102 protein-coding genes (2 of these 102 cut by a window edge) are annotated in these 115,343 nt (G+C 41.5%); 74 read left to right on the top strand and 28 right to left on the bottom strand.

The genetic code is table 11. The annotated features are described in order from the left end of the window. Positions 1–6,409 carry the 3' portion of a type I polyketide synthase gene (locus tag BLT94_RS03280; RefSeq protein WP_092230362.1) on the top strand. The gene continues 5,465 nt to the left of window position 1, outside the view, so 6,409 of the gene's 11,874 nt are visible here — the last part of the coding sequence; its start codon lies beyond the left edge, outside the window; the stop codon is at positions 6,407–6,409. Positions 6,410–6,594: 185 nt separating this feature from the next. On the opposite strand, the gene BLT94_RS03275 is transcribed toward BLT94_RS03280, so the two are convergent. From BLT94_RS03275 to BLT94_RS03265, 3 genes are all read right to left on the bottom strand, one after another. Continuing rightward, the gene (locus BLT94_RS03275) at positions 6,595–6,993 is read right to left on the bottom strand and encodes a hypothetical protein (protein ID WP_014958976.1); all 399 of its coding nucleotides are present in this window, start codon (positions 6,991–6,993) and stop codon (positions 6,595–6,597) included. Between the two features lie 283 nt (positions 6,994–7,276). After that, on the bottom strand, positions 7,277–9,073 hold the full coding sequence (locus tag BLT94_RS03270; protein ID WP_092230360.1) for a DEAD/DEAH box helicase: 1,797 nt from the start codon (positions 9,071–9,073) through the stop codon (positions 7,277–7,279). Between the two features lie 79 nt (positions 9,074–9,152). Then, positions 9,153–9,824: a lysophospholipid acyltransferase family protein gene (locus tag BLT94_RS03265; protein WP_014958974.1), complete on the bottom strand. Its 672-nt coding sequence runs from the start codon at positions 9,822–9,824 to the stop codon at positions 9,153–9,155. A gap of 153 nt (positions 9,825–9,977) precedes the next feature. Between BLT94_RS03265 and BLT94_RS03260 the strand changes: the two genes are divergently transcribed. Next, positions 9,978–10,460, top strand: coding sequence for an adenosine-specific kinase (locus BLT94_RS03260; RefSeq protein ID WP_092230358.1), 483 nt, complete (start codon positions 9,978–9,980; stop codon positions 10,458–10,460). A 68-nt stretch (positions 10,461–10,528) separates the two neighbouring features. On the opposite strand, the gene BLT94_RS03255 is transcribed toward BLT94_RS03260, so the two are convergent. The 10 genes from BLT94_RS03255 to BLT94_RS03205 all read right to left on the bottom strand — a co-directional run bounded on the left by BLT94_RS03255 (position 10,529) and on the right by BLT94_RS03205 (position 25,092). Then, a complete protein-coding gene (locus BLT94_RS03255) occupies positions 10,529–10,882 on the bottom strand; it encodes a cytoplasmic protein (protein WP_092230356.1) in 354 nt (117 codons plus the stop codon). A 38-nt stretch (positions 10,883–10,920) separates the two neighbouring features. After that, positions 10,921–11,391, bottom strand: a complete 471-nt coding sequence (locus BLT94_RS03250) for a PaaI family thioesterase (RefSeq protein WP_014958971.1) — start codon at positions 11,389–11,391, stop codon at positions 10,921–10,923. A gap of 267 nt (positions 11,392–11,658) precedes the next feature. Then, complete coding sequence (locus BLT94_RS03245; protein ID WP_092230354.1) at positions 11,659–12,015, bottom strand: hypothetical protein; 357 nt, start codon at positions 12,013–12,015, stop codon at positions 11,659–11,661. A 108-nt stretch (positions 12,016–12,123) separates the two neighbouring features. Beyond that, positions 12,124–14,628 (bottom strand): helix-turn-helix domain-containing protein, encoded by a 2,505-nt coding sequence (locus tag BLT94_RS03240; RefSeq protein ID WP_092230352.1) that lies wholly within the window; start codon positions 14,626–14,628, stop codon positions 12,124–12,126. A gap of 28 nt (positions 14,629–14,656) precedes the next feature. Then, positions 14,657–15,061: a hypothetical protein gene (locus BLT94_RS03235; RefSeq protein ID WP_014958968.1), complete on the bottom strand. Its 405-nt coding sequence runs from the start codon at positions 15,059–15,061 to the stop codon at positions 14,657–14,659. A 445-nt stretch (positions 15,062–15,506) separates the two neighbouring features. Then, on the bottom strand, positions 15,507–18,710 hold the full coding sequence (gene carB, locus BLT94_RS03230; protein WP_092230349.1) for a carbamoyl-phosphate synthase large subunit: 3,204 nt from the start codon (positions 18,708–18,710) through the stop codon (positions 15,507–15,509). A gap of 409 nt (positions 18,711–19,119) precedes the next feature. Then, positions 19,120–19,674 carry a hypothetical protein gene (locus BLT94_RS03220; RefSeq protein WP_092230344.1) on the bottom strand — a complete coding sequence of 185 codons (555 nt, stop codon included), beginning with the start codon at positions 19,672–19,674 and terminating at the stop codon, positions 19,120–19,122. Positions 19,675–19,692: 18 nt separating this feature from the next. After that, on the bottom strand, positions 19,693–21,030 hold the full coding sequence (locus tag BLT94_RS03215) for a sigma-54-dependent transcriptional regulator (protein WP_092230342.1): 1,338 nt from the start codon (positions 21,028–21,030) through the stop codon (positions 19,693–19,695). Positions 21,031–21,078: 48 nt separating this feature from the next. Further along, entirely contained in the window at positions 21,079–23,145 is a 2,067-nt protein-coding gene (locus BLT94_RS03210) for a sensor histidine kinase (protein WP_175530256.1), read from the bottom strand. Between the two features lie 36 nt (positions 23,146–23,181). Next, positions 23,182–25,092, bottom strand: coding sequence for a PAS domain S-box protein (locus BLT94_RS03205; RefSeq protein ID WP_245742930.1), 1,911 nt, complete (start codon positions 25,090–25,092; stop codon positions 23,182–23,184). Positions 25,093–25,346: 254 nt separating this feature from the next. On the opposite strand from BLT94_RS03205, the gene hisI reads away from it, so the two are divergent. The 6 genes from hisI to BLT94_RS03175 all read left to right on the top strand — a co-directional run bounded on the left by hisI (position 25,347) and on the right by BLT94_RS03175 (position 29,665). Beyond that, on the top strand, positions 25,347–25,733 hold the full coding sequence (gene hisI / locus BLT94_RS03200) for a phosphoribosyl-AMP cyclohydrolase (protein WP_014958959.1): 387 nt from the start codon (positions 25,347–25,349) through the stop codon (positions 25,731–25,733). A gap of 14 nt (positions 25,734–25,747) precedes the next feature. Next, complete coding sequence (gene hisG, locus BLT94_RS03195) at positions 25,748–26,623, top strand: ATP phosphoribosyltransferase (protein ID WP_092230339.1); 876 nt, start codon at positions 25,748–25,750, stop codon at positions 26,621–26,623. After that, complete coding sequence (locus BLT94_RS03190; protein WP_092230337.1) at positions 26,624–27,778, top strand: pyridoxal phosphate-dependent aminotransferase; 1,155 nt, start codon at positions 26,624–26,626, stop codon at positions 27,776–27,778. Continuing rightward, positions 27,778–28,371 carry a ribosome biogenesis GTP-binding protein YihA/YsxC gene (gene yihA, locus BLT94_RS03185; protein WP_092230335.1) on the top strand — a complete coding sequence of 198 codons (594 nt, stop codon included), beginning with the start codon at positions 27,778–27,780 and terminating at the stop codon, positions 28,369–28,371. The genes BLT94_RS03190 and yihA overlap by 1 nt, the downstream gene beginning before the upstream one ends. Further along, a complete protein-coding gene (era, locus tag BLT94_RS03180) occupies positions 28,364–29,260 on the top strand; it encodes a GTPase Era (RefSeq protein ID WP_092230333.1) in 897 nt (298 codons plus the stop codon). The genes yihA and era overlap by 8 nt, the downstream gene beginning before the upstream one ends. Before the next feature lie 111 nt (positions 29,261–29,371). Next, the gene (locus BLT94_RS03175) at positions 29,372–29,665 is read left to right on the top strand and encodes an HNH endonuclease (RefSeq protein WP_092230331.1); all 294 of its coding nucleotides are present in this window, start codon (positions 29,372–29,374) and stop codon (positions 29,663–29,665) included. A 55-nt stretch (positions 29,666–29,720) separates the two neighbouring features. On the opposite strand, the gene BLT94_RS03170 is transcribed toward BLT94_RS03175, so the two are convergent. Next, the gene (locus BLT94_RS03170) at positions 29,721–30,482 is read right to left on the bottom strand and encodes a hypothetical protein (protein ID WP_092230329.1); all 762 of its coding nucleotides are present in this window, start codon (positions 30,480–30,482) and stop codon (positions 29,721–29,723) included. A 466-nt stretch (positions 30,483–30,948) separates the two neighbouring features. Between BLT94_RS03170 and queF the strand changes: the two genes are divergently transcribed. After that, on the top strand, positions 30,949–31,353 hold the full coding sequence (gene queF / locus BLT94_RS03165) for a preQ(1) synthase (RefSeq protein ID WP_092231098.1): 405 nt from the start codon (positions 30,949–30,951) through the stop codon (positions 31,351–31,353). Between the two features lie 5 nt (positions 31,354–31,358). Here queF and dusB read toward each other — a convergent pair whose 3' ends face one another. The 3 genes from dusB to BLT94_RS03150 are packed head-to-tail and all read right to left on the bottom strand — an operon-like array spanning position 31,359 to position 33,723. Beyond that, complete coding sequence (gene dusB, locus BLT94_RS03160) at positions 31,359–32,384, bottom strand: tRNA dihydrouridine synthase DusB (RefSeq protein ID WP_175530255.1); 1,026 nt, start codon at positions 32,382–32,384, stop codon at positions 31,359–31,361. Then, positions 32,381–33,328, bottom strand: a complete 948-nt coding sequence (locus BLT94_RS03155; RefSeq protein ID WP_092230327.1) for a DUF1848 domain-containing protein — start codon at positions 33,326–33,328, stop codon at positions 32,381–32,383. The genes dusB and BLT94_RS03155 overlap by 4 nt, the downstream gene beginning before the upstream one ends. After that, positions 33,325–33,723 carry a hypothetical protein gene (locus tag BLT94_RS03150; protein ID WP_092230325.1) on the bottom strand — a complete coding sequence of 133 codons (399 nt, stop codon included), beginning with the start codon at positions 33,721–33,723 and terminating at the stop codon, positions 33,325–33,327. The genes BLT94_RS03155 and BLT94_RS03150 overlap by 4 nt, the downstream gene beginning before the upstream one ends. Before the next feature lie 84 nt (positions 33,724–33,807). On the opposite strand from BLT94_RS03150, the gene BLT94_RS03145 reads away from it, so the two are divergent. After that, the gene (locus BLT94_RS03145) at positions 33,808–35,223 is read left to right on the top strand and encodes an MFS transporter (RefSeq protein WP_092230323.1); all 1,416 of its coding nucleotides are present in this window, start codon (positions 33,808–33,810) and stop codon (positions 35,221–35,223) included. 37 nt (positions 35,224–35,260) lie between these two features. On the opposite strand, the gene BLT94_RS03140 is transcribed toward BLT94_RS03145, so the two are convergent. Both BLT94_RS03140 and BLT94_RS03135 read right to left on the bottom strand, forming a co-directional pair. Further along, positions 35,261–35,545: an HU family DNA-binding protein gene (locus BLT94_RS03140; RefSeq protein ID WP_092230321.1), complete on the bottom strand. Its 285-nt coding sequence runs from the start codon at positions 35,543–35,545 to the stop codon at positions 35,261–35,263. 86 nt (positions 35,546–35,631) lie between these two features. Continuing rightward, positions 35,632–36,594: a tRNA dihydrouridine synthase gene (locus tag BLT94_RS03135; protein ID WP_092230319.1), complete on the bottom strand. Its 963-nt coding sequence runs from the start codon at positions 36,592–36,594 to the stop codon at positions 35,632–35,634. A gap of 170 nt (positions 36,595–36,764) precedes the next feature. Here BLT94_RS03135 and BLT94_RS03130 point away from each other — a divergent pair, with 170 nt between their 5' ends. Next, a complete protein-coding gene (locus BLT94_RS03130) occupies positions 36,765–38,525 on the top strand; it encodes an acyl-CoA synthetase (RefSeq protein WP_092230317.1) in 1,761 nt (586 codons plus the stop codon). Between the two features lie 9 nt (positions 38,526–38,534). On the opposite strand, the gene BLT94_RS03125 is transcribed toward BLT94_RS03130, so the two are convergent. Next, positions 38,535–40,406, bottom strand: a complete 1,872-nt coding sequence (locus BLT94_RS03125) for a GNAT family N-acetyltransferase (protein ID WP_092230315.1) — start codon at positions 40,404–40,406, stop codon at positions 38,535–38,537. 393 nt (positions 40,407–40,799) lie between these two features. Here BLT94_RS03125 and BLT94_RS03120 point away from each other — a divergent pair, with 393 nt between their 5' ends. Further along, the gene (locus tag BLT94_RS03120; RefSeq protein ID WP_014958943.1) at positions 40,800–41,282 is read left to right on the top strand and encodes a flavodoxin family protein; all 483 of its coding nucleotides are present in this window, start codon (positions 40,800–40,802) and stop codon (positions 41,280–41,282) included. Between the two features lie 67 nt (positions 41,283–41,349). On the opposite strand, the gene cutA is transcribed toward BLT94_RS03120, so the two are convergent. The 3 genes from cutA to BLT94_RS03105 all read right to left on the bottom strand — a co-directional run bounded on the left by cutA (position 41,350) and on the right by BLT94_RS03105 (position 43,529). Next, entirely contained in the window at positions 41,350–41,664 is a 315-nt protein-coding gene (cutA, locus tag BLT94_RS03115; RefSeq protein ID WP_014958942.1) for a divalent-cation tolerance protein CutA, read from the bottom strand. A gap of 90 nt (positions 41,665–41,754) precedes the next feature. Next, positions 41,755–43,053 carry a diaminopimelate decarboxylase gene (gene lysA / locus BLT94_RS03110; protein ID WP_092230313.1) on the bottom strand — a complete coding sequence of 433 codons (1,299 nt, stop codon included), beginning with the start codon at positions 43,051–43,053 and terminating at the stop codon, positions 41,755–41,757. Positions 43,054–43,067: 14 nt separating this feature from the next. After that, complete coding sequence (locus BLT94_RS03105) at positions 43,068–43,529, bottom strand: Lrp/AsnC family transcriptional regulator (protein WP_014958940.1); 462 nt, start codon at positions 43,527–43,529, stop codon at positions 43,068–43,070. 240 nt (positions 43,530–43,769) lie between these two features. Between BLT94_RS03105 and BLT94_RS03100 the strand changes: the two genes are divergently transcribed. The 34 genes from BLT94_RS03100 to BLT94_RS02935 all read left to right on the top strand — a co-directional run bounded on the left by BLT94_RS03100 (position 43,770) and on the right by BLT94_RS02935 (position 79,104). Continuing rightward, positions 43,770–45,302 (top strand): HD domain-containing phosphohydrolase, encoded by a 1,533-nt coding sequence (locus BLT94_RS03100; RefSeq protein WP_092230311.1) that lies wholly within the window; start codon positions 43,770–43,772, stop codon positions 45,300–45,302. 262 nt (positions 45,303–45,564) lie between these two features. Further along, positions 45,565–45,918: a response regulator gene (locus tag BLT94_RS03095; protein ID WP_269764184.1), complete on the top strand. Its 354-nt coding sequence runs from the start codon at positions 45,565–45,567 to the stop codon at positions 45,916–45,918. Between the two features lie 29 nt (positions 45,919–45,947). After that, positions 45,948–46,979, top strand: a complete 1,032-nt coding sequence (locus BLT94_RS03090; RefSeq protein WP_245742928.1) for a sigma-54 interaction domain-containing protein — start codon at positions 45,948–45,950, stop codon at positions 46,977–46,979. Between the two features lie 248 nt (positions 46,980–47,227). After that, positions 47,228–49,777, top strand: coding sequence for a tetratricopeptide repeat protein (locus BLT94_RS03085; protein WP_092230306.1), 2,550 nt, complete (start codon positions 47,228–47,230; stop codon positions 49,775–49,777). Further along, positions 49,711–51,168, top strand: a complete 1,458-nt coding sequence (locus tag BLT94_RS03080; protein ID WP_245742926.1) for a sigma-54-dependent transcriptional regulator — start codon at positions 49,711–49,713, stop codon at positions 51,166–51,168. Before BLT94_RS03085 ends, BLT94_RS03080 begins: the two co-directional genes overlap by 67 nt. Positions 51,169–51,334: 166 nt before the next feature. Beyond that, positions 51,335–51,748, top strand: a complete 414-nt coding sequence (gene flgB / locus BLT94_RS03075) for a flagellar basal body rod protein FlgB (RefSeq protein WP_092230304.1) — start codon at positions 51,335–51,337, stop codon at positions 51,746–51,748. A 3-nt stretch (positions 51,749–51,751) separates the two neighbouring features. Further along, on the top strand, positions 51,752–52,249 hold the full coding sequence (gene flgC / locus BLT94_RS03070; RefSeq protein ID WP_092230302.1) for a flagellar basal body rod protein FlgC: 498 nt from the start codon (positions 51,752–51,754) through the stop codon (positions 52,247–52,249). Between the two features lie 14 nt (positions 52,250–52,263). Continuing rightward, entirely contained in the window at positions 52,264–52,557 is a 294-nt protein-coding gene (fliE, locus tag BLT94_RS03065) for a flagellar hook-basal body complex protein FliE (protein WP_092230301.1), read from the top strand. 82 nt (positions 52,558–52,639) lie between these two features. Further along, a complete protein-coding gene (gene fliF / locus BLT94_RS03060; protein WP_092230299.1) occupies positions 52,640–54,355 on the top strand; it encodes a flagellar basal-body MS-ring/collar protein FliF in 1,716 nt (571 codons plus the stop codon). A 2-nt stretch (positions 54,356–54,357) separates the two neighbouring features. Next, entirely contained in the window at positions 54,358–55,386 is a 1,029-nt protein-coding gene (gene fliG / locus BLT94_RS03055; RefSeq protein WP_092230297.1) for a flagellar motor switch protein FliG, read from the top strand. Continuing rightward, complete coding sequence (locus BLT94_RS03050) at positions 55,373–56,356, top strand: FliH/SctL family protein (protein WP_092230295.1); 984 nt, start codon at positions 55,373–55,375, stop codon at positions 56,354–56,356. The genes fliG and BLT94_RS03050 overlap by 14 nt, the downstream gene beginning before the upstream one ends. Further along, entirely contained in the window at positions 56,353–57,687 is a 1,335-nt protein-coding gene (locus tag BLT94_RS03045) for a FliI/YscN family ATPase (protein WP_092230293.1), read from the top strand. The genes BLT94_RS03050 and BLT94_RS03045 overlap by 4 nt, the downstream gene beginning before the upstream one ends. 23 nt (positions 57,688–57,710) lie before the next feature. Beyond that, entirely contained in the window at positions 57,711–58,169 is a 459-nt protein-coding gene (fliJ, locus tag BLT94_RS03040) for a flagellar export protein FliJ (protein WP_092230291.1), read from the top strand. After that, on the top strand, positions 58,156–58,791 hold the full coding sequence (locus tag BLT94_RS03035) for a MotE family protein (protein WP_092230289.1): 636 nt from the start codon (positions 58,156–58,158) through the stop codon (positions 58,789–58,791). Before fliJ ends, BLT94_RS03035 begins: the two co-directional genes overlap by 14 nt. Positions 58,792–59,027: 236 nt before the next feature. Next, complete coding sequence (locus tag BLT94_RS03030) at positions 59,028–60,812, top strand: flagellar hook-length control protein FliK (protein ID WP_175530254.1); 1,785 nt, start codon at positions 59,028–59,030, stop codon at positions 60,810–60,812. Positions 60,813–60,824: 12 nt separating this feature from the next. Beyond that, the gene (locus BLT94_RS03025; RefSeq protein WP_092230284.1) at positions 60,825–61,937 is read left to right on the top strand and encodes a FlgD immunoglobulin-like domain containing protein; all 1,113 of its coding nucleotides are present in this window, start codon (positions 60,825–60,827) and stop codon (positions 61,935–61,937) included. 38 nt (positions 61,938–61,975) lie between these two features. Next, complete coding sequence (locus tag BLT94_RS03020) at positions 61,976–64,759, top strand: flagellar hook-basal body complex protein (protein WP_092230282.1); 2,784 nt, start codon at positions 61,976–61,978, stop codon at positions 64,757–64,759. Between the two features lie 345 nt (positions 64,760–65,104). After that, positions 65,105–65,674 carry a flagellar basal body-associated FliL family protein gene (locus BLT94_RS03015; RefSeq protein WP_092230280.1) on the top strand — a complete coding sequence of 190 codons (570 nt, stop codon included), beginning with the start codon at positions 65,105–65,107 and terminating at the stop codon, positions 65,672–65,674. A gap of 7 nt (positions 65,675–65,681) precedes the next feature. Then, the gene (fliM, locus tag BLT94_RS03010) at positions 65,682–66,674 is read left to right on the top strand and encodes a flagellar motor switch protein FliM (RefSeq protein WP_092230278.1); all 993 of its coding nucleotides are present in this window, start codon (positions 65,682–65,684) and stop codon (positions 66,672–66,674) included. Positions 66,675–66,676: 2 nt separating this feature from the next. Continuing rightward, entirely contained in the window at positions 66,677–67,021 is a 345-nt protein-coding gene (fliN, locus tag BLT94_RS03005; RefSeq protein ID WP_092230276.1) for a flagellar motor switch protein FliN, read from the top strand. Continuing rightward, complete coding sequence (fliO, locus tag BLT94_RS03000; RefSeq protein ID WP_092230274.1) at positions 67,018–67,410, top strand: flagellar biosynthetic protein FliO; 393 nt, start codon at positions 67,018–67,020, stop codon at positions 67,408–67,410. Before fliN ends, fliO begins: the two co-directional genes overlap by 4 nt. Continuing rightward, positions 67,407–68,159, top strand: coding sequence for a flagellar type III secretion system pore protein FliP (fliP, locus tag BLT94_RS02995; RefSeq protein WP_092230272.1), 753 nt, complete (start codon positions 67,407–67,409; stop codon positions 68,157–68,159). The genes fliO and fliP overlap by 4 nt, the downstream gene beginning before the upstream one ends. 2 nt (positions 68,160–68,161) lie before the next feature. Beyond that, complete coding sequence (gene fliQ, locus BLT94_RS02990) at positions 68,162–68,431, top strand: flagellar biosynthesis protein FliQ (protein ID WP_092230270.1); 270 nt, start codon at positions 68,162–68,164, stop codon at positions 68,429–68,431. Positions 68,432–68,443: 12 nt separating this feature from the next. Further along, on the top strand, positions 68,444–69,232 hold the full coding sequence (fliR, locus tag BLT94_RS02985; protein WP_092230268.1) for a flagellar biosynthetic protein FliR: 789 nt from the start codon (positions 68,444–68,446) through the stop codon (positions 69,230–69,232). Positions 69,233–69,238: 6 nt separating this feature from the next. Beyond that, on the top strand, positions 69,239–70,312 hold the full coding sequence (flhB, locus tag BLT94_RS02980; RefSeq protein WP_092230266.1) for a flagellar biosynthesis protein FlhB: 1,074 nt from the start codon (positions 69,239–69,241) through the stop codon (positions 70,310–70,312). A 60-nt stretch (positions 70,313–70,372) separates the two neighbouring features. Next, positions 70,373–72,472, top strand: coding sequence for a flagellar biosynthesis protein FlhA (gene flhA, locus BLT94_RS02975; RefSeq protein ID WP_092230264.1), 2,100 nt, complete (start codon positions 70,373–70,375; stop codon positions 72,470–72,472). Then, the gene (locus BLT94_RS02970; protein ID WP_092230262.1) at positions 72,465–73,565 is read left to right on the top strand and encodes a flagellar biosynthesis protein FlhF; all 1,101 of its coding nucleotides are present in this window, start codon (positions 72,465–72,467) and stop codon (positions 73,563–73,565) included. Before flhA ends, BLT94_RS02970 begins: the two co-directional genes overlap by 8 nt. A 1-nt stretch (position 73,566) precedes the next feature. Beyond that, complete coding sequence (locus BLT94_RS02965) at positions 73,567–74,460, top strand: MinD/ParA family protein (protein WP_245742924.1); 894 nt, start codon at positions 73,567–73,569, stop codon at positions 74,458–74,460. A gap of 19 nt (positions 74,461–74,479) precedes the next feature. Continuing rightward, complete coding sequence (locus tag BLT94_RS02960) at positions 74,480–75,226, top strand: sigma-70 family RNA polymerase sigma factor (protein WP_092230260.1); 747 nt, start codon at positions 74,480–74,482, stop codon at positions 75,224–75,226. 13 nt (positions 75,227–75,239) lie between these two features. Continuing rightward, complete coding sequence (locus BLT94_RS02955) at positions 75,240–76,877, top strand: hypothetical protein (RefSeq protein ID WP_092230258.1); 1,638 nt, start codon at positions 75,240–75,242, stop codon at positions 76,875–76,877. Positions 76,878–76,892: 15 nt separating this feature from the next. Then, positions 76,893–77,195 (top strand): hypothetical protein, encoded by a 303-nt coding sequence (locus BLT94_RS02950; protein WP_092230256.1) that lies wholly within the window; start codon positions 76,893–76,895, stop codon positions 77,193–77,195. Further along, on the top strand, positions 77,192–77,776 hold the full coding sequence (locus BLT94_RS02945; protein WP_092230254.1) for a DUF6115 domain-containing protein: 585 nt from the start codon (positions 77,192–77,194) through the stop codon (positions 77,774–77,776). The genes BLT94_RS02950 and BLT94_RS02945 overlap by 4 nt, the downstream gene beginning before the upstream one ends. Further along, positions 77,773–78,834, top strand: coding sequence for a hypothetical protein (locus BLT94_RS02940; protein WP_092230252.1), 1,062 nt, complete (start codon positions 77,773–77,775; stop codon positions 78,832–78,834). Before BLT94_RS02945 ends, BLT94_RS02940 begins: the two co-directional genes overlap by 4 nt. Before the next feature lie 6 nt (positions 78,835–78,840). Next, positions 78,841–79,104 carry an EscU/YscU/HrcU family type III secretion system export apparatus switch protein gene (locus BLT94_RS02935; RefSeq protein WP_092230250.1) on the top strand — a complete coding sequence of 88 codons (264 nt, stop codon included), beginning with the start codon at positions 78,841–78,843 and terminating at the stop codon, positions 79,102–79,104. 36 nt (positions 79,105–79,140) lie between these two features. On the opposite strand, the gene BLT94_RS02930 is transcribed toward BLT94_RS02935, so the two are convergent. Then, complete coding sequence (locus BLT94_RS02930; RefSeq protein WP_092230248.1) at positions 79,141–79,374, bottom strand: hypothetical protein; 234 nt, start codon at positions 79,372–79,374, stop codon at positions 79,141–79,143. A gap of 415 nt (positions 79,375–79,789) precedes the next feature. On the opposite strand from BLT94_RS02930, the gene BLT94_RS02925 reads away from it, so the two are divergent. The 11 genes from BLT94_RS02925 (at position 79,790) to fliW (ending at position 93,469) form a co-directional block, all read left to right on the top strand. Further along, a complete protein-coding gene (locus tag BLT94_RS02925) occupies positions 79,790–80,482 on the top strand; it encodes a flagellar hook-basal body protein (RefSeq protein ID WP_092230246.1) in 693 nt (230 codons plus the stop codon). An 18-nt stretch (positions 80,483–80,500) separates the two neighbouring features. After that, positions 80,501–81,283, top strand: coding sequence for a flagellar basal-body rod protein FlgG (gene flgG, locus BLT94_RS02920; RefSeq protein WP_092230244.1), 783 nt, complete (start codon positions 80,501–80,503; stop codon positions 81,281–81,283). 63 nt (positions 81,284–81,346) lie between these two features. Continuing rightward, on the top strand, positions 81,347–82,306 hold the full coding sequence (flgA, locus tag BLT94_RS02915; RefSeq protein WP_217641223.1) for a flagellar basal body P-ring formation chaperone FlgA: 960 nt from the start codon (positions 81,347–81,349) through the stop codon (positions 82,304–82,306). Positions 82,307–82,309: 3 nt separating this feature from the next. Next, the gene (locus BLT94_RS02910) at positions 82,310–83,032 is read left to right on the top strand and encodes a flagellar basal body L-ring protein FlgH (protein ID WP_092230240.1); all 723 of its coding nucleotides are present in this window, start codon (positions 82,310–82,312) and stop codon (positions 83,030–83,032) included. A gap of 15 nt (positions 83,033–83,047) precedes the next feature. Continuing rightward, positions 83,048–84,109 (top strand): flagellar basal body P-ring protein FlgI, encoded by a 1,062-nt coding sequence (locus tag BLT94_RS02905; RefSeq protein ID WP_092230238.1) that lies wholly within the window; start codon positions 83,048–83,050, stop codon positions 84,107–84,109. A gap of 15 nt (positions 84,110–84,124) precedes the next feature. After that, positions 84,125–84,439, top strand: a complete 315-nt coding sequence (locus BLT94_RS02900) for a rod-binding protein (protein ID WP_092230236.1) — start codon at positions 84,125–84,127, stop codon at positions 84,437–84,439. Positions 84,440–84,813: 374 nt separating this feature from the next. Next, entirely contained in the window at positions 84,814–85,317 is a 504-nt protein-coding gene (flgN, locus tag BLT94_RS02890; RefSeq protein WP_092230232.1) for a flagellar export chaperone FlgN, read from the top strand. 3 nt (positions 85,318–85,320) lie between these two features. Further along, positions 85,321–89,559, top strand: coding sequence for a flagellar hook-associated protein FlgK (gene flgK / locus BLT94_RS02885; RefSeq protein ID WP_092230230.1), 4,239 nt, complete (start codon positions 85,321–85,323; stop codon positions 89,557–89,559). 12 nt (positions 89,560–89,571) lie between these two features. Further along, on the top strand, positions 89,572–92,646 hold the full coding sequence (flgL, locus tag BLT94_RS02880) for a flagellar hook-associated protein FlgL (RefSeq protein WP_092230227.1): 3,075 nt from the start codon (positions 89,572–89,574) through the stop codon (positions 92,644–92,646). Between the two features lie 100 nt (positions 92,647–92,746). Then, positions 92,747–92,992: a carbon storage regulator CsrA gene (gene csrA, locus BLT94_RS02875; RefSeq protein WP_092230225.1), complete on the top strand. Its 246-nt coding sequence runs from the start codon at positions 92,747–92,749 to the stop codon at positions 92,990–92,992. Positions 92,993–93,031: 39 nt separating this feature from the next. Beyond that, on the top strand, positions 93,032–93,469 hold the full coding sequence (gene fliW, locus BLT94_RS02870; RefSeq protein WP_092230223.1) for a flagellar assembly protein FliW: 438 nt from the start codon (positions 93,032–93,034) through the stop codon (positions 93,467–93,469). Positions 93,470–93,496: 27 nt separating this feature from the next. On the opposite strand, the gene BLT94_RS02865 is transcribed toward fliW, so the two are convergent. The 4 genes from BLT94_RS02865 to fliD form a co-directional block, all read right to left on the bottom strand. Beyond that, a complete protein-coding gene (locus tag BLT94_RS02865; RefSeq protein WP_092230222.1) occupies positions 93,497–93,901 on the bottom strand; it encodes a flagellar protein FlaG in 405 nt (134 codons plus the stop codon). 14 nt (positions 93,902–93,915) lie between these two features. Continuing rightward, positions 93,916–94,317, bottom strand: a complete 402-nt coding sequence (locus BLT94_RS02860; protein ID WP_092230220.1) for a hypothetical protein — start codon at positions 94,315–94,317, stop codon at positions 93,916–93,918. A 26-nt stretch (positions 94,318–94,343) separates the two neighbouring features. Further along, on the bottom strand, positions 94,344–94,826 hold the full coding sequence (gene fliS, locus BLT94_RS02855; RefSeq protein ID WP_092230218.1) for a flagellar export chaperone FliS: 483 nt from the start codon (positions 94,824–94,826) through the stop codon (positions 94,344–94,346). A gap of 90 nt (positions 94,827–94,916) precedes the next feature. Continuing rightward, the gene (gene fliD, locus BLT94_RS02850) at positions 94,917–96,911 is read right to left on the bottom strand and encodes a flagellar filament capping protein FliD (RefSeq protein WP_092230216.1); all 1,995 of its coding nucleotides are present in this window, start codon (positions 96,909–96,911) and stop codon (positions 94,917–94,919) included. A 247-nt stretch (positions 96,912–97,158) separates the two neighbouring features. Here fliD and BLT94_RS02845 point away from each other — a divergent pair, with 247 nt between their 5' ends. From BLT94_RS02845 to BLT94_RS02765, 17 genes are all read left to right on the top strand, one after another. Then, the gene (locus BLT94_RS02845; protein WP_092230214.1) at positions 97,159–99,612 is read left to right on the top strand and encodes a flagellin N-terminal helical domain-containing protein; all 2,454 of its coding nucleotides are present in this window, start codon (positions 97,159–97,161) and stop codon (positions 99,610–99,612) included. 155 nt (positions 99,613–99,767) lie between these two features. Continuing rightward, entirely contained in the window at positions 99,768–101,159 is a 1,392-nt protein-coding gene (locus BLT94_RS02840) for a B12-binding domain-containing radical SAM protein (protein WP_092230213.1), read from the top strand. 18 nt (positions 101,160–101,177) lie between these two features. After that, positions 101,178–102,170, top strand: a complete 993-nt coding sequence (locus BLT94_RS02835; protein ID WP_092230212.1) for an NAD-dependent 4,6-dehydratase LegB — start codon at positions 101,178–101,180, stop codon at positions 102,168–102,170. Then, entirely contained in the window at positions 102,163–103,311 is a 1,149-nt protein-coding gene (locus BLT94_RS02830; protein WP_092230211.1) for a LegC family aminotransferase, read from the top strand. The genes BLT94_RS02835 and BLT94_RS02830 overlap by 8 nt, the downstream gene beginning before the upstream one ends. Then, entirely contained in the window at positions 103,304–103,930 is a 627-nt protein-coding gene (locus tag BLT94_RS02825) for a NeuD/PglB/VioB family sugar acetyltransferase (RefSeq protein ID WP_092230210.1), read from the top strand. Before BLT94_RS02830 ends, BLT94_RS02825 begins: the two co-directional genes overlap by 8 nt. Further along, the gene (neuB, locus tag BLT94_RS02820) at positions 103,930–104,943 is read left to right on the top strand and encodes an N-acetylneuraminate synthase (RefSeq protein ID WP_092230208.1); all 1,014 of its coding nucleotides are present in this window, start codon (positions 103,930–103,932) and stop codon (positions 104,941–104,943) included. Before BLT94_RS02825 ends, neuB begins: the two co-directional genes overlap by 1 nt. Continuing rightward, on the top strand, positions 104,936–106,096 hold the full coding sequence (gene neuC / locus BLT94_RS02815) for a UDP-N-acetylglucosamine 2-epimerase (RefSeq protein WP_092230206.1): 1,161 nt from the start codon (positions 104,936–104,938) through the stop codon (positions 106,094–106,096). The genes neuB and neuC overlap by 8 nt, the downstream gene beginning before the upstream one ends. 49 nt (positions 106,097–106,145) lie before the next feature. Further along, positions 106,146–107,210 (top strand): nucleotidyltransferase family protein, encoded by a 1,065-nt coding sequence (locus BLT94_RS02810; protein ID WP_092230204.1) that lies wholly within the window; start codon positions 106,146–106,148, stop codon positions 107,208–107,210. A 38-nt stretch (positions 107,211–107,248) separates the two neighbouring features. Further along, on the top strand, positions 107,249–107,878 hold the full coding sequence (locus BLT94_RS02805; protein ID WP_092230202.1) for an SIS domain-containing protein: 630 nt from the start codon (positions 107,249–107,251) through the stop codon (positions 107,876–107,878). A gap of 2 nt (positions 107,879–107,880) precedes the next feature. Then, positions 107,881–108,567 (top strand): acylneuraminate cytidylyltransferase family protein, encoded by a 687-nt coding sequence (locus tag BLT94_RS02800; RefSeq protein ID WP_092230200.1) that lies wholly within the window; start codon positions 107,881–107,883, stop codon positions 108,565–108,567. Positions 108,568–108,790: 223 nt separating this feature from the next. Beyond that, positions 108,791–109,795 carry a GDP-mannose 4,6-dehydratase gene (locus BLT94_RS02795; RefSeq protein WP_092230198.1) on the top strand — a complete coding sequence of 335 codons (1,005 nt, stop codon included), beginning with the start codon at positions 108,791–108,793 and terminating at the stop codon, positions 109,793–109,795. A 59-nt stretch (positions 109,796–109,854) separates the two neighbouring features. Continuing rightward, positions 109,855–110,919, top strand: coding sequence for a radical SAM/SPASM domain-containing protein (locus BLT94_RS02790; protein WP_092230196.1), 1,065 nt, complete (start codon positions 109,855–109,857; stop codon positions 110,917–110,919). Positions 110,920–110,929: 10 nt separating this feature from the next. Beyond that, positions 110,930–111,763: a transketolase gene (locus tag BLT94_RS02785; RefSeq protein WP_217641222.1), complete on the top strand. Its 834-nt coding sequence runs from the start codon at positions 110,930–110,932 to the stop codon at positions 111,761–111,763. After that, on the top strand, positions 111,760–112,668 hold the full coding sequence (locus tag BLT94_RS02780) for a transketolase family protein (protein WP_092230194.1): 909 nt from the start codon (positions 111,760–111,762) through the stop codon (positions 112,666–112,668). The genes BLT94_RS02785 and BLT94_RS02780 overlap by 4 nt, the downstream gene beginning before the upstream one ends. Before the next feature lie 11 nt (positions 112,669–112,679). Beyond that, on the top strand, positions 112,680–113,561 hold the full coding sequence (locus BLT94_RS02775; protein WP_092230192.1) for a sugar nucleotide-binding protein: 882 nt from the start codon (positions 112,680–112,682) through the stop codon (positions 113,559–113,561). Between the two features lie 467 nt (positions 113,562–114,028). Then, positions 114,029–115,153, top strand: a complete 1,125-nt coding sequence (locus BLT94_RS02770) for a hypothetical protein (RefSeq protein ID WP_139168972.1) — start codon at positions 114,029–114,031, stop codon at positions 115,151–115,153. 31 nt (positions 115,154–115,184) lie between these two features. Then, a protein-coding gene (locus tag BLT94_RS02765) for an HAD-IIIA family hydrolase (RefSeq protein ID WP_092230188.1) crosses the window boundary here: on the top strand, positions 115,185–115,343 show its start. Its footprint extends 1,752 nt past the window's final position; the window shows 159 of its 1,911 coding nt (coding positions 1–159); the start codon lies at positions 115,185–115,187; its stop codon lies off the right edge, out of view.

The following is a 115,343-nucleotide window of genomic DNA, read 5'->3' as shown; positions in this document are numbered from 1 at the left end:
AAACAGTGAAAAACAGACGGCTGTCTCGGGCAAGGCCGAAGAGATTGAAAAATTCTGTGCTTTTTTGACACAGCAGGAGGTTTTTTACAAAAAGCTGAATTTGACAGGTGCTTTCCATACCCCGCTGCTGAAAGATGCTTCGGATAAGTTAAGAGCTTACCTGGACACCATTACCTTTAATGAGACAAGATTTGGAAGAATTATCTCCAACACCATTGCCGGACCATATCCGGAAAGACGGGCCGAGGTCAAAGACCTTTTAGCCAGACAGATTATTTCGCCGGTTGAATTTATCAAATCCATTGAACATGTGTATGCATCCGGCAGAACCCATTTTATAGAGATCGGGCCTTCAAGGCTGCTGGTGAATCTCTTGAAAAACATCAATATTGGGGAATATGATACTGCCGTATCCGTGGATGCCAAAATCGGCGAGGTGAAATCATTTGATGCCTGCAGAAAATACCTGGCAGACTGCAACAGCATTTTTGAAACAAAATCTGTGCCTGCAGTTGAACCAAAATCTTTGCCGGTAGTTGAACCAAAACTTGCAGTAAAATCCAAAGAGGAGCTGCCTCAAATAGAGATGTCTGAAGATTTTGAATCCTTTAAGCTGAATAACAGCAAATTGGTTGATCAGATCCTTTTCAAGGAATATCAGCGCCAGCAGCGTGAAAACGCCATTGAGGCCATTGAAAGATATAATTTTAATACCAATAGAATTTTGATTTCAGGGGTTTCAGTGGGCCTTCCAGGCAAAACAAGACGGGTTTTTGCAAGTGATAATTTTGATGCCATTTTAAACGGTGAAAATTTTATTGATTCTCTTACAATTGAAGAACAGGAAAAAATAACGGACAAGAATATCATCAAGCTCTACAAACAGCCTGATGGTAATGCCAGGTTTGTCCAGATCACCAAAACCGAAGATGTTATTCATCTGGCCGGACAATTGGGCTATTTTGATCTGACTGATGAATACGGTATTAAAGAACAATACGATATCACCATGGGCATGGGTATTGCCGCCGGAATCGAGGCGTTAAAAGATGCAAACATACCTTTGGTGATGCAGTATAAAAAGGTGAAAGACGGCAAGACAATGATTCCCAACGGCTTTGCTTTGCCTGAAGATATGCAGGAAGAAACCGGTGTGATCATTACCTCTTTATGGCCCAACGGGGAAACCCTGATGTCGGAGATGGAGAAATATTTTTACGAAAAATTATTTCTCAAACCCTATGAAGAGTTTGAAAATATCTATTATTTTCTCATGGAGAAAATTAAGGATCTGGAGATTAAAGAACGCCTTACAGACTGGTTTTTCAAGGCAAAAGCAAGAAAACGTTCGGATTTTGACACCTACAAGTTTGACCGTAATTTTCTTGCCAATGCCTGTCCATTAGGATCGGCCCACCTGGCCCAGATCATCAAGGCCAAGGGACCTAATACGCTGGTCAGTTCCGCCTGTGCTTCCACCACACTTGCCATCGGCATAGCCGAAGACTGGATCAGGGTCGGTCGATGCAAGCGTGTGCTTGTGGTGGGCGGTGAAAACGCAACTTCCACCAATCAGAACCAGTGGGTGGGATCAGGCTTTCTGGCTCTTGGAGCAGCCACCATTAAAAAACGGGTGTCTGAAGCTGCCAAACCCTTTGATGAAGACCGGAACGGAACCATTCTGGGTTCGGGCGCAGTTGGCCTGGTAATTGAAAGTGAAACCTGTGCAAAAAAAAGAGGTATGAACGGCCAGTGCGAGATCCTGGGCACTCATATTGCCAATTCCGCTTATCACACCTATAATATTGATGTTCCCCATATGTCCCACGAGATGGATAAATTCATCACAAAAGTGGAACAGCAAAACGGCATGCGCAAAAAAGATTATGCCGACAAATTATTGTTTATGTCTCATGAAACATATACGCCTGCAAGGGGAGGAAGTGCTGATGCAGAAGTCACTGCCCTTGAGACAACATTTGCCGAACACCTGAACAGTATCTGCATATCCAACACAAAGGGTTTTACCGGCCATACTCTGGGTGCTGCCGTGGAAGACGTGGTACTGGTTAAAGCCTTGCAAAAAAGAAAAGCTCCTCCCATTGCCAACCTTAAAAAAATTCCCGAGCATTTTAAGAAACTCAGTTTTTCAGGCCAGGACAAGATTGATTCTGAATATGGCCTGCACTTGGCTGCAGGGTTTGGCTCCCACTTTGCTTTTATGTTTGTCAAACGGGTGGAGGAAAATGTTGTTAAAGGCAATGACCGATACCAGGCCTGGTTAAAAAAGATCACCGGATCGGAAAATCCCGAGCTGAAGATTATTGACAATACCTTGTGTGCCGTGGCAGGAGGAGAAGCTTTGCCTTCGTTAACCAAGAAAACAAGAAAAGTTGAAAGCCCAGGAATCCAGGCTGTTCCTGCCAAGCCGACCATAGCTGTCCCGGCTGCGGTTGTGGCACAGACAGCAGCACAGATTGATGCAAATCCTGTTGCCGTACCAGGCCAGGCTGCCATTTTTACAGCAATTAAAACAATTATTGCCGAGCAGACCGGATACACGGTAGATATGCTGGAAAATGATCTGGATCTTGAAGCAGACCTTGGAATTGATACTGTAAAACAAGTTGAGATCTTTGGAAATATTGCTTCGCGTTTTGGATTTTCAGTACCTGATGATTTAAAGCTTCGGGATCTGAACACTATCGACAAGCTGGGAGAGTATGTTGAGACAAAAGCTGGTATGTCTGCGGCAAATTCGGCTGCGGTGACACCGGATGTGATTCAGTCTGATCTTGTTAAATCGGATACGGTTAAATCAGAATCCAGACCGTTACAAAACGCAAAAGTTCCCTCCAATGCGGTTGCCATGATCAGAGACGTGATTGCCGAACAGACCGGGTATACGGTTGACATGCTGGAAGATGATCTGGATCTGGAGGCAGACCTCGGCATTGATACGGTAAAGCAGGTTGAAATTTTTGCAAAGATTTCATCCACGTTTGGATTTTCAGTGCCGGATGATTTAAAGCTTCGGGATCTGAACACCATTGCAAAGCTTGCAGATTATGTTCATACAAGGATTGGAACGGATGTGACCGGACAAAACAAGACTGAGCCCGACCCGTCCGGTCAAACACAGCCCGGTCAATCACAGCCCGAAAAGGGGGGCGCAAAAGCCAAAGCAGCTGCCGCTCAAAGTCCTTCCAATGTCGTTGATACGGTCAGGGAAGTGATTGCTGAACAGACCGGCTATACAACGGACATGCTGGAAGATGATCTGGATCTTGAAGCTGATCTTGGGATAGATACTGTGAAACAGGTTGAAATTTTTGCCAAGGTTTCTTCTAATTTTGGATTTTCAGTACCGGATGATTTAAAGCTCCGGGATTTGAACACCATTGCCAAACTGGCTGAGTATGTTCAATCCAGAACCAGCGGGGCAGGTGAGAGTGCATCAGGTGAGAACATATCCGGTGAAAACATATCAGGTGAAGTGCAAACACAGGAAAAATCATCAGAAGCGATCCGTGTGGCTGACGATGCACCGGCAAAAGAAGAGGATGCGATTTTCATAGTTAAACAGGTGATTTCAGCCCAGACCGGGTATACACAAGACATGCTGGAAGATGATCTGGATCTTGAAGCTGATCTTGGCATAGATACGGTGAAACAGGTTGAAATTTTTGCCAAGGTTGCTTCTCATTTTGGTTTTTCAGTACCTGATGATTTAAAGCTCCGGGATTTGAACACCATTGCCAAGCTGGCCGACTATATTAAGGACAGGTCAGGCAAGGCACAAGCACCCCAGGCGGAACCAGCAGTTCTTTCGGCAGGCGATGATGCCTCACAGGCAAAGCAAATTCTTACGCCTTCAAAGGCGGACGATGAGTTTCCTGATCCGGCATCCCCCATTAAGCGCTTGATTGTCCGGGCCTGTGAATCAGATATCCCGCAACTGGCTGACAAGGATTTTAAAGACAAAAAGATCATTGTCTCCCTTGACAGTAACGGATTTGCCAAAGAGATTATCAAAAAAATACAACAAAAACAGGGCGAGGTTATTACCATTGGTGCCAAAGACGCTGATTTCGCCTTTGACCTGACAGATGTGAAGGCCACGGAAAAAAGGGTGGAAGAATTTAAAAAAGCCTACCCGCAAATCAACGGTTTTATCCATTTGGCCCCACTTGACAGCTATTTTGATGCCAAAGGGGATTTGGATGAGGACCTTAACACGACCATTAAATCTTTTTTCGTGATGATCAAAAGCCTGTTTGAAAACCTTGATCAAAAAGAGACCCTCATTGGAACCATATCCTTTGATTCGGTTGTTTTTCCCTATATGGAAGAGTGCGGTGATATTCATCCTCTGTTTGCAGGCCTTTCTGGGCTTATGAAGACGGTAAACAAGGAGTTGTCCGACACCATGGTCAAGGTGGTGGATTTTTCCTACAAAAACCCGAAAAAGAGTGTTGATAAGATTACGGATCTGTTCTTGAATGAGCTTTTGTCTGATGACACACAAGTAGAGGTGGGATACAAGAATAAAAAACGGTATGTCATCTCCATGAAACCGTCCATTGCAGATAAAACGCAGCAAATCATATCAGATAACGATACCATGCTGGTTACGGGCGGAGCAGGCGGCATTACTTATGAAATCATAAAAAAGGTGGTGACAAAGTACAAAACAAACCTGATTATCCTGGATATCAATGATATTTACAGCACAGATCAAAAGTACCTGGATAAAGCATCCACCCAGCCGGAGCTTATGGCCCTGCTGAAAGCCGATATGCCGGGGGTTAAACCCGTTGAAATCAAGCGGGCTTTGGATCGCCTGATGCGGGTGCGACAATCCATTGACAATATTGAAACTCTTCAGTCCATGGGGGTCAGTGTTGAATACAATTGTGTTGATGTAACAGATGCCGATGCTGTAAAAGCTACTGTGGACAAGTATGACAGGATTGACGGCGTTTTTCATGCCGCCGGCATGGAGATGAGTCAGTTTATCCCCAAAAAGGAACTTTGGTCTTTTGAGCTGGTGGTGGATGTCAAAGTCAAGGGCATGAGAAATCTTCTGGCAGCCTTTCAGGACAGGGATTATAAATATTTCTTTACCTTCTCGTCGGTCACTGCCCGTTTTGGAAACGAAGGCCAGGCAGATTATACAGCAGCCAATGATTTCCTTGGAAAAACACTTTTCAGACAAAAACAGCTTCATCCTGAAAGAACCTACAAAGTATATGCCTGGACTGCCTGGGGCGGGGTGGGAATGGCAACCAATCCAACTGTGAAAATGGTTCTGGAGGAAAGAGGCATCCAGTTTCTGCCCATGGATCAGGGAGTCAAGTTTTTCATGGCTGATCTTTTGGATACGACAGAGTCTGAAATGGTTTTTTCCGGCCTTGATTACTCTTTTGACAAGGATGGTATTCTGGGTGACCCTGCAGATATTGCTTTTCCTTTTCTGGACACCCCGGTTGAAAAGACTGATACAGGCATGACCTATTCAAGGGTGCTGGATATTGAAAGGGATCTTTTCCTCCACGATCATACTATGGACGGTGTGCCGCTTTTTCTTGGTGCCACAGGCATTGAAACCATGGCTGAAGTGGCAGGTTCCCTGTCCGAAGACAAGGCCCTTTTTGTGGAATTGTCCGATTTTCAGATTCCTTACGGTATTAAATTGTTAAAGCAACGTCCCAAAGAATTGCTGATTTCAGGAAAACGTGAGCAAGACGGCCTTTTTGACTGCCGGATAACTTCTGTATTTAAAAATCCCAACGGGGTTGTTATGGGTGATCCAAAGCTTCATTATGAAGGCAAGTACAGGTTTGCACAAAAGCCGTTAAAAACAAAAAAGATCAAATTGCCGGAATTTAAACCGGTTTCCTGGAAAGGCGATCTGGAAACTTTGGTATATAACCCCAAACGCTTGTTCATGTTCGGGCTTTTCAACACCATCACGGATATTAATTCTTTTGACGGCACGACATTGGTCACAACAGTGCAAGACAACAGCAACAAAGAGTTTTTCAAAGGGGTGAAAAATCCCAATTTTGTGGCAGCACCCATACTTGTGGATGCCATGTTCCAGACCGGCGGCCTTCTTGAGTTTTTTACCTCCTCAAGAACTGTTTTGCCTTATAAAATAAAATCCTTTAAATTTTACAAAGATGTTGAAAAACATATGAAATATTTTTGTATCACCCGGAAGACAGACTCAGGTGAAGAGACCAATACCTATGACCTGACACTGGTGGATGAAAAAGGGGTTGTGTTTATTGAGGTGGACAGCTTTGAAATGGTGAAGCTCAACCGGCTTGATTCCGAGGATCAGATTGCTGATCAGCTTGAGTTCTCTTTTTCAGAAGAAAAGGTGGATTCAACGGTCAGGTAAATATATTTTCCTGAATACATAAATACATACGCCTCTGGCTGGAATACCGGGCAGAGGCGTATGTTAACTTGTCGCCATCTTTTTATTGCCGCCTTTTCATAACGGGCGATCTCACCCTACGATTTGATTTGATTTCTTTTATTTTCTGGTTCGCTTATAAAAGCATTGATAACACATGTTTTGATTCAGGCATTTCCCATGGGTTTCAGGTTGGTCAACATGTCATTGGCTGTGATGGCCCCTTGGGATACTTGATTTCTAGTCGTTTCAATCATGTATGATATGGTGTAAATCATGGTTCTGTTTACAAGATACTTGATGGCAAAGGCCTGCGGGTCAGTCATATTTTTTATGAAAAGAGCTGATATTGAATCGTTCACCAGTTTTTTTATTTTTTTGTGTATTTCCTTTTGTGTCTCGTCCAGTTCCCCGTTTTCCATGGCACCCCAGACAGCTGGAACAATGTAGGTGTTTTCCATCATCAAAAACATATCTCTGTATGTATAAAAAATGTCATTTGCCGTATGATTTATCATTTTTTCCAACACTCTGCTGATACTTAACAATTTGATTGCTTCATCCATGGCATACCGTCCTTATTGTTTATGGGATTGTTTTTTTGTTTTTTTTTTGCTGAACAAACAAGATAGAGTTATAAATTATTAGATACCATAAATCTCGTATACGCTTCAATAATGAATTAAATTTTTTATTTTATAAGACGGCAAAAAAACGGGCAGGGGGCCTGCTTATGGGAAAAGTTGATAACAAAACCAAGTCAACAGACTGTAGAACAAGGACAGATTCCTTAATGGATTGTCCTTGTTCCTGTTTTTTTTAGGGGTGCAATAATGCGGATAGGGTTCTTCAGGCACATTTTGAGATTGACATTTGCTGGGATTTTACCCAGGTTCTTTTCAGGAGCCTGAAAATTTCTTTTGGCATACCGTATGGAAGATCCACAAAGGAAAATTCCTGGTTGATATTTATATGGCCGATGTGTTTGCTGTCAAGACCGGCTTCATTTGCAATGGCTCCGACAATATTTCCAGCCTGGACCCCGTGGAGACGTCCCACTTCAATTCGGTATCTTTCCATGCCTTTTTCCAGGGGTGGCACACTTGCTTGTTCCTGGGGAGCAATGTTTGTTTCTTTTGTGGGAGTAATATTTGCTTTTTGGGAGGAGGTTTGTTTTTTCATTGGTTTGGGTGTTTGTTTTCTTGCTGTATTACCCGGCTTGTTTGTTCTTTCTGTCGTGTTCCTGTTATTTGAAATGTTTTTCGGGGCAGCCTGTTTTTTTCGGGCTGGCTTAGCTGTTGCGGTTTTTTTGTCTTTATCCGCAGGCAACAGGAAAGGGCTGTCTCCATGGGCTAATTTCGCAAGGGCAGCTGCAACCTGTACAACAGGGATGTCCTGTTCCTGGGCATATCCTTCAAGCAGTTCTTGAAAAACACTCAGGTCTTTTGATTCCAGGGTCTGAGTAATGGCCTGCTTAAAGTCAGCTATTCTCTTCTTATTAATGGTTTTGTTGGAGGGCAGGCTGATTTCCTGAATTTTTTGTTTTGTGGTCTTTTCAATAACTTTCAGCATCCAGCGTTCATTTCGGGAAACAAACAGTATGGCTTCTCCTGTCCGACCGGCTCTGCCGGTTCTGCCGATCCTGTGGACATAGGGGTCAACTTTGGAAGGCATGTCATAGTTAATTACATGGGAGATTCGGTCCACATCAAGACCCCTGGCCGCAACATCAGTTGCCACCAGAATGTCGATATGGCTGTTTTTCAGCCGGTTAACGGTTCGTTCTCTTGCATTCTGGGCAAGATCCCCGTTCAGGGCCTCGGCTTTGAATCCTTTGTCTTCAAGAATTTTTGCCAGCTCAAGTGTTGCGGTTTTGGTTTTAACAAAAACAATCACCCCGTCAAAGGAGACAGCCTCCAGTATACGGGTCAGGGCGTGCGCTTTTTTAGCTCCATTGACCATCCAGTATTGCTGTTTGATGGTATTAAGTTCCGTGTTGTCCGGTTTGATAAAAAATTCTTCCGGTGATGTAAGATATTTTTGGGCAATCTTTTGGATTGGCCTGGGCATGGTGGCTGAGAAAAGAGCGGTTTGTGAATCGGGTGGCGTTCTGTCCAGTATCCATTCCACATCATCAATAAAGCCCATGTGAAGCATTTCATCTGCCTCATCCAGGATTACACAAAAAAGGTCTGCAAATGACACGGTTTTTTTTCGCATATGATCCATGAGTCGGCCGGGTGTTCCCACGACCACATGGACTCCCCTTTTGAGCTGGTTCAGCTGAATTCCGTAACTTTGTCCTCCGTAAACGGACAATACGTTCAGCCCTTTCATTCTTGCACCATAGGTCTTAAAGGATTCTGCCACCTGGATGGCCAGTTCCCGGGTGGGGGTCAATACCAATACCTGGGGCCGTTTGTTGTCAAGGTCAATCCGGGATAGCAGTGGCAGGGCAAAGGCGGCTGTTTTGCCGGTGCCGGTCCGGGCCTGGCCCAGCACATCTTTGTTCCGGATCAGATGGGGGATGGTCATTGCCTGGATCGGGGTTGGAGTTTCATAGCCCACATCCTGCAATGCAGAAAACACAGGGGGGCTCAAGTTCATTTCGTCAAACCCGGTCAAGGGCAAGTTGTTCTGGGGCATAAGGTTCCTTACATAAAAGGCCGGGATCACCGACTAAAGAAATCAAAAATTGGAATTATACATGAGTTCGTTATATTAATCAAGAACCATTTTTTTTGGGTTTAAGCATAAGTCCGGGCAGCATGGTCGTTTCCACAAGCTGCCGCTGGGCTTCAAATTCTTCAGGAGTGTCGGCTTTGGAAAATTGCAGTTCATTTCCAAAGGTCAAAACAACCTTTGAAAAAGGCTTGGGAAGCATGAATCTGTCCCAGGAATTAAAAAACCAGGCATGTTCCGCATGGGTATAAAAAGGCACCACTAAAGCGTTTGTTTCCAGAGCTATTTTAATAACCCCGGCCTTGACTTTTCCTATGGGTCCTGTGGGACCGTCAAGTATATGGGCACCAAGCTTGTATGTTGTCAGGTGATTGATCATGGCATCCATGGCTTTTTTACCTCCCCTTGAGGAGGAACCTCTGGGGGTATGCCACCCGGTTCTATTGGCTACCCCGGCAATAAGCTCTCCATCCCGGCTTTGACTGATCATGAGGCCTGGATTGAATTTTGAATAGGTCTTAAAATGCCGGATGGCGGAAAAAAACTGCTGGTGCCAGGCGCAAAGCAGGATTGGTTTTCCCTGTTTCAACAGATGTTGCCATTTTTCTTCATTGATGACCTTAAGGCGGAAGGTCAGACTGTAAACCCGGATAAGGTAATAGGCAAAAACAATAAAGGGGCGGGTATAAATAAGAAATTTTAATTTTTTAAACATGTCGGCTCTCTTGAAATTCATTAAATTATGAGCAATTTACCAATTTCTCAGAAGAACGCAACTTGTTTTTCAATTCGAATTATGATTATAGTTAACCCTTCTTTAGGCTACCTGTTTTAATAGAATTTTTGGAGGTCAATTTTGGAGGTTAGTATGGAACTGAAAACCATAACAATTGAAAATCCGGATGAATTAAATTTTATTCTGGGCCATTCTCATTTTATCAAAACCGTTGAAGACATTCATGAAGCTATTGTTTGTACAGTACCCAATGCAAAGTTTGGTGTGGCATTCTGTGAGGCATCCATAGAGCGCCTGGTAAGGTATAGCGGAACAGATAAAGATTTGATTGAACTTGCAAAGAAGAATGCTTTTGAACTTTCTGCAGGTCACTCTTTTATTATTTTTATGAAAGATATGTTTCCCATCAATATTCTCAATACCATTAAAAATGTACCAGAGGTTGCCAGGATTCACTGTGCAACGGCAAATCCCGTGCAGGTTATCGTGGCCCAGACAGATCAGGGACGGGGAATTCTCGGAGTGATTGACGGGTTTTCACCAAAAGGTATCGAGACTGAAGAGGATATTGAAAAAAGAAAAGGATTTTTGAAAATGATCGGGTATAAACTATAGATTCAACCCTGCAACAGCAGGTATGGATTGTAAAATTCCATGCCTGCTGTTGTATAAAGTATAAATCCTTAAAATGTAATGATCTGATATCCTTTTTCAATAAATTCTCCCATGGAAGGGTGACCTGACATGTCACCTATAAAAGGAATGCCTTGTTTTTCAATCTCTTTTTCAACTTTAAGTTTAGCCGAGCATGCCTTGCAGGCTCCGTGCAAAAGGCCCAGTTTTTTTGCTTTCTGATAAAGGGTTGAAAGAAAATGTTCTGGTTTGGCCATTTGAGGAATTAGTGTAAGAGCTTCCCCTTCAATGATGATCAAGCCTTCCTGGCCGCGTTCATGAAGATCAATGCCATTGAGAAGAACATGAATAAAACACAGTGGGTCGCCCCGGAATGCAAAGATTACTGATTTTTGATTTGTCATTTTATACTCCTTAAGTATTTGTCGGGATTAAAATTTGTTTATTTTATCATCATGGTTTCCGGCATTCTGACCGCAACCACACTTCCTGTTGCACAAGTTTGACCGTTTGCAAGCACCCTGATATCAACCACCACTTTTTTCCCTTTAATTTGCGCTATTTTACCTCGTGCTTCAAGTTCCACTCCCAAAGGGGTAGGTGCAAGATAATCAACTTTTATGGAAGCTGTTACAAACCGTATGCTGGGTTGAGTATCCATGTCCCGGCCTTCTTGTCGATAAACTGCTGCCGATGCCGATCCTGTTCCGTGGCAATCAACCAGTGACGCGATCAATCCGCCATATACGAATCTGGATGTGGCTGTGTGGTATTCTTTGGGCGAAAATCTTGCAACAGTCTCGTCTCCGTCCCAATAGCTTTTGATCTGTAATCCGTGTTCATTTAGTTTGCCGCAGCCATAGCATTGGCTGAAATCATCTGAATAATAATCTTGAAATGCTTTTTGTTCCATTTTTTATGACTCCTTTGAAAAAAGGTTATTTTTACATTATGCTCAACAATCAAATTTTTTATTATCTTTAGATTTGCTGATTTTTGCAATTCTTTTTGTTTTTAGATGTAATAAGATATGTAGGACAGCAAGAAAACAGGATAGCAAAAATTTGATTTGGTTTTATATGAAAGTCTTCAAAAATTCATACAGAGACTTTAAATCTTTGTTGTGGGCAAACATGGGTGAAAGACCAAGTCTGCCCGTGGCAGTTATAAAAAAAACAGATTATGCGTCAGTGTCAAGAATAAGACCCCGGCCGCTTTTTAATTGATGGATCAGGTGTTCAAATTGAGCATGGGAGATGTCGTGCTTGAACACCTGGGTGATTTTACCCAAGTTGTCAATGGCAACAACATCAATGAAAATATCATCACCTTCCTGGTATACGCAAAGACGGAACGGAGAATTTTTTTCTTCCAGATCCTTATGCGTTTCATCCACAATTTTGATTAATTCATCATAATGTTTTTTAGCTTCCTGACCGTGCTTTTTTCTTTTATGTTTTTTTTTCTCATAAGAATTGATGTTTGGCTTGTCCGGGTGAATGGACTCACTTTGATTTATTTTGGCTATGTCTTTCATTGTCCAATCCAATTTTAAGTGTCAAAGATAAGACTATTGCAAAAATATTTTTACGCTATGACATATATATCGTACACTGGAATAAAAAACTTAAGTTGTTGATTTTCTTTAGGATTGATTTTGTTTTGATTCCAGGTGCTTCTTGTGTGCCAGCATAAGTTTGATATCACCATATGAAAAACCGTCTCCCAGATTTTGTTTGACGGCTTTGAAGGAATCTGCCGGGCCTTTTGCCAGTGCAGCTTCGATGGCGTTTTGTTTTTCAGGCGAGAGTACTTTGTTGATATCCAATTGGCTGTTTTCTATAAAAAAACACAGGTGATTCTGGATGGTGCTTTCCACAAGACCCCTTTCTTCGGCGATATCGGCAATGGCCATTCCCTTATTGAACATATCAAAGCTTGTCTGCATTGTGTTTGATGCGCCTGTGGGTTTTCCAGAGGAGGTTTTTTTTTCTGGTATGTTTTTTGGTTCCGGCAGTATAACCTTTTCTATCCCATGATTTTTACGATATTCCACAACCTGTGCCAAAATTTCTTTGCCGTATTTTTCCAGGGTTTTTTTGCCAACACCGCTTATTTTTTTCAGTTTTGTTTCTGTGTCTGGCAAGCTGACTGCTATCTGGATCAATATTCTTTGGTGGAGAACCTGGAAATGGGCAATACCCTGCGCCTTGGCAGTGCTTGTCCGCCAGTCTTTAAGCTGCTGGAATAGTTCAGGATGCTCAATGTCTGACGCACTGTAGGCAGGTGTCTGTGCTTTTTTTGTTTTTTCAGGGGTAAAATCAAGCTCAGCCTTGGATATGGATCGTAAATAATGGGACGGCGAAAATGTGTTTTCACAAGATTGGATGCCGGCGCGTTTGATAATAATGTCTTGTTTTAGATTATTCAAAGCATTGCCAATTCTTTTGGCAAGTTCTTTGTTGTCTGTCTCTACCTGGAATTTTTGAACAAGATCATCAAAAATCAAGGAGAACTGTTCCTGGAACCATGCGGATGCTTTGCGGGTCCGTTCTTGAAGGTAATCATTTGTTTCCGGCAGGCCGTTATCTTCAAAAATAGTACGCAATTGCTGTTTGAATTTTTCGCTTATCGTAAAAATATTTTTCCAGGCCATTTCCTGCAAACGGCCCATATCGGTGATGCCGGACAACTGAACCAAGTTGGCATTGCCCAGCAAAAGCCGGACAAGATAGTTGAGACGGTTATGCAGCAATTGAAAATCAAAGCATTCCATGATCAGTTTTTGCTGAAAGGATATTTTTGCAGTCCGGAGCAGGTTATCAGAGGGCGGGGCCTGCCTGGCCGTTTCAACAAAGTCCAGGACAGCATCATCTGTTTCAATGCCTTGAGAAGGGATCGGAGAACTCAAAACCATGCCCTCAAAAGTTTTACACCTGCTTAAAGCCACATAAACCTGGCCATGGACAAAAGCTGAGTTGACATCAATGACTGCCTTGTCAAAGGTCAATCCCTGGCTTTTATGGACAGTTATGGCCCAGGCCGGTTTCAGGGGAAATTGTTTGAATTTGCCGATAATCTCCTCCTGGATCTCCTTGTTTTCCTCATTTACCGTATATTTGATGTTTTCCCATTCAACGGGTTCAACCTCAATCTCTTCTGGTTCGTCAGGGCAGGCAATGCTGATCCGTTCCATGGAAATCTCTGTTATTTTTCCGATTTTACCGTTGTAATATCGCTTTTCAGCAGAGTTGTCATTGCGAAGAAACATGACTTGTGCTTCCTCTTTGAGTACCAGGGAACCCGGGGTAGGGTAGGTATGTTCGGGAAAATCCCCGGAAATTTTGGCGTTAAAACGATATTCTTTTCCTGCCAATTCTGCAAGCCGGGTTCTATTGATGGTGTCGGCACTGCTGTTATGGGTGGTCAGTGTTATATAGCCCTGGTCTTTTTCAGGGGTATGGTTTTCAATATACCTCTGGTTTAATTTTTTGATTGAGTCGGCATCAAGCCGGTTGTTGCGGACCCGGTTAAGCAGTTCGATAAACCTGACGTCGGATTGCCGGTAAATATGCTTTAATTCAATGGTCAGCAATTTTGTCCGGGCAAGGGCATGGCTGCTGAAAAAATAAACCGAGTCATAATATTGCTGTAAAAGCTTCCATTCATCCTGTTTTGCCACAGGCGAGAGCTGGTGCAGATCCCCGATCATGAGCAGCTGAACACCGCCAAAAGGCTGATCATTTCGGCGGTGCTGCCGAAGTACCGAATCCACTGAATCCAGCAAATCAGCCCGTACCATGCTGATTTCATCAATCACCAGCAAATCAAGGCTCTTGATAATCCGTTTTTTTTCTTTGCTGAATCTGAACATGCGCTGTCGTTTGTTTTCATAGGCATCACTGCCCGGAATGAAAGGTCCAAAGGCCAGCTGAAAAAAAGAATGCAAGGTGACACCGCCGGCATTAATGGCTGCAACCCCGGTAGGGGCGGTTATGATCATTCGTTTTGCAGTATCTTTTTTCAGGTCATGCAAAAATGTGGTTTTGCCGGTGCCGGCTTTTCCCGTTAAAAAAATATGGCTGTCCGTGTATTGAACAAATTCCCGGGCCAGCTGAAGTTCATGGTTTATTGATGGTGTGGATGCCATATGGTTTTCCAATCATGTGCGATTAATTTTAAAAAAGCAGCCGATGCCGGATAAATTTGGGTGCATGGGAACAAATTGAGGCCAGTATGAAGACAAATAATACGACAAGTGTGGCCGACACCATTTTGTGGTATGCCAGTCCCAGAATAACCAATTTGAGGATAGTGCTGAATCCGGATACTTCTCTGAATAACTGCCTGTGTCTCAGGCCTTCTGTGACCATCAGTATGACACCGCTTACGGCAACAAGAATAAGATATAAAGGCGGCAGGGTAATCATGTCCTTCAGGAGAAATGAGGCCAGGAAGACACCCGCCCCTACTTGATGGAGCGCCCTGACAAATATCGAAAAGATTAAAACCCAATAGGGTCGATCACCTATGCGGCCCATTTTGACTTTTACAATTTCTTTTGTATCACTTCCATTGCTCATCTCTTTTATACAACCTCCTTATGAATGGTTTTAATTATTAGCACAGAAACTTAGCCTGATCAATGAGAGCTTTGCTGATTATTCTTGAAACATATTTGATTCCAGCAAGTTATAAGTTTTCTATAACTGCCACGGGCAGAACTGGTATTTCAGCTTGGTTTGCCCACAACAAAGATTGAAAGTCACTGTTTGGATTTTTTAAGACTTTCATATAAAACTTATATAGGCAACCCTTGTATTTTATTAAGGTTTGTCGTCAATAAAGATTGAGTGTCTTTGTGTGAATTTTTTAAGGTTTTTATGAAAAATTTCAGGTAAAAAAAGGGGGAGGATGAGGTAGAGATGATCGTGGATTGTATGCCTGTAAAGTTGAAGGCCATCTGTCCCTCTGATGGCCTTCAACTTAATTTTTACGCTTTTAGCTTTAATCGAATCAGCTTTTATATCAGTCTTTTATGTCAGCATGGTATTCCTGTAGGGATTTTACCTTGCCGGTTCCATTCTTTCGTGCTGCAATCCCTTTGGCAGCCGCGACCGCTGCCGCAGTGGTGGTAATATTCAAGATATTGTATTTGATGGCGGATTTACGGATATAGGAGCTGTCATGCTGGCTTTGTCGGCCGCTGGGGGTGTTGATGACAAGTTGGATGTTTCCGTTTTTGATGGCATCAATCAGGTTGGGACGGCCATAGCCAAGTTTATTCACCAGTTCACACTCGACTCCCTGTTCAACCAGAAAATCATAGGTTCCTTTGGTGGCAATGATGTTAAATCCCATATCCCTGAAAAGCCTGACAGACTCAAGAGCCGGGTATTTATCACGGTCTGCAATGGTAAACAATACACTGCCTTCAAGGGGCAATGGAAGCTGGACAGCCTGCTGGGATTTGAAAAATGCAAGTCCGAAGCTGTCGGACATACCGAGAACTTCACCGGTTGATCTCATCTCAGGTCCGAGCAGGGGGTCCACTTCGGGAAACATGTTGAACGGGAAAACCGCCTCTTTGACGCCAAAGTGAGGGATCTCCCGATGTTTAATATTCATGTCCTCTATTTTTTCTCCGAGCATCAGCTGGGTTGCGATACGGGCCATGGAGATATTACATACCTTGGAAACCAGCGGCACGGTCCGCGATGCCCTGGGATTGGCTTCGATAATATAAACGGTGTTGTCGTGTATGGCATACTGAATATTCATCAGCCCGACCACATTAAGTTCTGTGGCAATGGCTTTGGTGTATTCTGTTATGGTGTCAATGTGTTTGGGGGGGATGCTCACCGGCGGTATGACACAGGCTGAATCACCTGAATGAATCCCGGCAAGTTCAATATGCTCCATCACGCTGGGTACAAACACTTCCGTACCGTCCGATATGGCATCGGCTTCGGCTTCAATTGCATTGTCCAGAAATTTATCAATGAGAATCGGACGTTCAGGTGAAACATCCACGGCTGCCGCCATGTAATGCCTGAGCATGTCATCATCATGGATAATCTCCATGGCCCGTCCTCCAAGAACATAGGACGGCCTGACCATAAGGGGATAACCGATTGTATCGGCAATTTTCAGTGCTTCGTCAATATCAATGGCCATGCCTGCTTTGGGCTGAGGGATGCCCAGCTTGCGCATAATTTTGCGGAATCTGTCACGGTCTTCGGCAAGGTCAATGGTTTCAGGTGTGGTGCCCAGAATCTTCACCCCGGCCCGGGCCAGTTCATTGGCAATGTTTAGAGGTGTCTGGCCTCCGAACTGGACAATAACTCCTTCTGGTTTTTCTTTTTCATAAATACTTAAGACATCTTCAACGGTCAGAGGTTCAAAATATAATTTATCGGATGTGTCATAATCTGTGGAAACGGTTTCCGGGTTGCAGTTGACCATGATGGATTCATATCCGGCATCCCGGATGGCAAAAGCCGCATGAACGCAGCAGTAATCAAATTCAATTCCCTGGCCGATTCGGTTGGGTCCGCCGCCCAGCACCATGATTTTTTTCCGGCTGCTGACAGGCACGCTGTCCGGGGCGTTATAGGTGGAATAATAATAGGCCGCGTTTTCAACGCCGCTCACCGGCACAGGTTCCCATGATTCTGCAAGGCCAAGGGACAGCCGTTTTTCCCGGATTTGCTCTTCCGGTACGTTCATCAGCTGAGCCAGGTATTTGTCGGCAAAACCGTCTTTTTTGGCTTGAATCAACAGGTCGTCAGGAAGGAGTTTGCCTTTGTATGAAATGATTTTTTCTTCCAGATCCACCAACTCCTTCATCTGCTCAATCCACCATGCCTTGATATGGGTTTTGTCTGTGAGAGCCTGGATGTCGGCACCTTTGCGAAGAGCTTCGTACATGATAAACTGGCGTTCACTGCTGGGCCGGTTGAGCATGGTCATGAGTTCATCCAGTGACTTTTCATTAAAGTCTTTGGCAAACCCCAGACCGTAACGGCTGATTTCCAGGCTGCGGATGGCTTTTTGAAGGGCTTCCTTATAGTTTTTGCCGATGGACATAACTTCTCCCACGGCCCGCATCTGTGTGCCCAGAACATCTTCCACGCCTTCAAATTTCTCAAAGGCCCAGCGGGGAAATTTGGTCACCACATAATCTCCGGAAGGGGTGTATTTGTCCAGGGTTTTGTCACGCCAGTAGGGAATCTCATCCAGTGTCAGGCCACCTGCCAGCAGGGCGGAGACAAGGGCGATAGGAAAACCTGTGGCCTTGGATGCCAGGGCAGAGGAGCGGGATGTGCGCGGATTGATTTCAATGACCACGACACGACCGGTTTTGGGATCATGGGCCATCTGGACATTGGTGCCGCCGATCACTTCAATGGCTTCAACGATTTTATAGGCATATTTTTGCAGACGCTGCTGCAGTTCTTCATCAATGGTCAGCATGGGTGCGGTGCAGAAACTGTCACCTGTGTGAACGCCCATGGCATCCACATTTTCAATAAAACAAACCGTAATCATCTGGTTTTTTGCATCCCGGACAACTTCCAGCTCCAGTTCTTCCCAGCCCAGGACCGATTCTTCAACCAAAATCTGATCCACCATGCTGGCAGCTATACCACGGGCCGCAATGGTTTGAAGTTCTTCACGGTTATAGACCAGGCCGCCGCCAGTGCCGCCCATGGTATAAGCCGGCCGGATCACCACCGGGTATCCAAGCTCTTCGGCTGTTTCTTCGGCGTCTTGAACTGTGTTGACTGTCCTGCTTTTGGGCATTGAAATGCCTAACTTTTCCATGGTTTCTTTAAAGGCCGTGCGGTCTTCTCCGCGTTTGATGGCCTCCATATCAACCCCGATAATCTTGACGCCATATTGTTCCAACACACCGGCTTCGTTCAATTCGGAAGACAGGTTTAATGCGGATTGACCGCCCAGATTGGGCAGCAGGGCATCCGGCCGTTCCTTGTCAATGATTTTGGTTAGCACCTTAAGGTTCAACGGTTCTATATAGGTGATATCGGCTGTTTCGGGATCGGTCATGATGGTGGCCGGATTGGAGTTGACCAGTACGATTTCATAGCCAAGACCGCGCAGGGCTTTGCAGGCCTGGGTGCCGGAATAGTCGAATTCACAAGCCTGGCCGATAATGATTGGCCCGGAGCCGATAATGAGTATTTTGTTGATGTCATTGCGTTTTGGCATAAGTTTTCCTTGGTTGTTGTTTGGGTTTGCTGTTACGGAAAATCAGGGTTCAGTGAAAATGGGTATAAAATTTTTGCATCTTTTGTGGCCGTTTAAAAATAATTTGTTTTCATTTTTTGCAGGCCCTGATTGCATTGCTGAGCTGTGCCGGGGTTGTGCAGGCAAACGCAGTTTTATTGTTCGGTTCACGGTGTCCGGTTCAACTCCTTTTTTACGCTCATTCGTTATGAGCGTGTATTCTCGGGGTGTTAAGTCCCCTGTAAATGAGCCCTGTTAATTTGGGTATTTTTAACATAAGTGTTGACTGAAAACAAGAGTGAGGCTGTTCGTTAATATTTCTAAACGCTTTTTTCATAGGTCATTCATATCAAGCCATTCAGCAAGTTATTCAGACATGATTTTTGACTCATTATTTGTTGAGACGTGACGACAAAAACAGTTTTGCCGATAAAATACAAAACAGCCCGTTTGTGCCAAGCCAGAGACGATCAAAGTTCAAGCCAGGAATCCATCGGACATCGGCATGATCAAACAGATCCCATATCAGATGAGAGCCTAAACCAATCCCAAATGATGCTACAATTGCTGCAGGGACAAAAGACCTGAACCGCTTTGCAGGAATCAATAAGATAAAGAACAATAATCCGCTATGGAATAAAGGATTTCGGTGTCCGCCAATGCCCAGGAGTTTTATGTCCAGATCTGAAAATACAGTGCCCAAATAACATGGAACCAGGGAGATAAGGAACAAGAAAAATAATTTGATTCGTGAGGTTTTGTCATCTGCAAAAGTATAAACAAATCCCATGAGTGTTATGATTCCAACCAGGCTATGAGCTTCCCTGTAGGCACTTTTTTGATCAAATAATTTGAGTATGACTATATTGATGATAACCGCAACCATTAAAAGAAAAACCAAAACCATCAGTGGTTTTTTTGATTTTTGGGTTAAATCTTCAAGCATTGTTTTAACCGATCAGGATCAGACCTGAAGTTGATGTGTAATGTCATATTGTTTGATTTTTCGCCAGAGTGTTGTTCGACCGATACCCAGTTTTTTCGCAGCAAGGCTTTGATTCCAATTGCAGTTTTGAAGAACGTTTAAGATCTGCTCACTTTCGGTCATTGAAAGAGAAGATGGAGATGGAGTTGATTTGTGGCTTTGTACCGGTGGCAGAAGAGATATAATATCCGATTCATTGCAAACAGGTTTGTCCAGCAGCAGTATCATTCGTTCTATAAAATTTTCAAGTTCCCTTATATTTCCCTGCCAGTGTCGCTCCATGATCAAGTCCATGGCCTTTTTGTCAATTTTTATAGGTTTTTTAAGAAATTTTTTGCTCAGGTTGTTGATGAAAAAATCAACCAGCAGAGGGATATCTTCTTTTCTTTCTTCAAGTGAGGGTAATACAATTGGAATAACACACAATCTAAAATAAAGATCTTCCCTGAAATTTCCTGCTGAAACTTCTTCCAAAAGGTCTTTATTCGTTGCACAAATAATCCTGACATCAACAGGATAGGTGGAAGTACTCCCAACGGGAGTTACATTTTTTTCCTGCAATACCCTCAGAAGTCTTGCCTGCATGGCTTTTGACATTTCCGACACTTCGTCCAAAAATAAAGTGCCGGTATGAGCAGCACAGAAAAGGCCGTGCTTATCCGTATCTGCACCCGTAAAACTTCCCTTGATATGTCCGAACAGTTCACTTTCAAGGAGTGTGTCGGAAAAAGCCGCACAATTTACGGGCAGAAAAATTTTGTCTTTTCTAAGGGATAGCCTGTGAATTGTTTTGGCAATCAGTTCTTTTCCTGTACCCGAATCTCCATGGATCATAAGGCAACTGTCGGTAGGGGCCACTTTTCGAATGATTTCCAGGGCATTGCGCAAAGGTTTGCTTTTGCCGACAATTTTATGAAATTCTTTTGCTTTTGGCTGCTCAATTGATTTGAACTTCTTTTTTTTGAGGATTTTATTGATTTTTTTAATCAATTCCTTGTTGGAAAATCCTTTTGTAATATAGTCATCAGCCCCCATTGTCATTGCATCAACTGCATTTTCAATGGTTCCAAAGGCAGTCATGATAATCACATGGATTCCTGATCTGAATGCCTTGGCATCTTTGAGTACTTGCAAGCCGTCATAGGGTTTTTTCATACGAAGATCCGTTAATACCAAGTTGAAATCTTCTTTAACCAGGTGGCATTTTGCATCAGTTGGATTTTTTGCGGTAACGACATGAAAGCCATTTCTGCGCAAAAGAATAGAAAGACTTGTCAATACGGATTCCTGGTCATCAACCAGAAGGATTTTTTTCATATGTCCTCCGATCCTGTTTGCAGTTTAAATTAACCGCATGTTATTGTTTTATGACATCAGTGGCAATACAATAGTAAATCGTGTTCCAAAAGAATTCTGTTCAAATTTAATGCTGCCCTGATGTAATTCAACAGCTTGCTTTACAAGAGCAAGGCCCATGCCAAGTCCATGTTCTTTTGTGGTAAAAAAAGGTTTGAAAAGATCTTTGCTCATTTCAGGATCAATTCCTTTGCCTGAATCTTCCACAATTAATATAATATTTTTTCTTATCCCTTTTGTGTTTTTTAATTCAGTGATAACCCTTATCATACCTTGGTTTTCTATTGCATCCCTGGCATTTTGAACAAGGTTCCAGATAATTTGTGAGAGTCTGTTTTTATCCAGGTAAGCCTTGGGTAAATCATGGGCAAGGCTTGTTTTTATGATAATGGAAGATCCAAAGTCATTCCTTGATTTTGCTTGTTTGCATATTTTTTCAACCAGGTCGTTGAGCTGGGTATGGGTTCTGTTCAGTACAGGTGGTCGGGCATAGAGCAAAAATTCCCGGATAACGGTTTCAAGTGTTCTGGCCTCGGTGTGTATGACTTGTGCCAGGGTGGCTTCCTCGCTGTCATGATTGGGACTGTCCAGAAGCATCTCGCTGGCTGAACAGATGGATAAAAGAGGATTGCGCATCTCATGGGCTATGCCGGCGGCAAGCTCACCGATCACAGCCATTTTCTGGGACTGTGTCAGTTTCCTTTTAAGGGTGATCTCTTCGGTGAGGTTTTTAATATAGCAAAAAACATGGGGAAGTGTTTCATGTGTTTCAGAAAGTGGAATTGTAAGCACTTCAGCAGAAAAAGCCTGGCCTGAAACAGGGGTGAATCGTTTGAGGGCATAGCCTGGAATGCCCTGACCCCATGTGTCTTCCATGGGACATTCTTTGCAGGGCTTATCTTGTCCCATAAAAAAGGTATGACACGGAATATTCATGATTTCATTTTCATCAATTCCCAGGCTTTTCATCAGAGCGGGATTAATGAATACAATAGTGTAGTCCGGTGAAATAATACAGGCACCGCTGGACATTGCTTTGAAGATTCCCATAAGCTTGTCCCAGGAGTGTTCCTCCATGCGGGAAAGATAGATATGACGGGTGAGAAACATGACACAGCCCCCTGCGATAATGATCACCAGGATGACAAACGCCAGAAGTTTTTTTTCCTTGATAAAGGTTTTTTGCATAAACTGCTTGATCTCTTCGATTGGTGTGCAGATGGCAACCGAACAAACTCTCTGGCCTATCTTAAGAGGGCTGAATGCCGCTGATTTATCAATAAAGTGATAGGTGTAATTGCCAAGACCTTCCTCTCCTTTTTTCATGCGTGATGTCAATGCTTCAAGCCCTTTTTCACCTGGACGGTCAAACAGGGCATTGATATTTTTTCCCGTCCATCCCATTTCAATGGGATTGATGGTAACCGTACCATCATCATCCATCATCCATCCGTAACCGCTTGCAGAGAGTCTAAACGGTTCAAAAAACAGGGTGCGAAGTTTGTTTACGCTTACTGTGGCGGCAACCAGTCCGTCAAAGACTGTTTTTTTATTTTCAACCCGTAGAATGGGGCAGGAAATAACAATGGTCCAGTAATCAGCTTGAACCTTAATAAATTTGCTGACATGGGGTTTAAGGCCTTCTTTGGTCTGAATAAAATAATTTCGAAATAAAAAAGTTTTGCCGCGTGCAACATTTTTAGGGTAAATGTTGGTCATGATCCCATTGGCATCAAGTTTATAAAAATGAATCACATCATGGTTGTTTTTTTTATAAAACTGTTCCAGGGTCAGGTTGATGTTGTTTTGATTTTGTCCTGTAATATTGGGATATTGACTGAGCAATGTCAAATCCCTTAAAATGTCTTCGAAAAATTTTTCAATCCCGTCTGCAGTCTGCCGGGCAAGGTGTATCTGCTGATTATTAAATTGTTCCAGAACATCATTGGTCATGCTGCTTCGATACTCTGATGACAGGATCAAGGTTTCTATTACAATAAAAAGGGTAAAAAGTCCTATGAAGAATATAATCAAATGGATTTTGGTAAAATTTTTATAATAATATTTTTTTTTCATAAAAAAATCCATGACAGCGTTCCTGTAACAGATTTATCAGGTTACAGGAAATTTAATATGTATGGATGTTCCTCCTGAAGCAAAACAGTCATTGGGAGTTTTACATGCTTGGCATAGATGAATGTCACCTGGACAGATATCATTATCTTTTGGTATGACGCCGCATCGGTTTGAATCAATCCATATTTTAAAGTGATACCTTTCGGAAAAAATTTTTATTCTCAGAAGATCAAATCCCCTGCCGCCTGCATTAAAATCATAGGGTTTTTTTGTTGAATAATCAATTGAGTCGGGAGGCGTGAAATAGTTTTCAAATATCAGGTGTAATTTTTCTCGGGTAAATCCAATGCCGGAATCCGTGACAATCAGTTCAGGATCATCTCCTGTATTTTTCAAGACAATGTCAATTTGACCGGCATCCGGGGTATATTCAAATGCATTCCGGATGATTCCTTTTGTTATGATATCAAGAATTTCAGGCGGAATAAAAACAGGAATATTTTTGTCAATTCGAGTGTTTAAAACACAGTTTCGATGCTGGAATTCCGGTCGAAGCTGATCAATCCTGTTGATAAGATATTCATTCAGGAGAAGATATTTGGATTGGATTTTCTTTGGACCGAAAAGGTTTTCTATGGCATCATGAACCCTTTTTATAATATCAATGTTATCGGTTTCACTTTCAATGAGGATATTTAATTCATCTTTGCATGCATCCAGAAGCCTGTTGAGTATGTGATAGGCTTTGAAATCTTTTTTTCTCAACAGATCTTCAACTTCATACTGAATGTCCAGAATCCTGTTAAGATTTCTTTGTCCTCTTGTGAGAATTTTTTCAATGAGCGGGTCTTGTAATCCAGTGGCTTTAAGTTTTTTTGATAAAAGTTTCATGGATGCACCCAAAACTGAAACAGGAGTTTTTAATTCATGGGCAAGATGGTTGATCACGTTGTCTTTTGCACGGTTTAATGTTTTAAGTTCCGTATAAGACTTTTTTAATTCTTCATGTATACGGGTATTTTCAATGGGCAGAGCAATGGTATTGGTTACCATGCTCAAAAGTTCAACATCCGTGTTGTCAAATTCTCCATGGCTTTTATTGGTAACCGAAATGACACCAATTGTCCGGTCTTTGAGTTTTATTGGAACAGACAGCATGTTTTTTGTAACAAGATCGGTTTCATCTTCAACCCGTCGCAGAAAAAACGGGCAATTTGCAGCATCTAAGATAATAAGGGGTTCTCCGGTTTTGTAAACACGTCCGGAAACCCCCTGGTCAGCAGAAAACCTGATTTTTTTAAACTTTTTTTCCGATTCGGCATTCCGGTACTGGGCAGAAAAAAAATAGAGTTGATCTTTTGATTTGTCCGCAAGTAAAATAAAAGCACCTTCCACGGATATCAGTTTCTGGATCTCCTTGTTGATAAAAGCGATCAGATCTCCTAGTTCCAGATATTGGTGTAATGCCCTGGAGATCCTGAACAGAATCTGGTTGCTTTTTTCCATGCGCTTTTCTGTAGTCATATTTCTCAGTATCAATACCTGTCCTGCCGGTTTGTTCTGTTCATCGTATAAAATTGAGCCATCAATTGATATATCAAGAATTCGTCCGTCTTTAGTGTATCTTTGGGTTTCAAACTCATGAATTGATTGGTTTTCAAACAATTGTTTCATTCCCTTTTTTGCCTGCTCAATCAAGTGATCCGGAATGAATTTAATGTTTTTTCCCTTTACCTCTTTTAAGGTCCAGCCAAATACTCTTTCAAATGCGGGGTTGATGTATTCGACTTTTTTGTCAAGGGTGAATGCAAACACCGGGTCAGGCAGGAATTTTAAGAGTGTGTGAAGCCTTTTTTGTGCAAGACGGCTTTTCTGGTACAATTTTCTGGCTGATTTTTCTGCTTTTTGTGCGTTTTGAAGTGCTGATGGGTTGTCTGCCGATTTCATTTATACACCTTGAAAAAATACAGGTTGATTGTGTTAGACAGGTACTTATACTCAGAATATGGTCATAGTTTCAATAGAATATCTTAAAAAAAGATTAAGGGTACTATAGTTATCCTTAATGTTTTATCCATAAACTTGGAAAAGTTATTTGTGTATTGTTCAAAAAATAAAATTTTAAAATTTGACTTTTTGAACAATACCGGGTATTTAGTAGAGTTTTGATTATTATATCCTATAAGGAGTTGGTGCTTGTCATGCTAAAACTTGATTTTGAACTTGATTTTAAAAAAGGCAATGGTTTGATTCCGGTCATTGCACAGGATTATAAAACAGGTGAGGTGTTGATGCTTGCTTATATGAATAAACAAGCCTTTGATGAAACCGTGAAAACACACAGAGCAACATATTACAGCAGATCAAGACAAACGCTATGGAAAAAAGGGGAAACATCCGGTCATGTTCAGAATGTCAGGGAAATCCGGGTGGATTGTGATAATGATACGGTTCTCTTAAAGGTGGATCAGGTCGGTGGTGCAGCCTGTCATAAGGGCTATAAAAGCTGCTTTTTTTCAAAAGTTCAGGACAATGATTTGAAAATAGTAGAGTCAAAAATTTTTGATCCCAAAGAGGTATATAAATAAAGGTATATAAATAAATGGAAAAAATACTCAAATTGGGCATTCCAAAGGGAAGTCTTCAGAATGCAACAATCAATCTGTTTAAACGGTCAGGATGGAAAATTAATATTGAAGGCAGAAGTTATTTTCCGGATATTAATGATGATACCATTGAATGTGCCCTGTGCCGTGCCCAGGAAATGTCCATTAATGTGGAAAGCGGTGTTATTGATGCTGGATTGACAGGGCTTGACTGGATCGCAGAGCATGAATCCGATGTCCATGTGGTGGCTGATCTTATTTATTCAAAGGTCAGTGCCCGCCCTGCCAGATGGGTGATTGCCGTGGCAAATGATTCGTCTATAAAAACTCTTGAAGACCTTGCAGGGAAAACCATTTCCACTGAGCTTGTAAAATTTACAAAGCGGTTTTTTAAGGACAGGAACATTGACGTGAATGTGAAATTTTCCTGGGGTGCCACGGAAGCCAAGATTGTTTCCGGGCTGGCTGATGCCATTGTGGAGATTACGGAAACCGAAAGTACGATACGGGCTCATAACTTAAGGGTGATCCATGAAGTCATGGAAACAAATACCCAGTTGATTGCCAACAAAACTGCCTGGGAAAATCCGGTAAAAAGAGAAAAAATAGAACAGATTGCCATGCTGTTGCAGGCAGCCCTGGTTGCCGACAAGCTGGTGGGAATAAAAATGAATGTGCCTGAAGATAAAATCGCCAGGATTGTTTCTCTTCTGCCAAGCCTGAATGCACCCACCATTGCCACTTTGTATCAATCCGACTGGTTTTCCGTTGAAAGCATTATTGATACGGGGCTGGTCAGGGATTTGATTCCAAAGCTGCTCAAAGAAGGTGCGGAAGGAATAATTGAATACTCGTTGAACAAGGTGCTGTAAATGAAGCCTGCCACTCGATGTGAAACAATAACTCCCTTTATTGTTATGGAGATTCTTGAAAAAATTCATAAAATGGAGGCGGAAGGTATTAAGGTTGTGCATATGGAGATCGGGGAGCCGGATTTTAATGTGCCCGAATGCGTCACAAGAGTAGGCATTGAATCTTTTTTGGCAAATCAGACACATTATACTCACAGCCTGGGCGATATTCGTCTTAGGGAAGCCATCAGCCAGTATCATAAAACAACCTATGGCACAACCATTGATCCGGGACAGATACTTGTGACATCTGGCACATCTCCTGCCATGCTGCTGTTGTTTTCAGCTCTTTTAAATCCAGGGGATGAGGTCATTATTTCAGACCCGCATTATGCATGCTATGCAAATTTTATCAATTATGTTCAAGGGGTTCCTGTAACGGTTCCGGTTTTTGAGGAAGAAGGGTTTGTGTATACTCCGGAAGCAATAAAAGAGAAAATCACCTCTAAAACCCGGGCTATTTTTATTAATTCCCCGTCCAATCCAACAGGGAATGTCATTTCCCAACAAAGAATGCAGCAGATTGTACAGATTGCAGAAGTTAACAACCTGTATGTGATTTCAGATGAAATTTATCATGGGCTGGTCTATGAGGGAAAGGAACATTCCATTTATGAGTTTACAGACAAGGCCTTTGTGTTGAACGGGTTTTCAAAGCTTTTTGCCATGACCGGTATGCGTCTTGGATATTTGATATCGCCGCCTCAATTTGTACGGGCATTGCAGATCCTTCAGCAGAATTTTTTCATCTGCGCTAATTCCGTGGCTCAGCTGGCAGGCGCAGCCGCCTTGACCGATGCCCATAAAGAAACTGAGCGTATGAGAGAAACCTATAATAAACGTCGCCTTTATGTTATTGGGCGATTAAAGCAGATGGGCTTTGGTATAACCATAGAGCCAACTGGTGCATTTTATGTTTTTGCCAATGCAAAACATATTTCAAACGATTCATATGCTCTTGCCTTTGATATCCTGGAAAAAGCCCATGTAGGGGTCACCCCTGGGATTGACTTCGGAGCAAACGGGGAAGGGTATTTGCGATTTTCCTATGCCAATTCCATGGAAAATCTGAAACTTGGTTTAGACCGTGTGGAAGGATATTTAAAAGGTCTGTAATGATAATTAAAACGGTTCAATTTGTTAAGAGCGCTGTCAAACCCTCCCAGTATCCGGAATATGATTTCCCGGAAATTGCTTTTGCGGGTCGTTCCAATGTAGGCAAATCTTCTTTGATCAACACATTGATCCAGAGAAAAAATATGGTGAAAACCAGTTCAAAGCCTGGATGTACGCAGCTGATCAATTTTTTTATGATCAATGAGATCCTTTCTTTTGTAGATCTGCCGGGATATGGATATGCCAAGGTGTCAAAAAAAATTCAGGCACAATGGCAACCAATGGTTGAACTGTATCTTTCACATCGCCAAAATCTTCTGGGGTTGATTTTATTGATTGATATTCGAAGAGATCCTCAAAAAGAAGAATTTGATATGATGGACTGGCTGGAAACCCATGACATTCCTTATCTGGTGATTTTAACGAAATCGGATAAATTGTCAAAAACAAATCAGCAAAAAAGACTGTTATCCATTTGCACCCGGCTGGGCCGGGAAAAGAACGGTGTTATTCTTTTTTCAACCAAGACAAAACAAGGAAGAGATACGGTTCTAGAAGAAATTGAAAATTTAATGGGCATATATAATGAATAAGGAAAATGAAACCAATTTCAGATCCGGGTTTGCAGGCATTATCGGCGCTCCCAATGCAGGCAAATCCACCTTGCTCAATCAGGTGCTGGGCCAGAAAATTTCCATTACATCAAAAAAACCTCAGACTACCCGGGATAGAATTCTTGGCATTGTTAACACGGTGTCCTCCCAGATTGTTTTCGTTGATACGCCGGGAATTCATAAAAGCACCACATTACTGAACCGGAGAATTGTTGATCAGGCTCTGCTGGCTCTGGAAGATGTAGATGTTATTTTGTTTATGGTGGATGTAGCTGCCAGGAATTATTCTGCAGAAAAACTGATCATATCCCAATTGAAAAAAACATCTAAGCCGGTTGTTCTTGCGTTGAATAAAATTGATCTGGTGGATAAGGGACTTGTCTATCGGCTTGTTGAGGAATTCAGGAAACTGCATGACTTTAAAGCCGTTATTCCGGTTTCAGCTATAAAAGATATTCAGGTGAAAAATCTACTTGAAGAAGTTGAAAGTTTATTGGCCAAAGGTCCCAGGCTTTTTCCGGAGGAGACTTTTACGGATGTGTCGGAAAAATTTATGGTCAAGGAGATTATCAGGGAAAAAGTATTTCGATTGACCGGTATGGAGATACCGTATTCAAGTGCAGTTACTGTGGATTCGTTTAAAATGGAAAAAAAGCTGATTGTGATCCATGCCAGCATTCATGTTGTCAGGGATTCTCAAAAGGGTATCATTATCGGGAAAAAAGGCTCCATGCTGTCCAAAATCGGGTCTAAGGCAAGAAAAGATATCGAAAAAATGACAGGGCAGAAAGTGCTGCTGAAGTTGTTTGTAAAAGTTACCAAAAACTGGGTCGACAATGGAAGGATGTTAAACGAATTTGGTTACTAACTGCCAAGGGCAGACCCGGCCATTTTCTACAACAATTTTCTTATCTTGGTTCGCTCACAACAAAACATGAAAGTCACACTTTGTTTTTCAAGGATTTTTATATAAAACGCCATGGATCAGTTTTTTACGTTTACAGATGAAGCGTTCTTGAAAAAAGAACGGGACAAGGCAAGAAAGCTGCGATCCAGTCAATGGTGGAAGCGCAAACGCGCTTCAGGGATTTGTCAGTATTGTCATAATGCTTTCTTGCCCAAAGACCTCACTATGGATCATATAATTCCTCTATCCCGAGGGGGGAAATCGGAAAAATTTAATCTTGTGCCATGCTGTAAAGACTGTAATACAAAAAAACGGCAGCTTCTTCCTTTTGAATGGAAGGAGTACATGGACTCTTTGAAGAAATAAACAGCGGACAAGCATTGTTTTGTTTTGCCCGCTTTTTATTTTAAATTAAGATTTTTTATTTTTTATTGCAGAGCCTGTGAATGGTTTGTGCATGCCATTCTCCTCGACCGGAGAAGGTCGGCTGATTCAACTCAATCAAACGACCGGCAACCTGATCAAATGTGGAACCTTCGGACCGCATGCTGTGGATGATATCCATGATTGCTTCACGGCTGAGAAGTGTGTTTTCAGTTGGAATTGTTTCTTGGGCCGTTTTTGCTACGATTTTTTTTCTTTTTCTAATCACAGGTTTTACAGGTTCGATATTTTCAACAGGTGCTTTGACAGGTTCGGCGATATTAAGTTCAGGTTCAGGTTCTATTTTTGGTTCCTGAGAGGTTACATAATGGTGTTCAAATGTTCTTTCAGGAGTACTTTCTTGTTCAGGTTCTGTCTCCTGTGCTGGGGCGATATTAAGATGATTTACAATCCGTTCAATCGCAATGACCTGTCGTTCCAACATGTCTGCAGTTCGTTCTTGGACATTTATAAGGTAATCTTGATTTTTAGCCAGGGTTTCAAAATGAGTGCTTAAATTTTCAATGGCCTCTGCCAGTATGGATGTTGTTGTAGTCTCATCCATTGGAATCTGATTTCCAGGCTGATGTTGTATGGGGGGTCTTTTCATTTGTTGATTTCTAGAGTTCTGGTATCCACCATGTGAATTAAACCTTGGCTGGCTTGTATAATGATAAGAATTATCATAGTTTTTGCGCGTTTTAGGGGTGCGCGGTTTTTCAGCTTGGCCATTACGAAGGCTTTGTAGGAAATCGTTCATTGGGTTTGTATCCTCCTCGGACTATTAAAACGTCAAAATGGCATCACCAAGTTTGACTATATACTTGAATTTTTCAACTCTTTGATAAAATTTTAAAGAAAATTTTGAAATTTTCTTTAATTTCGGTTACATAATACGTCGGTTTGTCATTTATCTATTTTTTTCAAGCCTTTGTCAAGCTTTTTTTGGGATTATCAAAATGACGACAAGGATGCTCCTTTTGGTTATTTTATTAGTTTGAAACACTATTTGCTTTGTGATAAATTTGCTTTTTAATAACGCCATGGCAGATTGACTTGTCACAACAAAAAATGAAAGAGATTTGATTTCAACAGGTTAACAGTTTTTTCATATGAACACACGGCAGATTTTGTTTGCCACAACAAAAATTAAAAATCTTATTATTACAGTATGTTGGGCGGAGTTTTATATAAAAATTTTTATGGACAGTAAGGATAAAATTAACATGACCGAAAATAAGGCTTATGTGACACGTTATAAAATTGAAGATCCGAGTATTGTGAAAGCAGATCTTCTTGAACCCATTCCATACGCATACAAATCCAAGCGAAGTATTGATATTATCATAAAACAGCCGGAGTATACGTCGGTTTGTCCAATGACAGGCCTGCCGGATAATGGTTGTATCACGATAAAATACAGACCGGACCAGACCATTGTGGAGCTTAAATCATTAAAATATTACCTGTTGCAATTCAGAAACGTGGGCATGTTTTATGAACATGTGGTCAACAAGATTCTGGATGACCTGGTTCAAGTTTTAACACCTTTGAGAATGGAGGTCACAGGCGAATTTACTCCGAGAGGGGGGATCAGTTCCATTGCAACAGCCGTTTATGAAAAGGAATAAAAAGCTTATACCGGTCTGGTTTCAAACTGTCCGATTTTAGGTGGTCTGGTTTCAAGCAGTTTGGTTTCAAATTCTTTGATCAGTTCCAGTGCGTGATCCATTGAATCAATCCGGGATAGATTTTTTCTGAAATCAGAACATCCGGGCAAACCTTTGACAAACCATGAAAGCCTGCCTCTGAGCATTCTGCAGGCAGGCTGTTCTCCAAAATATTCCACATACATTTGTGTCAATCGTTTCATTATTTTGAATATGTCATGTTCTGAAGGTGTTTGATAAGATCCGGTCTCAAGAAAATCATCTATCTGGGAAAGTATAAAGGGATTTGTCATGGCTGCACGTCCAACCATGACGGCATCACATTTTGTGTGAGCGATCATCCGGACGGCATCTTCAACGCAATTAATATCACCATTGCCAATGACAGGAACAGACACACGCTGTTTTAGCTCTTTAATCAGGTCCCAGTTCGCCGTGCCTTTGAATCCCTGGCTTGCGGTCCTGGGATGCATGGCAATGGCATCTACTCCTGCATTTTGAGCGATTTGTGCAATATTGAATGCCTGGTGTCCCGAATGATCCCAGCCGGACCTGATTTTTATGGTCAAGGGCAGGCAGGTTGCTTTTCGTACGGCAGTCAAAATAGTTTCACTTAGTTTGGGGTCTTTCATCAATGCCACCCCTGCACCTTGTTTTACAACTTTTTTTACACTGCAGCCGAAATTAATGTCAATGATAGCGGCAATTTCCAGATCCTGTACCACTTTTGCCGCCCTTGCCATGGAGTCTGGATCAGATCCGAACAATTGAACCGACAGGGGTATCTCTTCTTTTTTTGAGGATAACAGGGTCAGGGTTTTTTCCGAGTTGTAAAAGATCCCCTTGGCACTGATCATTTCAGAACATACAATTGCACAGCCGCATTCTTTTACAAGAAGTCGGAACGGCAGGTTGGTTATGCCTGCAAGGGGTGCCAAAAAAGTTTTACCGTGAATTTTCAGATCTTTAATTTTCAGGTTGTTAGCTTTCATTGGATTGCGGTTTTCAGTGTGGTATCAATTTTAGGGTTTGCATAACAAAAAAGGCAATTATGGAAACAAGGGTGGTCGTCATATAATCCGACATCAATGGATTTGGTGCATCGGCACCCTTGTTTTGAGCGTTGGCCGTAATCTCTTTTAAATTCGGGATTTCCGCCAAAGATCGTTTTTAATAAATTGCCGTCAATACATGAATTCGCCGATACCCTGCTTTTTATTTCAGCGCTTTGTCTGTCAGGGGTTTGTGTGTCAAAATTTGATAAAACTTGTTTTTCACAACACAAGTACAGCTTTACCTTAGTGCCGGCCAAAAGTTTTTCCATTCGATGAATCACTTGTGTCTTTTTATCCATGGCCGGGTCGGTAAAAAAAACAGAAGGATGATTTATTTTAGATAAAATTTTAAGCCGTCTTTTAATTTTGGGATAATGATCAAAAAAGCTGGTAACGCATTTTTGAATTCCCAGTTCCGAAGCCTTTTTTGCGATTACGGGAAAATTAGAAAGATTGTTTTTTACCCTCCCTGTGTCTGAGGTTTTATAAAAACAAACAGGATCAAACCGCCAGGATATTTTTTCAGGTCCAAACAAGCAAACAAGTTCTTTTAATTGTTCCAGTCTTTTGTTTAAAGGTGGAATATTAGGTTCAAGCAAAGATGATTCGGAATTTATTGTAAAATTAAAATAGATGTTAAATCCCAGTCGGGTAAGTTTTTCTCCGGCCCTTGCCTTGATAAAGGCATCATAGTTTTTTGACCAGAAAACAATTGAATGAATGGTATCCTTGGATGCTTCAACAGCTTTAATGGTTTTGGTATATGGGTTTTTTGTTTTGAAAACTCCAAGTTTTATACGGTCCATGAACCAGTCTGTGTAAAAAGCGGGAATATCTGTTCTTCTTGATGCTGATAAGATTATATGCGGATTTTGGGTCATGACTTTTTAAAGTCTGAAAAGGAAATGATCTTGGCCTCTTTTTTGTTTTCTGCCCCGATTTTTTCAGATTCGGTCTTTTCAGATTTTATTTTTCCGGATTTTATTTTTTCAGGGGTTTTCAGATCAGAAGGATTCTCAGAGTTTGACAACGGCAAATCTTCAACAGGGCTTTCAACCTTTTCCAGTTTCATTTTTTTGCCATTCATATGAAATTGCAGGCCATTGATATACTCATCTTTTAAAATCCATGTGACCACCTGTAAAGGAATCTGGAGCATTAATAATTTGATATGATACCAGTCCTTTTTGGCATCCGGCAGGATGCTTTCAACCCTTGCAAAAGAAATTGGTGCATCTTCAAGATAAATTAAGACAACATCATTGACAGTGGTCATGGTCTCCTCATACTGTTTGATTTTTTTTATTATTTGGTCTTATATAACATAATCTTTTTATAACCAAAAGAATGGAATAAATTTATGACACCTGCGTATGAAAAAAAATGGCAGATTTTTTTCCTTGTTGCAACCTCGATTTTCATGTCAACACTGGATTCCAGTATTGTTAATGTGGCACTCCCATATATGATGCAGGATTTACAGACAGATATTCAAACCATTCAATGGGTGGTGTTAATTTATCTGGTAACCGTTTCCGCATTACTTTTAACCTTTGGCAGGCTTTCGGATATTAAAGGCAGAAAACCTGTGTATGTTATGGGATTTACCATATTCGTGGTCGGGTCTTTTTTTTGCGGCATGGCTCAAACTCCTTTGTTACTGATCGTTTCAAGGGTACTGCAGGGGGGCGGCGCATCCATGTTGATGGCCTGTTCTCCTGCACTTATTGTTGATGCGTTTCCGGTTCATGAAAGGGGAAAAGCCCTTGGGATGATAGGGGCCGTGGTGGCTGCTGGACTAACGACAGGACCTGTTGCAGGTGGGATGATTCTGGAATATCTTTCCTGGCCGTTTATTTTTTATATCAATATTCCCATTGGGATTGCGGCAGCCATCGGTGGGATCTTTGTTTTAAAAGATGCTCAGGATACTCAAGCAAGCCGGGAACCCATGGATAAAACAGGAAGCCTGTTATTGATTGTGATGTTGTCCAGCCTGATTGTTTTTATGACCCAGTTGTCCAGGTGGGGGGTACTTTCAATTCCCTCCTTTTTTTTTGCAGGCCTTTGTATTCTGACATGTATCGGTTTTGTGGTAAACGAAGCAAAATCCGACTATCCATTGTTTGATCTGGAACTTTTGAAGATCAAATTATTTGTGTTTCCGGTAATGTCTTCGTCCATACTGTTTGCAGCCCTTTTTGTGATTATTTTTATGATGCCGTTTTACCTGACATATCCTTGTGGGTTTTCAGCATCAAAAACAGGAATGATAATGATTGTTCCTTTTTTGTTTCTTTTGTTTGTCAGCCCCATATCAGGGATGTTGTATGACCGGCTTGGATCAAGGAGGTTGTGCGTGACGGGCATGAGTGTTTTGATGCTGTCCCTGGTGTCATTGATGTATTTGCATCCAACCATGGAGTGTGTGTCAATTTTGTGGCGAATTGCTCTTGCCGGAATTGGAACAGCTCTTTATGTGTCACCCAATAATACTGCTGTTATGAGTTGTGTGCCGTTATCAAGACGGGGGATTGCATCCGGGGCGGTTGCTACGGCCAGGAATATTGGGATGGTGATTGGTGTGGCTCTGGCCGGATTGATTTTTTCCAGTTCCTTTTCAACGCTTACCAATGGGTCAAGTCTTGAAAACTATTTGGCTGTAATGGAACCTTTTTTTATGATCAGTTTTAAACGAACAATGTTAATGGGGGTTGTCCTTTCAATTATTGGGATCGGTGTGGCCTTTGCCAGGGGTAAAGAACTCAAAGAATAAATAATGCAACAAGCTGAAAATAATCAATAAATAATGATTAATTAGGCGGGAAATTGACTCTATCTTTTAACTCTTTGCCACATTTGAAAAAAGGAAGGCGTTTAGACGCAACCTGAACAATTTTACCGGTTTTCGGATTTCTGCCGGTGTAGGATTTGTATTTTTTTAGATGAAAGGACCATAATCCTCTCAGTTCGACTCGCTCCCCATTTTGCAGGGCAAGGGCTATTTCAGAAAAGAATAAATTTACAACCTTGGTTGCTTCATCCAGAGTCAGGGAAGATCTATTTTTCAGCATTTCAATCAATTCAAGCTTATTCATTAATTCTCTCCGTATTATCTTAAACAATTTAAAAAATATGTTTTTATAAAAAAACAAAGGATAATTCAATAGGTAAAAACCCCTAGTTATTTAATAAATTCGGGATTTTTTTTGAAAAAAATTTCCACTTTGTCCTGATATTTTGTAATGGAATCGGCTTTTAAGATGGCTTTAAATTCTTTTTTACTATTTTTGAAAGAAGGGCCAAGATAGCTCCAGAATCCTTTCATCCGACCGGTTAAATGGCCCGGGCCAGAGAAAATTTTTTGATAGCCGGTAAAAAGAGCATCATGAAAATCTTTTAACCTTTGAATTGTATTTTGATCCACTGCAATTTTTTTTATTTGCTCTGCAAGAAATGGATTGGATAAAATTCCTCGGCCTATCATGAATCTTTTGAGATGGGGGAATCTTTTTTGAACAGTGCAAAAGGAATTTAAATCCTTTATATCACCATTGTAGGTTAATGGGAGCTGACAGTTTAAAAGAGCTTTTTCAAACGCATCATGATCCGATGTCCCCTCATACATCTGTATTCCGGTTCTGGGGTGAAGGATGATTTCATCCAGGGGATATTGATTCAAAACAGGTAACAGCTTGAATATTTCATCTTTTGATCGTCTTCCCAACCGGATCTTTACAGAAAGTGTATTTGAAATTCTGGGCAGCACGGTATCCAGAAAGGCATCAATTTTATCAGGATGCATTAAAAGCCCTGACCCTCTTTGTTTTTTAGCAATTTTTGAATGAGGGCAACCCAGGTTCCAGTTTATTTTTTTGTGCCCCATTTCATAAAGGTGATCTGCAAGGAATATAAAATCTTTGGCAACATTTCCGAGTATCTGAGGGACCACAAACAGCTTTTTATTGTTTTCAAGGGCCACGTCCTTGATCCTGGAAGGCTTCAGGCGCATCTGGCCCATGGTTGAAATAAAAGGGGCTACGGCCTCATCCACGCCTGAAAAATGATCTGAAAATACATTTCGATAGGTCACATCAGTAAACCCCTGAAGCGGGGCAAGTATTATTGCAATATGGTCTTTTTTCATAAACGAAGGACTCATAAATTGGGGACTCATTTTGTGTAATATGGTATATATATTGTAAAAATCAGAAAAAAACTTTGACAAACATTATTGTGATAAACTATACAACCAAGTGTTTTTGGTCTTAGCTTATATATAACATTAAAACAGAATGCAAGGAGTGTTTTAAAGGTATGAAAGAGCTTTTTAAAGAGGTTATCAGGATAAATATGATGGAAGACACCTTGGCCACTCAAGAGTGTGCCAAAAAATTATTTATCCAATTAAATGCAATGGAGATCCCTGAATATTTTAATTGGGCCTCAGACATATTTGAAGATCTTCATGTCAAAGAAAATCCAGATAAAAAAGCTTTGATCTGGACAGATCTTGATACCAGGGAGACCAAAACATATTCTTATGAAACCCTATCTCAAAAGGCAAATCAGCTGATCAATTTTTTCCATAAATCAGGCGTTGAAAAAGGGGATAACCTCTATATGATGACGCCTAACTTGCCTGAGAACTGGATTGCCTGTCTGGGGTGTATCAAGGCCGGAATAGTGAGCGTTCCAACGGCAACAACAATGACTCAAAGAGAGTTGGAATTTCGGTTTGAAATTTATTCTCCCAAGGTGATTGTGGCCGATGAAGCGTCGGCAGATCTTATTGATAAAGCTCTTGAAGAAATAAAAATCCAACCCAAACTTAAACTGGTTTTAGGACAAAAGGCAGGATGGACATGCTTTGATGTGATTGAAAATGAATCTTTTGATGCCAAAGCAGCAAAGACAAGATCTGATGATATTCTTTTTTGCTTTTTTACCTCTGGAACAACCGGGCTGCCCAAGCGGGTCGGACACACAGCCATATCATATCCTGTGGGACATTTGTCAACCGCTGTAATGATTGGTGTCAGGCCGGATGATATTCATCACAATCTGAGTGCCCCTGGATGGGCAAAGTGGTGCTGGTCAAGTTTTTTTGCCCCTTTTAATGTCGGTGCCACAACAATCGGGTTTAAATATTCATTTCTGGATGGCGAACAATATCTTGATGCAGTTTCAAGGCATAAAGTGACAACTTTTTGTGCCCCTCCGACTGTATGGAGAACTTTTGTGAACATGAATCTTGACTCTTTTGACCTGTCTTGCCTGCGGCACTCGGTCAGTGCAGGAGAGCCTTTGAATTCCGATGTGATTGAAAAATGGAAAAAATATACAAAAACACAAATCAGAGATATTTATGGTCAGACAGAATCAACAGCCATGATTGGAAATCCTCCATGGAAGAAAGAGAATATAAGACCAGGATCTTTTGGCCATCCGTTTTTTATGTATGATATGGCATTGGCTGATGATGAAGGCAATGAGATCACTCAGGCGGACCAGGTGGGGCATATTGTGGTCAAGCTGAACAACTGGAGACCAATCGGACTTTTTTCAGAATATATCGGTAATCCTGAAAAAATGAGTTCTGTATTTGTTGATAATTATTATTATACCGGGGACCGTGCATCCTTTGATGAGGACGGGTATTGGTGGTTTGTAGGAAGAGCCGATGATGTGATTAAATCTTCAGATTACAGGATTGGACCATTTGAAGTTGAAAGTGCCCTTGTAGAACATCCTGCCGTATCGGAAGCCGCAGTTGTAGGTTCTCCTGATCCAAACCGGTATCAGCTTGTAAAAGCCTATGTGATTTTAAATCCAAATTATCAGGCATCCAGGGAACTGGCGCTGGAACTTTTTAAACATACTGTCACCATTTTGCCAAAATTTAAGATTCCCAGGATGATAGAATTTGTTCCTGAAGTTCCGAAAACCATCAGTGGTAAAATCAGGCGAATTGAATTACGGCAGATTGAAATTACCAAACACGGCAATTCGGTTGATGAAGGAATTAAAGAGTATTTTTATTGGGACTTTCCTGAACTGAGTTCTAAAAAAAAATAACGTAAAAAATCATAAGGCGTCAGGAAGTTGAAATGACATTTCAACTTCCACTTCTCCGCTGCCGCTTCTTATGAATTTTGCAGACGGATATTTTTTCTGGAAAACTTTGAGCATTTTCCGGTTTTCCGCCAGAACCGTTGCAATAAATTGTTTATAATTGTTTTCTTTTGCAATGGTTTCCAGAATTTCAAGTAGGTATGAACAAATTCCCATTCCATGGAGATTTTCCTTCACAAGAAATGCCACTTCTGCCGAATTCTCATCTGTTTCCGCATAAGAACCAATAGCCACAATCTGTTTTCGTTTGCCCAACTGCATCAGCCCGATAAAGGTCATGTTTCTTCGATAATCAACATCTGCCCATTGTTTTTGAAGCATGTCTCTTGAAAATACTTTTCTTTTGTTAAAAAAACGGTAATAAATAGAGTCATCCTGCAAAGAATAGTAAAAATGCCTGGATTCAAATTCATCAGACGGCAAAAGCGGTCTGAAAAGAATGTTTTTGCCATTGGTCAGTTTCAATGAATAGTGGTATTGATCCAGAAACAAAAGATCCTGGGTTGTCGGGGGAATCTGGTCCGGGAATATATAATGTCTTTTTTTCGCTTCTTCTATGAGTTCTTTTCTGAATTTCGGATGAGCAATCCGGGCAAGTTCCATGACCCGTTGATAGATGCTTTTTCGTCTCATTTCAGCTATACCGTACTCTGTGACTATAATATCAATATCTCCCCTGGTGGTTGCCACACCAGCGCCTTCACTTAAATGGGGGACGATTCTTGAAATTTTGTCATTTTGAGCTGTCGATGGAATGATAATAATGGAAAATCCACCTTTTGACATGGCTGAACCTCTTATAAAATCAACCTGGTCACCAATGCCGCTGTAAAAAAGATATCCTTTTGAATCCGTACAGACCTGACCTGTCAGGTCCACTTCAAGGGCCGAACTGATGGAAATGAAATTGTCGTTTTTGGCAATGACATTGGGATCATTTACAAATTCCGAAGATTTAAAATAGAAGATTGGATTGTTATCAACATAATCATATAATTCTTTAGAGCCCATACAAAGCGATGCAACAACCTTGTACGGGAGAAGAGATTTTCTTTTGTTGGTGATGACCTTTTTTTTAAACAGCGGTAAAAGTCCGTTGGTGATAACCTGAGTGTGGATACCCAGATCTTTTTTGTCTGAAAGATATGAAACCACGGCATCCGGCAGGTGGCCGAATCCAATTTGAAGTGTGGCACCGTCATCCACCAGTATATTGACGTAATGGCCAATTCTTTCAATGACTTCCTGGTTTTTGATTCCGGGAAGGGATTCAAGTATGGGCTCTGTATGTTCGACCAGATAATTGATTTCATCAATGTGGACAATACTGTCTCCCCATGTTCTGGGCATCTCAGGATTGACCTGGGCAATGACAATATCTGCATTTTTCATTCCGGAAAGGGTGATGTCAACTGAAATACCCAGGCTGCAATATCCATGATGGTCCGGCGGGCTGACCTGTATCAGGGCAACATCAAGGCCTATTTCGTGGTTTTCAAAAATTTCAGGGATTTGTGACAGATAGACCGGGATATAGTCGATTTTTCCCTCAAATGCGGATTGCCGCATTAATGCGGAAATAAAAAATAGTTTGATGGAGAATCTTGAAAGAAAATTGTCATCATTGACATATTTTGACAGAGTGGAAGAAAGCATCTGATAAATGACAATATCCTGTATGGACAGATCTTCAATCATTGCTTTGATTAATCGTTGCGGTTCTCCACACCCGGTGCCGATAAATACCCTTGAGCCGTTTTTAATTTTTTTGACACTGTCTTCTGCACTCAGTACTTTTTCCGGGCATGTTTCCCTAAGATTCATTCAATTTCTCCTGCTGCGGATAAAAAGATAATTCATTAAATTGGCTAATTATTAAATAAATTTTAATTAAAGTACAGGAAAAACAAGAGATTTGTTTTTAATTTTTAGTACGACGTAGAAACCCCGTCCTTAAGGGTCACGATATCTATAATAAAAACGATTGATTGATTTTTTTTTGTTCGGTATGAGTTGCTTGAAAATTATAGATTTCATCATCTGTCGGTTCATCTGCAGGCTTGTCAAAAGATATCATCAAATGGTATGGTTTGAGCATCTAATAACTGCCACGGGCAGACCTGTCATCGCTTTTTGGTGTGCCCATAACAAAACATGAAAGTCACGGTTTGGATTTTTTGAAGACTTTCATATAAATTGGCTTAAACAGGAGGGTATATGAAAGTTCTTGTTCTTTATTATTCAAAGGGAGGCAATACCAAAAAGCTTGCCCGGGAAATTGTTGAGGGTGTTAATAGTGTCGAGGCGGTTCAGGGTGTATTAAAAAGTACGGATGAGGTAACAAAAGAGGATTTTATTGAAGCTGGCGGGATCATTGCCGGGTCGCCGGTCTATTTTGGTAACATGGCTGCGCAACTCAAGGCTGTATTTGATAATTTTGTCAGCACCCGCAGAAAAATGGAAGGAAAGGTGGGGGCTGCATTCACCACATCAGGCGACCCAAGCGGCGGCAAGGAAACCACCATGATGTCAATTATTCAGGCATTCTTGATATATGGCATGGTTATAACGGGTGATCCTTTGTCTGCCACCGGTCATTATGGCGTTGCCTGTGTAGGCACTCCGGATGATGAAATCAAAGAAAATGCTAAAAAATTAGGGGCAAGAGTTGCACAGCTGGCACTGAAGCTGTCGGATTAGTGCATGCTGTCAAATTCATAACTATTGCCTGACCGGAAAACTGAAAATTTTTTCGGTCAGGCACTAACTAATCAGTTGTGTTTTCATCTATCCAGTCAAGGTATTCGTCTGACCCGTCATTAATGGGAATTTGAACAATTTGAGGCACGTCATAACTATGATTTTTTTGAATGAATTGTTCAATAGTTTCATAAAGCCGGGATCTTGTTTTGATAATCAGTCTGATCTCGGTTTCATTATGCATGTCTCCTTTCCAGGTATAGTAACTTGTGATGGAACTTAGCTGGACACAGGCGGCCAGTTTTTCTTTGATTAGTTTTGAAGCAAGTGTTTTTGCCTCGTTGTTATTGGGACAGGTTGTCAGGACAATGCAGTATTCCATAATTTTTTTATGCTTTTTTAAATAAAGATTTAAGTGTAAATTCAGAGTTTTGATACGAAAGAATGTATAACGGTTGATATCATAACTCTTTTATTTTTTGTTGTGGCTGCTCAATATGCCATGGCTGTTAGTAAAAGTGACTGCCTTGGGTTCAAAAGTCAGTGTTGAAAAATAATCCTCCATGGTTTCAGCTCTTCTGATCAGTTCAACACTTGAATCTTCTTTTAACAGCAATTCTTTGGGCCTTAAATGGCCGTTATAGTTGAACCCCATGGCATGTCCGTGTGCCCCGGTGTCGTGGATAACCAGTATGTCGCCTTCAACCGTAGCCGGCAGGTCTCGTTGAACGGCAAATTTATCTATGTTTTCGCATAACGCACCGACCACATCAACTGTTTCCAGTGTGGTTGAATCTTCTTTGCCGTGAATGTGGATGTGGTGGTAGGCTTCATACATGCCCGGTCTCATGAGGGCTGACATGGACGCATCCACTCCCACATATTTTCTGTAAATATTTTTATGGTTAATCACGGATGTGACCAGGGCACCATGGGGGCCTGTGATGTATCGGCCGCTTTCCATGTAGAGTTTGGGTGCCCATCCATTGATGTTTTTAAATTCTTTAAAAATAAGGGTGATTTCACTGGCCATGGCATCAAGGTCAAATGGTTTTGCATCAGGTGTATAAGGAATGCCCAAGCCCCCGCCAATATTGATGAATTCAAATGTTATATTGAGTTTCTCACTGATCTGTTTGATCATGTCCAGCAGCATTCGGGTGGTTTCGACCATATATTCGTAGTTGAGTTCATTGGATGCCAGCATGGTGTGAATGCCGAACCGTTTTATTCCGAGCTGAATTGAGCGGTGGTAGGCATCCATGATCTGATCATGGCTTACGCCGTATTTTGCTTCTACTGGATTTCCAATGATTTTATTTCCTTTTCGCAAAGGACCGGGATTGTATCTAAAACAGATAAGATCGGGAATGTTCGTTAATTTCGAAATCAAGGAAATGTCATCCAGATTCAGAATACACCCGCCATTTTCCAGGGCTGTTTCAAACTGGATGTTGCTGGTGTTGTTCGAGGTGAACATGATATCGTCTTTAAAGCTGCCGATCTGCCTGGACAATTGAATTTCCGGTATGGAACTGCAGTCAAATCCAAATCCCATTTCTTTCATGATTTTCATGATTGACGGGTTGGGCAGAGCTTTGACTGCAAAAAATTCCTTGAACCCGTTAATTTTTTCAAAGGCTGTGTTCAGGTTGTTGCAGGTTTCTTTGATTCCTTTTTCATCATAAATATGGAAAGGGGTTCCAAATGTATCTACAATTTGTGGTAGAATGCCGGCAAGTCTTTGTTGATATGAGTTTGACATTGGCATGATAAAACTATTCCTTATTCGAGTGTTTCAGGTAACAATATTTTGGCACTTTCCTTGTAAGTTGAAAGTGCAATAAACGTTTTAGTGGCTTTAACAACATCTAAATGTGAAATTTTTTTTCTTAAAATGGTTTCAAGCTCGGTATTGTCGGACACGCGCACCTTAATCATCAGGCAATCCTGTCCGGCCAGGTAGTGTACCTCCTGGATTTGCTCTATTTTTGAAAGCTTTTCTCCTGTTTCAATGAGTTGTCCCGGACTTGCTGTCTTGATTTGGATAAATGCAATCATGGAGCAATTAAACATGTCAGGGTTAAGACGAACTTCATAGCCTTCAATCACGCCCTGGGCTTCTAACTTCTTGATCCGTTCCAAAACCGCAGATGGTGCCATTCCAATTTTTCTGGCAACTTCCACATTGGGAATCCTGGCTTTTTTCTGTAAAATTTTCAGGATTTGAAGGTCTGTGTTGTCCATTGTTTCAATTTTTCCAGTTTATTTTCAATAATTAATTATTTTAAGCATAATATTCTCTTTGTATGCATTTGTCAAGAATATGTATGTTAAATAGATGTGTTGTGGCGAATTATATTCTTTTTTTGGGCTTGAAAGGGTGTTGGATTTTGATTTTTGTTGATAAAATAAAATGTTTCAGATACATTTGGCCGATATTATAATTTATATTATTTATGCAAAATAAGGTTGATAGTAATAAAGATGAGAGACGACCCAATCAAAATTCTAATTGTTGATGACGAGGAAGGTATTCTTGAGGTAACCGAAGGATATTTCCAGAGAAAGGGTTACGATGTTTATACTGCCTGCAATGGGATTGAAGCCCTTGAAGTTTTGAACAGGGTAAAAATAGGATGTGTCTTTACAGATATTAATATGCCGATGATGGATGGACTGGAGTTGGCTGAAAAGATCAGGGCTCACGAGAGTACTCTTCCTGTAGTTGTAATGACGGGGTGCCCGTCATTGGAGAATTCCATACAGACATTGAAAAATGGTGTTGTTGATTATCTGATTAAGCCGATGAACCTTGAGCAAATGGAGTTAACCCTCAAAAGAATCTTGCGGGAACGCGAACTGTTTGTCGAAAATTTAATTTTAAAAGAAGAGGTGGAACGGCAGGAACGGTTAAAAAAACTAAATCATGAACTGCTTGAAAGAATTGACGAAGTTAATACATTGAACCGGGTGATGGAGGACTTTTCTTCAACAGATTCAAGTTATGGTATATTTAATAAAGTTGTTGATTTAGGGGTGGAAGAATTAAAAGCGGATAAAGTTTTTTTTCATCTATATTCGGAGCAGGAGAAATCTCTTGCACTTGTTGCAAGTTCGGATTGTGGTATTAAAGATGAAACAGTGTGTTCATTATTTGGAAGCGATTTTTCAACAAATGCCCATGAATTTATTCTTGATTTTTTAAGCACGGATCACACCCCATGCCTTATTTCAGAAGTGGGAAAAAATGAGCGGCTGGACGATGTGGTTCATTCATTAATGCTGGCCCCGCTGAAAATTCGGGACAAAATATTTGGTATTGCCAGTGCCTTTTCATTCCGGGCAGATAAGTTTTTTAATGAAAAAGATATCTATTATATGAGTTTTATTACCAGGAAGGCAGCGGCTGCTATTGAAAATATTGCCCTGTATGAAAATATTTATGATAACCTTTTTTCAACATTGTACGCATTTGTAACAGCTCTTGAAGTAAGGGATCTGTATACGAGAAAACATTCGACAAGAGTGGCAAAATATGCACATATGATTGCCGTAGAAATGCAATGTAATGAAGAAGAACTTGATATTATAAGTTTTGCCGGCAGTCTTCACGATATCGGAAAAATAGGTATCAGGGATGACATCCTTTTAAAACCGGGCAGGCTGACAGATGATGAATACGAAAAAATCAAGGAACATCCTGTGATTGGTGCGGATATTATAAGTAAGCTGGGACTTTGGGATCGGGAAATGAAGATTATTCGGCATCACCATGAGCGATTTGACGGAAAAGGCTATCCCGATGGTTTAAAAGGAGAACAAATTCCTAAGCTTGCAAGAATTTTATGTGTTGCTGATTCATTTGATGCCATGGCTTCTGACAGGGCGTATAGAAAAAAAATGAAAAAAAGTAAAGTCCTTGATATTATCAAAGAGAACTCTGGAACTCAGTTTGATCCAATTGTTGTTGAGGCGTTTCTAAAAGTTGCAAATCAGGAATTTCCGGATGATTTTTAATGGCTTGAGCGTTGTATTAAAATGTGCTACCTTGCTTTAAAATTAACTGCATGAAAAGAAAAAGCATGGAGTAAATCTGCTATGGCAGTCTTTAATAGTAATAATGAAAACCGTAAGTATTCCAGAACAAGATATGTAAAAACAATCCGGATCTTGTTGAAATTCATGGAAAAAATCATTTGAAGTGTGCTTTGAAAGATGGAAAAGAGGTTTTTAATCTATATAGGAGGAAAATCTGGCAATGGATACATCCATCAAAATTTTGATTGTTGACGATTTTGCTACCATGCGACGTATTCTTAAAAATATTTTAAAACAGCTTGGATTTAAGAATCTTGTTGAAGCTGATGATGGTACAACTGCCTGGGATATGCTGGAAGAGCAGAGTATTGCTTTGATTATATCAGATTGGAATATGCCTAAAATGACCGGACTTGAACTTTTGAAGAAAGTTCGTGCAAGCGATAGGCATAAGAAAACTCCTTTTCTAATGGTTACGGCTGAAGCTCAAAAGCAAAATGTTATTGAAGCGGTTCAGGCAGGTGTTTCAAATTATGTTGTTAAACCTTTCACAGCTGAAGCTATTTCCGACAAGCTTAAAAAGATTTTAAAATGATAATTGTCCCCATGTCCGGATCAAAAAGTATGCCTGAGAATAACCTGCGCCGGGAATTTGAAAAAAAGGAATTTGACCGGTTAGGAATAGCCGGTGTAAGCAAAGGGCTGATAAAAGTCCTTGATACGGCAAGAAAGGTGTCTAAATCAGATTCTTCCGTACTGATTACAGGGGAAAGCGGTACGGGAAAAGAATTGATAGCAAAAGCCATTCATAAAAACAGTTCAAGGCGCGATGGCCCCATGGTCGTGATCAATTGCGGTGCCATTCCGGGCGAACTGCTTGAAAGTGAACTGTTCGGACATGAAAAAGGGGCTTTCACAGGTGCCCATCGTTCAAGGGTCGGACGGTTTGAAATTGCAGATCAGGGAACTATTTTTCTGGATGAAATCGGCGATATGAGTCCTGACCTGCAGGTCAAATTGTTAAGGGCCATTCAGGAAAGACGCTTTGAGCGCGTGGGGGGGACAGCTACCATCCAAGTGGACATCAGGGTGATTTCAGCAACACATAAAGATTTGCCTGCTGCAATTGCAGACGGATTCTTCAGAGAAGACCTTTTTTACCGCCTGAACGTTATTCCCATACAGATTCTTCCATTGCGTGAACGAAAAGAGGACATTCTATCACTTGCAGATCATTTTCAAAACAATCTGATCAAAAGGGTCAATGGTTATCAGATGAAAACATTTTCTCAAAGTGCCCAGCAGGCATTGCTTCGCTATGATTGGCCCGGAAATATCCGGGAACTTGAAAATCTAATTGAAAGAATATCCGTTCTTGTTGAGGCTCAAAATATTGAGCTTCATGATTTGCCGGAATATATTGCCAATGCCTCGTCTGACAACACATCAGTTCCCGTAGAATCTGTTCTTAATAACGGGATCGGATTTAATGAAGCTGTGGATCAGTATCAAAGGTCTTTGATACTGCATGCTTTGAATGAAACCGGCTGGGTAAAAGCAAGGGCTGCAGATCTTCTGAAAATGAACAGAACCACTCTTGTGGAAAGAATAAAAAAGATGAATATTGATCAAGAACGTGTGACACCATTTTTTTGATTATAGTCCTATGTCAGTTTTTTGACATTTCCATGGCCTTACAGCCATCTGAATTTAATACCAGCCTTTTTGTAAAATCAGTATAACATGAGTCTTTGTTTAATATTTTGATTTCATTTGCTATGATGCGTGTGGGTGTTTGAAAAATGGCATGATTATTGCTTTTCCAGTTTTGAGGTGGTTTCTTGAGATGGTTGCATGAGAGAATATCTTGAGATGATATGAATTCATAAGGTAGAGTAAAGATTATGAGCAAATCAATCTATAAATTGTTAAAAATTTTGCAGGTCTTGGCTATATTCATCCTTGTGTTGCTTTTTTTGCCGTATGCTGTATTGGCCAAACAGGCAATGATTAAGAAAATACAAATACAAGACAATCCTTTGTCTGTGAAAATTTTTGTGACGCAGAAAGTCCCGGTTAAACTTATTCAGGTTGAAAAAAAAGAGATTCTGGTTGCATTTAAAAATGTGAAGTTGGAAAAAGGATTCAAAATAAAAGGAAACGGTCGGTCTGCAATCAAGGATATTGCCATAGAAAATTTGCAAGGCAATGTTATGGCTGTTATTTTAACCGGCTACCATCCTTATGGATATATTAAATCAGGATTTAATATATCTGATTTGAGTTTCTTTATTAACCTTGAAAAAAAAGATAATTATCAAGGAAGACAAAAAAAAGTTGTAAAAAAATCTGCTGTAAAATCTGCTGTGGCCCTGAAACAACAATTGTCTCAAAAAGAAAAAGCAAAAGAAAACATTCAATCCTCTTCATTGCCAGGAACATTAAAGGATGTCGCTAAACCCTTATTAAAAAAGCCTGCAAAAATTTTGACCGGGTCTGTCCATGTTCCATCCAAAAGAGAGAAAGGCAAGTATAACGGTGAGATAAGTGACCTTGTCCATTTTATTGAAAAGATGGGATGCGATTCAAAACAGATCGCCAATTGTCTTCTTCTTTTAAAAAAGAATTTATATGAGGAGGCCTCAGATGTTCTGGATCAATATGTTTCCCAGGAAAATTTTACCTGTCTTGAACAGGTATCTTTTTTAAAGGCATATGCATTTTATCTTGGTGTGAAAAAGGGTGATTTTAACCAACTGGTCAAGGCACAAAGATTTTTTCAGGATGCTTTGGTCTCTTATCCTGATTCTTCATTGGTTCCATACGGGTATGCTTCCATTGGAATGATTCAAAAAAAAATAAATAACATTTCAGTTGCCGAAGGTTATTTTAATATCGTTAAACAAGGCTATCCCGAGTATTCAGGACTTGCTGAAATTTTGTATAATCTGGCAGACATATATGACCAGAAAGGGTATGAGGATAAAGCATTGACCTATTATAAAAAGGTTTTTGAGGATACCATGGAAAATAGTTATATACCTGATGCCGGTATCGGATATGGAAAAGCTCTTTTCAAGAAGAGGCAATATCTGGATGCATTAAAGGTTTTAAATTATGTTGTTCAATCAAATCCCGGAAAAGTGTATGCTTCCCATGAACTGTTGCTTCATATCGGGAATGCTGATTTTGAGGTTGGCAGGATCAAAACTGCAAGGCAAACACTGACTCGTGTATTGAATTTGTTTCCTGAAATTGAAGACCGGGATCTTGTTTTGAGTAAAATAGGTGATACCTATGGTATGGAGAACAATCATGAAAAGGCCATTAGAGTGTATGAGCTGGTCAGGGAAAAATTTCCTGATTCCCAAGGGTATATTGCAAGTTCCATAGGGATTGCACGGTATCTGAAAGAAGATCAGGAAAAAATTGATATATATACGATGATCAAAAATAAATTTCCTGAAAATAAATTTGCCAGAATCTCAATGATGCGTCTGGCAGAAATTTATCAGGCAAATGGTGAATACAACAAATGCATTACTGAAATAGAAGATTTGTTATCCACGCATCCCAGAGGCTTGCGGTATGAAGCGGTTAAGCTGATGCAAAAAGCCTATGAAGAATTGTTTGAAAAACAATTAAAATCAGATGAGTATACAAAGGTGTTGAACAGATACGAGCTTGAACATACAAAAATTGATAAAATGGGAAGTAAAAAAATTGCGTTAAGCGTTGGGCTTGCATATCTTCAGGCAAAATTATATGAAGAATCATTTAATCATTTGATTAATGCATACAAACAATATAAAAGATCTTCAAGATCACCGGAACTTCTTTTCGGGCTGGGGGTTGCCATGGATGAGTCCGGCAGGGATGATGATGCTATTAAATTGTTTGATGCTTTTTCAAAGCGGTTTTCGGAAGATACGCATCGGGTGGAAGCGCTTTTGCGGGCAGGAGATATTTATCTTGCAAAAGAAAAATATAAATTGTCTTCAGCCAGTTTTAATGAAGCATGCAAAATTTCAAAAACTCACCTTGATAAGGGTAAAATTTTGATGTTGCATTCAAACGTATATGAAAAAAAAGGGGATATGGACATTACTTCAAATCTTCGTGAGAAAGCCGTCAAAGAGCTTGCTTTGGCATCTGGTGAAAATTATGAGGTTTTAACCCATGCCTATAAACAATTGGGCGGGACATATCGTTCGCTTAAAAAATATATAAAATCCGCAGATGCTTATCTGAAAGCATTAAGCTTTTCAGAAAATGACCGGGAACGGGCAACGCTTGGATTTTTGCTTGGAGATGCATATCAAAAGGGAAATATTATCCCAAAAGCCAAAGCGGCTTTCAAGCAGGTGGTCACATCATATGATTCTGTATGGGCAAAACTTTCACAGCAGAGACTGAATACGCTGGAGTTGGCACAAATGCTTCAAAACTCTTAGGCGGCCGGGGAAACAAGAAAAATATGCCGGGACATAGAATTTTTATCATACTTGAAAATCCTAAGGAAAGAATGGAATATGTCCGATTTTTCGAGGATCTTGGTTATTTTGTGGATGCGGCCCCTAATGGATCGGATGCAGTTTCTTGTGTGATTGAAAAGAAAACAGACATGGTGATTGCAGATGTAGCAACTCCCGGTTTTTTTGCTGTTGAATTTCTGAAAAAAGTTGATGAAGCCCATATTTCATGCCAGACGATTCTGCTTGCCTCAGAGCCTGTTGTTGAACATGCCGTCCAGTTGATGAAACTTGGTGCTCTGGATTATCTGGTCAAGCCGGTTGAAATGGAACAGCTTGAACTGAGCGCCAAAAGAGCGTTAGCGGTATTGAAACAAAAAAAAAATCCTAAACGGGCGTCATTGTCATCCGGGAAAAAGGTTAAAATCATTGCAAGAGACAAAGAAATACAAAAGCTGCTTGCTCTTGCAGCACGGGTTGCAAATTCAAGTGCTTCCGTATTCATTCAGGGCGAGAGTGGTACTGGGAAAGAGTTGTTTGCAAAATTTATCCATGAACAAAGTGACAGGCGGGATCAGCCTTTTGTTGCAATAAATTGTGCTGCTTTGCCGGAAAATCTTCTGGAAAGTGAACTTTTCGGCCATGAAAAAGGGGCGTTTACAGGTGCGATATCAAGAAAAACAGGTAAATTTGAATTGGCGCATAAAGGCACCTTGTTTCTGGATGAAATCACTGAGATGCAATTTCACCTTCAGGCAAAATTGTTAAGGGTTCTTCAGGAAAAAGTCGTGGACAGAGTGGGTGGAATCGAACCTGTTGATGTGGATGTCCGGCTGATTGCCACAACAAATCGGGATGCAAAAAAAGCCGTGGAAAACGGTGAGTTCAGAGAAGATCTTTTTTATAGATTAAATACCATTCCCCTGGTCATCCCTCCCTTGAGAAACCGCAGAGGGGATCTTGGAATATTATGCGAATTTTTCGTTCAAAAATATTGTAAAATTGACGGTCGTGATGTCAAAGGAATGACAAAACAGGCTGTATCACTCCTGAATGACCATCCTTTCTCAGGAAATGTGCGGGAACTTGAAAATATTATTCATAGAGCGGTTCTTCTTGCAGATTCTGATCTGATAGAGCCTGAGGATCTTATGATCGACGGGATCGAATCCACGGGTGGAATGTCTGCCCCGGACTCATTTGTGGATCAGGACTGCGAAACACAGTCTGTTTCATTAAAAGAAATGGAACAGAAAATGATTTATACGACCCTGGATCAAACAGACGGTAATAGAACCCATGCTGCAAAAATTCTGGGCATCAGTGTCAGGACTCTTCGAAATAAACTTAACGAGTATAAAGAAAATAATTAAGGGGGTGATGGGATAGGTTTGAAATCTATCCCCATGTGCAGGCATATAAATTGCATTTGAATCTTGGATATTGCTTAATGACACATCATGATAATTTAAGTTATAAGTCAGATATTTGTTTGTGTATGGTAATTTTATTGTTAGTTAATTTATGATGAGAGGAAAAATGGCGGATTCAAGAATTTTCGGGCACACATCAAAGGTGATTGAGACAGCTCTGGATGTATCAGCCCGGCGGCATAATTTGATTGCAGGCAATATCGCCAATATGGATACCATAGGATATCAACCCCAAGATCTTGATTTTAACTCAACGCTTAAACGGGTCATGGGTGAAAAAGAACCTGATTTTCTGGACAAGACTCATCCCATGCATTTGTCAACGGATGATGACGATCCTTCCTTTGCCATGAACGGGGAAAACAGTGACGCTGTGGATATTTACCATTTGGATTCCGTGAATATTGATACGGAAATGATGAATCTTACGGAGAATAATATTAAATACCGGACTACAACGGAAATGTTACTGAGAAAAATGAAAATATTGCACTATTCTATTGATGAGGGAGGTAAATAATTCATGGACCTTTTAACTGCTTCAAAAATCAGCGGGACAGCTCTTTCAGCCCATCGAACCAAATTAAATGTAATTTCAGAAAATCTTGCGAATGTGGATACCACACGAACCGGAGAAGGTGGCCCGTATAGAAGAAAAATGGTTGTTTTTAAAGGTGATGATATTGATTCTTTTAAAAGTGTGATTGAAAAAAAACAACATAAAAAACATAAATCAGGGATAGAATTTTCACCCATTGAGTTTGATTCTGAAAAACAACAGAACCGTGGTAGCGGTGTAAGGGTTGAGCAGATTATTAGGTCCCAGGAAGATTTCAGGCTGGTTCATAATCCGGCCCATCCTGATGCTGATCCTGATACAGGGTATGTGAAAATGCCCAATGTGGACCATTTGACGGAGATTGCAGATATGCTGGTGGCCAAGCGAAGTTATGAGGCCAGTACGACAGCACTTTCAGCTACAAAGGATATGATTTTAAAAGCACTGGAAATAGGTAAATAATCAGGAGGAAGATCATGATGACCGGGATAAATGGTATCAATAAAATTTCTTTAAATACAGAGACATTGCCTGATAGAATCAGCAGGCGCAATCCTGAATTTGCCCGGAGAATGGAAGAGGCCATTAAGGATGTGAATTCAAAACAGCACATCGCGGATGATTCAATTGAAAAAGTGATCCAGGGGGAAATGGGAATCCATGAAGGAATGATGGCTCTTGGAAAAGCTGATACATCCTTGAAAATCCTTGCACAGGTCAGAAATAAGGCTATGGCTGCATATAATGAAATCATGCGGATGCAGGTCTAAGATCATTATGTATTAGATGTTGGGTAAATCAGAGAGCAATGTCAAGTCTGCCCTTGGCAGTCAGACGGAGTGATACAATGTTATGAATCCTGTTATTGAAAGAATAATTACTACATTTAAAGAAATGCCGCTTTCCAGGAAAATTGCCTTGGGAGTTTTTGCAATGGTTCTTGTAGCGGGGTTTACCACCTTGTTTGTCTGGACAAACAAGACCCAGTTCAAGACCGCATACAGCGGCCTTACAAAAGAGGATGCCGCATCCGTTGTTGACATGCTCAAGGCATCCAATACCCCATATCATCTTGCCGGGGATGGAACCACTATTATGGTGCCGGAAGCCGTTGTTTATGATGTCCGGCTTTCAATGGCAAAAGAGGGGATTCCCAAAGGCGGGGGGGTCGGGTTTGAAATTTTTGACAAGACGGAGTTCGGAACCACCGAGTTTGTGCAGAAGATCAATAAAAAAAGAGCCATTCAAGGCGAACTTGCAAGAACCATAAGCGCCTTTGATGAAGTTAAGACGGCCCGTGTAATGATTGTAATGCCCAAAGAGTCTGTGTTTGTGGAAGAAGTAAAAAAACCGTCCGCATCCATTTTACTGGAGCTTAATTCGGATCTTGAAAAAGAGAAAGTTACGGCCATTGCCCATTTGGTGGCAAGTTCCATTCAGGATTTAACACCAAAACTTATCACCATTGTTGATACTGCCGGCAGAATTCTTTTTGAGGGCAAATCCGAAGCGGAACAAGCCAAGATAACGGCCCGGAATATGGCGGATGCTCAATATCAATATAAAGTCAGGTTTGAAGAAAACCTGACCCGAAGAATCCAGACCATGCTTGAAAGAATCGTTGGAAAGGATAAGGCCATTGTAAGGGTCACCTCTGAAATGGATTTTTCAGAAAATGATATGAATGAAGAGATTTATGATCCGTTTGAACGGGGTGGAGAATTTGTCCGGAGCCGTAAAAATCGTGCGGAAAAAGTCACGACAACTTCAGAAGAAACCCCTACGCCGTCCAGTGTAAATCCCATTGTAGGAAATCAAGGCCTTTCAGGTGAACAGAACAATGAGCTGGTCAATAAACGGGATGATACATTTAATTATGAAATCAGCAAACGGGTCAGGGAGACCAGAAAGCCCATGGCTGTTTTAACCCGTCTTTCAGTTGCTGCGGTTATTGATGGAAAGTATGAATACAAAACCGACGAAAGCGGAAATAAACAAAAAGTGTATTTGCCAAGATCGCCTGAAGAAATGAAGCAGTTTCAAGATATTGTTATTAAATCAATGGGGTATAATGAACAGAGAAGTGACCAGGTATCCATGGAATGTTTTCCGTTTGCCTCTATTGCTGAAATTGAATCAGAGCCGATGATGACCGGATTTAAAATGGTTCAAAAAGAGTATGGCCGAACTATTGCAAACCTGCTCCTGGTAGTGTTGTTGTTCCTTTTTGTCATTCGTCCTATTATAAAAACCGTGAAGGAGATCAAGACAACGGTTGAACAGGAGGCTTTGCCCGAACCGGAAGATTTGGCCCTGATTGCGGATGATGAGGAAAAAGAGCTTGGATTCATTGAAATGGATAGCTCTCAGCAAAAAGAATACATTAACCTGATGACCGCAGATCAGAAAGAAACGTTTCTCAAGGAAATGAGTTCATCAGAACGGGCTGTTTATCTTAGTAATATGCCGATCGATGAAAAAGCAAGATATTATGCCCAAAAAGATTTTGATAAAACAGTTAATATTATTAAGGGTTGGATGATCGAAAAAACGAAAGAGGAAGACTAATTATGGCTGATGCTTTAGAATCTGAAAGTTTTGATCCCAAAAGTCTGTCCGGTCCTCGAAAAGCAGCGATTTTTCTGATGATTATGGGAGAGGAATACACGGCCAAAGTATTTGAAAGAATGAGTGAGAGGGAAATAGGTGACCTTGCGTTTGAAATGTCGTCAATTGATCAGATTTCTGCGGAAATGTTAAAAGCGGTTTCAATTGAGTTTGTTGAGAGATTTGAAGGCGAATCAAGAATGATCATTGAAAGCGATTCTTTTATCAAAAATGTCGTTAACAGAACATTAAAAGGCGGCAAAGCAGACGCCCTTCTTGAAGATCTTGAGAAGAAAAAACAGGACAAGCCGTTTATCTGGAGCCGGAATGTTAATGTGGGAACCCTTGCCGGTTATGTGGAAGGCGAACATCCTCAAACCATTGCAATGATCCTTGCCCACATGCCGTCTGAAATATCATCGGACATCCTGATGGCTCTTCCCGAAGATTTAAAAGGAGATGTGGCAGTGAGAATTGCAAGACTCGGTCAGATTTCAGAAGATGTTGTCAGGGATGTTGACAAGGCATTGAGACTTGAACTTTCCGGTGCTTTGGGGCCTGGTGGAAAAGCCGGCGGATTGCAGGTGCTGGTTGATATTATCAATGGAGTGGACAAATCAACAGAAGATGTGGTCATGAGTTTTGTCGAAGAGGACAATCCGGAAATGGCCAATGATATTCGCAACTTGATGTTTGTGTTTGAAGATTTGACAACGATTGATGATTCGGCAATGCGAGAGATTCTCAAAAAAGTTGAGGGCCAGCAGTTGACATATGCTCTTAAAACCGCAACCGATGAAATGAAAGAAAAGATTTTTTCCAATCTTTCCCAGCGGGCCGGTGAAATGCTTAAAGATGACCTTGAGTCCATGGGCCCTGTTCGTCTGGCAGAAGTGGAAGAGGCCCAACAGGCAGTTGTTCGTTCGGCCAAGGAGCTTGAAGCTGACGGCACCATAACGCTGGGTAAAGGAAAAGACGATGTCCTTGTCTGATAAAGAGAGTGATCAGTTTTCGCCCATGACTTTGAACTCCTTGGAACGCTTTGATCAAGAAAGTTCAAGTAAATCAGATGAGTCGGATCCGGATTTTAATCGTTTTAAGATGCTGTTTGAAAAGCCAAAGTTGGAAAAAGAAGAAGCCTTTGAATTTAAAGCGATTTATGATGCTGAAAAGGAACGGGACGACATCTTTTTCAACCCTTTGATTAAAAAAAAAGATGATTCTCTTGAAAAAGAGGCGATCAATAACGAGATGGATGATCAAGAACAGCATCCCTTATCAGAGAAAGAGAAAGAACCCCCTGAGCCTGTGGAAACAGCTGATGAAAAAGGATATAGGCAGGGGTTTGAAAAAGGGCTTGAACAAGGCATACTGCAGGGGCAAAAACAGGGGTATGAAGATGGCTTTGCAAAGGGCGAGGCCGAGGGATTTGAACAAGGAGAAGCCCAAGGAAGTGAAAAAGGCCATCAGCAGGGAGTTGAAAAAGGGTTTAAAGAAGGTGAAGTTAAAGGGAAACAAGAAATTCGGGAAAAGGCTGTTGAAATTTTAAATGCTTTGGAAGCGTCATTGAAGACAGCAGATCAGACGTTGGATCTGCTGGTTGAAAAGTATGAAGAAAAAATTATTGCGCTTATTCAAAAGATTGCCCAAAAAGCGATCATGGCCCGGCTGGACATTGATGATGAAATGATAAAGCCCCTGATCCTGGACACATTAAAAACCCTTGTCCAGCCGGAAGAAGTTGTTTTAAGCGTGTCCCTGGAAGATTATGACTATATTGAAATGATCAAGGATGAATTTTTTGAGCAGATTGATTCGTTAAACAGCGTGTCCATAAGATCAGATCCCACCATTAAAAGGGGCGGCTGTAAAATTGAAACAAATACGGGCTTTGTTTCAACGGATCTTGAATCAAGGCTTGATGCTATTTTTGACGCATTTAAAACCGCAGGTACGAAATGACCTTGGAACACTTAGATAAAATTGATTTTCATAAATACACGAAGGCTTTGGATCAATGCGTCACGATACGGCCGGAGGGAAGGGTTTCCCAGGTGATCGGCCTGATTGCGGAAGGGGACAGCCTGGGATTGGGCATTGGCGGTCTTTGCAGTATTGTTAATTCTAATGGCCTGGAAGTAAAAGCTGAAGTTGTTGGATTTAAAAAGGAAAAAGCCTTGTTTATGCCCTATGGAGATATCCGGGGAATCAGTCTTGGCAGCAGGATCATTCCCATTTCGGCATCTTCGGTTGTGGGTGTTTCAGATCAACTGCTGGGAAGAGTGGTCGATGGCATGGGAATCCCCATAGACGGTAAGGGAGAGATTGAGTACACTCATGAGTATGGTTTGTATGGAAAACCCATCAGTCCCCTGGAAAGAGAACAGATTAAAGAACCTCTGGATGTGGGTGTGGCGGCAATCAACAGTATGATAACGCTTGGCAAAGGTCAACGGGTAGCTATAATGGCAGGTTCCGGGGTGGGTAAAAGTGTTTTAATGGGAATGATGACCAAGCATACCAGTGCGGATGTGATCGTCATTGGTTTGATTGGTGAGCGGGGCAGGGAAGTAAAAGATTTTATTGAGGATACATTGGGACAAGAAGGGATAAAAAGAGCTGTCGTGGTTGCGGCAACCTCTGATTCTCCTCCCCTGGTAAGGATGAGAGGTGCTTATCTTGCCACCACCATTGCCGAATATTTCAGGGACAGGGGTAAAAATGTATTGTTGATGGTGGATTCCATCACACGTTATGCCATGTCCTCAAGAGATGTGGGGCTTGCTGCCGGCGAACCTCCGACATCCAAGGGGTATACCCCGTCATTTTTTGTGCAGATTCCGATCTTGCTTGAACGGGCCGGGAATATTAAAAACGGGGGATCAATTACAGGGATTTATACGGTTCTGGTTGAGGGCGATGATTTAAATGATCCGGTGGGGGATACGGTTCGATCCATTGTTGACGGCCATATTGTCTTGTCCAGGGATCTTGCCAACCGGGGGCATTATCCGGCCATTGATGTTCTTGCCAGTGTTTCAAGGGTCATGAGGGATGTCAGCCGAAAAGATCATGTGGTTGTAAGGGATAAAGCGGTCAATGTTTTATCATCCTACAGAAGTGCGGAAGATATGATTACCATTGGTGCATATGTGGATGGATCTGACCCTGATATTGATGAGGCAAAACGCTTGATGCCGGGGATCATTCAATTTTTAAGGCAGGATATGACGAGAAAAGTAGACATGCCGTCCAGTGTAAACGGATTAAAAAAAGCCGTGGGAATAAAATAAGAGTAACCAATTAAGAATAGCCAATGAAACGATTTGAATTTAAATTACAACCATTGCTCAATTATAGAAAATATCTGGAACAGGTTGCCCGGCAAAATACAGCAAAAGCAAGCATGGATGTTGAAAATTGCGAAAAACAAATCGCTTATTTAAAACAGACCTATGATCAAAAATCTGAAAAGATTGAAGGTATTGTGGCAAACGGGGTAAATGCTTTTGAATTCAGGCTGCATCATCAATACCTGAATGCAGTTGAGAGCAGCATTAAAGATGAAAAATCAAGAAAAATCAAATTAAAGAAGATTCTTCAAGAAAAATTATTAGAGTTAAAAAAAAGAAGTGTTGATAAAAAGGCAATGGAACTTTATCGGGAGAAATTGAAAGATGAATATACTCAGGAAGTTTTAAAAATCGAACAAAAAGAGTTAGATGAGATTTCATCCATAAAAACGGCAAGGAAATTATCCAATGAAACAATATAAAAAGGGTGTGGTTTTTATTACTATTTATTTGTTGTTTTCTTTTGTGTTCAGTGCTTTTTATACCCAAAATATTTTTTCTATTGTCAGTGGAAGTTATGCCTTTGCTGCAGATGATAAACAAAAAAAAAATGATGCGGCTCAAACGGGTAATGATTCAGTTGAAAAAAAGCCGTGTCCTGAATGCCCGGAGTGTCCTGATCCTGCAAAAGTTGTCTTGCGGGGTCTTGAAGAAAAAAAAACAAGGATTGAAAAACAGCAAAAAATACAATTACAAGAGAAAAAAGAACTTGAATTATATGAAGAACAGATTGACGAGAAACTTGAAAGTCTAAAAAAATTAAAGCAGCAGATCGAAGCGGATATGGCACTTCTTGCAAAAAAGAAAACTCAGAAAGACCTGGAAAAAGAAGCTGCTTATGAGGCCAAGATAGGAAGGCTTGTCAAAATGTATGCCGGCATGAAACCGAAAAATGCCGCCCAGATTGTTGATAAAATGAATCTTGAAGTCGCTCAGGAAATCTTTTTAAGAATGCGCGAAGCCTCTGCTTCCCAAATTTTGACTTTTGTGGACAGTGAAAAAGCAGCTAAAATCAGCGAACGTCTTGCCTTTAAAAGAAAATAGCAAAAAACAGGCAATTTTTCTCCTCCTCTCCCTCCTATTTGTTATCATCCGGTAATATTTTCCCATGAAGTTTGCCTAGTTGGGAAATAACTTCCAAAAAAATCATAAAACAACCTTATACTTAAGTTATAAGTTTTTATAACACATTGAATTAAAACGATAATAAATATTTATTGGGTGGTGGCATGATCTTTGCTAATTTAACAAGCATAAAGAAAACTATTTATAGGTGTTTTATGAATTTTACTTTTACAGATGTCAGCAGTTCTTTTTCAAACATGGTTCAACCGGATCATTCCGGGGACGTCATGTCGAATACTGATAGTACCGGTTCTCAAAGCCAGTTGTTTGATGAAAAGTTAAACACGGCACTTGGAAATGTTGAGCGCCTTGAAAAAGAAATTCTGGCTCAGTCAAATCATGTACAGGTAAATCCTTTAGGGAAAACCATGGATTCGGATAAAATAATCAATCATTTATCAGAAAAATTGAGTCAGGATAAAGGGTTTGGTTTTGTTGTTGAATTGAAAAAGATGTTTTTAATGTTGTCAAATGGGGATTTGAAAACCGGTTCAATAGATGCTGACGGCCTTGAAGCCTTGAAAAAAATCTTGTTGAAAGCCGGGTTTAGGGAAAAGGATATCAATGATTTTATAGCCGAGCTTTCAGAAGAATTCGAAAACAAGGATTTGACCCTGGATGAGCTTTTTGATAAGCTTTTTGAGCTTCCTTTTGAAGAAGCGTCAGAAACAAAGACAAATACTGACCAGGAAAATTTTCTTGAAATATCGGCACTCCCTTTTTTAGAATCCATTTTCAATTCATTGGGTATTCCCAGGGAAAAAACACAGGAAATATTAACTGAAGCCGGTAAAGGCAATAAGGGCATCAGTCTTGATGTTATTCTTGAAAATCTTCAAGAACTTCAGAAAAAGTCTTTTTATACTCAAAATAAGTATGAAACCAGTGAAGGCGATGGTAATTTCAGGCAATTGTTTAAACAACTAGGACTCGAACAGGGTGAATCCAAAATATCATCGTTTGCTTCTAAGGGATCTGCATCTTTTTTTGATGGAAAAAGTTTTGAGCAGGGTGAATCCCAAAAAATACCCCTTACCCTTGATGACTTTGTCAGTTCCCTGGAAAAGTTGCGCAACAAGATATCACAGCAGCAAGCGCCTGCGGAAGTTGCAAATCAAAATGATCAAAAGCCGATGGCCAATGAAAAGTCCTTGGACCTTTTTAAAAACTTATTCAAGGGAGTGGAGTTGGAAAATAAAACAGCAGAAACATGTGCCTTTGAATTTTCATGTGAGCAAATAAAAAATAAAATCAAGAACAAATTGCTGGTGTCAGGCAATGAGAAAATCAATCCTGCAACAGACCCAAAACTAAATGAGGCGGTTAAAGAAATGGAGTCTCTTTTGAGTTCAAAGAAAGCCGGGGGTGTTGATGTGAATGGTCAATCAAAAGAAATGAAGTCCGAGAATGCAAAGTTTTCCGATCAGGCTCAGATTTCAACTTCAGATGTTAAAACAAACGAGACACAGTCCAATTTAAATATAATAAAGACAAAATCATCTTTTAAGAATTTGCCGACCTATGTCACTCACCAGGTACAAAAAAGCCTTGTCCGTGCCATCAACCAGGGTGAAAATATATTAAGAATTCAATTAAAGCCTCAGGAACTCGGACGGCTGATGATGACCATAGACAACACCGGAAACAGCATGAAGGTCAGTATTATGACCGAGAGTCTTGCTGCAAAGGAAATCTTAACTTCAAATGTAAGCGAGCTTCGGACCGTTCTTTTAAATTCCGGTGTGAATCTTGAACAATTTGATGTTGATATGAACAGTGACTTTAAGCAATCCATGGCAGATGCCGGAAATCAGGCTGGAAATTCTGGTAAGCGGAACAGGGGAAAACAGTTGGGCGTTGTTGATGGTGAAGGCATAAATGATCCCATAAGCCTTGTTGATGCCTTAAACCGGGACGGGTTACATCATTTTGTAGCATAAAAGGAGATTATTATGTCAGTTATATCCACGGGAAATAGTTCACTTGATCAAATTACAAATTCTTATAAATCAAGTGAAAAAGGAAAAACCGAAAAAGAAGATGCTCTTGGACGGGATACGTTTTTAACCATGCTCGTGGCCCAGCTTCAGAACCAGGATCCTTTAAATCCACAAGATGGTGCGGATTTTTCCGCTCAGCTTGCGCAATTTTCTCAACTTGAACAACTGATCAATATAAATGAATCTATGGGCGGGCTTACCGAGGCTTATGGCGAGGGTTCGGAAGGTGATGCTATGGGATATATCGGAAAACAGGTCACCGGTAATGTGGATGCAATGACTGTGGATGAAGGAAGCGTATCAGGTGGATTTTATGCTCTTGACAAGTCTGCAGATGTCATGATCACCATAACGGATGCGGATGGAAATACGGTTAAAACCTTGCTTGAAGGACAGCAGGGTTCAGGTTCTCACACCATTGCATGGGATGGTACGGATAATGCCGGTAACGCCGTTGCAGACGGATCGTATAAATATAGTGTCATGGCCAATGCCGGATATGGATATGCTACAGTACCGTCAAGCATTACCGGAACGGTTGAAGGCGTTGCATACAATGACGGAAAGGCCTATCTGGTTGTTCAAGGTGTGCTTCTTGATCCCCAGTCACTGACTGCAGTGTCTGACGCCGGAAAGGCTATTGAATCTGGATCTGCAGACTCGGCCTTAAGCTACCTGGGCAAAACAGTAAGTTCCGATCTTCCCATTGTACTGGTTGAAGATGGTGCGGTGTCTGGTGAAGAATTAGCCTTTCATCTGGATGCACAGGAAAATGCAATCGTAAAAATATATGACGCATCCGACGAGCTGGTCAGAACAATCCAATTGGCTTCCGATGATACGGCTGACGGAGAAAATAAGGTTCAGTGGGATGGAGTTGCAGACTCCGGGGAAAAAGTGTCTGACGGCTTATACTATTATACCGTACAAACAGATGCCGGGCTTGTAAAAAATCCCGTATCAGATGAAGTATCAGGCATTAAATATATCAACGGCACTCAATATCTTGTGCTGAACGACTCAGGAAGACTGGCTGCCATATCGTCCATTACAGGAATTAATTAAATCAACATTGTTGAGTTTAAATAAATAGGAGAGGGATTATGTCTTTATCAAGTTCACTTTTTACAGGTACCAGCGGTTTGAAAAATATGGGAAATGCCCTGCAGGTTGTGGGTAATAATATTTCCAATTTAAATACCATCGGGTTTAAAAAAGGGCGGTCAGCCTTTGCCGATACCCTGTACGAGAGTGTGGCGACCCAGGCCGGTTCGGGGCAGGTGGGGCGTGGTATGTCCATCGGGAGTGTGTCACAGAATTTTGCTCAGGGATCATTCGAGTCCACCGGTAATACCACGGACCTCTCCATTGGCGGTGACGGCTTTTTTATAATGCGTCAGTCAAATTCTGACAATACATTTTATACCCGGGCCGGCAATTTCTTTTTTGATAAGACAGGGCAATTGGTAAACCCTGAAGGATATGTTGTTCAGGGATGGGAGCTTGATGAAGAAACCGGGGATGATGTGGGGGCAATCAAGGATCTTGTTTTAAATGCCTTTACCAGTCCGCCTAAAAAGAGTTCAACCATTACTGCCATAACCAATCTGGATGCCGATGCCGCGAGTAATTCCGTTGTTTTGTCCAATAACTGGGACAGTGGTGAAGAAATTTATATGGCGGCGAACAATTATGAGTATCCAACTGTTGTCAAAGTGTATGACTCTTTGGGAAGTACTCATGATGTTTCCATTTATTATGATAAAAAGTCAGGCACGGAGTGGGAATACATTGTGACCTGTAATCCTGAGGAAGATAAACGAAATTCCGTCCAGGGAACGGACAGTAAGGGGCTGCTGGCAAGGGGAACCATAACCTTCAGCCAGAGCAGTGGGGATATTCTTGATATTACGATGAGTGAATTTACAGGGCGGCTTGGAAATTTTCAGACCAATGGGGTGAATACAACGGAAATGATTGATTATCAAATCCTTAATTATGATGAACTGGCCGATGACGGGTATGGGTTTGAGTTTGAGTTTGACGGTTCCTCCTGGGATTTTGTGGGTAGTAATCCGCTTAATTATGAAAAGGCCACCATCGTTTATTCGGATAACCAGGAAATTCATCTGGTACTGAATCAGACATCACCTACACAGACGGATCCGGATCTTAAGATCAAGCTTACTCAGCCTGCTGTGGCAACCGACTCCTTTGGGTTTGATATTAACAACAAAAATGATCTCCACACACAGGGCATTGAAGGAACCAAATATTTCGGGGACACGGTCAATGACAATACCACCCTGGAAATAAACGACCCCAGTGTGATGACTCATGATTCCAGCGGCCTGGGCATTGTCTGGAACCCCAATGTAGGAGGCACCGGGAAATGGTATTGGAGCAATCCTGAGATTGCGGATGCTAAAGATCTCCTGATCTCCGAGGCAAGCGAAAGCATAACAAAATCGGATGGCGTTACTACTTTGTCGACCGATTCAGCAACAACGGAGGTACTGAATCCGGAAGGCCTGTCAATGGTTGCCGATATGAAATTGAGATATGATGGTGCAAACTGGGATTGGAATGATGGCATAAAGGAGGAAGATTTTATCAATACCTATGACTTTGTTCCCTCAAATGATCCCTCCATGAGTATCATACAAGGTACTGAAGGCGCCATTGCAACGACTGTATCACCAACCTTATACTGGTTGGGTGATCAATGGTCTCTGACATCACCGGCTCCTTCACCACCGGGGCCTGTAGCAGTCGGCAATGCAATGATAGAAATTAATACGGTTGAGAGTAACGATGCAACTGTTGTATTTGATATTTATTATAATGATGCAGCCGGTGCTACAACCGTCCAGTACACATTCGGATCGGCATTGACGGCAGACAATGCCGGCAATTCAATTTCGTTTACTATGGATCCGACACCGCCGAGGGAATACCTCAATGCAGCTATCGATATGACAGATCCCCTGACATTTGATATTTATTTTGACGAGGATGCTGAACCGGATATTTCGTGTGATCTATCGGCTGGCGGAGCAGTAGGGGTGGGAGATCTTGATGCCGGCACCCATTTTGTTTTCCGTGTGGACCCGGACGTCCCGCCTGCGGAATATGAGAATGCCACTTTAAAGGGGGATCAGAACGAGGTGGTTATTGATCTTGACGGATCAGGAAATGATTCAGACAATGATGATATTCGGTTCGTGTTTGATGATCCCTTAAAATTCGGAGTAAGTGCCCATTCGTATGAGGACCGAAGTGAAATTGATTTTGACATACTAGGGTCCACGGCATGGACACAAATCGATAAAAATAATATCGAGCAGTCCGGATATTTCAGCTTTACAACCGATTTTCTGGGGGGAGAATACGGTTCCACTGAAAATGATATAGCCCTTGATATGGGAACCGTTTACAAGGAGGGAAATTTTGTAAACGATTCATTGTCCACCACCCAATATTCAAAATCCTCGTCCACTGTGTTTCAGGATGCAGACGGATATTCAGCCGGTGATCTTCAGGGTGTAGACGTTTCATCTGATGGGATCATGACCGGCGTGTATTCCAATGGCCAGCTTATGCCTCTGTTCCGTGTTGGTCTGGCTAAATTTTTAAATAATTACGGTCTGTTTAATAAAGGCGGAAACCTGTTCATGGAAACTCGGGACAGTGGCGGTGCAATTACAAACAAACCGGGTGAGAATGGTCTGGGCACCATTGCCCCCAATTCCCTTGAAATGTCGAATGTTGATATCTCTGAAGAATTTGTGGCCCTGATAAGCAACCAGAGGGGGTTCCAGGCTAACTCAAAGACCGTTACAACTATTGATGCTATGATGGAAACCGTTATTCAAATGAAACGGTAAGCACATTAGCATAATCAACAAAACAGCGGGAACAAAGAGATTGATTTTTTGTTCCCGCTGTCGGTTTTTTGACGGTTTAACGGTTAATTGGCATTTAGCTTTTCTTTTTTATTTCATTTTCTGTTTTTTAACCGTTTTTATGCTTAAGGATTGACAGGAAAATAAAATACTTTGCAAATTTTGATTACCGTATTTATACTGCCCGGTAATGCATCCTTCTTAACCGTGATATTGTAAAATATTAGACATTGGAAAATATGAAAAATATATTCTTACTGGCACAAGGATTGCTTTGTTTTTGAAGCATGCAGCAAAACTATTTAACTGTTCATATCAGGAGCTGATTTGGCTGAAGATATTTTAGATGATGCTTTGGAGGATTCCTCAAATACAATTGAGGTGAAGAAGAGATCTTTCAAAAAAATGTTTAAACGGATTTTTGGGTACAAAAAAACAATCCTTATCATTGCCGCATCTTTGTCTTTTCTGATAATTATTATTGCTGGTATTCTGCTGTTTTTTTTAAAAGGAAGCGCCAAGGATGTTCAAAATTCAATGACGTCTTCTAATGATAGTCTGCCGGAAGCGGTTTGGGAAAATGAAGTTGTTTTTGAAGATGTTGTTGATCTTGAGCCTTTTGAGCGTATTCAACTCAAAGCAAATTCTGCCATGGGCCTGATCAGTATTCAAATGTCTTTGGAATTAACAGATCCTCAATACAAAAATCAGGTTTATACAACGCAGGACAGGATCAGAAAAATTATTACAGGTCAGGTGGAAGAGATGGACTGGCTTTTGTTGAGGAACCCGGAAGGCAAAATTCTGCTCAAATATGCTTTGCTCAAACGGATTAATTCAATTTTTCCAAAGCCCACAGTCAGCAATATTTATTTTACATACTTTATAATGCAGTGATTAAATTATGAGTGAAATATTATCACAGGACGAAGTTGACAGTCTGTTGGACGGATTGGATTCAGGCGATGTTGAAACTGAAACAGATGTAGTCACCCCTGAGCTGGTTGAAGGGATATCTGCCTATGATTTTACCAGTCAGGACAAGGTTGTGCGGGCAAGAATGCCCACCTTTGATGTTATCAATGAAAGGCTGTCAAGGGAAGTTCGCGCCACGTTATCCACTTTGCTTCAAGCCAACGTAGATGTCAGCGCCAATCCGTTTGACACATTAAAATTTTCTGAGTTTGTAAGGAGTTTGCCGGTTCCGACAAGTCTGCATGTTTTTCGGCTGGAACCTTTAAGAGGACACGGCCTGATCGTGTTTGAAAGTCAGCTCGTATACAATCTCATTGATACGTTTTTTGGCGGTGAAGCCCTTGGCAAAGCCCGGGTTGAAGGGCGTGAATTCACCAGGATTGAAGAGGTGATGATTAAAAAGGCGGTTTTGGCGGTCCTTAAAAATATTGAAGCTTCCTGGGCCCCCATTGAGCCGGTCACGGCATCTTTGATCCGGTCGGAAATGAATCCGCAGTTTACGGCCATTGTTCTGCCGACGGATCTTGTTATTGTAACAAGGTTTGAGATTGAGCTTGAGCAGTCTGCCGGTAATCTGGTGGTGTGTTACCCTTATTCCATGATTGAACCCATGAGACGCAAATTGTCTTCAGGTGTTCAGACCGAGGCTGAAGAAGTAGATACAAATTGGCGAAGAATGATAAAGGAAGTCATTTTGGAATCCAGGGTTGATGTGAAGATTCGATTGGGTACAACTGAAATTACCGGTGAACGCTTGATTTATATGCAGCCGGGTGATGTCATTCAATTGGATAAGGATGCCAGCGAACCGCTGAGTTGTTATATTGACGGGTTGGAAAAAATGACGGGATATGTGGGAGTTCAAAGAGGATTCCAGGCGTTTCAAATAAAAGATAGAATAATAACCGATTGTGAGAGATAAGCATGTCTGAAAAAAACGATAATACGGAAATTGAAGATGGTGTTGAAATGGGTATTGAAAAGACCTATGAGCAGGGAGAAAGAGAGCTGGATTTTATTCTTGATATCCCGTTGGAGCTTTCTGTTGAGTTGGGCAAGACAAAAATGATTGTAAATGATCTTCTTCAACTGGGCCAGGGGTCTATTATTGAGTTAAACAAACTTGCTGGCGAACCATTGGAAGTGTATATCAACAGGAAGCTCATTGCCCGGGGGGAAGTGGTCGTTGTGAATGAAAAATTCGGTGTCCGGCTTACAGATGTCATTACTCCCATTGACAGGGTAAAATCCCTGGCATCAGAAGAGTGAATACCTCATCTGATATATGGGTTGCCTTTGCCAGAACGTTTTCCATGCTTTTCCTGGTACTGGCGGTTCTGATACTTTGTTTTTACCTGATCAAGAAATTTTCAACGGCAAAGGGGGTGAAAGGAGGCAGGGATTTTATTAAAGTATTGTGTGTCCACCACCTTTCTCCAAAAGAAAAACTGGTGTTGCTGGATGTATTGGGCGATATCATTCTTATTGGTGTCACGCCGGCAAATATTTCAAAAATATCCTCCATTGAACGGGAGATTGATTTTCCTGTCGAGAAAAATGAATCGCTTTTCAAATTTTCAGATATCTTAACTCAAAAATCAGGCAGGTTATTTAAAAATAAAGAGAGCAGTGTGTTGGAAAAAGGGAAAGGATCATGAAAAGTAGAATGGTTTGCCTGACCTTTTTCTTTCTGGTATGTGCCGTTGGGGCAGCCCATGCCGTGACATTTCCCATTCCATCTTTGCAATTGAATGTTGAAACCGCGAAAACACCTGAAGAGGTTGCCGTTGTTCTTGAAATTATTGCTTTGCTCACGGTTCTTGCCCTGGCACCTGCAATTTTGATTTTGATGACCCCTTTTACGCGACTGATCGTTGTGTTTCATTTTTTGCGCCAGGCCATTGGCACCCAGTCCAGCCCTCCCAACCAGGTTATTGTGGGCCTGGCATTGTTTATGACGTTTTTTATCATCAAGCCCGTGGCCCAGGAAATTTATCAGCAATCTCTAAATCCTTACCTTGAAAGAGAAATAACCTATGAGAAGGCGTTTGAATCGGCTCAGGTGCCGATTCGAAAATTTTTGCTGATCAATACCAGGGAAAGTGATATTGCTCTGTTTGTAAAAGGGGCGGATATGAAAAAGCCTGAAACAAGAGATGACGTATCCCTGCTGGTGCTGATCCCGGCATATGTGATCAGTGAGTTAAAGACTGCTTTTATCATCGGTTTTGTTCTCTACATCCCGTTTATTGTGATTGACATGGTGGTGGCGTCCGTGCTTCTGGCCATGGGCATGATGATGCTTCCCCCGGTCATGATTTCATTGCCGTTCAAGCTTATGCTGTTTGTGCTGGTGGATGGCTGGCATCTGATTTGTGCTTCCCTGTTAAAAAGTTTCGGAGTGTAATCATGACCCCTGAATTTGTTGTTGAATTTGCAAAAAAAGCCATTATACTGACTATTTATCTTTCCATGCCCATGTTGGGCATCGGGCTTTTGGTCGGACTTGCGGTCAGTATTTTTCAAGCCGTTACCCAGATTCAGGAAATGACCCTGACATTTGTTCCTAAAATTATAGCTGTTTTTTTAGGGCTGTTGTTTGCAGCCCCATGGATGCTGGATGAAATTACCGATTTTACCATAAACGTGTTTGAAAACATTCCCATGTACATCCGATAGGATGCATTTTCTATGGATATTCTCAATGTCATTGATCCTATCGAGTTCAGAACCTATCTGCTGGTTTTGTTAAGGATCAGTATTGTTCTTTTCATGTTTCCTGTATTTTCCTCAAAGGTGTTTCCTACAACCCTTAAAATGGGGTTTGCCATGGTGGTATCCCTGCTGTTTTATTCAGTGGTGGAGGTGGACCTGGAAAGATTTCCCATGAGTGTGATTGCAACAGGGCTGCTGATTCTTGCTGAAGCATTGATCGGGCTTACTCTCGGGTTGTGTCTGCATATGTTTTTTGGTGCGGTTCAGCTTGCCGGACAGATTATCGGATTCCAGATGGGATTTTCAATGATCAATGTTATGGACCCTCAGACCGGTGAAAATGTTTCGATTCTTGACCAGCTTGGCTATTGGGTCTGCGTCATTGTTTTTCTCTTGTTAAATGGGCATCATATTGTGTTCCTGGCAGTCATTGACAGCTTTGAACTGGTTCCCATGGGTTTTTTCATGATGCAGGAAGCCATGCTGGCAAAATTAATCAATCTGGGTGCCCATCTGTTTCTTCTTGCCATAAAGATAGGTGCCCCGGTTATAGCCTCATTGATGTTTGTCAGCGTGGGATTTGGTTTGATGGCTAAATTTTCGCCCCAGATGAATGTCATGATAGTGGCATTTCCTTTAAAAATAGTGGTCGGGCTGGCTCTTTTTGGCTTTACCCTTCAAATTATTGTCATTATAACTCAAAATTATGTTGCGGAATTTAAAAAATTATTGATGTATCTTCTTTTTTTTGCAGGCGGAGGGTAAAAAAAGATGGCTGAAGATCCTGAAGGCGGCGGAGAGAAAACAGAAGATGCGTCATCGAAGAAGCTTTCCAAGGCAAGGGAAGAAGGCAATGTCCCTAAAAGTATGGAAGTTGTTTCCGTATTCGTTCTTCTTGCCGGCATTATATCCGTAAATGCATCAGCCGGTTATATTTATAATAATCTGTTATCCGTGTTTCATTTCAATTTTAATTTTCAAAAAATTCCTTTGTTAACTCATATAGAGGTTGTCCGACTGCTGGCGTTTCATACTGAAAAATTTATTTTTATCTGTATTCCGATCCTGCTTCCAATTGTATTGGTGGCGTTGCTCTCAAACGTTGCACAGGTAGGGTTTTCCATTTCATGGAAAGCTGTGGAACCCAAACTATCCAAGCTTAACCCTATCAGTGGCTTTAAACAAAAATTTTCTTCCAGGGCTGTCGTGGAATTTATTAAGTCCTTATTAAAAATTACCATCATTTCCATGGTTGCCTACTCTTCCGTCAAGGCAGAATTTACAGAAATATCACTGTTGTATGATTATAGCATCGGCCAAATTTTATTGTTTATTCTCAAAGTTTCGTTCTGGATTTTCATTAAGGTATGCCTGATCATGATCATTGTGGCTGTTCTGGATTATGCCTATCAGAAATGGAAATTTCTGGAAGATCAGAAAATGACCAAAAAAGAAGTCAAAGATGAAGCAAAACAGGCAGAGGGTGATCCCATGGTAAAATCAAGGATACGGCAACTCCAGTATGAAGCCGCCAGAAAGAGGATGATGGCGGATGTTCCTGATGCGGATGTGGTGGTGACAAACCCGACCCGTCTGGCAGTTGCGGTTAAATATGATGGAACCCAGATGGATGCGCCTTCAGTGCTTGCAAAAGGGGCGGGTCAGGTCGCGGAAAATATCAGGAGAATTGCCAGGGAAAATGATGTTCCACTGGTTGAGGATAAACAATTGGCCCGAAATTTGTATAGCAATGTTGATATTGGCGGGGAAGTTCCCATGGAATTATACCAGGCAGTTGCTGAATTGCTGGCACATGTGTATAAATTAAAGGGCAAAAAAATGTAAGCGTGTGACAATAATTTGGCAATGGGCGTCAAAATTATATCTTTTAACTTGGGAGTGTAAATGGCAGCAAGCGAAACAGGAATTATTGCAGGGATCAAACGAGAATCTTCAGATATCTTGATGGTGGTCGCCTTTATCGGGATTCTTATGGCCATGATTTTACCCTTGCATCCCATACTCCTTGATTTTTTTCTGGCATTGAACATTTCATTTGCTGTCGTGGTGCTGATTACAACCATGTATACAACCGCTCCTCTGGAGTTTGCTATTTTCCCGTCACTTTTGCTGGTGTTGACATTGTTCCGGCTCTCTTTAAATGTGGCATCCACCCGTTTGATTCTTTTGCACGGCAGTGAGGGCCCGCTTGCAGCCGGGGGAGTGATCCAGTCTTTCGGCAGTTTTGTTGTCGGAGGTAATTATGTGGTTGGACTTGTCATTTTTATTATTCTGGTGTTGATCAATTTTATGGTTATTACCAAAGGTTCCGGCCGAATTGCAGAAGTTGCGGCCCGGTTTACCCTGGATGCCATGCCCGGAAAACAGATGGCTATTGATGCGGATCTGAATGCCGGGATGATTGATGAGGTGGAAGCCGGGGAAAGAAGGGCAGCCATTGCCAGGGAATCCCAGTTTCACGGTGCCATGGATGGTGCCTCAAAATTTGTCCGGGGAGATGCTGTTGCCGGTATTATCATCACCATGATCAATATTGTGGGCGGGTTTGTTATCGGTGTGCTTCAGCAGGGCATGGAAATGAAGGAAGCATTAACCGTCTATACTCTTCTGACCGTTGGTGACGGCCTGGTCTCACAGATTCCGGCCCTTTTGATTTCAGCCGCCGCAGGGCTTCTGGTGTCAAGATCAGGATCTGATATGAAAATGGGCAAAGAGTTTGCAAAGCACCTTTTTTCAAGCGCTACCCCGGTTTTTATCGGATCGGTGATTATTTTCTGTATGGGGTTGATACCCGGGTTGCCTTCCATCCCTTTTATGACCCTGGGGCTGGTTCTCGGGACAATCGCCTGGTATTTTTTAAGGGGACAAGACACGGACAAAGAAGAAAAACAGGCAGACATTGAAGCTTCTGAACAAGAAGAGACATCCGGTTCCCCGGAAGATGTGGATCACTTGTTAAACCTGGATACCATTGAACTTGAGGTTGGATATGGATTGATCCCCCTTGTGGATAAACAGCAGGACGGGACATTGCTGGGAAGGATCAGGGCCATCCGAAGGCAGTTTGCCACGGAAATGGGTATTATCATCCCCCCCATTCATATCCGGGATAACCTGAACTTAAGCCCGGCTCAATATCGGTTGCTGATAAAAGGCGTGGAAGCCGCCGGAACCGAATTGATGGTGAACCATTATCTGGCCATGGACCCCGGGGGAACGGCTCAGAAAATAGAGGGAATAGAAACCATTGAACCGGCATTCAACCTGCCGGCCTTATGGATTCCAATGGATCGCGAAGAAGAAGCAAAGTTTGCAGGATATACCGTAGTGGACAATTCAACTGTTGTTGCCACTCATCTGACTGAAATAATTAGAAATAACGCATACGATCTTCTGGGCAGACAAGAGGTGCAGCATCTGATGGATAATCTTGCCAAGACAAGTCCCAAGGCAGTGGAAGAATTGATTCCCAACCTGTTAAGCCTGGGAGTTGTTCAGAAAATACTTCAGAACCTGTTGCGGGAAAGAATCTCCATCAGGGATCTGCTCACCATTGTTGAAACTTTGGCGGATTTTGCGCCCATGGGCAAAGATCCGGATCTGCTCACCGAATATGTCAGGCAGAAAATTGCCAAAGGAATGCTGGCCCCCTATCTTCAGGAAGGCAAGATCTTACAGGTCATCACCCTTGATCGAACTCTGGAAGAAATCTTATCTAAAAACATAAAACATACGGAACATGGCTCGTATCTTGCACTTGATCCCCGGTTGATAGAAGAAATCATTCGAGCTGTGACAAAACAGGTAGAACAACAGGTGGCATTTAATACACAACCCATTATCATGACATCTCCAAGTCTGCGCCGGCATTTCAGGAAACTGATTGAACCGTCTTTACCCACTGTTTGTGTTGTATCCCATGCGGAAATAGTGGATGATATAAATTTACAGGCAAGTGGAAAGGTGAGTTTGAAGAATGAATAGGAAAGTTTTTAAAGCTGAAAATATTCAACAAGCCATTGCAAATATCAAAGAAGAGCTTGGATCGGATGCCATGATTTTAAGCACTCGAAAAATTCCTAAAAAGCCTCTTGATCCTTACGCAAAAACAATGTTTGAGGTGGAAGCGGCCATGCCGGAAAATCAAGATGCAAAAACCGGAAACGATCCTTTGATCGAATCCATAAAAGAGGATATTGCAGATATAAAAGATTTGATTTCCATTGCCGGTTTTGGAAATACAATGCATCATATGGTCTGTGATCATTTTGAGTCGGTGGGTGTTCTGGCCTCTCTTTTGCGAGCAGGTGTCAGCGAAACACTGGCAGGCGAGATTATTCGAAAAGCAAGCGGTTTGATGGATGAAACAACCGATCAGGACACACGAATAAGATCCTTAAAAAAGGGTGTGATGCACCAGTGCCTGAATCAAATCGCCACCAAAGATTTTTTTAACAGGGATAACAGTTCCGGTGTTCCTCATGTGGCGGCATTTGTCGGCCCGACAGGTGTAGGCAAAACAACAACCATTGCAAAACTTGCGGCCATGCTGAGTTTTCAAAGAAAAATGAAGGTGGGCTTGATTTCCATTGATAATTACCGGGTGGGTGCATTTGAACAATTGAAAGCATATGCCTCAATCATGGGATTGTTATGTGTTCCTGCCTTCAGCTCCCAGGATCTGTCCTGCGCTCTGGATAGAATGAAATCCATGGATATGGTGTTAATCGATACAGCCGGGCACAGTCATTTTGATAAACTTAAGATTGATTCTATATTGCAATTGATCAAAACGGATTTTAGAATTTCCGTTCATTTGGTTTTGAGTGTCACATCAGAAGCTATTATCATGACGGACGCGGCAGCGGCTTTTTCAGTATTCAATCCGGATACGGTTGTATTTACAAAGATAGACGAAACAAAAAGATGTGGTAAAATATTGGATCAGGTAAATGATATTCAGTTGCCTGTTTCTTTGATTGCAAATGGTCAAAGAGTTCCTGAAGATTTAATTATTCCCGATAAGCGGCAGTTGCTGCAGATTATTTTGGGAAAGGGAACAAAGGAGAAAAATTAAGTTGGATCAGGCAAACGGACTTCGAAACGTCGTTAAATCGCAAGCACTTTCAAGGAGAAAGGCAGGTATGGCATCGGGCAGAACAAAACTTCCAAGAGTTATCGCAGTGACCAGCGGAAAAGGGGGTGTGGGAAAAACCAATATTGTCGGGAATATGGCGGTTTCCCTTAGCCGGATGGGCAAGCGGGTGGTTATTATTGATGCGGATGTAGGACTGGCAAATGTTGATATTATTTTTAATTTAAGGCCCGAGTACAGTATACGGCATGTGATAAGTTCGGAAAAAACTCTGGAACAGGTCATGGTGGAATCAGACCATGGTATTAAAATTCTTCCTGGAGGATCGGGGTTTTCCGATTTGACTCAACTGACTGACGGTGAAAAACTTAATCTTTTAAGTGAATTTGAAACTTTGTCTGATCTGGCGGATATTATCTTTGTGGATACAGGTGCAGGTATTTCATCAAATGTACTTTATTTTAATTCAGCTTGTGATGAATGTATTGTGATTTCAACAAAAGAACCCACATCCATAACAGATGCCTATGCAATGATGAAGGTCATGTCCCGGGAATACGGAACAAAATATTTTAAACTGATTGTTAATATGGTTGATTCGGTTGCAGATGCCAAACGGGTCTATGCATCCTTAAGCGGGGCTCTGGATAAGTTCCTGAAAAATGTTGTTCTGGAATATGCGGGCCACATCCCTTTTGACAGGCAGTTGCAGAAGGCGGTTCAAAAAAGGGGGCTGGTTATGGATACAGCTCCGGATTCATTGTCGGCAAGCGCCATAAAAGATATTGCATTTACTTTGGGGAATGGTCCTTCAAGGCCCAATTCAGAAGGGAATTTGAATTTTTTTATGAGTAAAATGTTTCATACCGCAACATAGGGGGAAATTTATAATTCATATGAGACTTAGGTATCAGGAAAATAAAGCAGATAAAGCCCAATGGCGTGAAAAAAGTATTATTGAGTATTCATATCTTGTTAAACATATTGCTGCAAGATTTTCCATGCGCCTTCCTTCCAGTGTTTTTTTTGATGAATTGGTTTCTGCAGGATCTCTTGGTTTGATTGATGCTGTGGATAAATTTGATTCCTCAAAACATGTCAGCTTAAAGACCTATGCCCAGTACCGGATAAAAGGAGCGATTCTTGATGAGCTCAGACGCAAGGATACCTATTCAAGATCCATGAGAAAAAAAATCCAGGATATTACCCGGGCTGTTAAAACCATTGAAGACAGTAAGGGAGCACCGGCAACGGATGAAGAAATTTGCCGGGCACTGGGTGTTACGCTTGAAGCATACTATGATATGCTCACCCATATTCACAGGGGGTCCGTGCTGAGCCTGGATGACTTTATTAAAACAAAGAAAAATGAAGCTTACTCAAAAACAAGCTTCCAGTCCAATATTAAAGGCGATGAAACCCCGGTCGATCTTTTTGACAAAAAGGAACTCAAATCTGTTCTGGCTGACTCCATTAAAACATTAACTCAAAAAGAACAAATGGTGGTGTCACTCTATTACTATGACGAATTAACGTTAAAAGAAATCGGTGAAGTTCTCTCATTGACTGAGTCGCGCATCTGCCAGATTCATACGGCGATTCTGACGAAGTTGAAAGCCGGTCTTCAAGATTATTTTCATTAAAAGAGGTCATTAAATGTCTGATCCAGGCTTAGAAGAAGACGGTTTAATATCCCAGGATGATATTGATAAACTTTTAGCATCCTCTTCCATTGAAGAAGCGGAAGAAACCTTTTCAAATACTGATGATGCTGCTGATGGCGATGATGAATTTGGTGAGCTTTCTCAGGATGATATTGACGCGCTTATGAATTCAAGCGTATCTTCTCCTGAAGATTCCATTGATGAAGATGATGTCGAAGATGATGATATGGAACTCATTTCCCAGGACGATATTGATCAGCTAATGAATTCAAGTGTATCAGATTCTGAAGATCCGATAGATGATGATGAAGATGATGATATGGAACTCATTTCCCAGGATGATATTAATGATTTGATGGATTCAAATGACGCTTCGGATGAGGACGTCGAAATGATCTCACAGGATGATATTAACAAGCTTATGGGTGGAGGGGCTACGGAAGATATCAGCCGGGATGATGGTGTCATTGATGAATCTGAAGCAGTGGATGCCAGTAACTGCTTGATTGTCCAGGAAACAATTGATGATTTGATGCTAAATTTTGATACTGATGTACCCTCTGAACCTGTCGTTTTGGACGAAGACCCAGTATTGGATTCCCAACCGGAACCAGTGACCCAAACACAATCTGCATCTGATCCCGGGTCACAGCCTGAGCCGGATGAATTAAATGAGGAAAAAGCCTCGGAGCTGGATGATATAGAGGATTTTTTAACGCCTGATTCAGATGTAGCAGCCTTTGATTTTGACGACGATGATGAGGATGCACAGGAAGATGAAAATGATTTTCAGGATGATATTGATGCATTCCTGCTTGAAGGTGACGAGGGGGAAGAAGAAGGGGAAGAAGAAGGGGAAGAAGATTATGAGGATATCCTCATATCCCAGGATGATATTGATACACTCTTAATGGTTGCCGACCAGGAAGATGAAGATGTCCTTGGTGATTTAATGGACAATGATTTTGGCAGCAGCATAGACGATTCAGTTGGTGAAGATCAAGCAGGTGAAGATGAATTGTCTGAGCTTGATGGTATTGATGAAGAGGATGAGGATCAGGTCGTTCTGGAAGAAGAAGATCAGACTGAAAAATCAAATAAAAAAACAAGATCCAAGTGGTATAAATCAAAATTTGCCATTGCCATTGCCTCTGTATTGGTTGTTCTGGGAATTACGGTTCCTTTGACTTATTTTTTCTTTTTTACAGGAGAACCCGGTGAATCGACACATCCGGGCAAAGTTGGAGAAGTTGCCGTTGAAACACAAAGAGAGATTGAAGTTGAAACAGTTGATATTCATGTTAAAAAGCAGGGTAATATTAAAAAATCCGGAAATATAGTTTTAAATGATTTTGTCATACTGGCCCCTGATCTGTCAAAAGATATGACTTATATCACTGTGGATATTTCTATTGATTATTCTGATCAAAGCGCTTATTTTGAAATTCAGAATAATTTATCTTTTTACCGGGATTTAATTTATGATTCGCTGAATCAAAGTCTTGTTTCCGAAAAAAGAGAGGGAATCACAGAAGCCGATATTTTATGGATCGTTGAAACAGCTTTAAAAAAAGCATTGCCCGGACCGTATATCGACCGGGTCAGCTTTAAATCTTTTACGGCAAGTTAGAAAAAGGGGGTTGAAATGACAACCGTACCCGGGCATAATCTTGTTATTCAACAATCCGGGAGTGCCCAGGAACTGGCAAATCAGGCTCATACACCCAAACCTTCCCCTGAGCAGGCTGCTGCTCAGCAGGCAACCAATATACGGGTGAAAAATACAACAGTACAGGAGTTTGATGCGTCTGAAAAATTAAAGGCCAAAAAAGAGAAAGATGCCTTGAAAAAAAAACAGAAGTTAAAACAAGCTAAAAAGAAAAAAAGACAATTGGAAATGAATCAAGACCCTGACGCAACAGGCCGGTTGCTGGATACAACTGTATGATGGAATTATTCTCAATTGAATTTTGGATCACGATTCTTTTTTTTGTTAATTTTTTTTTAGCGATTTTTTTATTTGTCTTTGTAAAAAAGATCAATAGATTGAATTTGGCAGGACCGGATACCAGCCACCAAGATGACGGGCAAGAAGGTGCAAAAATTGCTTTTGGATCTGCTGCGGATATTATTGAGATGCTGGAGCCTTTGGTCGAAGAATCCAGAAAAGCTGCTATCAGTTTTGATCAGCAGATAAAAGAAAAAAAGCGATTGGTAAAAGAGTTGAACAATGCATTGGATGCAAGGGTAATCAGTATTAACCGTTCGTTATCCAGGGCAGATGCATTGCAAAAAAAAATGGAAAAAAATACTCCCATATTCAAGCCATCAAGTTCGTTACCCAACACCATAAATTTAAATGCCTCTTCAAACGCAATGATTGACCATCAGCATCGTATTATAGAAATGTATAATCAACAATTTGATATCGACAGCATTGCCCAGCAGCTATCCATTCCCAAAGGGGAAGTTCAACTGGTGATTGAACTTAAAAAAAAATTTATTGAAATGGAAAAGAACAGCAGATGATCACCGGTATTCATGTTTCATCATCTCAGATGGTTATCCATAATGAGGATGATAAAAAACACACACTTCCCGATTTAAAAAAAAATCAGATGATCAGCGCAAAAGTATTAAAATTGTTACCTCGGGGGAATGCGCAGCTTTTGATAAACGGTCAAAAAGTTGTTGCAAAAACAGCACTGCTGATGAAGCCCGGAGAGCAAGTTCAATTGAAAGTCCTTTCACAAAAAGATGATATTATCTTAAAGCTTATTGGTCCGGTTCAAAAAATGACAACCCGGCAGATATCTTCCCTGGTCGGTTTTTTTTCGAACAACGAATCCATACCGGATACAACAGGCATCAAAATAAAAAATGTAAAAGAGCTGTTATATGATATGGCTTTAAAATCAGATGAGCCTGATAAGACATTTTTGCCAAAATTAATAGAGAAAAGCGGTATGTTATGGGAAAAAAAAGTTGCGCAGCTACTTCTTGGCAATGACTTGTCACCAGGCATAAAAGATAAATTGGATATGCTGTTAAAGCAGGATATAAAGGGAAATATTCTCAAAGAGCTGTCAGGTGCTAATCCAGGAAAATTTGAAGCTTTGAAAACAGCAGCTGCTTTTTCTGAAACCCTGGAAAATTTTCAAGTACTAAATCACCACAGTTCAGATTCCGGTCGATTTTTGTTGCCGTTTCCGATTTTTAACGAATCGGCATTCAGCTTTGGACAGCTTTTGATTGATACGGGAGATAAAACCAAAAAAGATAACAAGGATGCGGATAAGCTTATTCAGCTCTCTTTTTTGTTGGATATGAGCAGGTTGGGACCATTGAGAGCGGATTTTTCAATACTGAAAAAAAAAATGACCGGCCGGTTTCTGCTCAAGGATGAAGACACATGCAAATATGTTGAGTCAATGATTCCAGAACTGAAAACCCGTCTTGCAGGCATTGATTACCAGGCTCATCAGATAACCTGCATCAATGCTGAAAAAAATGACATCCATCACAGCAGTTTAATTGAAACTTTGATAAAAGATCGTGATGATCAGGTATTAAATATTGTAATTTGAATTTTAATGGATAAAAACTACCCTAAAAAAGCGATTGCTTTAAAATATGACCGTGAAACCAACAGTGCGCCTAAAGTTACAGCCAAAGGCAAAGGCAAGGTGGCACAAAAAATTATTGACCTTGCCAAACAACATGATATTCCCATAAAAGATGATCCAGACCTTATTGAGGTGCTGTCATCCCTTGAAATTGATGAAGAAATTCCTTCTGAAATATATGTTGCAGTTGCAGAGCTTCTGGCCTTTGTATATTCTATGAATTCCAAATGAAATTTCTAAACATCATGGATTAAACAGGAATGATCATTACTCCTGATTTGAGTCTTTCGAGTCTGATTTTTCCGGATTTGTTTCTTTGGCCGGGATGTTTGAGCTTCTAACCAGTTTGTTACAGTTTGAACAGACCATATTGAATTCAGTAACTTTACCTCTGAAAAGCTTATGATTGCAAAAAGGGCAAAAATAATCTGTTAAGTCTGCAGTGGCTTCATAATCAATTATGGGTTTTTGTGTATCATTATCTGATTTTTCTTCTGTCATGGTATCATCCTCTTTTTATAATATTTCTTATGGTCACATCCTAAAATTTTAAAAAAGTAACGATTTTGTTTATCTTTTAAGTGGATTTTATGCAAGCTTATTCTATCAAGTTCAGTTAAAATTTGTTTAAATTGAATAGGTTCTGCTAGGAAAATATTTCTTGGTTCTGTCAAAATACGAGCTATTTTAATGTCGAAGTTTTGGCGATTGATCCTTTTGAACCGAATCAATTGATGTTCGGTCAATTGATAATATGATTGTTTTAACTCTAAAACCGTATGAATTAAGGTGCCTGTGCAGAATAGCCCATGTTTTTGAATGTGACTGGCATCTATATTGCAAGCATTTATATTACAAGCTGCTTATTTAGTAAACAGAGTTTATAAACAAATATCTTACAGGAGAATTGTTTGAAATGATTCTTGAAATGACCCGGCCCGTACAGGGAGGATTAAGGCAGGAAAGAAAATTGGAAACCGTGTCAAACAATCTTGCCAATGCAGATACAACAGGGTTCAAGAAGGACAGCATCAGTTTTGATGCGCAATTCAAAGCACAATTAAATAAAGATTTTTCACAAGGCGCTATCCAGACTACCGGGAACCCTCTTGATATGGCCCTGTCAGGTCCGGGCTTTTTTAAAATCGAAACATCCGAAGGCATTAAATATACTCGTAACGGGAATTTTTCCTTGGATATTAACGGCACCCTGGTGGATCAAAACGGGAATCCTGTCATGGGTCAGGGTGGTGCCATTGCCATTGATACTGCAAATGTGGAACAGAATTTGTCGGTTAATCAGAACGGTGAGATACTGCTTTCAGGAGAAGTTGTGGATACGCTTGATATAGTAACCTTTAAAGAATTGAACAAACTGGAAAGAGAAGGGCAGAACTTTTTGTTTTACACCGGTGAAACCACGGATGAGATTCAGGCACAAGGAGCGGTTGTACAGCATAAGGCGCTTGAAAAAGCAAATGTCGCGGTTGTCGAAGAAATGGTTAGGATGATTGATTACCACCGGATGTTTGAAACATTTACAAAATCCATGATGACATTTGATGAAATAGATTCAAAGGCAATTAATGAAGTTGGAAAACTCAGATAAGATAACAGGAGATAATCTATGATACGATCCCTCTGGTCAGCCGCAACCGGCATGAGTGCGCAGCAGATGCAGACAGATGTTGTTGCCAACAACCTGGCCAACTCCAGTACTACCGGGTTTAAAAAATCCAGGGCAAATTTTGAAGATCTCATGTATAAAACCATGCAGGTTGCCGGCCAGACCACCCCGGGTGGTGGACAGGTCCCGACCGGGATACAGGTCGGTATGGGTGTAAAGCCCACCAGTGTGCAAAAGCTTTTCAGCCAGGGGGATTATATCCAGACCGATAACCAACTGGACATGGCAATCCAGGGCAATGGTTTTTTTAAAGTGCGGCACGGTGATGAAGATTTATATACCAGGGCCGGTAATTTTACCCTGGACAGTGAAGGGTTTCTAACCACCCCTTCAGGTGACCGCCTGCAACCGGAAATATCATTGCCGGACAATACCATAACGGTTACACTTCAGGATAACGGAACATTGTCTTTTCATGGTGCAGACGAAACCATCCTTGGAACGGAAAATATTCTGGTCACTACATTTATTAATCCGGCAGGTCTTTTTGCCGCAGGTAATAATTTGTTCAGGCCCACAGAGGGGTCGGGGGATGCAATGGAAAGAACCCCGGGAGAAGATGGCGCAGGAACAGTGGTCAATAATTATCTTGAAGGCTCTAATGTCAGTGTGGTTGAAGAAATGGTGTCCATGATTGCCGGGCAAAGAACCTATGAGGCCAATTCAAAATCAATTCAGACCGCTGATGCCATGCTCACTACAGCCAACGGATTGAAACGATAGATCACGGATATGGGTGCCGCCAAATTAAATATTAAACTGATTTGTTTTTTTATCATTGGGATCATGGCATTTCAGTCTGTATGGACAGTCTGCCTTTTTGCAAACAATGATAATGATGAGAATCTGCTCAACAGTGATATCCGGATAACCATAAAAGAGACAAATCTTGTAAAACAGTCTCAGGTTTTTTTGGGGGACATATCAGAGATACAGGCCAATGGGTTTTTAAAGGAAGCTCTGGCAAAGATTGTCGTGAGTTCTTCTCCGAAACCGGATCAAATAAAATCATTTGATAAAAAAAAAATAATTTCCATTATCCGGGGGCAACGATACCTGCCTGACAATATTATCATGATTTCTCCCCGGCGGATCTATGTGAAACGATTGGGCCAGGTGATTTCAAAACAGGATGTCCGGCAATTTGTTGAGCAGTATTTATCTCAAATTTTTAAAAACCAGGACTATCAATTGAAAACATTTAACGTCAGGGGGCTTGAAACATACCCGCAGGGAAAACTTCAGTTTTGTCCGGACTCAGATGATATGCTGGATAAACATGGTAAACTGTCCTTTTATCTGGATGTGGTCATTGATGGGAACAAAGAAGACCGGCTTAGTGTTTCAGGCTTGGTGGCGTTATATGACAATGTTCTTCATACAACAAGATCCTATGCAAAAGGGGAGACTATCTCCAAAGAGACGGTATGCCTAAAAAAAGAAAATGTTTTTGAGATTGGCCGGACCGGTATCAAGACATTTGAAGAAATAAGCCATAAGATTTTAAATTATAGTGTGAGGAAAGGCGATATTTTAAAAACAAATTTTTTTGCCGATCCTCCTTTAATCCAAAAAGGCGACATCATTACCCTGGTGGCCAGGAATAACAACCTTGAAATTATTACATCCGGCATATCCAAAGAAGACGGGTTTGAAAATGAACTGATAAAGGTTGAAAGCCTTAGTTCAGGCAAGCTTGTCCGGGGAATTGTAAAAGGAAAATCAAGAGTGGAGGTCGCGTATTAAAAAATGAATAAAAAAAGTGGGATTTATATCATAGGATCGGTTTTATTTTTTGTTGTTATGGTTTTTTCCGGCTGTATTTCAAGTTCCCAAAAAGATACTTCCGGACTTGTCATTCCTCAAGGCGTTGCAACCGAACCAGTTCTTCAGCCTGAATTTGTTGCAGCGAGGTCTTCGGAAGGGTCTTTATGGATGGATAAAAGCGGTTCCATGTTTGAAGATTCAAAGGCGGGCTATATCGGCGATACCGTGATTGTGGATATCATTGAAAATTCAACTTCCAGCATGGATGTGAATACGGAAACTTCCAGGAAATCAGGAATGGATATAGGTGTTCCAAAGATTAATCTTATGGGTAAAACAACTGATTTCGGAGCAGCTTTAGGTGACACTTCGCTGATTGGTACGGATTTTTCAAATAGTTTTGCAGGAGAGGCTACAAGCGATCGCTCAGGACAGGTGACAGCATCCATTGCAGCACGTATCACGGAAGTGTTGCCAAACGGAAACTTAAGCCTTTTTGGCAGAAAGGCAATAAAAGTGAATAATGAAGTTCAGTATATTACAGTGTCCGGGATTATTCGGCCTCTGGATATTTCTGCCGTTAACCGGGTAAAATCCACTAATCTTGCCGATTCAAGAATCGAGTATTATGGCAGCGGCGTTCTTTCTGACAAGCAAAAGCCTGGTTGGGGGACCCGAATCATTGACAATGTATGGCCCTGGTAAAAAGGAAAACTTCTAATGTTTAATTCTATTATTAAAAAGAGTAAGAGTTTTATCAGATGTTCTGTTTGGTGTTCTATCTGGTGTTTTATAGGGATGGTTTTTGTTTCAAATACCCATGGGGCAAGGATTAAAGACCTTGCCGCCATTAAAGGGATTCGATCCAATCAACTCACGGGTTACGGGCTGGTTGTCGGTTTGAACGGTACTGGTGATAAGGACGGGGTGAGTTTTACCAAACAGGCCCTTGCCAACATGATGGAAAAAATGAATATTTTTGTTGATAAGAACGGGTTGAAGGTAAAAAATGTTGCAGCGGTTATGGTAACGGCAAACATTCCGCCTTTTGCAAGGATCGGAGATAAAATTGATGTGGCTGCATCATCCCTGGGAGATGCCAAAAGTCTTAAAGGCGGGACATTGCTGGTCACTCCCTTAAAAGGGGTGGATGGCCGTGTGTATGCGCTGGCCCAGGGACCGGTGGCGCTTGCCATGCCCAGTGGTGCCGGTGACCGGGACAGTCATCTCCAGGTGGCCCGGATTGTCAATGGGGCGTCTGTTGAGAGGGAAATTCCCTTTCAACTGGATGGAAAAAGAAACCTGATTCTATCATTGTTCCGGCCGGATTTCACAACGGCAAAACGAATGACCGACACCATCAATGCCTCCATTGGTGAAGGTGTTGCCAAAACCATTGATGCCAGTGCATTGAGCCTGAGAGTCCCTGACACCATGTGGCAAAAAAACGTGGCGGAATTTATTGCAGATATTGAAACCCTTTCGGTAATTCCGGACACCATTGCCAAAGTTATCATCAATGAAAAAACGGGCACGGTTGTGATAGGCAGTGACGTCACCATTTCAAGTGTTGCCATTGCTCATGGAGACCTTTCCGTAACTATTAATGAAGACCCTGAAAATGAAAAAAAAGAAAGTGTCATGAATCTGCCAGGCACCTCAACCATTGGTGAACTTGTCCGGGGGCTCAATTCCCTTGGCGTTAAACCTCGGGATTTGATCAGCATACTGCAGAGTATTAAAGCTGCCGGAGCCCTTCAGGCTGAGATTGTGATTATATAAACAAAGGAAATAATTATGAATATGGATATTGATTTGATCAATCAGAACGTTTCAAAGGCACATGTTGATACCATAAAAAACAAAACAGCATCTTTGGCCAAGGAAAAAGAATTAAAAGAGGCCTGTACCGGATTTGAAGCCATATTTTTAAATACAATGATTAAATCCATGCGTGACACTTTGCCGGGCAATGCCCTTTTCGAAGATTCCAACAGTATGGATATCTATACGTCAATGCAGGACCAATATCTTGCTGAAAAATTGTCGAAAGGCAGCGAATCCATTGGAATTAAAGATTTTTTATACCAGCAGTTAAAAGATTCTAAATAACTGCCACGGGCAGACTTGGTCTTTCACCTTGTTTTGCAAACAACAAAAATTGAAAGTCACTGTTTTGATTTTTTAAGGCTGACAGATAAAAAAGCCCACCCGCTATTTTTTTGTAATCCTCCGGATTTTAAATATGTTCCAATCCCTCCTCCCATGCATGCCCTGACGGTCACGACAACGCATTGTTTTATTTAAAATTTATCAACTTTGAAAATTGAGTCAATAATTGAGTTTGTGGCATATATATTGCTATTAATACATTAACAGCGAAAATAATCGGGAAAAGAGGAAAAAAATGCCGCTTTCCAAAGAATGTTTTTTTAAATTCAAAAAAATAAAGGCAGATACCGATAAAAGTTAAAAGGAGAGTCAACATGGAAAAATTTGCCTGTAAAATAGAAGTGATGTGTCGAGAAAAACTGTCATTCTATAAAGAGCTGAAAACTGTTGTTGAACAGGAAAAAAATTATATTGTTGATATGGACGTTGATTCTCTTTGGAAAATGGCGGATAGAAAAAAACAGCTTGCCGCAAAAATAGAGCAGATAAGGGATAGCATTGTTATGCTTCTTGAAGAGAAGAAGATTCCTTTGAAAAAAGGAGCAACGGTTTTCAGTTTGTCTCATGTGATAAATTGTCTGCCGTTTTCTTCAAAGCTAAAAATAAATCTGAAAAAACTTGAAAATGAATCGGATATTGTCAAAAAAGAACTGGCAAGTCTGGCAGCGGAAAATAAACGATATGTCAATGAATATCTGTCAGTGATCAATGGTATTTTTACAACCATTACAGGTTCCGGCAATAAGGACCAATACAACAACTCCGGCAGGGTTTTAAGCAATAAAACCGGAAAATATCTCATAAGAGCCGAGGTTTAAACTATGGCTGGTATAACCTCTACTTTAGGCATTGCCAAATCTGCAATAGCAGCACAGCAATACGGCCTGGCCGTAACAGGAAATAATATTGCCAATGTAAACAATTCCGGTTACAGTCTTCAGACCGCTGATCAGATCAACCGAACCCCAACGCCTTACGGCGGGTTTCTGTTCGGCACCGGTGTTGATACATCTCAGATCAAGCAGAGTGTAAACAGCCTTCTTGAGAGCCGGTTGACAGATGAGAGATCCACTCAGGCCGCGTTTGAAGAAGCCGAATCTTATATGAATATTCTGGGAGGATTCTTTGACGAAAATTCCGATGCAAGTATTACCAGCAGTATGAGTGAGTTCTGGAATTCCTGGCATGATCTTTCCGATAACCCCCTGGGTTCGTCTGAAAGGGTTGCCGTGTATGAAAAAGGCAGTAATTTTGCAGCCCGTCTCAATAAAGCAAGCAACGATCTTGCCGGTGTTGAGGCCGATATAAGCAAAGAGATTTCCGCAACCCTTGATCAGATCAATTTTTTTTCCACCCAGATAGCAGACCTTAATGTCCAGATTACCGGCCTTGAGGTCAACCGGTCGGCCAACGACTTGAGGGATCAGCGAAATGCCCTCTTGAACAAGCTTGGAGAACTCATTGATATTGATACTTTTGAGCAGACAAACGGATCAACCATTGTAAACGCTGCAAACGGTTCAACCCTTGTGAATGGATCTGATCATTATAATCTTTCCCGGGATGAAGACAAGATTGTGTGGCAGGGGTCTTATGGGTCAAATATGGATATAACGGACAGGATATCCGGTGGAAAAATTGCCGGGTGGCTTGAAATGACGGATGAAATTATTCCTAAATTTTCCAATGAACTGGATGTTCTGGCCAGGGAAATGATATGGGCCATGAATTATCAGCATTCCCAGGGGGCTGGCCTGGAGTACTTTACAGGATCAGTCACAGGAGATTATGCGGCTGATCAAAGTGGTCTTTTATCAAGTTACAGCTTTGGTGACAAGATTGATTATACAAAGGATTTTACTCTGTGGACCCAGGACAATTCCACCGTGGATACCCAGTATGCAAAGACCGAGATCGATATGGGCATATCCGGGGCAAAAATTTCAAACTGGCAGGGGACCGGCCAGGTCCAGTCCAGTTATAAACTTACGGTAATGGACAGTGCAACTCTTGGAGATAAGGAAGTTGTCCAGACAGACGGACCCGCTCTTGCAGCGGTACATACATCTGGCGATGATGTGGCAGATGCCTTGAATTCAGCCCTGGCAGCAGAACAGACCATTACGGTGAATAACGGTCCTTCCGGTACACAAGTGATTGAAATCAAAGACATAGGCGGGGATGCTCAAAGATCTGCTGCATCCATCGCAGAGGCGCTTTCGGCCATTGACGGTGTGGATGCCTATGCGTCGGAAGTTTCAGCTGAATTTGATGTCTCGGGTGTTGCTTTTGCCGAGGGAGGTAAAGCCCATGACGGTGATCAAGTGCAGTTTTCCCTTTATGTGGACGGCATTGTTTATGACCAGCGCTTTACCGTGGATTCAAACGGGGGAACCATACCCTTGACCGAGCAGTTTGAAAATGCCTTGAGGGATGCGGCCAACAGCATCAATGATATTCGGGATGACCAAGACCTTTTTACCAGCGGACTGACCATTACCAGCAGTTCCGGCTGCACCCTGGGTGTCCAGGATTTTGAAGTCCAGGATAATGCCGGTGTCCAGCTGAATAGTTTTAATGGATTTGATGCCGGGAATGCGGCAACTTTTATTGTTGAATCCAGTGGGTTCGACACCTCAAACCCAACCTCCACAACCGTTTCAATTGATCTGAGTTCGGTGGATACAAGTGATCAGGCTGCCATGGCAACGGCTTTTTATGATGCCTTGGCTTCAGCGCTTGAAGATGAGCCGTTTACTGTGGTCCATGACCCGTCATCTAATTCGGTCATATTGAGAACCACGGACGGATCAAATCTTATGGTCAGTGACGGGAATAATATTGCAGGCGCAAATCTTGATATCACCGGACTTCCAGGGACAATTCCGGAAGCAACCAACAATTTTTTATTGGATGGTTCAGGGGACAGTGAGGCTTTTGTTGCGGATACAGTTGATACAGATACCATAGATTTTAAAGGTCAGGGAACATCTGAACCCATTCGGGAAGTCAGCTTCGGCGGTGTGAAGGCCGGTGTCATTACCGGTACAATTACCATTGTCATGGATCCCGGCATGACCCTCCAATCAAGTGTTTCAGGTGCAGGTGGTTTGTTTGACGGCGACTGGGCAACCTCGGGCAGTTCCATTATTACCCTGGGGGGAGATGGAGGGTTTGAAAATTTTACGGCAGGTGAAACCGTTTCCTTTCAGGTGGACGGCGGTCCGCAGATTGATTTTGCAGTTGGAGGAACTACGGACCTTGAACTTGCCAAAGATCTTGAAGCATTGCTTGACGGCAGCGTAGGGGGAGCGCTTTCCGTGACTGACTATAAGGTTATCCGGAATGGAGAATCCGTATCCATAATCAAGAACAAAGAGTTGTCAGAGCCCATTGAGATTACCAATTTTCAAGAAACCGTGAGTACTGATACTGAAAATGCAAAACTTGCAGTCAGAACCGGCACCGGCACCGGAACCAGTGATCCGCAAAATGATTTTCTGGATTCAAAAAACACGTCCAGAAATTTTGCAACCGCTTCCCTGTTTGCGGACGAGGGCATCATCAAGTGGGAAAAATATGATGCAGAAGGGATCTTCACCGGGGAAGACGGACTGATAACTGTTGAAGAAGAGGGAACAGTTTCCATTGTTGAATCCGGATCTCCTACCCTTTCCTTTGATATCTCCGCAGGAAATCTTGTGGCGGGAAATACCATGACCGTGAATACGGATGCCGTAGGCAATCCCGATCCCCTGGATTTAAGGGTATCCGGGTCTGCCAATAATAAAGATGAGATTTATAAATTTACGGTAACAACCGGTGGAAAAATGGGGGAACTTGTTGCTGATGAAGCCGATACCATTACCATTGAATGGAAGACCGGCACATCTTCCGGTGTGTTTGAACTTGAAGGCACCGATCCTGTCCGTACGCCGGGTGTTCCTATTGAAGTGAAAGTGGACGGAATGACCTTGAAGTTTTATGACGGCACCCTGTTTGAAAATGATGCCTTTACCATCACAACCGATGCCTCCGGAGTTCCTGTTTCAACCAATACGGATGGAAATGCTACAGGAGAACTGCTTTCCGACTGGCACTGGACCCTTGATTCCTTTGCCGGTCAGTTTAACCGCCAAGCCGGGGGAATGAAGGCCTCAACAACATATGATAATCAGCTTAAATTCGAAGTTTCGGATGACTACCATGCTCTGGCCGATGTGGTGTACTCCGGCAGCAACGGGTTCAGTGAAGACAATACAAGAATAACCGTAACCGACTGGAGCGCGCTTGATTTCAGTGCGGATGACCTCAAAGTGGTCCGTTCTTCAACAGGCAAATGGGGACTTATGAATGATCCCACCGGCGGAACGGCTGTGTTTGTCCCGGATGGCGGGGATGATGACGGCTTTGGCATTGATTTTTCCGGGGACGGTCTGGCTGATATTGAAATCAGTTTTACTCGGAAAATTTCCGGCCAGGGGTTTGTTCAATTCGATTTGGATAAACGGGAGAAAGAGAATATCGGCTTTGCTTTTTCAGATGATTCGGTTGCTGAATCTTCAGGTTTTCTTGCCGCCGCAGGCATTAATACGTTTTTTGACGGATATGATGCTGAAACAATGGAGATGAATAAAAGGCTTGTTGATACCAGCTATATCGCAGCTGCAAAGATTGACAGTAAAACCGGTGAAATTTCCGAGGGGAATAATGCCAATGCCCTGGCTCTGGCCGATGTCCAGTATCAGGATATTACAATAAAACAATGGAACTATGACCGGGGGTCTGATGCAGTATCCAGTCTTATCACTACTACCCTGGACGGGTATTACAGCACAATGACTGGTTCCATGGGAATCATTTCCAGAAGAATTCAAAGTTCAAGGGAATTTGCCGAAATTATGGTGAACAATTTGACAGAGCAGAGGGATGCCGTATCAGCCGTTTCTCTTGATGAAGAAATGATCAAGCTCATGCAATACCAGCATGGATTTTCAGCAGCATCAAAACTTTTGACAGTCGCCGATGAGATGCTGACCACCCTGATCAATGTAATATAAAAGGAGAGGATAATGCGGGTTCCCAATCTTTCCATGTACGGTAACGCCACATACCGCCTTGGCGGTCTTACTGGTAATTTGCAGGATGCCAATGAAGTGATGGCAACTCAGAAACGTATTAACAGTATCTCGGATGACCCTGTCGGTCTAAGCCAGGTGCTGGATCTTAAGTCTTCTATTGGAAATCTTGAGCAGATTGGGAAGAATGTGAATATGGGTATTTCATGGCTTTCGAGTGCGGAAAATTCCCTTGACAGTGTGAACGATCTTATTCTGGATGCAAAAACCCAGGTGAGCCGGTTGATAAACGCATCCATGAGTGATGACGAAAGAAGAAATGCCATTGGAAGTATTAACAGCATGGTGGATCAGATCATTACCCTTGGAAATACTCAAATTAACGGGAACTATATTTTTGGCGGCACAGAAACAGACACCCCGCCGTTGGAGTTGGACAAAGATGCGTCAAGGGTTCTTTATAAAGGTAATAATACTCCTTTTGGAATAAAAACAGATAAAAATGTAACCGTTCCGGTGGGCAGGGACGGAAAATCAACTTTTTGGGAAGATAAGGTTGAGATCAATTCAACCAATAATACCCTTATATTTAAGGAAGATAACGGCCATGGGTCAGCATCTCAAATCATTCTTAAAGCCACTCTTGATGATGGATCATACACAACTGCCCAACTTGAAACCGCCGTAAAAAATGCTTTGAATGATTTGTCGTCCAGCGACGGGTATGGGGTGACATATGATGTTGCTTATGACGGGGAACAAAAGACGTTTTCCATCCGTGAAGACGGCTCCTATGACGGGTTTGTCCGGACGGAATTTATGTGGGAATCAGGCGCAGATGCCTATCTTAGTAAAATATCCGGCAGCAGCTCAATTGATCCTGATGATATCAATGTCACGGTTGAAAATCCCGACGCTCTTGCCATCAGCACACCTGAACCCCATGGTACGCAACCGATAAGGCTTACCTGGCAGGGAGACAATACCTGGGAACTTGAGAACAACCCAGGTTATACCATCATACCGTTAACCCTGTCAGGAAAAGATGATTCTATCGGCATCGACCTGAATGAGTCAGGTTTTGCGGACATAATCATCACTCTTGATACCCCGGTTACAGCAAAGGGCCAGTATATTGAATTTGAGATCGTATCTGCCCAGGGGGATCACAGCATTGGCCATGAAATAGGATTTAATACGGATAATTCCATATATGCACCCCCCACCTCTGATACCAATGCCGTGTTTGTTACTGATCTGACCATCCCGGACGGGGCTGTTATTAAATTTGAAGAATTTGATTCAGCCGGTCAAAGCGGTGTTCTTACAGCAGATATTAATACAACCGGATTGGGTGTTAACTATACGGATATGGACAGCCTTGCCGCAGTAATTGAATCAGCAATGGAAAAGGAAAGTAAAGACAATGGAAAAGGCATCAATTATGCGGTTTCTTATGATGCTCTGGAGAGTAAATTTAATATCCGGGAGGACGGCACATCTTTAAATGAACTTCAGCTTTTATGGAGCAATACCCCTGAAGCTTCTGAAACTGGAGACATTCTGGGGTATTATCCTTTTGATGATATCATCACATACCCCACAAGCGATCACACAGCTCAATTAAATATTACAATAGACAGCACCAACAATAAAATTGCATTTGAAGAGACGGACGGTGGCGGTGGCAAAAGCGGCACCTTATGGGCCACGGTGGCAGACGGGACTTATACCAGCATGGCGGATTTTGAAGCTGCGGTGGAAAAAGCATTGGAAGACGCATCAGTCGTGCCCTTGTCAGACTATACTGTTTCATATAATGCAGCAGACAAGTTTTCAATTCAGGGAGGCGGGGCCTTAGCCGGTCTTGATCTCTTATGGAGCAAGGCCGACAGTGCGCAAAATTCCATTGGCAAAACTCTGGGGTTTAATCCGTCAAATGATACTGGATTGGGTATTGGGCCCTATGAAGGTGAAAACGATATGGTGTTAATGACCTTTGATGCGACCAATAACGTGATTGATTTTGAAGAAATATCCATTGACGGCAAGGTTTCAGATCAAATCAGCATCAGTATTCCAGAAGGGGAATATACCGGCCTTGATGATGTGGCAGCAAAAATACAGACGGCTCTCAGGGATGAATCCCCCAATAATGTCAAGTATGTGGTGACCTATGATTCTGCTGGTGAGTTCATGATCAAAGGAAGCGATGCGGATATAAAAGGGTTTTCTCTTTTATGGCAGACCGGGGATAACCGGGATGCGAGTGCGGCGGATATGCTGGGATTTTATGGGGATGATAAAATTGGTTTTTCCGAAAGTGACGAACAAATCGTTAACATCACCATTGATTCGACAAATAACAATAACAAGATCAATTTCAGGGAGATCCTTAAGGGAAATGACGGTAAGGCGGTTGATGAACTGACGGCAATGATTAAGGAGAAAGTTTATACAAGCCATTCCGAGCTTGCCCTTGAAGTGGAAAAAGCCCTGGAGGAAGAATCTTACAAAAACGGTAACCATATTGATTATTCAGTTTCCTGGGATTCTTACACGAAAAATTTTACCATCAAGGAGAACGGAACCGAACTTGAAAGCTTTGACCTGCTGTGGCAGACCGGAGAAAATGCCCCGGTTTCAGCAGGGGGATCAGGCGGAAGCATCGGGGAAATTCTCGGGTTTGATATAGAAGATGATATTGCCGCCCCGGTGGAGAGTGAGCGGGAAGTGGAGTGGGGGATTTTTAACACGCTTGTTGACCTTAACCAATATTTGGCAGATAATGACCCTTATGGCATTGAACGGACTTTAGGTCGGCTGGAAGCGCATTTTGAAAGCATGACGTCAAAGATTGTGGATGTGGGCAATAAATATAACCGTCTTGAAATCAGGAATAAAATAACAACAGAGAACAACCTGAGTCTGAAAGAGAGAAAATCCACCATTGAAGATGCGGATATCGTGGAAGCTGTCATGAATCTGCAGGCAATTGAAGCCGCTTACCAGGCATCCTTGAGTTCAACGGCAAAAATCATGAATTTGAGTCTTGTGGATTATTTATAAATGCCACGGTCAGACCGGGCATTTAATTTAAGGTTTGCCTACATGAAAGCCAATGTTTGGATTTTTCAAGACTTTTATATAAAAAAAGGATGGATATCATATGCTTATCCTGAGTCGGCGGTCAGGCGAAAAAATTAAGATAGGAGACAATATTGTCGTTAATATTCTCGGGGTTGAAGGCGGTGGTGTAAAGATCGGCATTGATGCACCCAGAGAGGTGACCATCCTTCGTATGGAGGTGTGGGAGCAAATAGAAAATGAAAACATTGATGCTGCTACAAAAGAGATAGCTGACATTACCGAAGCTGCTGATCTTTTAAAAAAAAAATGCCAGAAAAGTAAATAAAAAAATAAACAGATTGAAAATAAATAAAGGAGAAACAGAGTGAAAATAAATACCAGAAGATTTGGTGAGATAAAAATTGATGCAGGTAAAATTATTTCCATGCCGGAAGGCCTTCCTGGCTTTCCCGGCTTTGAACGGTTTGTTCTCTTTGAAGATCCCCATTCAGCCCCTTTTTGCTGGTTTCAGTCTTTAGAAGAGCCGAATCTTGCTCTTGTTATGATGAATCCATTTGTATTTAAACCGGATTATGAAATTGATCTCAAGGAGTTTGTTGCTTCAAGGGGATGGAAAGATACCAATGCTGAGGATCTTCTGGTTTATGTGGTTATCAATATATTCAAGGGGGAGAAAAATAAGAGAATCACTGCCAACTTAATAGGCCCGATCATTATAAATTCAAAAAACAATCAGGCCATTCAGGTTGTCATATCCGATTCAACCTATTCCCATCAACACAATATTCTGGAATCTTTCTGAATAAATCTTTTTAAAAAATAGAGACTGTTAAACTTTTTGATTAAATATAAGACCGGTGAATTCTTCAATTTTTCCTTTGATTGCAAGCAGTTCTTCTGAAGGGATTTGCTTGATGAGTTCATCCGTGTCCCGGTTTTTGATTTCCACAATCACTTGGTGCCTGTGATCTTCTCTTATGGAAAATCCTAAGCTTGTCTTTAGATCATCCATGAATTCATTCAGTTCTTCTGCCAGTTGCTTTGTCTCTTCAATAGAAAAATTGGTTTCCTGTTTTTTTGTTTCCGTGCTGTTGGTTTCTTCTGTTGCATCAATTTTATTTGCTTTGAATGCCGGCATTACCGGCTCTCCCGGTGGTGAGATTCCCATCGGTTTTACCTCCACCGGTTTTACCTCCACCGGTGCTGGAGATGTGCTGATATTATTGATATTCATCCTGATTCTCCTTATCAATTGGAAATACTGATAACTTTGGGCTTGTAATTAACAGCTGCCGAAGACCGGTATGAGCCGATCACGTTTTTGCCTTTTGATACATGTTTCATGCTGTTTTTAAGGTTGTTCCTTATGGCATGTATCTTTGTTTCAAGGGCCTTGTTCTGCTCAAGTAGGCCTGTAATAAGGTCGTTAAAAAACAGAAATCGTGATTTTGTTTCGACTTCGTTTTTGATGTCTACCTGTTCAACCAATATATTGATATCTCTCATCAGCTGTGCAACCTCAGTATCCCTTTCTGCAGACTGTTGTTCAAGGTCAGGAAGGTCTTGGCTGTCAAAAGATGCAAGATGGATTGCCTGAAGATCATTCAGCCGGTCTAAGGTCGCCTCAACCGCTTTAAATTTTTTTTCCATAGTTATTAAATATCCTGTTTTATCTGTCAAACACAAATTGCATGAAAGCTCTTTTTGGGGCATTCTTTATTGAAAGCCGAAGGAAAAGCTTGTTTGAGGACCGTGTTATTTGCAATCTCAGGAGGAGACACCTGTTTTTTTGGCATGACTTCAGTTTCCCATATGTCTTTGAGTCTTGATATATAGCCTTGGGCACGGTCAAGGGTTTTTAAATCATTATTTAAGGTTATGTTTGGCAGTTCCGTCAGAATAGCCGTGTAAATGCCTCTTAGAAATTGTGTTGAGTCATCCGTCATTGTTGAATCCACAGAAGCGTTAAGTTCTGAAATGATGGCAATGGCCTTTGAAAGGTTCTCACCTTTTTTTTGAATATTTTTTTCTTCAATTCCTTCCCGGGTTAATTGAAGACGGGTCAGGGCGCCATTGAAAAGTAAAAGTATCAGTTGTTCAGGATTCATACCGTCATAATGATTGTTTAAATAAGTATTTATCTGCTGGTAAGCTGCCATTTAAATCTCCTGAATTAGGTTGTCTGTTGTTTATTAGAATCGGCCATTTGATTTTTTTCTTGAGAACATTTCAGCCTAATTCCTTATATATTATTTTTCATTTGCCTTGCTGAATGCATCAATCATTGAAGTCAGGGCACCGGCTTGAGAATTCAGCTGACTGATATAGGTGTCAAGCCTTGCAAACTCTTTTGCCATGGTTTCATATTTTTTTGTCAGCCTCTGGGTCTCAGTTTCAATGTCTTTGTCAATCCGCGTGATTTTTGATTCAGCTTCATCAATTTCAGTTTCGGCTATGCCTGTTGAACTGACCATGTCTGTCACGGCATTGTTAATGATGTCGGCAAGTCCTGTTATTTCTTTGTCCGTATTTCCCAGAAACAACTCTTTTAAGGAATCGGGATCTGAGGCAATGGCTTCATCAAGAGCGTCTTCATCCATGCTGAATGTGCCGTTGCTGGAGATTTCAAGCCCGATATTTGAAAGGCTGGTGTAGCCGGTATCCAGATCAAGAACAGTTGTTAAAAGGGACTTAAGCTGGTAAACAATCCGGTTGGCACTGCTGGAACCATCAAGGGGGTTGTCAGTATCTTCTTTGGTCGTATCTTCCGTATCTGCGGCTTCTTCATCGGTTTCGGTGCCTTTAATATAGGAAATTATATCGTTAAACCCCTCGATCATGGACATTATGTCTTCTTTAACAGTATCATGGTTGACTTCGATGTTAAGAGTGGATTCCCCCGTGTTTTTCAGGTCAAAGGTAACCCCGGTAATGACATCATCAATGGAGGTATTGGATTGCCGTGAGTATAAGATACCGTTTACGGCAAATTCAGCATTCAAAGATTCACCTTCTGCACCGGTGACTTCCGCCAGACCTGCCAGGTTGGAAAGGCTTATTCTTGCATCCTCCCCTGTGTCATCAGATGTTAAGGTGAACTGGTAAGGGTTGGTTGAATCCCCATTGTCGATCATTGCCGCAGTAATACCTGGGTTGTCTTCGGAGCTATTAATCAGATTTGCCATCTCTTCATAAGTGGTTCCGGGGGGCACGCTCAAATACATGGTGGCTTCATTTTGTGCAATGGCAACGGTTTTATCTGCTGCAAGCCATTCAAATTCGCCGGCTGCGTCAAGCCCTGCAACATTGATCTCCGAATCCGCAGTGTTGCCTCCTGATATTGCTGATAAGCGTATATAATAGTCGCCATCGTCACCACGGGTAAAGGATGCATTCACAAGCTGGTTTCCGTTCGCATCTTTATTGCTGGAAGAAGTGTTGATTTTGTCGGCGATTTCAGAAAATGTCATTCCAGCGGTAAGGCTGATATCAATTTGTTCCTGGCCCGTATTTATCATATTGCCTGTTCCGCCGAAAACATCCAGGGTTTCCCCCTCCATGGTCACTTCAATATCGCTGTGATCCGCAGACATAAGCGTGAGCATGCCGTCTTCGTCCACGGAAGCAGTCACGCCGTGTTCATCACTCTTGGCATTGATTGCATTCACCAGGGTATCGTCGGAATCATTATCACTGATAACCACAGCTCCAATATTAACCCCGTTAATGGCAAATGTGGCATCTGTCGTGCCTGCAGCAATACTGTTTTCCGTGCTGATGCCTTCATATGTGCCGTAATTCAGGGTAAGCGTTTTATCCTGGCTGATCGCTGCCATTGTGTCATGGTCTGTAATCCCTGATTCAGGTTCTGCAAACATGGCTTCCGTCCTGCTTGAAACACCGGTTGACGCCCATGAATTGCGTTGTGCTTTTTGGGTCACGTCAACGCTGTAGGACGATGCATCATAGCCGTCCCCCACCGTGGCGGAGAGAATATCCTCGTCTGTCACGGAAACACTGTTGTCCAGAAAATTGGATGAAAGAGATAAGTTCAGGGCATCGGATTTAATGGAAAAAAGTTTGGCATTGACCGTATTATAGGCATCCACCTGGTTCTGGAATTGTATTTTTTTGTTCTCTTTGGCCGTGATCCTGCTTTCATCAACCCCCTTGAGCTGGTCAAGGATATCCTGAAGATCAAGACCTGATCCTATTCCCAAAGATGTAATTGATCCTGTTGCCATGGCGGTTCTCCATATGAATTTTAATGTTCGTTTTTATTTAATTGTTACTCTTATCGGATCATTGCATAAAAAACATAATTTTTTTTAAGTTATTTTTTGAAACGTCGATAATACATCTCAAGGTTTAAATGACTATAAAATAATTTTTCAAAAGAGGAGGTGAGTAAAAAAAAAGTTTGGATAGTTAAGAATATAAAAATGAAAGGGAAAGGAATCCCTTATTAAAACTCTCAAGGAGGAATAAACTATGGCATTACGAATTAATACAAATGTAGCATCTTTAAACGCGCACAAAAACATGATTAAAACAGACAACAGTCTTTCATCCGCTCTAGAAAAACTGTCGTCCGGCCTTAGAATCAACAAAGCTGCTGATGATGCTTCAGGCATGGCAATTGCCGACTCTCTCCGGTCCCAGTCCCTGGGGCTTGGCCAGGCGATCCGGAACGGTAATGACGGTATCTCCATCGTTCAAACCGCTGATGCTGCCCTGGAAGAGTCCATTAATATCGTTAACACGATCAAACAAAAATCCATCCAGTCCGCTCAGGACGGACAGACTACAGAATCCCGCAAGGCCATCCAGGCGGATATTTCAAAACTCACGGAAGAGCTGGACACCATTGCCAAAACAACGGCATTTAATAACCAGAAACTTCTTTCCGGTAACTTTACCGACAAGAAATTTCAGATCGGGGCCTATGCAGGTGAAACCGTAGACATTTCCATCCAGTCCACGGAAGCCACAAAGATCGGGCATATCAATACTTCAAACCTGACTTTTGCCAGTGAGGGTACGGCGGAACTCAATATTTACAGTAACCTGAAGAATGAAACTTATTCGCTGAACAGCATTGAACTTGAATATAACAATAGCAGGGAAAACAGTGTGGGTGCTGTGGCGGACGCCATTAACAAACTCAGTGATGTTCTGGGGATCAGTGCCACTGCATCTGTTGAAAGCAGTACGGACAGCCATGTCAATGCCGGTTCAACCGACACAGGGTTTGCCATCAACGGCGTCACCATCGGTGCTTTGTCTGTGAGTGAAAATGATTCTGACGGTGCCCTTGTTTCCGCCATCAACAATAAAACCAGTGAACATGGTGTGTCCGCATCTGTCGATCAGTATGGGATTCTTACTCTTACATCGACTGATGACAGGGCCATTGAAGTGACCATGGGCGGAGAGGGGACCAAGAACGTGATGGGCGGAACCCAGGATATGTCCACCCTGGGTACGGTTGAAGTCCGCCAGGAAGGAACTTCTGAGATCGTCATTACCGATGCCAATGTCAAAGATGGTATTGCCATCTCCACTGTTGAAGGCAGTCTTACGGTAAAAACTGAAACTGCTGTAACAACCAAGGATTCAGTTGTTGCAGCCGGTTCCAAACTTGTTGCTACAACGGTCGGGTCCGGTACTGTTGTGGCGGGTTCTCTTAAAATAGACACGGGTGAAGCTGCAAGCGGTGTTGCGGGCGATACCATTGGTGCGGGTTCTGTGATAACTTCCGGATCAACGATTGGTTCAGGAACAACCATTCAGGGATCATTCGCGGTTTCAGGTTCCACCGCCACTGCTGCAAACACAACAAGCGTATTGACGGCCGGTTCAAGTCTTACTTCCGGAAGTACCGTTGGTAACGGAAGTATTTTTAAGGGCGATGTATCTGCTTTCTTTGAGGATGCTGGTGGTAATGTTGTTGTGAGTGGAAGCGGGGCTGATATGGTTACTAAAACCACCGCTGATGTGGCTATTGATGATGGAGAAACCCTGACCCTTGCAGCTGATGCCAAGCTTGCCGCGAACACAGAACTTGCACAGGATTCCGTTGTGGCAGCCGGAAGTGTTTTTACAGGAGATATCGGTACCAAGGGGGATAACACCGTTACCGGTGATATGACCATTGTCGGGGATTCTCTTTTAAAAGCAAATAGTGTCCTGGAAACCGGCTCATCTCTTAGCGATCAATTCAAAGTCACCGGAAATGTCACGGGAACGATGACTCTGGAAATTGATTCAAAGGTTGGTGCCACCTCCGTCCTTACAGATGGCTCGGCTATTGGTGCGGATGTGACCATTAAAGATGATATCACGGTCGGCTATGATACGGATATGCTTCTGGAGGCAGGTTCAAAGATTGCAGCCAAATCAACGCTTACTGCAGGAACTCATTTGACCAATGATATTACAGATGAAAATGATATCACATATAAAGAAGGCACCACCCTGGAAAATGATATAGTTGTTAAAGCCGAAGAAACTCTCACCAAAGCAATGGTGATTAATGGCGGTTCCATACTCAAGGCTGATTCAGTCCTTGATACAAATGTTGCTGCCCAGTCTGACGGTGCGGTTTCTTCCGTGAGTGATGGAGTGTCCTATCGTCTGTCCGACGTTGACGTCACCACCCAGGAAGGCGCCCAGATCGGTATTGCAGTTGCCGATGCCGCGTTGAAAAATCTGGACAAGGTCCGGTCTGACTTAGGTTCCGTACAGAACCAGCTGACCTCCACCATTGCCAATATTTCAACCACCAAGGTAAATGTCCAGGCTGCGGAATCAACCATCCGTGACGTTGACTTTGCAGAAGAGTCAGCCAACTTTACCAAAATGCAGATCTTAAGCCAGGCCGGTACATTTGCCATGTCCCAGGCAAATGCCAGTGCGCAGAATGTCTTGAGTCTGCTCCAGTAAGTTAGTAGAACAAACGTTAGAGTCGTTATAAATGGGGCGGCAGCTGTAAAAGCTGCCGCCCTTATTTTTTTTCTTGACTTGATAACAAATAAAAATGACGATAGTAATTTTTATTTGTTCAGAGGATCAGCCATTTAAAACAAAGGAGAAAAATTTTGAGAGTTCTGTTGGTTGTTTATGATAACGATTCTTATATCCACTGGTTTCCCCAGGGGTTGGCTTATATTGCGGCGGTCCTCAAACAAGACGGCTATGATGTTGAAATTTATCATCAGGATGTCCATCATTACCCGGATGAACACCTCACAGCCTATCTTGACCGAAATAAATTCGATATCATCGGTGTCAGCATCATTGCCGGGTATTATCAATATAAAAAACTGCTCGATATTTCCAGTGCCATTGGAAAGTCAAAACAGAGACCTGAACTGTTCATCATCGGAGGGCACGGGCCGTCGCCCGAACCTGAATATTTCCTTGAAAAAACCGGGGCTGATGTCGCCGTTATCGGTGAAGGGGAAGAAACGGTTTTGGAACTCTTTGAAGCTTTTGCCAATCATAAGCCGCTGGACAACATCAAGGGGATTGCATACCGCAACGGCAGGGAGGTTGTGGTGAACCCCAGGCGGGAATTGATAAAGGACATTGACAGTATCCCGTGGCCGTCCTATGAACTTTTCCCCATTGAGTATTACAGATTGTTGAGAATGCCCCATTGCAGCCACAGTGATTTTATCATGCCGCTGCTGTCCGGCCGGGGATGCACGTTTAAATGTAATTTTTGTTACAGGATGGACAAGGGATTCCGGCCTCGAAGTGCCGGGGCAATTGTTGAAGAGATTCAATATCTGAAAAAGGAATTTAATATATCATATATTGCCTTTTCCGACGAACTTCTCATGTCATCCAAACAGCGCACCATGGAAATCTGTGAATCCTTTTTAAAGGCCGAATTGAATATAAAATGGGACTGCAACGGCAGGCTCAACTATGCAACACCTGAAGTGTTGTCGGTAATGAAAAGGGCGGGATGCGTTTTTATCAATTACGGCATCGAAGCCTATGACAACGAGGTGTTGAAGAAGATGAACAAAGCGCTCTCAATCAGGCAGATAAACCAGGGGATTGAAGCCACGTTGTCTGCCGGAATCAGTCCCGGTCTGAACATGCTGTTCGGCCATATCGGCGACAATAAGGACAGTTTAAATGCCGCGGTTGATTTTTTGATCAAGCATGATGACGGAGCCCAGATGAGAACCATTCGGCCCGTGACCCCATACCCTGGTTCACCTCTCTATGATTATGCCGTTGAAAAAGGCTTGATTAAAGATATCCGGGATTTTTATGAAAACAAGCATTTGAATTCAGATCTTTTTGCGGCTAATTTTACTCAATTATCGGAAGAAGAATTGTATTCGGAATTAACAAATGCCAATATACGGCTTATGGAAAATTATTTTGAAAATAAAAAAAAGTTGATGACTGTTCAAACCAGGCATTTATATTCAACCCGGGATGCATCATTCAGGGGTTTTCGGCAATCATAGCCAATTAGGAAAAAGCAATTGAAATTAAAAAATAAAAAAGTTCTGGTGACCGGTGCCGATGGGTTTATCGGGTCCCACCTGGTGGAAATGCTTGTGGAATCAGGTGCCGGCGTAAAAGCGTTAAACCAGTATAACTCTTTTAATAATTGGGGATGGCTGGAGGCCCTTGACTGCCTGAGTGATATTGAAGTCGTATCCGGGGATGTGCGTGATCCCCATTTTTGTAAAGAGATTACAAAGAATACGGATGTGATTTTTCATCTGGCGGCCTTGATTGCCATTCCTTATTCCTATATTGCCCCGGACAGTTATGTGGATACCAATGTCAAGGGAACCCTGAATATCTGCCAGGCGGCAAAGGAAAACGGTTGTGAGCGGGTTATTCATACCTCAACATCGGAAGTCTACGGCACTGCGCAATACGTTCCCATTGATGAAAAGCACCCGTTGCAGCCCCAGTCTCCCTATTCCGCCAGCAAAATCGGGGCGGACCACATGGCCATGAGTTTTCACCAGGCTTTCGGCCTGCCCGTGACCATTGCCCGGCCTTTTAACACCTACGGTCCCCGTCAAAGCGCCAGGGCGGTTATTCCCACCATTATCGGGCAGATTGCAGCAGGTGCAAAGAAGATCAAATTAGGGGATCTGACCCCAACCCGGGATTTTAACTATGTTCTGGATACCTGCAAAGGGTTTACGGCTTTGGCACAATCCGACCAAACAATTGGAGAGATCGTCAATATCGGTTCGGGCGTTGAAATTTCCGTGGCAGATACCCTTGATTTGATCAGGAAAATGATGAGTTCTGATGTCAAATTTGTGACGGATGACCAAAGACTTCGGCCAAAGGATTCAGAGGTCTTCCGGCTGTGCTGTGATAACACAAAAATAAATCAACTTACCGGTTTTAAGCCGGACTATTCCTTGGAACAGGGATTAGAGAAAACCATTGAATGGTTTGTCGATCCTGAAAATCTTTCACACTACAAAACAGATATCTATAATGTATAGCGACCTCATCAAATTTATAAGAGACTGGTATCAAACCAAAGAGCTTGTTCCTCTTCATGAACCTCGCTTCAGAGAAATCGACCGGAATTATGTTATGGATGCCATTGATTCCACCTTTGTCTCCAGCATTGGTGAGTATGTTGATCGGTTTGAACAGAAGCTGGCTCAATATCTGGGTGCGGCATATGCGGTGGCAACGGTGAACGGAACGGCTGCCCTTCAAACGGCATTAAGAGTGGCAGGAGTTGAACAACATAATGAAGTTATCACCCAGCCACTGACCTTTGTGGCAACAGCCAATGCCATTGTTCATAATAATGCCGTCCCCGCATTTGTTGATGTCAACAAGGCAACTCTTGGATTGTGCCCGGATGCCCTGGAAAAGTTTCTTGATCAAAATGCTTCAAAAAAGGATCAGGGAGTTTTTAATAAAAATACCGGTAGACGGATTGCTGCAATCATTCCCATGCACACCTTCGGAAACCCCTGTAGAATGGAACAAATAATGGAGTTGGCAAACTATTGGAATATTGCCGTTGTTGAAGACGCTGCCGAAGCATTGGGGTCAAAAATTTCAAAAACATATTGTGCCACATTCGGTTCTTTGGGGGTGTTGAGTTTTAACGGGAATAAAACCATTACCTGTGGTGGCGGAGGTGCCATTATTACAAATGACAAGAGGCTTGCACAAAAAGCAAAGCATTTGACAACCACGGCAAAAGTACAGCATCAATGGGAGTTTGTTCATGATGAAATCGGCTATAATTTTCGGTTGCCCAATTTGAATGCTGCATTGGCCTGCGCCCAGCTTGAGCAGGTGGATGGTATTCTGAATGACAAACGAAAACTTGCCCGTGCCTATGAAAAATTTTTTAAAGAATCAGGATGGGGGCATTTTGTTACGGAGCCTGAAGGGTGTACCAGCAATTACTGGCTGAATGCAGTTATTACTGCCGATAAAAAGCAGCGGGATGAATTTTTGAAAAAAACAAATGAATCCGGCATAATGACCCGGCCTGCCTGGCAGTTGCTGCCGGATCTTCAAATATATAAAGCGTGTCAAACAGACAGCCTGGAAAATGCAAGATGGCTTGCAAAGAGGATTATAAACCTGCCAAGCAGTGCGAGGGCCAATGTCTGAAAAAGAAATTATTCTTGTCGGCGGCGGCGGTCATTGCCGGTCTTGTATCGACGTCATCGAGACCGGCAGGACATTCTCCATAGCCGGAATAGTGGAACAGCCGGGAAAAGATAAATCCGGGCCAATCCTTGGATATCCGGTGATAGGATTTGATAATGATCTTGAAATTTTGAAAAAACAGTATGATTATGCCCTGATAACCGTGGGACAGGTTGGGTCATCCAATGTCAGGCAAAGACTTTTTAATCTTTTAAAACAAACAGGTTTTATTCTTCCCGTTGTTGTTTCCCCTTTGGCGTATGTGTCAAAACGTTCACAAATAGGGGAAGGCAGTATCGTTATGCATCATGCAATTGTAAATGCCGGAGCCGGTGTCGGGAAAAATTGTATTTTAAATACCAGGTGTTTGATTGAACATGACGCAAAAATCGGGAATCATACTCATATCTCCACGGCTGCCGTTTTAAACGGTGAAGCAAAAGTCGGTTCCGGCAGCTTTGTGGGATCAAATTCAACCGTTGTTCAAGGAGCCAGGCTCCCGGACCATTTTTTTTTTAAGGCGGGAAGCCTCATTGCCGGTGAAAAAGACGGAAAAATCATGAAGGATAATAAGTTATAATGAATCATGACAAGGTGTTCATAATTGCCGAAGCCGGGGTCAATCATAACGGTTCCCTTGACCGGGCCAGGGAGATGGTTGAAATTGCCGCCAATGCCGGTGCTGATGCCGTAAAATTCCAGACATTTAAAGCAAAAACACTTGTTACAAAGAGTGCGGTCAAGGCTGATTATCAAAAAAAAACATCCGCCCGGGAAGAATCCCAGTTTGATATGCTGAAAAAACTTGAATTATCCCATGATGCTCACTTGGAATTGATTAACACATGCAGGTTAAAAGGGATTGAGTTTTTATCTTCCCCTTTTGACCTTGAAACCATTGATTTGCTGAAAAATCTGAAAATTGCCAGGTGGAAGATTCCTTCAGGAGAAATTACCAATTTGCCCTATTTAAGAAAAATTGCTTCTTTTGGTCAGGAAATAATATTGTCCACAGGAATGGCGGATCTGGAAGAAATCAAGGCCGCTGTTTTTGTGTTTAAAAAGGCTGAAATTCCTTTGGACATGATAACCGTTCTTCACTGCAATACGGAATATCCAACCCCCATGCAGGACGTTAACCTGAATGCCATGCAAACCATAAAGGATTCATTTCCCGGGGTTAAGGTCGGTTATTCTGATCATACAAAAGGCATTGAAATTCCCATTGCGGCAGTTGCCATGGGAGCCACAATGATTGAAAAACATTTTACCCTGGATAAACATTTACCCGGCCCGGACCACAATGCGTCTCTGTTACCGGATGAACTGACACAAATGGTCAGGGCTGTCAGAAATATTGAGATGGCCCTTGGCAACGGCATAAAAAAGCCAAGCCGGTCGGAGAAAAAAAATATTCCCATTGCCCGGAAAAGTATTGTTGCAGCCTGTCGTATTGCTGCCGGAGAATCCTTTACCAAGGATAATCTGACGGTAAAAAGGCCGGGAACAGGTATCAGTCCGATGAAATGGGATGATGTTATTGGTGGGGAGGCAGGAAAAAATTATAAAAAAGATGACCTGATTGATGCGTAAAATTTGTGTCTATACATCCACCCGTGCTGAATATGGTCTTCTCCGGAATTTTATTAAAGAGATCCATGAAGATTCAAATCTGCAATTGCAATTGCTGGTCAGCGGCACCCACCTGGTGCCGGAGCAGGGCATGACCATTGAAGAAATACGCAAGGACGGATTTGAACCGGACAAATGTGTGGATATCGATCTTATTGATGATTCTCCAACAGGAATTTGCCAATCTATGGGAACAGCCGTTTCTGAATATGGGAAATTTTTTGCTGCATACAACCCTGACATATTGGTTGTTCTTGGTGACCGGTTTGAAGCTTTCTGCTGTGCAACAGCTGCCCAGGTCTGCTGTGTTCCCATTGCCCATATTCATGGAGGAGAAACAACACAAGGGGCCATTGATGAGGCTTTCCGGCACAGCATTACTAAAATGGCCCACCTTCATTTCCCCTGTTGTGAAGCATACCTGCGCAGAATTGTCCAGATGGGCGAGCAGCCCGAATATGTTTATAATGTGGGGGCGTTAGGGGTTGAAAATATCAGGAATTTGAATCTGATGGAACGGGGTGATCTTGAAGAGTCCATAAGATTTAAGTTGGATAAACCGTTTTTCCTTATAACGTTTCATCCGGTGACCTTAGAAAAAAACAGTTCTAAAGAGCAGTTTACAGAAATCTTAGGCGCTTTGGACCAGTATTCGGATCATAAGTTTGTTTTTACAGGGTCAAATGCGGATACCGGCGGCCAGGTGGTCAATCAAATGCAAAAGGATTACCAGAACAAACATCCTGATCAGTGCCTTGTGGTGCCGTCCCTTGGGTATTTAAGATATCTTTCCGCAATGAAGTTTTGTGAGGCGGTTATAGGGAACAGTTCCAGCGGTATTTTTGAAGCACCTGCGCTTAAAGTCCCTGCAATCAATATCGGAGACCGGCAGAAGGGCAGAATCAGGACGGAAAGTATTGTTGACTGCAATCCTTCTAAAGAATCAATATTGGCAGCCTTGAAAATAATACAGAGTCATTTTTTTCAGTTAAATTTAAAAAGCATGAATATTCCGTTTGAAAAGTCCGGTACTGCTAAAAAAATTAAGGAAATTTTACAAACAGCCGATTTAAAAGATATCTTAAAAAAGAAATTTCATGATATTGAATGCTGATCAATATTCAATCGAGAATATTCAATCGAGAAGACAGACAGGTTGAAAAATGAAAGACTGGAAAAAAACATCCGTAGGGCCCGGGACCAGCATAAAAGAGACCATTGCGGTAATAGACAAGAGCGCTCTTCAGATTGCCCTTGTTGTTGATCCTGATGATAAGCTTCTTGGAACTGTTACAGACGGTGATATCCGCCGTGGCATCTTAAAGGGGATCAGTCTTGATGAACCTGTAGAGCGTATTTATTATGTTTCTCCTCTTACTGCTTCTGTTAAGGATGATCCCGGAACAATGCACAGGATAATGAAGGAGCAGCTGATTAATCAACTTCCCATTGTTGATCATAAGGGCAGGGTAGTAGAACTCATGTTTTTACGGGATATCCTGAAAGAGAAGAAACAAAAGAATCCTGTTGTTCTCATGGCCGGAGGTCTTGGTACAAGGCTTCGTCCTTTAACCGAGTCATGCCCGAAACCGCTTTTAAAGATCGGGGGAACCCCTCTGCTTGAAACGATTCTTGAAGGGTTTATAAAAAAAGGCTTTGATACCTTTTATATTTCAGTGAATTATAAAGCCGATATGATTGAGGACTATTTTGGGGATGGATCTAAATGGGGAGTGAACATTGAATACTTAAGGGAAACACAACGGCTTGGAACCGCCGGAAGCATCAAACTTCTTTCTGAAAAACCATTGCTTCCTTTTATTGTGATGAATGGAGATCTCTTAACCAAAGTTGATTTTAAGCAACTGTTGGAATTTCATATCAACAATAACAAACTCAGTAATGCCATGGCAACCATGTGTGTCAGGGAATACAACATGCAGGTGCCCTATGGTGTGATCAAGCAGGAAGGAAATAAATTGGTGCAGCTTGATGAAAAGCCTGTCCAGCGCTTTTTTGTTAACGGGGGAATCTATGTTTTTCAACCGGATATGATGGACTTGATACCGGATGATCAATATTTTGATATGACCCATCTTTTTGACAAGATGATGGAAAAAGATTATAAAACCGTGGTATTTCAGATCAGGGAATACTGGATGGATATCGGTCATAAAAGGGATTTTGAAACGGCTGACGGTGAGTTCGGTGAGATATTCTGGGGGTAGTTTTATGAAAGATTCAAATCATTATCTAAGGAGTATGTTTGATTTTTAATAAGCACAATCCATATAATTGGTTGAAAAAATTAAATGCAACGATTATGTCGTCACAATGCAGATTGGGCAAATCATCTGTTGATCTGGAAGACGGATGCTTTGCTGCCGGTAAGATCATTAACAATACTGTTGAAAAAGATGCAAGCATCTGGTGGGTTGGAAACGGGGGAAGTGCGGCAATCTGTTCCCATCTGTCACAGGACATGCTCAATAAGCTTGGTGCAAAGTCATTTTTTTTAGGGGATACGCCTTTGATAACATGCATGGCTAATGATTTTGGTTATGAAAATGTTTATCTTCAACCCCTTGAAAGGCTTGCAAGGCCGCATGACCTTTTAATTGCCATCTCAAGTTCTGGCAATTCTGAAAATATTCTCTTGTGCGCTGAAATGGCTTTGACAAGAGATATGGAGCTTATAACCCTCAGCGGGTTTAAAGATGATAACAGACTGTGGAATATGGAAAGTGATTTATCCTTTTTTGTGCCTGCAAATCTTTTCGGTATTGTGGAATTAAGCCACGAGGCAATTCTGCATGGGATCATAGAATCGCTCTGGCTTGAAAAGAAAGAATCTTTGATAGCTTCCGGTACATTAAAAGAAAAATGTGTTAATTAAAAATGTTTAAGAATAAGAAGGTCCTTGCCATCATTCCTGCCCGTGGCGGTTCAAAAGGAGTTCCACGAAAAAATATTAAATTGGCAGGGGGAAAACCTCTGATAGCCTGGATAATTGAAGCTGCAAAAAAATCCGCCTATATCGATCGTTTAGTTCTGTCTTCCGATGATGCCGAGATAATAAGTGTTGCCCGAGAATACGGATGCGAGGTGCCTTTCGTCCGTCCGGCTGATTTTGCCCGGGATAACAGCACTGCTTCTGATGTTATTTTAAATGCACTCGATGAAATTCCGGGATATGATTATGTAATGCTTTTGCAGCCAACGTCTCCTTTGACTCTGACCAAAGACATTGATGGATGTATTGAATTCTGTATAAATACCAATGCAAAATCTACAGTGTCTGTAACCAAGCCTGGTAAAAGTCCTTACTGGATGTTTAATATGGTGGAGGGGAACAAGTTGAAGCCTGTTCTTGGAGAAAAATATTTGAACAGACAACGGCAGGAGCTTCCTGATGTATATATGCCTACAGGTGCTGTTTATATTTCTGAAACTCAATGGTTTCTAAAGAAAAAATCTTTTTATTCAGACTCAACTTATGGATATATAATCCCAAGGGACCGCTCACTGGATATAGATTCAAAACTTGACTTCAAACTTTTTGAAATGATTATTCAAACAGTTTAAGAAAAAAATTGATAAATTAATTCAATACTCTTTAATATCAATCCGATAATACATATCCGAAACAGAAAATTTTGCAGGATTTTGTTTTCCCGGGAAAATAAGGGCTTGAGAAGCCTGATAGAACGGCAATGATTTGTAGTGATGTCGTTTTGATTTTGTGGTATGAGTGCTGAAATTAAGTAAGAGGGTTTTATCGGTTATGTAAACGAAAGGGCGGAGCTATATGCAAGGATTTTCTAAAAAAGTTCTGGTTCTGGGTAGTAATTCATTCTCAGGGTCACACTTTGTTGATGCCGCCCTGAATCAAGGCATGAATATTGTCGGAATAAGCAGATCAAAGGAACTTGCAACGGTATTTCTTCCTTATAAATGGAAACCCATAAAGAACAATCAATTTAGTTTTTTTCAATATGATCTGAATCATGATTTAGATCGAATCCTGGAGATTATTTTTGATTATAAACCCGATTATATTGTTAACTTTGCAGCACAGGGCATGGTGGCTGAAAGTTGGGATAATCCTGATCAATGGTTTATGACCAATACATTGTCGGCTGTCAAACTGCATCAGCGACTTAAAGATTGTGTGTTTTTGAAAAAATTTGTTCAGGTGTCAACTCCCGAAGTGTATGGTTCATCTGAAGGAAACGTTAAAGAAAGCAAGGTCTATAATCCCAGCACACCCTATGCCGTTTCAAAGGCAGCCATAGACATGAGTCTGATGACTTTTTTCAGGCAGTATAATTTCCCTGTGGTTTTTACGCGATCCTCCAATGTTTATGGTCCGGGCCAGCAGTTGTATAGAATTGTTCCCAAAGCTATTCTCTTTTTTAAAACCGGTAGAAAGCTTGAACTCCATGGTGGTGGAAGAAGTGTCCGGTCATTTATTCATATAAAAGATGTTGTGCAAGGGACATTAAAAGCCATGCACATGGGAAAACCAGGAAAAATTTATCACTTTTCAACCTCTGATCCATTGTCCATAAGATCCCTTGTGAAAATGATTGCAAAACACACAGGCGTCCTTTTTAACAAGAACGTTATTGATGTGAATGATCGCTCCGGCAAGGATAAGGCTTATCTGCTTGATGATTCAAGAACATCCGGAGAATTGGGCTGGCAGGCTGAAATTTCATTGGAACTGGGAATCAAAGAGACGATTGAGTGGATAAATCATAGTATAGATGATTTGAAAAAAGAAAAATTTGAGTATGTTCATACCCAATAAATATATATTTTAGATTTCAGACTGATAAGTGACAGGATTTTAAAAAAAATAAAGCGTATATGGAAGACCGATTCAAAATAGACAGTCACAAGTTGATTTATCACGTTGAAAGGGTTGCCGGCTGGTTGGATAATAAATTGATTTATCCGATCTATATGGAAATAAGCCCAAGCGGAGCCTGTAATCACAGATGTTTTTTCTGTAGCATGGATTTTATGGGATACAGGAAGATTTTTTTAAATACCCCTGTTTTAAAGGAACGAATAACCGAACTGGCCGGTCTTGGTTTAAAGAGCATTATGTTTGCAGGAGAAGGAGAGCCTTTTCTCCACAAAGATCTTCCGGAGATTATTGTTCATACGAAAAACGAAGGAATAGATGTTGCACTTACTACCAATGGCGTTTTGATGCGGCCTTCCATCACTGATATGATTCTGGATAAGGTTGAGTGGATAAAGGTCAGTTTGAATGCCGGCACGGCTGAAACCTATTCCAAAATCCATGGAACACAAGCAGGGGATTTTTACAAAGTATTATCGAATATGGAGTACGCCGTAAAAAAGAGAAAATTCTTTGGAAGCAAATGTACACTCGGACTTCAGATACTTCTTGTGCCTGAAAATTATCATGAAGTTGAATTGTTAGCGCAAAAGGCATGTGAAATCGGCGCAGACTACCTTGTTGTTAAACCCTATACACACCATCACAAAAATGCCCATAGCTGTGAAATTTGTTATCATGATTTTGATGACCTTGGATCAAGATTGGAAAAATATAATACAGAGCATTTCAATATCATCTTTAGGACCACTGCAATGAAGAAGTGGGATAGAAAAAAACGGGATTATTCAAAATGTCGTTGTCTTCCTTTCTGGTCCTACATGGATAGCCGGGGGGACATCTGGGGTTGCAGTGCCCACTTGCTTGAAGACCGCTTTAATTACGGTTCGCTTATGAAGCAGACCTTTAAGGAAATCTGGGAAGGTGAAAAAAGGAGTGCATCTTTAAAATGGGTTGACACTTCTTTGGATATTCAAACATGCAAACTCAATTGCCGGATGGATGAGGTAAACAGATACCTGAATGAGCTTAAAGACCCTCCTGACCACGTAAATTTTATATAGAGATAGAGATATGATGACCAACATGGAATATTCCGTTTCCCAATTAGAACAAACAGCAAGACAAATCCGGGCAAAGCTGGTCGAGATGTCGCATTATGGAAAAGCATCCCATCTTGGATCAGCCCTTTCATCGGTTGATATTCTGGTCAGCCTTTATTGGAAAAAGCTGGGGCTTGACCAAAATACGATTAAAGCGTCAGACCGGAACAGATTTATTCTGAGTAAAGGCCATGCGGCCTCAGCGCTCTATGCTGCCCTTGCATTTAAAAATATTATTCCCAAGGATTTGTTGGAAACCTATTGCCAACAAGGGTCAAAGCTTGAAGAACACCCCGGACCGGGAAATCTGCCGGGAGTTGAAGCGGCAACAGGATCATTGGGCCATGGACTTTCCATCGGGCTGGGTATGTCACTTGCCGGGAAAATAAAAAAACAGGCATATCATGTTTTTGTTTTATTAAGTGACGGAGAATGTAATGAAGGCTCTGTCTGGGAGGCAGCCATGTTTGCACCGGCAAAAGGCTTGAACAGGGTTTGTGTTATTATAGATTTTAATAAATGGCAGGCCACGGACAGAAGTTGCGAAGTCATGGCACTGCAACCGCTGAAGGAAAAATGGCGGGCCTTTGGCTGGAATGCCATGGAAATCGACGGACATGATATGGATGAACTTTCCCGGGCGTTATCATCCATCCCTGACAATCCTGAAAAGCCGACGGCAATTATTGCAAATACAATAAAGGGCAAAGGCATCTCTTTTATGGAAGATGATAACAACTGGCATTACAGAATACCCAATGAACAAGAAATGTTTCGGGCGAAAGAGGAGTTGGGAATACTATGAGAAATGCATTTGCCAAAGAGTTGACCCTCCTTGCAGAAAAACATCCAGAGCTTGTTTTGCTCACCGGTGATATGGGGAACCGACTTTTTAACGAGTATAAGCAAAAATTTCCCGACAGATTTTATAACTGTGGTGTGGCAGAAGCGAACATGCAATCCGTTGCAGCAGGCATGGCTATGTGCGGTTTAAGGCCTGTTACCTATTCAATCGCTTCTTTTAATACGCTTCGTTGTTTTGAACAGATAAAAATTGATGTATGCTATCATAACCTGCCGGTAATTATAGTGGGTGTGGGGTCTGGCTTATCCTACGCAGAACTGGGACCGACCCATCAATCATGTGAAGATATTGCAATGCTGAGAACACTTCCCGGCATGACGGTTATTGCTCCCGGGGATGCGGTTGAGGTAAAATTTGCACTCAAGGCTGCCGTTGAGTGGGGTAAACCGGTCTATTTAAGACTTGGGAAAAAAAATGAGCCTGTGGTGCATGATACAGATCCTGATTTTACTATTGGAAAAGCCATTACGATTAAAAAAGGAAAAGATATTTGTCTTCTTAGTACCGGCAATGTATTGCCATTGGCACTGGATACTGCAAATTTACTTGAAAATAAAGGAAAATCAGTAACAGTGGTCAGCATGCATACAATAAAACCGCTTGATGAGCATGCGCTTGAAAATGCGTTCCTCAATTATTCCTGCGTGGCAACCATAGAGGAACATAGCCTTCGGGGCGGTCTCGGATCCGCAGTTGCAGAGTGGCTCATTGATCAAAACCGGACATATCCTGCAAAATTGACAAGGTTTGGTTGTAAAGATGTCTTTTTACATGCCTCAGGCGGGCAAAATAATATACGGACACTCTTTAATATTGATCCGGAATCAATAGCTCAATCGTTATAGACGTTTAAAAAATGGCAGCACAAAGCAGACAAATTTATCTTATCGTAGGCGGCGACAGTATGATCGGCCGACATTTATATGAACGCCTTAAGAGAACGGGCAAACAGGTCCTATATACGACGCGCAGGAAGAGAGAACAAAAAAATAATTCTATTTATTTGGATTTGGAGGAGAATCCAGTGTCTTGGGTGCCTCCAGAGGGAATAAAGACAGCTTTTTTTTGTGCCGCACAAACGTCTACCATATTCTGTGAACAGAATATGGATACAAGCCGAAAGATAAATGTTGTCAATACCATAAAAATCATTGAGAAACTTTCTCAAAAGAAAATACCGGTTATTTTTTTGTCTTCAAACCAGGTGTTTGACGGCGTTTTTCCTTATCCGGATGAAACTTTCCCAACAAGCCCTAAAACAGTTTATGGGTATCAAAAATTACAGGTTGAAGAATACTTAAAAAATATACCTTTCAAACATTCCATTGTCAGAGTAACCAAAATTATACATCCAAAATATCCTCTTTTTAACAATTGGGTTTCAAGTTTAAAGCAGGAGATACCGATCTCTCCCTTTTATGATTCGTTTTTTTCCCCTGTTGCAATAGATTATTTTGTAACTGTTCTGTTAAAACTGGCAGAGGTTAAAGAGGGCGGAACATGGCATGTTTCCGGCAATAAAGATTTGAGTTATTATGAAGCTGCATTGATAATTGCAAAAACAATAGGAGCAGATCCAAACCTTGTAAAACAAGGCAAAGCTGAGGATAAAATCAAAGATTTTTATCACACGCAATCAACCGTATTGAAATGTAACAGAGTGGAATCAAGGTTTGGTATTAAACCTCCTGAAGTTGGAAAAATTATCGAAAAAATAGTAAAATATAAGAAAGTATGACTGAGTTATTAATAGTCGCCATTATAATTATGCTGGTTGTTGTACTCGTCAGCTGTATTGCGGTACTTTTTATAAACATAACATATGCTTATGGCGATGCCTGTGCATTATTTTCCCTTGTCGGCAATATTAGGTATTTTAGCATCATAGACCGCTGCTATGCAACTGTTAGTACAATGGAAATTGAGAATTCACTGATACCGATAAGTGTCCTATACAATACGCCCTACGTCCTCTTTCTCAATATTATAAAATGGATTCCCCCAAAGAGACGTTTGCGTGGTAGTCAAATAGTGAACTTGTTTTTCTTTTTTCTTTACCTGGCCTCATTTTTTTATCTGACAAGGATAATTTGTCTAAGCCTTTCTCTAAATACTCATACGACATTTCTGATTTGTTTTATTTTTACTCTTTTACTTTCCATTAGGACAAAAATTTTATTTATGTGTCTGTTACCCCAGGCAGAGATGATTAATTATTGGCTTTTTAATGTTGCGTTGATCTTGGTACATAAAATTTTCTTGGCACAAGTGCAATGGTCTGTGTTTTTGTTAGGTGCTGTTTGTGGCTTAATGCTCAGGAATAAAGGAACAGATATCGTGTTCCTGTTGGTTGTGTTTTTTTGTTTGCTTGTGTCGGGAGGCGGAACATCAATGGTCTTTCTATATTTTGGCGGTTTGTCCTTCGTCAGTTTGGATAGTATTTTCTGGATAATTCGGGGCCACTCGTTCAATGAATATTTAAAAAATATTATTATAAACGACGTTCCAGGGAGTGAGAAACGATCAATTAAAAAATATATAAGGCTTTTATTATCGGGATGTGTTGCCATGTTGCGCTTACATCGTCCTGATTCTCTCTGGCCATCACTTGGCTCGGCATTAATTGTTGGCATACTGTCGACAGTCTATCTTATGTATATGAAGGTTGTCAGCGGTAGCCTGATGGTAATAATTTTATTTATTCCATCATATTTGATAGCTTCCAGTTTTATCCGGCGCATCAATATCAACGATCAAAATGGGTATTACTTTGGTCGAAGGCAATTGTATATTATATTTCCTTTGTTAATGGTATTAAACACTGTTGCTTTTTCAATCCTTTGGAATGAAGGTCAGACAGGTTTCATATATATTTATGTTTTTTGGGCGGTGTGTTATTTTCTTTACCAATTTTATCGGGTTCTTCATTATCATTTTTCAGATTCTATAACTGAGACAGGTTTTTATACGTATAAAAAGGAGATTGAACCTTTTCGAAAGGATCTTGCAGATTTTTTGAATTCACTTACAGGATCTGCTGTGATAATGGGATTTTGTCTCATGTGGGGAGAAGCTTATAATTATTTTGATTACAGTCCTGAGAAAAAGTGTATCAGTGTACAAAATCCGGTTTCTGATAAAGATGTCAGAAAATTGATAAACTTCTACAATATTACCCATATTGTCATTACACCGATTTCATTTTTTGTAGGCCCAAACTGTTCATTGAAGGATAAAACATTAAGTCCTGTCCTGAAAGATATTCTTATAAAAGAGGAAATAACACCTGAGCTTACTATTTATAAAGTCCGGGAAACAGCCATACAATAACCAACAATAATCAGGATTAGTTTATACTAACATGGATGCTGTACTACTTGCAGGCGGAAAAGGAACAAGGTTGGGTCCATTGACAACCGATCTGCCCAAACCAATGATTCCCATCGGTGGGATGCCTGTACTCGAACATCATATCCGCTTGTTAGCTCAATATGGTATTACAGATATATTCGTTTTGACC

This window comes from Desulfobacula phenolica, from assembly GCF_900105645.1.
Lineage (GTDB): Bacteria > Desulfobacterota > Desulfobacteria > Desulfobacterales > Desulfobacteraceae > Desulfobacula > Desulfobacula toluolica.
The sequence above is the reverse complement of the archived record's forward strand: the minus strand, read 5'-3'. Positions and strand labels throughout refer to the sequence as shown.

Bases quoted from the DNA above. Each gene is read 5' to 3' on its own strand.
- BLT94_RS03155 (WP_092230327.1), bottom strand. From the start codon at position 33,328: ATGACCCAAAATCCGCATATAATCTTATCAGCATCAAGAAGAACAGAT.
- carB (WP_092230349.1), bottom strand. From the start codon at position 18,710: ATGCCAAAACGCAATGACATCAACAAAATACTCATTATCGGCTCCGGG.
- BLT94_RS03140 (WP_092230321.1), bottom strand. From the start codon at position 35,545: ATGAATAAGCTTGAATTGATTGAAATGCTGAAAAATAGATCTTCCCTG.
- BLT94_RS03150 (WP_092230325.1), bottom strand. From the start codon at position 33,723: ATGACCACTGTCAATGATGTTGTCTTAATTTATCTTGAAGATGCACCA.
- BLT94_RS02925 (WP_092230246.1), top strand. From the start codon at position 79,790: ATGATTCTTGAAATGACCCGGCCCGTACAGGGAGGATTAAGGCAGGAA.
- BLT94_RS03030 (WP_175530254.1), top strand. From the start codon at position 59,028: ATGAATTTTACTTTTACAGATGTCAGCAGTTCTTTTTCAAACATGGTT.
- BLT94_RS02825 (WP_092230210.1), top strand. From the start codon at position 103,304: ATGTCTGAAAAAGAAATTATTCTTGTCGGCGGCGGCGGTCATTGCCGG.
- fliE (WP_092230301.1), top strand. From the start codon at position 52,264: ATGATGACCGGGATAAATGGTATCAATAAAATTTCTTTAAATACAGAG.
- BLT94_RS03250 (WP_014958971.1), bottom strand. From the start codon at position 11,391: ATGGAACAAAAAGCATTTCAAGATTATTATTCAGATGATTTCAGCCAA.
- flgK (WP_092230230.1), top strand. From the start codon at position 85,321: ATGGCTGGTATAACCTCTACTTTAGGCATTGCCAAATCTGCAATAGCA.
- BLT94_RS02800 (WP_092230200.1), top strand. From the start codon at position 107,881: ATGTTTAAGAATAAGAAGGTCCTTGCCATCATTCCTGCCCGTGGCGGT.
- BLT94_RS03215 (WP_092230342.1), bottom strand. From the start codon at position 21,030: ATGAAAAAAATCCTTCTGGTTGATGACCAGGAATCCGTATTGACAAGT.
- era (WP_092230333.1), top strand. From the start codon at position 28,364: ATGAATAAGGAAAATGAAACCAATTTCAGATCCGGGTTTGCAGGCATT.
- BLT94_RS02940 (WP_092230252.1), top strand. From the start codon at position 77,773: ATGATCACCGGTATTCATGTTTCATCATCTCAGATGGTTATCCATAAT.
- BLT94_RS02960 (WP_092230260.1), top strand. From the start codon at position 74,480: ATGAGACTTAGGTATCAGGAAAATAAAGCAGATAAAGCCCAATGGCGT.
- BLT94_RS02930 (WP_092230248.1), bottom strand. From the start codon at position 79,374: ATGACAGAAGAAAAATCAGATAATGATACACAAAAACCCATAATTGAT.
- flhA (WP_092230264.1), top strand. From the start codon at position 70,373: ATGGCAGCAAGCGAAACAGGAATTATTGCAGGGATCAAACGAGAATCT.
- neuC (WP_092230206.1), top strand. From the start codon at position 104,936: ATGCGTAAAATTTGTGTCTATACATCCACCCGTGCTGAATATGGTCTT.
- fliQ (WP_092230270.1), top strand. From the start codon at position 68,162: ATGACCCCTGAATTTGTTGTTGAATTTGCAAAAAAAGCCATTATACTG.
- neuB (WP_092230208.1), top strand. From the start codon at position 103,930: ATGAATCATGACAAGGTGTTCATAATTGCCGAAGCCGGGGTCAATCAT.
- BLT94_RS02865 (WP_092230222.1), bottom strand. From the start codon at position 93,901: ATGAATATCAATAATATCAGCACATCTCCAGCACCGGTGGAGGTAAAA.
- BLT94_RS03130 (WP_092230317.1), top strand. From the start codon at position 36,765: ATGAAAGAGCTTTTTAAAGAGGTTATCAGGATAAATATGATGGAAGAC.
- BLT94_RS03125 (WP_092230315.1), bottom strand. From the start codon at position 40,406: ATGAATCTTAGGGAAACATGCCCGGAAAAAGTACTGAGTGCAGAAGAC.
- BLT94_RS03190 (WP_092230337.1), top strand. From the start codon at position 26,624: ATGAAGCCTGCCACTCGATGTGAAACAATAACTCCCTTTATTGTTATG.
- fliP (WP_092230272.1), top strand. From the start codon at position 67,407: ATGAAAAGTAGAATGGTTTGCCTGACCTTTTTCTTTCTGGTATGTGCC.
- BLT94_RS03245 (WP_092230354.1), bottom strand. From the start codon at position 12,015: ATGAAAGACATAGCCAAAATAAATCAAAGTGAGTCCATTCACCCGGAC.
- BLT94_RS02900 (WP_092230236.1), top strand. From the start codon at position 84,125: ATGAATATGGATATTGATTTGATCAATCAGAACGTTTCAAAGGCACAT.
- lysA (WP_092230313.1), bottom strand. From the start codon at position 43,053: ATGCCAATGTCAAACTCATATCAACAAAGACTTGCCGGCATTCTACCA.
- BLT94_RS03170 (WP_092230329.1), bottom strand. From the start codon at position 30,482: ATGAACGATTTCCTACAAAGCCTTCGTAATGGCCAAGCTGAAAAACCG.
- BLT94_RS03085 (WP_092230306.1), top strand. From the start codon at position 47,228: ATGAGCAAATCAATCTATAAATTGTTAAAAATTTTGCAGGTCTTGGCT.
- flgG (WP_092230244.1), top strand. From the start codon at position 80,501: ATGATACGATCCCTCTGGTCAGCCGCAACCGGCATGAGTGCGCAGCAG.
- fliN (WP_092230276.1), top strand. From the start codon at position 66,677: ATGTCTGAAAAAAACGATAATACGGAAATTGAAGATGGTGTTGAAATG.
- BLT94_RS03270 (WP_092230360.1), bottom strand. From the start codon at position 9,073: ATGCCCCAGAACAACTTGCCCTTGACCGGGTTTGACGAAATGAACTTG.
- flhB (WP_092230266.1), top strand. From the start codon at position 69,239: ATGGCTGAAGATCCTGAAGGCGGCGGAGAGAAAACAGAAGATGCGTCA.
- BLT94_RS02780 (WP_092230194.1), top strand. From the start codon at position 111,760: ATGAGAAATGCATTTGCCAAAGAGTTGACCCTCCTTGCAGAAAAACAT.
- BLT94_RS03210 (WP_175530256.1), bottom strand. From the start codon at position 23,145: ATGAAAAAAAAATATTATTATAAAAATTTTACCAAAATCCATTTGATT.
- cutA (WP_014958942.1), bottom strand. From the start codon at position 41,664: ATGGAATACTGCATTGTCCTGACAACCTGTCCCAATAACAACGAGGCA.
- BLT94_RS02970 (WP_092230262.1), top strand. From the start codon at position 72,465: ATGAATAGGAAAGTTTTTAAAGCTGAAAATATTCAACAAGCCATTGCA.
- BLT94_RS02955 (WP_092230258.1), top strand. From the start codon at position 75,240: ATGTCTGATCCAGGCTTAGAAGAAGACGGTTTAATATCCCAGGATGAT.
- BLT94_RS02910 (WP_092230240.1), top strand. From the start codon at position 82,310: ATGAATAAAAAAAGTGGGATTTATATCATAGGATCGGTTTTATTTTTT.
- BLT94_RS02795 (WP_092230198.1), top strand. From the start codon at position 108,791: ATGCAAGGATTTTCTAAAAAAGTTCTGGTTCTGGGTAGTAATTCATTC.
- BLT94_RS03105 (WP_014958940.1), bottom strand. From the start codon at position 43,529: ATGGACAACACAGACCTTCAAATCCTGAAAATTTTACAGAAAAAAGCC.
- BLT94_RS03100 (WP_092230311.1), top strand. From the start codon at position 43,770: ATGAGAGACGACCCAATCAAAATTCTAATTGTTGATGACGAGGAAGGT.
- BLT94_RS03260 (WP_092230358.1), top strand. From the start codon at position 9,978: ATGGAACTGAAAACCATAACAATTGAAAATCCGGATGAATTAAATTTT.
- BLT94_RS02905 (WP_092230238.1), top strand. From the start codon at position 83,048: ATGTTTAATTCTATTATTAAAAAGAGTAAGAGTTTTATCAGATGTTCT.
- BLT94_RS02770 (WP_139168972.1), top strand. From the start codon at position 114,029: ATGATTAATTATTGGCTTTTTAATGTTGCGTTGATCTTGGTACATAAA.
- BLT94_RS02775 (WP_092230192.1), top strand. From the start codon at position 112,680: ATGGCAGCACAAAGCAGACAAATTTATCTTATCGTAGGCGGCGACAGT.
- BLT94_RS03090 (WP_245742928.1), top strand. From the start codon at position 45,948: ATGCCTGAGAATAACCTGCGCCGGGAATTTGAAAAAAAGGAATTTGAC.
- fliD (WP_092230216.1), bottom strand. From the start codon at position 96,911: ATGGCAACAGGATCAATTACATCTTTGGGAATAGGATCAGGTCTTGAT.
- fliJ (WP_092230291.1), top strand. From the start codon at position 57,711: ATGAAACGATTTGAATTTAAATTACAACCATTGCTCAATTATAGAAAA.
- BLT94_RS03050 (WP_092230295.1), top strand. From the start codon at position 55,373: ATGTCCTTGTCTGATAAAGAGAGTGATCAGTTTTCGCCCATGACTTTG.
- hisG (WP_092230339.1), top strand. From the start codon at position 25,748: ATGGAAAAAATACTCAAATTGGGCATTCCAAAGGGAAGTCTTCAGAAT.
- fliG (WP_092230297.1), top strand. From the start codon at position 54,358: ATGGCTGATGCTTTAGAATCTGAAAGTTTTGATCCCAAAAGTCTGTCC.
- BLT94_RS03035 (WP_092230289.1), top strand. From the start codon at position 58,156: ATGAAACAATATAAAAAGGGTGTGGTTTTTATTACTATTTATTTGTTG.
- flgL (WP_092230227.1), top strand. From the start codon at position 89,572: ATGCGGGTTCCCAATCTTTCCATGTACGGTAACGCCACATACCGCCTT.
- fliM (WP_092230278.1), top strand. From the start codon at position 65,682: ATGAGTGAAATATTATCACAGGACGAAGTTGACAGTCTGTTGGACGGA.
- BLT94_RS02830 (WP_092230211.1), top strand. From the start codon at position 102,163: ATGTATAGCGACCTCATCAAATTTATAAGAGACTGGTATCAAACCAAA.
- BLT94_RS02945 (WP_092230254.1), top strand. From the start codon at position 77,192: ATGATGGAATTATTCTCAATTGAATTTTGGATCACGATTCTTTTTTTT.
- flgA (WP_217641223.1), top strand. From the start codon at position 81,347: ATGGCATTTCAGTCTGTATGGACAGTCTGCCTTTTTGCAAACAATGAT.
- BLT94_RS02860 (WP_092230220.1), bottom strand. From the start codon at position 94,317: ATGGAAAAAAAATTTAAAGCGGTTGAGGCGACCTTAGACCGGCTGAAT.
- BLT94_RS02785 (WP_217641222.1), top strand. From the start codon at position 110,930: ATGATGACCAACATGGAATATTCCGTTTCCCAATTAGAACAAACAGCA.
- BLT94_RS03235 (WP_014958968.1), bottom strand. From the start codon at position 15,061: ATGAGCAATGGAAGTGATACAAAAGAAATTGTAAAAGTCAAAATGGGC.
- BLT94_RS03205 (WP_245742930.1), bottom strand. From the start codon at position 25,092: ATGAAATCGGCAGACAACCCATCAGCACTTCAAAACGCACAAAAAGCA.
- BLT94_RS03120 (WP_014958943.1), top strand. From the start codon at position 40,800: ATGAAAGTTCTTGTTCTTTATTATTCAAAGGGAGGCAATACCAAAAAG.
- fliF (WP_092230299.1), top strand. From the start codon at position 52,640: ATGAATCCTGTTATTGAAAGAATAATTACTACATTTAAAGAAATGCCG.
- BLT94_RS03265 (WP_014958974.1), bottom strand. From the start codon at position 9,824: ATGTTTAAAAAATTAAAATTTCTTATTTATACCCGCCCCTTTATTGTT.
- hisI (WP_014958959.1), top strand. From the start codon at position 25,347: ATGCTAAAACTTGATTTTGAACTTGATTTTAAAAAAGGCAATGGTTTG.
- BLT94_RS02810 (WP_092230204.1), top strand. From the start codon at position 106,146: ATGAAAGACTGGAAAAAAACATCCGTAGGGCCCGGGACCAGCATAAAA.
- BLT94_RS03275 (WP_014958976.1), bottom strand. From the start codon at position 6,993: ATGGATGAAGCAATCAAATTGTTAAGTATCAGCAGAGTGTTGGAAAAA.
- queF (WP_092231098.1), top strand. From the start codon at position 30,949: ATGACCGAAAATAAGGCTTATGTGACACGTTATAAAATTGAAGATCCG.
- BLT94_RS03080 (WP_245742926.1), top strand. From the start codon at position 49,711: ATGGGCAAAACTTTCACAGCAGAGACTGAATACGCTGGAGTTGGCACA.
- flgB (WP_092230304.1), top strand. From the start codon at position 51,335: ATGGCGGATTCAAGAATTTTCGGGCACACATCAAAGGTGATTGAGACA.
- BLT94_RS03020 (WP_092230282.1), top strand. From the start codon at position 61,976: ATGTCTTTATCAAGTTCACTTTTTACAGGTACCAGCGGTTTGAAAAAT.
- BLT94_RS03145 (WP_092230323.1), top strand. From the start codon at position 33,808: ATGACACCTGCGTATGAAAAAAAATGGCAGATTTTTTTCCTTGTTGCA.
- BLT94_RS03255 (WP_092230356.1), bottom strand. From the start codon at position 10,882: ATGACAAATCAAAAATCAGTAATCTTTGCATTCCGGGGCGACCCACTG.
- BLT94_RS03240 (WP_092230352.1), bottom strand. From the start codon at position 14,628: ATGGCATCCACACCATCAATAAACCATGAACTTCAGCTGGCCCGGGAA.
- BLT94_RS02935 (WP_092230250.1), top strand. From the start codon at position 78,841: ATGGATAAAAACTACCCTAAAAAAGCGATTGCTTTAAAATATGACCGT.
- flgC (WP_092230302.1), top strand. From the start codon at position 51,752: ATGGACCTTTTAACTGCTTCAAAAATCAGCGGGACAGCTCTTTCAGCC.
- dusB (WP_175530255.1), bottom strand. From the start codon at position 32,384: ATGAAAGCTAACAACCTGAAAATTAAAGATCTGAAAATTCACGGTAAA.
- BLT94_RS03135 (WP_092230319.1), bottom strand. From the start codon at position 36,594: ATGAAAAAAGACCATATTGCAATAATACTTGCCCCGCTTCAGGGGTTT.
- BLT94_RS02790 (WP_092230196.1), top strand. From the start codon at position 109,855: ATGGAAGACCGATTCAAAATAGACAGTCACAAGTTGATTTATCACGTT.
- fliS (WP_092230218.1), bottom strand. From the start codon at position 94,826: ATGGCAGCTTACCAGCAGATAAATACTTATTTAAACAATCATTATGAC.
- yihA (WP_092230335.1), top strand. From the start codon at position 27,778: ATGATAATTAAAACGGTTCAATTTGTTAAGAGCGCTGTCAAACCCTCC.
- BLT94_RS03025 (WP_092230284.1), top strand. From the start codon at position 60,825: ATGTCAGTTATATCCACGGGAAATAGTTCACTTGATCAAATTACAAAT.
- BLT94_RS03175 (WP_092230331.1), top strand. From the start codon at position 29,372: ATGGATCAGTTTTTTACGTTTACAGATGAAGCGTTCTTGAAAAAAGAA.
- BLT94_RS02950 (WP_092230256.1), top strand. From the start codon at position 76,893: ATGACAACCGTACCCGGGCATAATCTTGTTATTCAACAATCCGGGAGT.
- fliR (WP_092230268.1), top strand. From the start codon at position 68,444: ATGGATATTCTCAATGTCATTGATCCTATCGAGTTCAGAACCTATCTG.
- BLT94_RS03045 (WP_092230293.1), top strand. From the start codon at position 56,353: ATGACCTTGGAACACTTAGATAAAATTGATTTTCATAAATACACGAAG.
- csrA (WP_092230225.1), top strand. From the start codon at position 92,747: ATGCTTATCCTGAGTCGGCGGTCAGGCGAAAAAATTAAGATAGGAGAC.
- BLT94_RS03220 (WP_092230344.1), bottom strand. From the start codon at position 19,674: ATGCTTGAAGATTTAACCCAAAAATCAAAAAAACCACTGATGGTTTTG.
- BLT94_RS02845 (WP_092230214.1), top strand. From the start codon at position 97,159: ATGGCATTACGAATTAATACAAATGTAGCATCTTTAAACGCGCACAAA.
- flgN (WP_092230232.1), top strand. From the start codon at position 84,814: ATGGAAAAATTTGCCTGTAAAATAGAAGTGATGTGTCGAGAAAAACTG.